Annotated in this window: 125 protein-coding genes, 1 tRNA gene, 3 pseudogenes and 2 riboswitches (1 of these 131 running past the window's edge); of the genes and pseudogenes, 32 read left to right on the top strand and 97 right to left on the bottom strand. The window is 36.0% G+C overall.

The genetic code is table 11. From position 1 onward, the window contains the following. Nucleotides 1-684: the 5' portion of a glycine cleavage system aminomethyltransferase GcvT gene (gene gcvT, locus ACQKNI_RS20005; RefSeq protein WP_000631766.1), read on the bottom strand. 417 nt of this gene lie to the left of the window's left edge; the window shows 684 of its 1101 coding nt (coding positions 1-684); it begins with the start codon at nt 682-684; the stop codon falls past the left edge of the window. Between the two features lie 390 nt (nt 685-1074). On the opposite strand from gcvT, the gene ACQKNI_RS20000 reads away from it, so the two are divergent. Then, on the top strand, nt 1075-2757 hold the full coding sequence (locus tag ACQKNI_RS20000; RefSeq protein WP_088230937.1) for a DEAD/DEAH box helicase: 1683 nt from the start codon (nt 1075-1077) through the stop codon (nt 2755-2757). After that, nucleotides 2744-3538 (top strand): YqhG family protein, encoded by a 795-nt coding sequence (locus ACQKNI_RS19995; RefSeq protein WP_088230936.1) that lies wholly within the window; start codon nt 2744-2746, stop codon nt 3536-3538. The genes ACQKNI_RS20000 and ACQKNI_RS19995 overlap by 14 nt, the downstream gene beginning before the upstream one ends. 37 nt (nt 3539-3575) lie before the next feature. Here the strand turns inward: ACQKNI_RS19995 and ACQKNI_RS19990 are convergent, their stop codons facing one another. After that, a complete protein-coding gene (locus ACQKNI_RS19990; RefSeq protein ID WP_088230935.1) occupies nt 3576-3707 on the bottom strand; it encodes a hypothetical protein in 132 nt (43 codons plus the stop codon). 105 nt (nt 3708-3812) lie between these two features. Next, nucleotides 3813-4040 (bottom strand): hypothetical protein, encoded by a 228-nt coding sequence (locus ACQKNI_RS19985; protein WP_000032701.1) that lies wholly within the window; start codon nt 4038-4040, stop codon nt 3813-3815. 73 nt (nt 4041-4113) lie between these two features. Between ACQKNI_RS19985 and ACQKNI_RS19980 the strand changes: the two genes are divergently transcribed. Next, complete coding sequence (locus tag ACQKNI_RS19980; protein ID WP_088231088.1) at nt 4114-4230, top strand: GTP pyrophosphokinase; 117 nt, start codon at nt 4114-4116, stop codon at nt 4228-4230. 141 nt (nt 4231-4371) lie between these two features. Next, nucleotides 4372-5004 carry a VC0807 family protein gene (locus ACQKNI_RS19975; protein ID WP_088230934.1) on the top strand — a complete coding sequence of 211 codons (633 nt, stop codon included), beginning with the start codon at nt 4372-4374 and terminating at the stop codon, nt 5002-5004. Nucleotides 5005-5073: 69 nt separating this feature from the next. On the opposite strand, the gene ACQKNI_RS19970 is transcribed toward ACQKNI_RS19975, so the two are convergent. The 10 genes from ACQKNI_RS19970 to comGA form a co-directional block, all read right to left on the bottom strand. After that, the gene (locus ACQKNI_RS19970; protein ID WP_000106081.1) at nt 5074-5274 is read right to left on the bottom strand and encodes a YqzE family protein; all 201 of its coding nucleotides are present in this window, start codon (nt 5272-5274) and stop codon (nt 5074-5076) included. A gap of 38 nt (nt 5275-5312) precedes the next feature. After that, entirely contained in the window at nt 5313-5810 is a 498-nt protein-coding gene (locus tag ACQKNI_RS19965) for a shikimate kinase (RefSeq protein WP_098252987.1), read from the bottom strand. Between the two features lie 120 nt (nt 5811-5930). Continuing rightward, nucleotides 5931-6581, bottom strand: coding sequence for a 2OG-Fe(II) oxygenase (locus ACQKNI_RS19960; protein WP_088230932.1), 651 nt, complete (start codon nt 6579-6581; stop codon nt 5931-5933). A gap of 176 nt (nt 6582-6757) precedes the next feature. After that, nucleotides 6758-7129 (bottom strand): competence type IV pilus minor pilin ComGG, encoded by a 372-nt coding sequence (gene comGG, locus ACQKNI_RS19955; protein ID WP_088230931.1) that lies wholly within the window; start codon nt 7127-7129, stop codon nt 6758-6760. Next, nucleotides 7126-7593, bottom strand: a complete 468-nt coding sequence (gene comGF, locus ACQKNI_RS19950) for a competence type IV pilus minor pilin ComGF (protein WP_088230930.1) — start codon at nt 7591-7593, stop codon at nt 7126-7128. Before comGF ends, comGG begins: the two co-directional genes overlap by 4 nt. Then, the gene (comGE, locus tag ACQKNI_RS19945; protein WP_098252986.1) at nt 7563-7865 is read right to left on the bottom strand and encodes a competence type IV pilus minor pilin ComGE; all 303 of its coding nucleotides are present in this window, start codon (nt 7863-7865) and stop codon (nt 7563-7565) included. Before comGE ends, comGF begins: the two co-directional genes overlap by 31 nt. After that, on the bottom strand, nt 7858-8313 hold the full coding sequence (gene comGD / locus ACQKNI_RS19940; RefSeq protein WP_088230929.1) for a competence type IV pilus minor pilin ComGD: 456 nt from the start codon (nt 8311-8313) through the stop codon (nt 7858-7860). Before comGD ends, comGE begins: the two co-directional genes overlap by 8 nt. Further along, nucleotides 8310-8609 carry a competence type IV pilus major pilin ComGC gene (gene comGC, locus ACQKNI_RS19935; protein WP_088230928.1) on the bottom strand — a complete coding sequence of 100 codons (300 nt, stop codon included), beginning with the start codon at nt 8607-8609 and terminating at the stop codon, nt 8310-8312. The genes comGD and comGC overlap by 4 nt, the downstream gene beginning before the upstream one ends. Before the next feature lie 11 nt (nt 8610-8620). Further along, nucleotides 8621-9652: a competence type IV pilus assembly protein ComGB gene (gene comGB / locus ACQKNI_RS19930; RefSeq protein WP_088230927.1), complete on the bottom strand. Its 1032-nt coding sequence runs from the start codon at nt 9650-9652 to the stop codon at nt 8621-8623. Continuing rightward, nucleotides 9645-10688, bottom strand: coding sequence for a competence type IV pilus ATPase ComGA (comGA, locus tag ACQKNI_RS19925; protein ID WP_088230926.1), 1044 nt, complete (start codon nt 10686-10688; stop codon nt 9645-9647). The genes comGB and comGA overlap by 8 nt, the downstream gene beginning before the upstream one ends. 205 nt (nt 10689-10893) lie before the next feature. Here comGA and ACQKNI_RS19920 point away from each other — a divergent pair, with 205 nt between their 5' ends. From ACQKNI_RS19920 to ACQKNI_RS19910, 3 genes are all read left to right on the top strand, one after another. Next, the gene (locus ACQKNI_RS19920) at nt 10894-11589 is read left to right on the top strand and encodes a helix-turn-helix transcriptional regulator (RefSeq protein WP_071713010.1); all 696 of its coding nucleotides are present in this window, start codon (nt 10894-10896) and stop codon (nt 11587-11589) included. 125 nt (nt 11590-11714) lie between these two features. Next, complete coding sequence (locus ACQKNI_RS19915) at nt 11715-11957, top strand: DUF2626 domain-containing protein (RefSeq protein WP_000440709.1); 243 nt, start codon at nt 11715-11717, stop codon at nt 11955-11957. Nucleotides 11958-12063: 106 nt separating this feature from the next. Further along, entirely contained in the window at nt 12064-13458 is a 1395-nt protein-coding gene (locus ACQKNI_RS19910) for an L-cystine transporter (protein ID WP_088230925.1), read from the top strand. Between the two features lie 54 nt (nt 13459-13512). Here the strand turns inward: ACQKNI_RS19910 and ACQKNI_RS19905 are convergent. Together ACQKNI_RS19905 and ACQKNI_RS19900 are read right to left on the bottom strand one after the other, a co-directional pair. Next, a pseudogene (locus ACQKNI_RS19905) lies at nt 13513-13692 on the bottom strand (hypothetical protein); the annotation flags it as partial. Nucleotides 13693-13761: 69 nt separating this feature from the next. Beyond that, a complete protein-coding gene (locus ACQKNI_RS19900) occupies nt 13762-13977 on the bottom strand; it encodes a DUF3912 family protein (RefSeq protein ID WP_140417372.1) in 216 nt (71 codons plus the stop codon). A gap of 251 nt (nt 13978-14228) precedes the next feature. Between ACQKNI_RS19900 and ACQKNI_RS19895 the strand changes: the two genes are divergently transcribed. Continuing rightward, complete coding sequence (locus ACQKNI_RS19895; protein WP_088230923.1) at nt 14229-14540, top strand: hypothetical protein; 312 nt, start codon at nt 14229-14231, stop codon at nt 14538-14540. Nucleotides 14541-14572: 32 nt separating this feature from the next. Here the strand turns inward: ACQKNI_RS19895 and ACQKNI_RS19890 are convergent, their stop codons facing one another. The 6 genes from ACQKNI_RS19890 to ACQKNI_RS19865 all read right to left on the bottom strand — a co-directional run bounded on the left by ACQKNI_RS19890 (nt 14573) and on the right by ACQKNI_RS19865 (nt 22424). Then, nucleotides 14573-15061: a hypothetical protein gene (locus ACQKNI_RS19890; RefSeq protein ID WP_088230922.1), complete on the bottom strand. Its 489-nt coding sequence runs from the start codon at nt 15059-15061 to the stop codon at nt 14573-14575. Nucleotides 15062-15138: 77 nt separating this feature from the next. After that, nucleotides 15139-15516: a nucleoside 2-deoxyribosyltransferase gene (locus ACQKNI_RS19885; protein ID WP_088230921.1), complete on the bottom strand. Its 378-nt coding sequence runs from the start codon at nt 15514-15516 to the stop codon at nt 15139-15141. Between the two features lie 102 nt (nt 15517-15618). Continuing rightward, nucleotides 15619-15873 carry a DUF3966 domain-containing protein gene (locus ACQKNI_RS19880; RefSeq protein WP_088230920.1) on the bottom strand — a complete coding sequence of 85 codons (255 nt, stop codon included), beginning with the start codon at nt 15871-15873 and terminating at the stop codon, nt 15619-15621. 243 nt (nt 15874-16116) lie between these two features. Then, nucleotides 16117-17175: an undecaprenyldiphospho-muramoylpentapeptide beta-N-acetylglucosaminyltransferase gene (gene murG, locus ACQKNI_RS19875; RefSeq protein ID WP_088230919.1), complete on the bottom strand. Its 1059-nt coding sequence runs from the start codon at nt 17173-17175 to the stop codon at nt 16117-16119. An 18-nt stretch (nt 17176-17193) separates the two neighbouring features. Beyond that, a complete protein-coding gene (gene metH / locus ACQKNI_RS19870) occupies nt 17194-20592 on the bottom strand; it encodes a methionine synthase (RefSeq protein WP_427282663.1) in 3399 nt (1132 codons plus the stop codon). Next, nucleotides 20592-22424 (bottom strand): bifunctional homocysteine S-methyltransferase/methylenetetrahydrofolate reductase, encoded by a 1833-nt coding sequence (locus ACQKNI_RS19865; protein ID WP_088230917.1) that lies wholly within the window; start codon nt 22422-22424, stop codon nt 20592-20594. Before ACQKNI_RS19865 ends, metH begins: the two co-directional genes overlap by 1 nt. A gap of 70 nt (nt 22425-22494) precedes the next feature. Next, a riboswitch (SAM riboswitch) is annotated at nt 22495-22604 on the bottom strand. Nucleotides 22605-22806: 202 nt separating this feature from the next. Next, a riboswitch (SAM riboswitch) is annotated at nt 22807-22916 on the top strand. Between the two features lie 92 nt (nt 22917-23008). On the opposite strand from ACQKNI_RS19865, the gene metI reads away from it, so the two are divergent. The 4 genes from metI to ACQKNI_RS19845 all read left to right on the top strand — a co-directional run bounded on the left by metI (nt 23009) and on the right by ACQKNI_RS19845 (nt 26689). Next, the gene (metI, locus tag ACQKNI_RS19860) at nt 23009-24121 is read left to right on the top strand and encodes a cystathionine gamma-synthase/O-acetylhomoserine thiolyase (RefSeq protein WP_088230916.1); all 1113 of its coding nucleotides are present in this window, start codon (nt 23009-23011) and stop codon (nt 24119-24121) included. Continuing rightward, entirely contained in the window at nt 24118-25281 is a 1164-nt protein-coding gene (gene metC, locus ACQKNI_RS19855; protein ID WP_088230915.1) for a cystathionine beta-lyase, read from the top strand. Before metI ends, metC begins: the two co-directional genes overlap by 4 nt. A 169-nt stretch (nt 25282-25450) precedes the next feature. After that, on the top strand, nt 25451-25963 hold the full coding sequence (locus ACQKNI_RS19850; RefSeq protein ID WP_098252983.1) for a cysteine hydrolase family protein: 513 nt from the start codon (nt 25451-25453) through the stop codon (nt 25961-25963). 435 nt (nt 25964-26398) lie between these two features. Beyond that, a complete protein-coding gene (locus ACQKNI_RS19845) occupies nt 26399-26689 on the top strand; it encodes an ArsR/SmtB family transcription factor (RefSeq protein ID WP_000894377.1) in 291 nt (96 codons plus the stop codon). A gap of 150 nt (nt 26690-26839) precedes the next feature. On the opposite strand, the gene ACQKNI_RS19840 is transcribed toward ACQKNI_RS19845, so the two are convergent. Further along, entirely contained in the window at nt 26840-27952 is a 1113-nt protein-coding gene (locus ACQKNI_RS19840; RefSeq protein ID WP_088230913.1) for a class I SAM-dependent methyltransferase, read from the bottom strand. 9 nt (nt 27953-27961) lie between these two features. After that, the gene (locus ACQKNI_RS19835; RefSeq protein WP_088230912.1) at nt 27962-28591 is read right to left on the bottom strand and encodes an MBL fold metallo-hydrolase; all 630 of its coding nucleotides are present in this window, start codon (nt 28589-28591) and stop codon (nt 27962-27964) included. A gap of 170 nt (nt 28592-28761) precedes the next feature. Here ACQKNI_RS19835 and ACQKNI_RS19830 point away from each other — a divergent pair, with 170 nt between their 5' ends. Next, entirely contained in the window at nt 28762-28935 is a 174-nt protein-coding gene (locus ACQKNI_RS19830) for a DUF2759 domain-containing protein (protein ID WP_000524850.1), read from the top strand. Nucleotides 28936-29014: 79 nt separating this feature from the next. Here ACQKNI_RS19830 and glcK read toward each other — a convergent pair whose 3' ends face one another. The 14 genes from glcK to ACQKNI_RS19760 all read right to left on the bottom strand — a co-directional run bounded on the left by glcK (nt 29015) and on the right by ACQKNI_RS19760 (nt 43235). Beyond that, nucleotides 29015-29998, bottom strand: a complete 984-nt coding sequence (glcK, locus tag ACQKNI_RS19825; RefSeq protein ID WP_088230911.1) for a glucokinase — start codon at nt 29996-29998, stop codon at nt 29015-29017. 19 nt (nt 29999-30017) lie between these two features. Beyond that, nucleotides 30018-30218, bottom strand: a complete 201-nt coding sequence (locus ACQKNI_RS19820; protein ID WP_000253699.1) for a YqgQ family protein — start codon at nt 30216-30218, stop codon at nt 30018-30020. Between the two features lie 102 nt (nt 30219-30320). Next, complete coding sequence (locus ACQKNI_RS19815) at nt 30321-30899, bottom strand: 5-formyltetrahydrofolate cyclo-ligase (protein WP_088230910.1); 579 nt, start codon at nt 30897-30899, stop codon at nt 30321-30323. Nucleotides 30900-31003: 104 nt separating this feature from the next. Further along, nucleotides 31004-31153, bottom strand: a complete 150-nt coding sequence (rpmG, locus tag ACQKNI_RS19810; protein WP_001265616.1) for a 50S ribosomal protein L33 — start codon at nt 31151-31153, stop codon at nt 31004-31006. Between the two features lie 69 nt (nt 31154-31222). Continuing rightward, the gene (locus ACQKNI_RS19805; RefSeq protein ID WP_098252982.1) at nt 31223-33577 is read right to left on the bottom strand and encodes a sugar phosphate nucleotidyltransferase; all 2355 of its coding nucleotides are present in this window, start codon (nt 33575-33577) and stop codon (nt 31223-31225) included. Nucleotides 33578-33918: 341 nt separating this feature from the next. After that, nucleotides 33919-34575, bottom strand: coding sequence for a phosphate signaling complex protein PhoU (gene phoU, locus ACQKNI_RS19800; protein WP_088231086.1), 657 nt, complete (start codon nt 34573-34575; stop codon nt 33919-33921). Between the two features lie 177 nt (nt 34576-34752). Further along, complete coding sequence (gene pstB / locus ACQKNI_RS19795; protein ID WP_000226681.1) at nt 34753-35568, bottom strand: phosphate ABC transporter ATP-binding protein; 816 nt, start codon at nt 35566-35568, stop codon at nt 34753-34755. A 28-nt stretch (nt 35569-35596) separates the two neighbouring features. Continuing rightward, complete coding sequence (gene pstA, locus ACQKNI_RS19790; protein WP_088230908.1) at nt 35597-36463, bottom strand: phosphate ABC transporter permease PstA; 867 nt, start codon at nt 36461-36463, stop codon at nt 35597-35599. Between the two features lies 1 nt (nt 36464). Continuing rightward, on the bottom strand, nt 36465-37415 hold the full coding sequence (gene pstC / locus ACQKNI_RS19785; RefSeq protein WP_088230907.1) for a phosphate ABC transporter permease subunit PstC: 951 nt from the start codon (nt 37413-37415) through the stop codon (nt 36465-36467). A 27-nt stretch (nt 37416-37442) separates the two neighbouring features. Next, nucleotides 37443-38360, bottom strand: coding sequence for a PstS family phosphate ABC transporter substrate-binding protein (locus tag ACQKNI_RS19780; RefSeq protein WP_088230906.1), 918 nt, complete (start codon nt 38358-38360; stop codon nt 37443-37445). 336 nt (nt 38361-38696) lie between these two features. Continuing rightward, on the bottom strand, nt 38697-40820 hold the full coding sequence (locus ACQKNI_RS19775; protein WP_427282662.1) for a peptidoglycan D,D-transpeptidase FtsI family protein: 2124 nt from the start codon (nt 40818-40820) through the stop codon (nt 38697-38699). Between the two features lie 109 nt (nt 40821-40929). Continuing rightward, nucleotides 40930-42207 carry an MFS transporter gene (locus tag ACQKNI_RS19770; protein ID WP_088230904.1) on the bottom strand — a complete coding sequence of 426 codons (1278 nt, stop codon included), beginning with the start codon at nt 42205-42207 and terminating at the stop codon, nt 40930-40932. A gap of 118 nt (nt 42208-42325) precedes the next feature. Beyond that, a complete protein-coding gene (sodA, locus tag ACQKNI_RS19765; RefSeq protein ID WP_071712990.1) occupies nt 42326-42937 on the bottom strand; it encodes a superoxide dismutase [Mn] in 612 nt (203 codons plus the stop codon). Between the two features lie 224 nt (nt 42938-43161). After that, nucleotides 43162-43235: transfer RNA gene (locus tag ACQKNI_RS19760), tRNA-Ile, on the bottom strand. A gap of 237 nt (nt 43236-43472) precedes the next feature. Here ACQKNI_RS19760 and yqgB point away from each other — a divergent pair. The 3 genes from yqgB to ispG all read left to right on the top strand — a co-directional run bounded on the left by yqgB (nt 43473) and on the right by ispG (nt 45938). Further along, nucleotides 43473-44231, top strand: a complete 759-nt coding sequence (yqgB, locus tag ACQKNI_RS19755) for a protein YqgB (protein WP_098252981.1) — start codon at nt 43473-43475, stop codon at nt 44229-44231. A gap of 73 nt (nt 44232-44304) precedes the next feature. Beyond that, nucleotides 44305-44670, top strand: coding sequence for a hypothetical protein (locus ACQKNI_RS19750; protein ID WP_088230902.1), 366 nt, complete (start codon nt 44305-44307; stop codon nt 44668-44670). A 164-nt stretch (nt 44671-44834) separates the two neighbouring features. Beyond that, nucleotides 44835-45938, top strand: a complete 1104-nt coding sequence (gene ispG / locus ACQKNI_RS19745) for a flavodoxin-dependent (E)-4-hydroxy-3-methylbut-2-enyl-diphosphate synthase (protein ID WP_170933766.1) — start codon at nt 44835-44837, stop codon at nt 45936-45938. A gap of 79 nt (nt 45939-46017) precedes the next feature. Here ispG and ACQKNI_RS19740 read toward each other — a convergent pair whose 3' ends face one another. From ACQKNI_RS19740 to ACQKNI_RS19725, 4 genes are all read right to left on the bottom strand, one after another. Further along, the gene (locus ACQKNI_RS19740; protein WP_088231085.1) at nt 46018-46431 is read right to left on the bottom strand and encodes a Fur family transcriptional regulator; all 414 of its coding nucleotides are present in this window, start codon (nt 46429-46431) and stop codon (nt 46018-46020) included. A gap of 13 nt (nt 46432-46444) precedes the next feature. Continuing rightward, a complete protein-coding gene (locus tag ACQKNI_RS19735) occupies nt 46445-47278 on the bottom strand; it encodes a metal ABC transporter permease (RefSeq protein WP_088230900.1) in 834 nt (277 codons plus the stop codon). After that, nucleotides 47278-48048: a metal ABC transporter ATP-binding protein gene (locus tag ACQKNI_RS19730; RefSeq protein WP_088230899.1), complete on the bottom strand. Its 771-nt coding sequence runs from the start codon at nt 48046-48048 to the stop codon at nt 47278-47280. The genes ACQKNI_RS19735 and ACQKNI_RS19730 overlap by 1 nt, the downstream gene beginning before the upstream one ends. A 235-nt stretch (nt 48049-48283) precedes the next feature. Then, entirely contained in the window at nt 48284-49162 is an 879-nt protein-coding gene (locus ACQKNI_RS19725) for a YitT family protein (protein WP_088230898.1), read from the bottom strand. 149 nt (nt 49163-49311) lie between these two features. Here ACQKNI_RS19725 and ACQKNI_RS19720 point away from each other — a divergent pair, with 149 nt between their 5' ends. Continuing rightward, nucleotides 49312-49566 (top strand): DUF2624 domain-containing protein, encoded by a 255-nt coding sequence (locus ACQKNI_RS19720; protein ID WP_088230897.1) that lies wholly within the window; start codon nt 49312-49314, stop codon nt 49564-49566. A gap of 28 nt (nt 49567-49594) precedes the next feature. Here the strand turns inward: ACQKNI_RS19720 and ACQKNI_RS19715 are convergent, their stop codons facing one another. Then, nucleotides 49595-50491, bottom strand: coding sequence for a deoxyribonuclease IV (locus ACQKNI_RS19715; protein ID WP_000912452.1), 897 nt, complete (start codon nt 50489-50491; stop codon nt 49595-49597). Between the two features lie 134 nt (nt 50492-50625). Continuing rightward, entirely contained in the window at nt 50626-51936 is a 1311-nt protein-coding gene (locus ACQKNI_RS19710) for a DEAD/DEAH box helicase (RefSeq protein ID WP_088230896.1), read from the bottom strand. A 180-nt stretch (nt 51937-52116) separates the two neighbouring features. Here ACQKNI_RS19710 and vrrA point away from each other — a divergent pair, with 180 nt between their 5' ends. Continuing rightward, nucleotides 52117-52860, top strand: coding sequence for a VrrA/YqfQ family protein (vrrA, locus tag ACQKNI_RS19705; RefSeq protein ID WP_427282661.1), 744 nt, complete (start codon nt 52117-52119; stop codon nt 52858-52860). Nucleotides 52861-52949: 89 nt separating this feature from the next. Next, on the top strand, nt 52950-53900 hold the full coding sequence (locus ACQKNI_RS19700) for a 4-hydroxy-3-methylbut-2-enyl diphosphate reductase (protein WP_088230894.1): 951 nt from the start codon (nt 52950-52952) through the stop codon (nt 53898-53900). Nucleotides 53901-53941: 41 nt separating this feature from the next. Here ACQKNI_RS19700 and ACQKNI_RS19695 read toward each other — a convergent pair whose 3' ends face one another. The 32 genes from ACQKNI_RS19695 to gpr all read right to left on the bottom strand — a co-directional run bounded on the left by ACQKNI_RS19695 (nt 53942) and on the right by gpr (nt 84931). Continuing rightward, nucleotides 53942-55063, bottom strand: coding sequence for a Nif3-like dinuclear metal center hexameric protein (locus tag ACQKNI_RS19695; RefSeq protein ID WP_088230893.1), 1122 nt, complete (start codon nt 55061-55063; stop codon nt 53942-53944). Further along, the gene (locus ACQKNI_RS19690; RefSeq protein WP_088230892.1) at nt 55060-55767 is read right to left on the bottom strand and encodes a tRNA (adenine(22)-N(1))-methyltransferase; all 708 of its coding nucleotides are present in this window, start codon (nt 55765-55767) and stop codon (nt 55060-55062) included. The genes ACQKNI_RS19695 and ACQKNI_RS19690 overlap by 4 nt, the downstream gene beginning before the upstream one ends. 165 nt (nt 55768-55932) lie before the next feature. Continuing rightward, complete coding sequence (gene cccA, locus ACQKNI_RS19685) at nt 55933-56289, bottom strand: cytochrome c550 (RefSeq protein ID WP_000828141.1); 357 nt, start codon at nt 56287-56289, stop codon at nt 55933-55935. Nucleotides 56290-56674: 385 nt separating this feature from the next. After that, nucleotides 56675-57802, bottom strand: a complete 1128-nt coding sequence (gene rpoD / locus ACQKNI_RS19680) for an RNA polymerase sigma factor RpoD (RefSeq protein WP_000764060.1) — start codon at nt 57800-57802, stop codon at nt 56675-56677. A 59-nt stretch (nt 57803-57861) separates the two neighbouring features. Further along, nucleotides 57862-59658 carry a DNA primase gene (dnaG, locus tag ACQKNI_RS19675; protein WP_098252979.1) on the bottom strand — a complete coding sequence of 599 codons (1797 nt, stop codon included), beginning with the start codon at nt 59656-59658 and terminating at the stop codon, nt 57862-57864. A gap of 217 nt (nt 59659-59875) precedes the next feature. Continuing rightward, on the bottom strand, nt 59876-60109 hold the full coding sequence (locus ACQKNI_RS19670) for a DUF188 domain-containing protein (RefSeq protein ID WP_240522860.1): 234 nt from the start codon (nt 60107-60109) through the stop codon (nt 59876-59878). Nucleotides 60110-60523: 414 nt separating this feature from the next. Then, nucleotides 60524-61336: a pyruvate, water dikinase regulatory protein gene (locus ACQKNI_RS19665; protein WP_088230890.1), complete on the bottom strand. Its 813-nt coding sequence runs from the start codon at nt 61334-61336 to the stop codon at nt 60524-60526. A 29-nt stretch (nt 61337-61365) separates the two neighbouring features. Continuing rightward, complete coding sequence (locus ACQKNI_RS19660; RefSeq protein WP_088231084.1) at nt 61366-61998, bottom strand: helix-turn-helix transcriptional regulator; 633 nt, start codon at nt 61996-61998, stop codon at nt 61366-61368. Between the two features lie 107 nt (nt 61999-62105). Next, nucleotides 62106-62852, bottom strand: a complete 747-nt coding sequence (gene recO, locus ACQKNI_RS19655; RefSeq protein WP_088230889.1) for a DNA repair protein RecO — start codon at nt 62850-62852, stop codon at nt 62106-62108. 33 nt (nt 62853-62885) lie between these two features. After that, complete coding sequence (locus ACQKNI_RS19650; protein WP_000883924.1) at nt 62886-63029, bottom strand: YqzL family protein; 144 nt, start codon at nt 63027-63029, stop codon at nt 62886-62888. A 176-nt stretch (nt 63030-63205) separates the two neighbouring features. Then, on the bottom strand, nt 63206-64111 hold the full coding sequence (gene era / locus ACQKNI_RS19645) for a GTPase Era (protein ID WP_088230888.1): 906 nt from the start codon (nt 64109-64111) through the stop codon (nt 63206-63208). Beyond that, nucleotides 64104-64502 carry a cytidine deaminase gene (locus ACQKNI_RS19640; protein WP_088230887.1) on the bottom strand — a complete coding sequence of 133 codons (399 nt, stop codon included), beginning with the start codon at nt 64500-64502 and terminating at the stop codon, nt 64104-64106. Before ACQKNI_RS19640 ends, era begins: the two co-directional genes overlap by 8 nt. A gap of 99 nt (nt 64503-64601) precedes the next feature. Beyond that, nucleotides 64602-64955, bottom strand: coding sequence for a diacylglycerol kinase family protein (locus tag ACQKNI_RS19635; RefSeq protein ID WP_088230886.1), 354 nt, complete (start codon nt 64953-64955; stop codon nt 64602-64604). Continuing rightward, nucleotides 64952-65422 (bottom strand): rRNA maturation RNase YbeY, encoded by a 471-nt coding sequence (ybeY, locus tag ACQKNI_RS19630; RefSeq protein ID WP_088230885.1) that lies wholly within the window; start codon nt 65420-65422, stop codon nt 64952-64954. The genes ACQKNI_RS19635 and ybeY overlap by 4 nt, the downstream gene beginning before the upstream one ends. Next, nucleotides 65419-67563: an HD family phosphohydrolase gene (locus tag ACQKNI_RS19625; protein WP_088230884.1), complete on the bottom strand. Its 2145-nt coding sequence runs from the start codon at nt 67561-67563 to the stop codon at nt 65419-65421. The genes ybeY and ACQKNI_RS19625 overlap by 4 nt, the downstream gene beginning before the upstream one ends. 185 nt (nt 67564-67748) lie before the next feature. Next, nucleotides 67749-68708, bottom strand: coding sequence for a PhoH family protein (locus ACQKNI_RS19620; protein ID WP_071712976.1), 960 nt, complete (start codon nt 68706-68708; stop codon nt 67749-67751). 3 nt (nt 68709-68711) lie between these two features. Then, nucleotides 68712-69911, bottom strand: a complete 1200-nt coding sequence (yqfD, locus tag ACQKNI_RS19615; protein WP_088230883.1) for a sporulation protein YqfD — start codon at nt 69909-69911, stop codon at nt 68712-68714. Between the two features lie 174 nt (nt 69912-70085). Continuing rightward, entirely contained in the window at nt 70086-70379 is a 294-nt protein-coding gene (gene yqfC / locus ACQKNI_RS19610) for a sporulation protein YqfC (protein ID WP_000732263.1), read from the bottom strand. Between the two features lie 108 nt (nt 70380-70487). Beyond that, the gene (locus tag ACQKNI_RS19605) at nt 70488-70931 is read right to left on the bottom strand and encodes a GatB/YqeY domain-containing protein (RefSeq protein ID WP_000054584.1); all 444 of its coding nucleotides are present in this window, start codon (nt 70929-70931) and stop codon (nt 70488-70490) included. 15 nt (nt 70932-70946) lie between these two features. Further along, complete coding sequence (gene rpsU / locus ACQKNI_RS19600; RefSeq protein WP_000048061.1) at nt 70947-71120, bottom strand: 30S ribosomal protein S21; 174 nt, start codon at nt 71118-71120, stop codon at nt 70947-70949. Nucleotides 71121-71519: 399 nt separating this feature from the next. After that, nucleotides 71520-72872 carry a tRNA (N(6)-L-threonylcarbamoyladenosine(37)-C(2))-methylthiotransferase MtaB gene (mtaB, locus tag ACQKNI_RS19595; protein ID WP_098252978.1) on the bottom strand — a complete coding sequence of 451 codons (1353 nt, stop codon included), beginning with the start codon at nt 72870-72872 and terminating at the stop codon, nt 71520-71522. 6 nt (nt 72873-72878) lie between these two features. Next, entirely contained in the window at nt 72879-73628 is a 750-nt protein-coding gene (locus ACQKNI_RS19590) for a 16S rRNA (uracil(1498)-N(3))-methyltransferase (RefSeq protein WP_001190159.1), read from the bottom strand. A 144-nt stretch (nt 73629-73772) separates the two neighbouring features. Next, nucleotides 73773-74711, bottom strand: coding sequence for a 50S ribosomal protein L11 methyltransferase (gene prmA / locus ACQKNI_RS19585; RefSeq protein WP_088230881.1), 939 nt, complete (start codon nt 74709-74711; stop codon nt 73773-73775). A gap of 28 nt (nt 74712-74739) precedes the next feature. Continuing rightward, complete coding sequence (dnaJ, locus tag ACQKNI_RS19580) at nt 74740-75855, bottom strand: chaperone protein DnaJ (protein WP_088230880.1); 1116 nt, start codon at nt 75853-75855, stop codon at nt 74740-74742. 193 nt (nt 75856-76048) lie between these two features. Next, the gene (gene dnaK, locus ACQKNI_RS19575) at nt 76049-77884 is read right to left on the bottom strand and encodes a chaperone protein DnaK (RefSeq protein ID WP_088230879.1); all 1836 of its coding nucleotides are present in this window, start codon (nt 77882-77884) and stop codon (nt 76049-76051) included. A 26-nt stretch (nt 77885-77910) separates the two neighbouring features. Continuing rightward, complete coding sequence (gene grpE / locus ACQKNI_RS19570; protein ID WP_088230878.1) at nt 77911-78477, bottom strand: nucleotide exchange factor GrpE; 567 nt, start codon at nt 78475-78477, stop codon at nt 77911-77913. 114 nt (nt 78478-78591) lie between these two features. Beyond that, nucleotides 78592-79608 carry a heat-inducible transcriptional repressor HrcA gene (hrcA, locus tag ACQKNI_RS19565; protein WP_088230877.1) on the bottom strand — a complete coding sequence of 339 codons (1017 nt, stop codon included), beginning with the start codon at nt 79606-79608 and terminating at the stop codon, nt 78592-78594. Between the two features lie 133 nt (nt 79609-79741). Then, nucleotides 79742-80881, bottom strand: coding sequence for a radical SAM family heme chaperone HemW (gene hemW, locus ACQKNI_RS19560; protein ID WP_088230876.1), 1140 nt, complete (start codon nt 80879-80881; stop codon nt 79742-79744). Nucleotides 80882-80932: 51 nt separating this feature from the next. Beyond that, nucleotides 80933-81307, bottom strand: a complete 375-nt coding sequence (locus ACQKNI_RS19555) for a winged helix-turn-helix transcriptional regulator (RefSeq protein WP_001293536.1) — start codon at nt 81305-81307, stop codon at nt 80933-80935. Nucleotides 81308-81437: 130 nt separating this feature from the next. After that, nucleotides 81438-83261: an elongation factor 4 gene (gene lepA, locus ACQKNI_RS19550; RefSeq protein ID WP_060632314.1), complete on the bottom strand. Its 1824-nt coding sequence runs from the start codon at nt 83259-83261 to the stop codon at nt 81438-81440. Nucleotides 83262-83471: 210 nt separating this feature from the next. Next, nucleotides 83472-83828: a YqxA family protein gene (locus ACQKNI_RS19545; protein ID WP_373605062.1), complete on the bottom strand. Its 357-nt coding sequence runs from the start codon at nt 83826-83828 to the stop codon at nt 83472-83474. Beyond that, entirely contained in the window at nt 83828-84931 is a 1104-nt protein-coding gene (gpr, locus tag ACQKNI_RS19540) for a GPR endopeptidase (protein ID WP_088230874.1), read from the bottom strand. The genes ACQKNI_RS19545 and gpr overlap by 1 nt, the downstream gene beginning before the upstream one ends. A 181-nt stretch (nt 84932-85112) precedes the next feature. On the opposite strand from gpr, the gene rpsT reads away from it, so the two are divergent. After that, complete coding sequence (rpsT, locus tag ACQKNI_RS19535) at nt 85113-85370, top strand: 30S ribosomal protein S20 (RefSeq protein ID WP_001274011.1); 258 nt, start codon at nt 85113-85115, stop codon at nt 85368-85370. Between the two features lie 83 nt (nt 85371-85453). Here rpsT and holA read toward each other — a convergent pair whose 3' ends face one another. Next, nucleotides 85454-86464, bottom strand: coding sequence for a DNA polymerase III subunit delta (gene holA / locus ACQKNI_RS19530; RefSeq protein ID WP_088230873.1), 1011 nt, complete (start codon nt 86462-86464; stop codon nt 85454-85456). Nucleotides 86465-86810: 346 nt separating this feature from the next. Here holA and ACQKNI_RS19525 point away from each other — a divergent pair, with 346 nt between their 5' ends. After that, on the top strand, nt 86811-86945 hold the full coding sequence (locus tag ACQKNI_RS19525; protein WP_001058627.1) for a YqzM family protein: 135 nt from the start codon (nt 86811-86813) through the stop codon (nt 86943-86945). A 31-nt stretch (nt 86946-86976) separates the two neighbouring features. Here the strand turns inward: ACQKNI_RS19525 and ACQKNI_RS19520 are convergent, their stop codons facing one another. The 3 genes from ACQKNI_RS19520 to ACQKNI_RS19510 form a co-directional block, all read right to left on the bottom strand. After that, the gene (locus tag ACQKNI_RS19520) at nt 86977-89298 is read right to left on the bottom strand and encodes a DNA internalization-related competence protein ComEC/Rec2 (protein ID WP_088230872.1); all 2322 of its coding nucleotides are present in this window, start codon (nt 89296-89298) and stop codon (nt 86977-86979) included. Nucleotides 89299-89312: 14 nt separating this feature from the next. Beyond that, nucleotides 89313-89870, bottom strand: coding sequence for a ComE operon protein 2 (locus ACQKNI_RS19515; RefSeq protein WP_088230871.1), 558 nt, complete (start codon nt 89868-89870; stop codon nt 89313-89315). 63 nt (nt 89871-89933) lie between these two features. Then, nucleotides 89934-90533, bottom strand: coding sequence for a helix-hairpin-helix domain-containing protein (locus ACQKNI_RS19510; RefSeq protein WP_098252976.1), 600 nt, complete (start codon nt 90531-90533; stop codon nt 89934-89936). A gap of 77 nt (nt 90534-90610) precedes the next feature. Between ACQKNI_RS19510 and comER the strand changes: the two genes are divergently transcribed. Then, nucleotides 90611-91438, top strand: a complete 828-nt coding sequence (comER, locus tag ACQKNI_RS19505) for a late competence protein ComER (protein WP_098252975.1) — start codon at nt 90611-90613, stop codon at nt 91436-91438. 172 nt (nt 91439-91610) lie between these two features. Here comER and ACQKNI_RS19500 read toward each other — a convergent pair whose 3' ends face one another. The 8 genes from ACQKNI_RS19500 to ACQKNI_RS19465 form a co-directional block, all read right to left on the bottom strand. Further along, nucleotides 91611-92360, bottom strand: a complete 750-nt coding sequence (locus ACQKNI_RS19500; RefSeq protein WP_098252974.1) for a class I SAM-dependent methyltransferase — start codon at nt 92358-92360, stop codon at nt 91611-91613. Continuing rightward, nucleotides 92357-92713: a ribosome silencing factor gene (rsfS, locus tag ACQKNI_RS19495; RefSeq protein ID WP_000653203.1), complete on the bottom strand. Its 357-nt coding sequence runs from the start codon at nt 92711-92713 to the stop codon at nt 92357-92359. Before rsfS ends, ACQKNI_RS19500 begins: the two co-directional genes overlap by 4 nt. Next, nucleotides 92710-93279 (bottom strand): bis(5'-nucleosyl)-tetraphosphatase (symmetrical) YqeK, encoded by a 570-nt coding sequence (gene yqeK / locus ACQKNI_RS19490; protein ID WP_088230867.1) that lies wholly within the window; start codon nt 93277-93279, stop codon nt 92710-92712. Before yqeK ends, rsfS begins: the two co-directional genes overlap by 4 nt. Beyond that, nucleotides 93269-93838, bottom strand: coding sequence for a nicotinate-nucleotide adenylyltransferase (nadD, locus tag ACQKNI_RS19485; RefSeq protein WP_088230866.1), 570 nt, complete (start codon nt 93836-93838; stop codon nt 93269-93271). The genes yqeK and nadD overlap by 11 nt, the downstream gene beginning before the upstream one ends. 138 nt (nt 93839-93976) lie before the next feature. After that, entirely contained in the window at nt 93977-94270 is a 294-nt protein-coding gene (gene yhbY, locus ACQKNI_RS19480; protein ID WP_088230865.1) for a ribosome assembly RNA-binding protein YhbY, read from the bottom strand. 5 nt (nt 94271-94275) lie between these two features. Beyond that, entirely contained in the window at nt 94276-95109 is an 834-nt protein-coding gene (gene aroE / locus ACQKNI_RS19475) for a shikimate dehydrogenase (protein WP_088230864.1), read from the bottom strand. A 15-nt stretch (nt 95110-95124) separates the two neighbouring features. Further along, nucleotides 95125-96231, bottom strand: a complete 1107-nt coding sequence (gene yqeH, locus ACQKNI_RS19470; protein WP_000140807.1) for a ribosome biogenesis GTPase YqeH — start codon at nt 96229-96231, stop codon at nt 95125-95127. Between the two features lie 3 nt (nt 96232-96234). Beyond that, nucleotides 96235-96747 carry a YqeG family HAD IIIA-type phosphatase gene (locus tag ACQKNI_RS19465; protein WP_000765302.1) on the bottom strand — a complete coding sequence of 171 codons (513 nt, stop codon included), beginning with the start codon at nt 96745-96747 and terminating at the stop codon, nt 96235-96237. A gap of 246 nt (nt 96748-96993) precedes the next feature. Here ACQKNI_RS19465 and ACQKNI_RS19460 point away from each other — a divergent pair, with 246 nt between their 5' ends. Beyond that, the gene (locus ACQKNI_RS19460; protein ID WP_140417369.1) at nt 96994-97149 is read left to right on the top strand and encodes a sporulation histidine kinase inhibitor Sda; all 156 of its coding nucleotides are present in this window, start codon (nt 96994-96996) and stop codon (nt 97147-97149) included. 147 nt (nt 97150-97296) lie between these two features. On the opposite strand, the gene ACQKNI_RS19455 is transcribed toward ACQKNI_RS19460, so the two are convergent. Beyond that, the gene (locus ACQKNI_RS19455) at nt 97297-98085 is read right to left on the bottom strand and encodes a phosphatidylserine decarboxylase (RefSeq protein WP_088230863.1); all 789 of its coding nucleotides are present in this window, start codon (nt 98083-98085) and stop codon (nt 97297-97299) included. A 266-nt stretch (nt 98086-98351) separates the two neighbouring features. Beyond that, on the bottom strand, nt 98352-99065 hold the full coding sequence (gene sigK, locus ACQKNI_RS19450) for an RNA polymerase sporulation sigma factor SigK (protein ID WP_000051382.1): 714 nt from the start codon (nt 99063-99065) through the stop codon (nt 98352-98354). Nucleotides 99066-99252: 187 nt separating this feature from the next. Here sigK and ACQKNI_RS19445 point away from each other — a divergent pair, with 187 nt between their 5' ends. After that, nucleotides 99253-99975 carry a hypothetical protein gene (locus tag ACQKNI_RS19445; RefSeq protein ID WP_098252972.1) on the top strand — a complete coding sequence of 241 codons (723 nt, stop codon included), beginning with the start codon at nt 99253-99255 and terminating at the stop codon, nt 99973-99975. A gap of 55 nt (nt 99976-100030) precedes the next feature. On the opposite strand, the gene ACQKNI_RS19440 is transcribed toward ACQKNI_RS19445, so the two are convergent. Beyond that, nucleotides 100031-101527: a YcdB/YcdC domain-containing protein gene (locus tag ACQKNI_RS19440; RefSeq protein WP_088230861.1), complete on the bottom strand. Its 1497-nt coding sequence runs from the start codon at nt 101525-101527 to the stop codon at nt 100031-100033. An 83-nt stretch (nt 101528-101610) separates the two neighbouring features. Beyond that, complete coding sequence (gene rpmG, locus ACQKNI_RS19435) at nt 101611-101760, bottom strand: 50S ribosomal protein L33 (protein ID WP_001265617.1); 150 nt, start codon at nt 101758-101760, stop codon at nt 101611-101613. A gap of 337 nt (nt 101761-102097) precedes the next feature. On the opposite strand from rpmG (ACQKNI_RS19435), the gene ACQKNI_RS19430 reads away from it, so the two are divergent. Further along, entirely contained in the window at nt 102098-102748 is a 651-nt protein-coding gene (locus ACQKNI_RS19430; RefSeq protein WP_088230860.1) for a GTP pyrophosphokinase, read from the top strand. 26 nt (nt 102749-102774) lie between these two features. Here the strand turns inward: ACQKNI_RS19430 and ACQKNI_RS19425 are convergent, their stop codons facing one another. Together ACQKNI_RS19425 and ACQKNI_RS19420 are read right to left on the bottom strand one after the other, a co-directional pair. Then, the gene (locus ACQKNI_RS19425) at nt 102775-103287 is read right to left on the bottom strand and encodes a hypothetical protein (RefSeq protein ID WP_098252971.1); all 513 of its coding nucleotides are present in this window, start codon (nt 103285-103287) and stop codon (nt 102775-102777) included. A 6-nt stretch (nt 103288-103293) separates the two neighbouring features. After that, nucleotides 103294-104679: an alkaline phosphatase gene (locus ACQKNI_RS19420; RefSeq protein WP_088230858.1), complete on the bottom strand. Its 1386-nt coding sequence runs from the start codon at nt 104677-104679 to the stop codon at nt 103294-103296. Between the two features lie 261 nt (nt 104680-104940). On the opposite strand from ACQKNI_RS19420, the gene ACQKNI_RS19415 reads away from it, so the two are divergent. Continuing rightward, nucleotides 104941-105774, top strand: coding sequence for a GNAT family N-acetyltransferase (locus tag ACQKNI_RS19415; RefSeq protein ID WP_098252970.1), 834 nt, complete (start codon nt 104941-104943; stop codon nt 105772-105774). Nucleotides 105775-105789: 15 nt separating this feature from the next. After that, the gene (locus ACQKNI_RS19410) at nt 105790-106674 is read left to right on the top strand and encodes an alpha/beta fold hydrolase (protein WP_088230856.1); all 885 of its coding nucleotides are present in this window, start codon (nt 105790-105792) and stop codon (nt 106672-106674) included. A gap of 41 nt (nt 106675-106715) precedes the next feature. On the opposite strand, the gene ACQKNI_RS19405 is transcribed toward ACQKNI_RS19410, so the two are convergent. The 3 genes and pseudogenes from ACQKNI_RS19405 to ACQKNI_RS19395 form a co-directional block, all read right to left on the bottom strand. After that, nucleotides 106716-107216 carry a DoxX family protein gene (locus tag ACQKNI_RS19405; RefSeq protein ID WP_088230855.1) on the bottom strand — a complete coding sequence of 167 codons (501 nt, stop codon included), beginning with the start codon at nt 107214-107216 and terminating at the stop codon, nt 106716-106718. Between the two features lie 264 nt (nt 107217-107480). Continuing rightward, nucleotides 107481-107573: pseudogene (locus ACQKNI_RS19400) on the bottom strand (delta-aminolevulinic acid dehydratase); the annotation flags it as partial. Then, nucleotides 107546-108169, bottom strand: a complete 624-nt coding sequence (locus ACQKNI_RS19395) for a histidine phosphatase family protein (RefSeq protein WP_088230854.1) — start codon at nt 108167-108169, stop codon at nt 107546-107548. The pseudogene ACQKNI_RS19400 and the gene ACQKNI_RS19395, both read right to left, overlap by 28 nt. A gap of 123 nt (nt 108170-108292) precedes the next feature. On the opposite strand from ACQKNI_RS19395, the pseudogene ACQKNI_RS19390 reads away from it, so the two are divergent. Both ACQKNI_RS19390 and ACQKNI_RS19385 read left to right on the top strand, forming a co-directional pair. Further along, nucleotides 108293-108629 (top strand): annotated as a pseudogene (locus tag ACQKNI_RS19390) (phosphoglycerate mutase). Nucleotides 108630-108698: 69 nt separating this feature from the next. Continuing rightward, complete coding sequence (locus tag ACQKNI_RS19385; RefSeq protein ID WP_088230853.1) at nt 108699-108821, top strand: DUF4023 domain-containing protein; 123 nt, start codon at nt 108699-108701, stop codon at nt 108819-108821. Nucleotides 108822-108868: 47 nt separating this feature from the next. Here ACQKNI_RS19385 and ACQKNI_RS19380 read toward each other — a convergent pair whose 3' ends face one another. Further along, complete coding sequence (locus ACQKNI_RS19380) at nt 108869-110101, bottom strand: TolB family protein (RefSeq protein WP_098252968.1); 1233 nt, start codon at nt 110099-110101, stop codon at nt 108869-108871. Nucleotides 110102-110329: 228 nt separating this feature from the next. Between ACQKNI_RS19380 and ACQKNI_RS19375 the strand changes: the two genes are divergently transcribed. The 3 genes from ACQKNI_RS19375 (at nt 110330) to ACQKNI_RS19365 (ending at nt 115321) form a co-directional block, all read left to right on the top strand. Next, the gene (locus tag ACQKNI_RS19375; protein WP_098882469.1) at nt 110330-113083 is read left to right on the top strand and encodes a S8 family peptidase; all 2754 of its coding nucleotides are present in this window, start codon (nt 110330-110332) and stop codon (nt 113081-113083) included. Between the two features lie 188 nt (nt 113084-113271). Continuing rightward, a complete protein-coding gene (locus ACQKNI_RS19370; RefSeq protein WP_098882470.1) occupies nt 113272-115026 on the top strand; it encodes an aromatic amino acid hydroxylase in 1755 nt (584 codons plus the stop codon). After that, nucleotides 115007-115321: a 4a-hydroxytetrahydrobiopterin dehydratase gene (locus ACQKNI_RS19365; protein WP_088230849.1), complete on the top strand. Its 315-nt coding sequence runs from the start codon at nt 115007-115009 to the stop codon at nt 115319-115321. Before ACQKNI_RS19370 ends, ACQKNI_RS19365 begins: the two co-directional genes overlap by 20 nt. Nucleotides 115322-115343 lie beyond the last annotated feature (22 nt).

Genomic DNA, 115343 nt, shown 5'->3' with positions numbered 1-115343 from the left:
ACCTAAACCACATGCTTTTAAGCCTTCTTCTGCTCCCACTTCAAGAAGTTTCTCCCAAAGTTTTGCAGCATCTTCACTCTTACAGTAAATTTCAAATCCATCTTCACCTGTGTAACCTGTACGAGATACAAGTGCTGGAATTCCATCTACAAGAATATCGTTTTTAAATTTAAAGAACTTAATTTCTTTCAAATCTTCTGACACAACTTTTTGTAAAATGCCTTCTGCTTTTGGTCCTTGAATTGCAAGCTGTGCAACTTCACTAGAAACATTGACTACTGTCGCATCGCCAATTACATGACTTGCTAACCATTCGTAATCTTTCTCGATATTTGATGCATTGATTACTAATAAATAGTCTTCTTCACCACGTTTGTAGATTAATAAATCATCTACTGTACCACCATTTTCGTAGCACATAGCTGTATATTGTGCGCCCCCTACCTTTAAGGTAGATACGTCATTTGTAACAACACGTTGTAAAAATGCTAAACTATCTACACCCTTTACCTCAACTTCTCCCATATGAGATACATCGAACAAACCTGCCGCTGTACGTACAGCTTCATGCTCTTCTTTAATGCTTGAAAATTGAACTGGTAATTCCCAACCACCGAAGTCGATTGTTTTCCCACCATACTTCGCGTATACATCAAATAACGGTGTACGTTGTAATGTAATCATGCTCTCTCCCCCTTATGCTCTGACAAATCAATAAAAGTTGTTTCCCTTATCTAAACATTTTCATTCTGAAAAGATAGGATATACGGAATCTCATTATATTTTTTTATGAAAGCGTAAATAAAAAATCGCTTTCTTGGATAAAATACGAAAGATTCCATACATTTCACACCATTATCCTAACATTATTCGCTATATTTCATCAATATTCTAGCATAAAAAATAATTTAGAATTTTTTATGCTTAAACTTATTAAATACAGCTTTTGAGATTTAATACGTTATTATTGTCTATCATATAGCCTTTAATAACGATAATAACGCCTTCTTTCAAGGCGAATCATTACACACTTAAAAATAATTTCTTTAGTTTATAAAAGGTGGGAGAGCCGTAATGAATGTTGATATTTCCGTAGATCGGACGTGGCAAAACAATTTTTTAAATAGAATTGACGAAGATGGCCCTTGGACAAACTGGGATTTATACCATTTAGCTTATGAAACAGAAAAATCATTACTTGTTCCTACTTTCGATGGACTACAAGCACCGAAACATTTATCCCATTTCACACCGCTTCCTCATCAATTAGAAGTTGCTCAAAATGTGATTGAACAAATGAACGGTAAAGCGATACTAGCCGACGAAGTCGGACTTGGAAAAACGATTGAAGCTGGACTTATTTTAAAAGAATATATGGTGCGTGGGCTTGTAAAAAAAGTACTCATACTCGTGCCAGCTTCTCTCGTGTCACAATGGGCATACGAACTCAACACAAAATTTTTCATTCCAGCGGTAGCGCAAAAGAAAAGCTATTCATGGGAGCAAGCTGATGTGATCGTCTCATCCATCGATACTGCAAAGCGTTCACCACATCGCGATATCGTTTTAAATTTAGAATATGACCTTATTATTATCGATGAAGCACATAAACTGAAAAATAATAAAACAAAAAACTATGAATTTGCACAGCGATTAAAAAAGAAGTTTTGTTTATTACTAACCGCAACTCCTGTTCAAAATAAAATTGATGAAATTTTCAATCTTGTTTCTTTATTAAAGCCAGGACATTTAGGAAATCAATCAAACTTCGAAGAATATTACGCTTCAAAAAATCGTTCGGCCGAATCAGATGAGGACTTAAAAGCTCTCATTAACAAAGTAATGGTCCGAAATAGACGCCATAATACTGGAATTGATTGGCCAAAGAGGCATGTACGTACAATTTTTGTTGAGTTTAACGAAGAAGAACAAGCTTTATATAACGATATTGAAAATTGGCGAGGACAAGATGCCTTCACATCTGCTTTTTCATCATTAACTTTAAAACGGGAAGCGTGTAGTAGTCGCGAGGCTGTTTACTATTCATTAAAAAAACATGTAGAAAAACGACAAAAGGAAAATGAGCATTACATAAAGGACCCGCATATTGATGTGCTAATGGATAAAATTAATCATATTCCTTTTAACTCAAAAGCAAATAAAGCTCTAGAGCTTATACAAGAAATCAATGATAAAGTCGTCATCTTCACGGAATACCGAGCATCACAAATGTATTTACAATGGTTCTTACAACAACACGGCATTTCTTCCGTACCATTCCGAGGCGGATTTAAACGCGGGAAGAAAGATTGGATGAAGGAACTTTTCCAAAATCGTGCTCAAGTGTTAATTGCAACGGAAGCTGGTGGAGAAGGTATTAATTTACAGTTTTGTAGCCATATGATTAATTACGATTTACCATGGAATCCAATGCGCCTTGAACAAAGAATTGGACGTATTCACCGCCTTGGTCAAAAAAATGATGTTCACATTTATAACTTAGCTACAAAGCATACTGTTGAAGAACATATTTTGAAACTGTTATATGAAAAAATCAACTTATTTGAGCGTGTTATTGGTGAACTCGATGAAATTTTAACAAGAATTAATATGAAAAACATCGACGCACATATTCAAGAAATTTTCGCGCAATCAAAAAGCGAAGGTGAAATTCGAATTAAGATGGAAAACTTAACATCTATTATTGACTTTGCGAAACGAAATGAAGCTGAGGTGCAAGGCTATGCAGCAACATGAAATTCATAATTACTTATACAATTTCTTTGAGGCGAATAACTGCGAAATTTTAGGGCGTTCTCCTCATCTACTGGACGTGCAATTAACAATTGAAATGGATAAATTATTAATGAATCGCCCTTTTTATTGGCACTACCTTGAGAAAACAGGAGGCGTACCGAATCCGATGCGCCTTACTCTTATTACCAATCCAGAAAATGAAGAAAAGGATGGCGAGCTTATTCACTACGGTTCACCACGTCTACATCAAATTTTCCAGACGACAAAAGAACTCGGATCTTACATACGCTTATACGAAGAAGTAAGGCATAACGGTACAACGCATACCCCACTCCACCCGTGGCTCGGTATAAATATAAAAGTTTCTTACCAATGTGATCGAAAAAAAGACATCCTTCACTCCATTGGTATTCATCTCATTTCTGGAGCAATGATGGCAAACTTTCATGACACATTAACGACTATTAAACTTACACCAAAAATACCTGACTTTTGTTTTACTCTCTCGCCTATCATTAAACCGCAAAGCGGGTTACAACGTATAGAGGACGCTTTAAAAAATATTATTGCAGAAGATGACCATACGTGGGCGAAAGAAGCGAGAGTACGCTGGAATCACGATTTAGATCTTTTAAACCGTTTTTACGAAGATAGTGATGAACTTCCCGAAAGCTATGAAATTGAAAAACAAGCCCTGCAAGAACAATATGAACCACGCATTACAATACAAATTATTAACGGCGGCCTTTTTTATATTACCGCTAATCATTTTCTCTCTTAAAAAGCTCCTTCTGCTTTAGAAGGAGCTTTCTTTTGATTTATCCTCTATCACCATTACGCTCTTGCTGTTTTTTCTCTGCCGTACGTTTCTGATATGCACGATCCTTTGCACTCACATGATTTGCATCAGTTGGAAGATTCTCTTTTGAACGGCCAATTCCATTGCTCATCTTTTCCACTCCTTTTTATGTCTTTCAAAATACATGTTTATTTTCAACTAGAGATACAATCCTTATACAAAAAAAATAAGAGCAGCCATTAGCTACTCTTACTTCTTACTCATTCACGTATTTTTGAAACATATCATGGATGCCTTTATTTACAAGGTTCGAGATCTGCTCGTCAGATTTATTCGGATAACGATCACGTAATCTGATAGATGCCTTCACCATTAAATTTTCTAGTACAGAACGGCCACCTTCTCCATAAATAATTTCAGCATACTTAACAAGCCTTCCATCCTCTACTGTTGCTGGATTATGATTGAAGAAAAATTTACTCATTGTCTCCACCTCTCTCTTTTGATAACGTTTACATTTATATAGATTATTTATGTTATTTATTTCACAATATTGTATGCATGTATATTTAATTAGTTTCATTATAAAGCAACATATCGATAGTAAACATGTGATTTTCCGTCCATTTTGTGAACAAACCCAAAATGAAAGCGTTTCCTTTATTATATACTAAAAAAACTTACTACGCTAGGGGCAATTTTTCAAATCTACTAATTCCCAAAAGATTAATATACTTTTTGCTTTTCGCAGTAAACCTTATATAATTTTCAGAAATTATATTATAAAATATATGTATGACTTAAGGAGGATTTGTATGAATCAAAATAAAAAAGCTATATTAGATCTCGTCTTTTATCTCGTATTTCCATTCCTCATTTGGAAATTCGCAAAACCTTATATCGATCCTTATTACGCGATGTTAATTTCCTCTGTTCCGGGGATTATTTATACACTGTATACCTTTAAAAAAGAAAAACAGTTTAACGTAACAGGGTTCTTTATTTTAATTACACTCATTGCTAATACGACAGTAGATTTATTATCCGGATCAGCTGAACGAATGTTATGGAATGATGCGTATTATCATATCGTACTCGGTATTATCGTTATTTGTACCATCTTTGTAAAAAAACCACTCATGTTATATTTTGCTGCAGATATTGCAGCATTACAAGGCCATGACCGTGATAAAAGTCGTGAGCTTTATCGTGATAGCCGTATATATCCAGCGCTGCAATATTTAACACTATTTTTCGGCCTGCAATTTATATTAAAAAGCTTCTTAAAAATTTATTTCATCTCTGTTTTCGGTGTAGATGGCTATGGTGAAATGAGAGCGATTATGACTGCTGTCGGCTGGGGTATTTCTATTTGTATTGGAATAGGGTTCGTATGGGTGAACAATAAAATACATGCGGTTACTGAAGAACAAGAATCTGTGCAATAAATAAAAATCCCCTAGTAGTACGATGCTACTAGGGGATTTTTATTTATTGCTACACATATTACGAACTCGTTAACTTGATTTTTTTCTTTTATTTTTTACGTTACGATAAAACAAAGCAGCACTAAGCGGCATAACACCAAACCACTTATTCATAAATGGCTCTTTTTCAGCACGGCGTTGTTCTTTCTTTTGTTTACGATCTTCTTTTGGAGCATCCATATACGACACAAACTGCTGTGTCACAAAGCGAACATAATCATTAGTAGACATATTATCATCACCTCTACTTGATTAGTATGTCCACTTTTTTATTCATTAATCTTTTCTTTTAATTCATTCATAATTTGCTTTACAGACTTATTCGTCGTATCAATATGAATATGAGCCTCTTCATAATAAGCTCGGCGCGATTCAAATTTAGCTACAAATGCATCTATGTCTTTCTTTTGAAATAGTGGACGTGTCGTATCTTCACGAAGTCTTTCTGCAATTACATACGGATCACAATATAAATACACGACAGTTCCATTTTCCTTCATCCACTTTCGATTTTCCGCCCGTTCAATAATTCCTCCACCAGTTGTAATAATTACATTATGAATCGGTAGTGAACGTAGCATTTCACTTTCATATTCCCGGAAGGCGATTTCTCCTTCTTCGGCAAAAATATGTCGAATTTCCTTCTCCTGCTTCTCTTCGATTTTTTGATCTGTATCTACAACATCCATATGAAGTTCTTTACTTAACGCTTTTCCAATTGTTGTTTTTCCAGCTCCCATATAACCGGTTATGTATATAGATTTCATTTTCGTTCCTCTCAATCATCCTGTGTTATTTGTTATTATAACGAAAGATGTTATTTTATTTAACAAAAAAACGTTTTGTTCTCCTTATACAACGAAGAACAAAACGTCACATATACAATTTTACTTATAAGTACCTCTTCTCACCCACTGCGTTGCAATCCATTTCTCACCTTTCGTTACAGGTGCTCCCCCATGTAACGTAAGCTCATTTAGTGATTGGTCTTGATAAAAATACTCAAAATATACAGCCATTCCCTTTCTAGGGTTCACAGAAAGATTTAATTTCGGAAAGAATGTTTCTCCGCCCTCTTCTACATCATTTAAGTACATTACAAGCGTACTAATACGATTATTAGCAGCTGATCTACTATGTTCTGCAAAATAATCATAATGTGCTTTATATTGTTGATCCACTTCATAATTTAAAATGTGCAATCCTTCTCCATGCGACGCAGGAACATTCATGATAGATGAAATTCGTTTTTCAATCTTCACAGTAAGTTCATTATCGTCCAAAAATGCACCTTTACTCGTTCGAATATCATTTACATCACGTGATGAACCAACTTTAGAACGCGCTAACTTACTTTTAGACAATTCGATTAATTCGTCACACTCTTCATCACTTAATACATTTCCTAACACGACAATAAGAGGCTCTTCGAATTTTGAAATAATGTGTATTTCCCTATCTTCCGTCATAATTGCATTTCCTGTATGATCAAAAATAGTTTGTTCCTTATTTTCACCTAGTTGATTATTGTTTGTCATTTCCCGATTCTCCCTAAAAAAATAATGATTGGATAGCATGAATATATCATATTCTTTCTACCTTTCTCTTTTTTGAGAAAATTTAAACTTTCAATCGTTATATTTACCCATTTATACAAAGAAGTTGACGCCTTTCACAATAGGAATCATTGGTTTTAATTAACACATTTCACCTATCATCCTTCTATCCAATCAAATATTTTCTCATCTTTTTTTCTATACAAAAAGCTTACCATATAGAAAGTTTTTTGTTTTGTTTCGCACTGTAAAGAAATGAGAACCGTATCACTTTCAAAGCGGTATTTCCCACTCGCTTCTCCCTTTTCATATTGAAATAAAAATGTACCATCTCGTTCTGTTTCCTGTAAGTCGACTTTTATATCTGCAATGGCTCGATTCATTAGTTCCTCCACCAAAAACTTTTGCTCTATTTCGATATAAAAATTTTTATCTGTAAGTAACATATTCGTTTCGTACACAAAAAAAGAAGTTAAGAAAACAAGAAAAATAATTGTTCCTGGCATTGTAAATCCCTCTTGGTTTCTCATGTTTCCATTCTCATTACACTATATCTTACAGCCACACCTTCATGTATTTTTCCGCTAACATCTTCCATATATATGAATAACAAGTGAGGGGTTAATTTGTACGAAATCATTCCAACCTTTTGCAATACAACTTCCCTTCCACGCATATTTACTTTCCTTATAAGCTGACTATTTATTTTTTCATACGTCACTTCCTCCCCATCACGCAACCGGAAGCGTAAAATACTATCTCTATTATCAAAAACCATATGTTCTCCAAATGATACTCCACGAAACTCCAATTGTACTTGACCTATAAACACATCCCACTCCCAATCACTTAATCCTTTTTGTGAATTTTCCAGCCCTATAAAGTGAAGGCGTGGCAAAAGCAAAAAGAACATCGATACAAGAAACAAACATACGATCATTTCTAATAATGTAAAGCCTGCCTCTAATTTGTTTTTTCGCCTACATAAAAGCATTGTTCCATCGTTCTTTTTTTCACATCTTTCCACATAACACAAACTTCCTTTCCTCCCCAATATGTGTAATATACAATTCCGTTTATGACCTTTTCCTTCATTCGCTTTTCTTCGTTCTCGTACATATATAAAGCCGCTTCATTTTTTAATAATACAAATGCCTTATAGCGAATTTGTATATTTTTTCTTTCTTGCATAACCAATACTGTTTGCGGTAGTAGTAACGATACCGCCATCATTAATAAACTTAACGCCACGAGCATTTCAGCCATTACTGACCCTTTTTGACATTTCACGATACGTAAATCTCCCTCTTCCAAGCTGAAATACAATTTCATATTTATAATTTCGATACGAAAGCAAAATCGTACCACCTCTATTAATATTCCCACTCGGATTATATGTCATTGGATTTGGAAACGTATGCAAATCCATTTGTATATCATTGTCATATTCTCTCTTGATAATAAATTGAGTCGAGCCTGATTCCCCTATATAATACATATTTCTCTCTTTATGCCATCGTAATGTATAGTGTTTTTGACGGTTTATCGCTAATTGCTGCATGTATAATATGTCATTCGAAAACTGTCTCAAAAATTGTTCAATTTTTTGTCTTTCATATAATGAATGAACATTTAAATACGTAATCATACTTAGTACAGAGATTGAAAATAGTACGAGCAGCATTTCTAAGAGAGTAAATCCTTTTTGTTTCACGATGTCCCAATTGATACTGTGCCATTTTCTAAAATACGAATGGATTTACCATTTGTACACTTATCATCTGTAATATATTTTCCATCTGTTAATTCTTTTAACGACGGAATTTTATTATGTTGCAATTGATATACTTGTATTTGTGCTTCTATCGATTTCACGTAGGCCGTACACCCTTTTTCTTGGACCGATTCACGCTGTGTAACTACATTCGGAATAATTAATAGTAATAATACAGTGATAACAACCATAACTAATAGCATTTCTAAGAGAGTAAATCCTTCTTCATTCTGCATATAAATGCCTCCTAAATAGAACTCATCATTTGAAACATCGGCATCATCATTGCTAAATACATAAGAACAACTATTCCACCAATACATGTAAACAAAATTGGTTGAACGATAACTAATATACGTTTAATTTTTTGTTCGACCTTTTCTATAATAAGGTCGCTATAGTCACCTAATTCAATTGCTAAATTGCCGTTTGCTTGTCCATGCGTAATAATATACGAAAGTTCTTTCTCATAATGCCCACTTTTAGCAATAATAGATTGTAACGGTTCTCCTGCAATTAATTGCCTTTCAATTCGGCTCGCTTCATACTGAAAGAACGGATTATACTTTTGTTCCATCATTATCGTTAAAGCTTCTAGTACGGATAGCCCACCATGCAATAATCCACTCAATTGGGTGGAGAAATAATGCGAATGCTTTAAAATAAGAAATGTTTTTATGAGGGGTATACGAAGCATGATTTTTACCTGCTTCATATGTGGTAGTTTCCGAAAATAAAACACATATAAACTACATCCGATAATAACAATAAAAATGATGCTAATAATCATGTAAGGTAGTAGTTTAATCGCACTTAAAATTTGTTCTGTAAGTAGCGGAACTGTAGAACTAAACGCACTATAAACCATTTCAACTTGTGGTAATAAGATGCGATTAAACACAATAAGCATGATTATTAAAAAAAATGCTAAAAACATTGGATACTGCATTATTTTCATCATATCTTTCCTATACTTATCCTTCTTATAAAGCAGTGCACTCCCTTGTTGCAACGCAAAAGAAATATCACCATGTTGCTCGGCATAAAATAAATAGCTTAACATCTCCTGATGAAACATTAATTGATGAAAAGAATCATGCAGACTTTTTCCACCTTTTAATCCCTCAATCATATGCTGCAATTGCACTTTCTTTTCTAAAGGGAATTGAAATCGCAAAAATTCTAATGCCTGTAAAAGAGAATATCCTTTTTCTAATAATTCGCCTAACCTTTTCAACAATACTACTTGATCACTTAAACGCCACGTTTTCTTAAACATAAACATCTTCTTCTAAAAACCCTAAAGCGTACCCTTTTCGTATTGAAGATTCTATTGTTTCATGCTTATACATAACACTTTCTCCGCTCGCTCCTTTAATCGCTTGTTGTAACTCATGTCCATATAACAACTCATAAATGCTCGCTTGTCTGACTTTCCTCATTGATTTACATACAGTTGAGCACTTCCCTTTGCAAAATGGACATTTCAATTCAACAAGTCGTTGTGCAGCTACAGCCAATAAAGATTGTTCAATCTCTTGCCTTGTGATGCCATAATCCATAAACCTCAGTATCGCTCCTTTCGTATCATTAGTATGCAATGTCGTCATTACTAAATGCCCAGTCAGACTTGCTCTTATAGCTATTTTTGCTGTTTCTTCATCACGGATTTCCCCCACTAAAATAACATCTGGATCATGGCGTAAGATTGCCTTTAGCCCAGCCTCATATGTGATACCTGCTTTTTCATTAATTTGAATTTGTAATAAATCGTCATTTCTCTTTTCAACTGGATCTTCTAGTGTAACAATGCGGCGTGTTTTCTTTTTTCGAATTACCTCTAATAATGCATACATTGTTGTTGTTTTCCCAGAACCTGTTGGCCCAGTAAATACGAGTAATCCGTGAGAATAATGTAAGAAAGAGAGTAGTTTTTTAACTGTACTTGGAAATAACGAAAGATGAGATAATGGCTGAACAGATGCTTGTAAATGAAGACGAATAACGAGACTTTCTTGATATACTGTTGGGAGTGTAGAAAGGCGTAAATATGCTTCTTGGCCATCAATTTGTAAATACAATGAACCATTTTGTGGCTTCCGCCTCTCCCCTATATCCATGGATGCTAAAAACTTAAAGTGCGAAACAAGTTTTTCTCCAAATTCCTTTTCGATACACTGTCTCGTCATTAAATCTTTTCCTATGCGCAGTTGAATCACTACATCCTTCTGCCGGGGCACAATATGTAAATCCGATGCTTGTACCCTACATGCTTCCTTCAAAATCACATTCGCAAAATTTTCAATCCCATTCATCACTTTTCCCTCCTCACTATGTATATAGCATGAAACATCACGCAAGAAAAATTGGTACTTTTGTATTTTCAATAGAGCAAAAAGGAAAAATATGTTTGTGAAATTATGAACAATTTCTGAATTATTGTCTGAAATTACCTATACGCATGTTTATCTGTATTATAATGTTATTATCTTGGATAAAGTGATAAAGGTGGAGATCCTCATGGAACAAGCTTTAAAAATTACAGGCGTATTATCTGACCCAACTCGTTATTATATTTATAAATATATTTCTCAAAAACATAGTTACGTAACAGTACAAGAAATTGCAGATGAGTTTGAAATTCATCCGAACGTAGCACGTTTACATTTATCTAAATTAGAAGATGTTCATATGCTAAAATCAGAAACAAAAAAAACTGGTAAAGGCGGAAGACCAAGCAGATTATATGTATTGTCTGAAGATGTTATCCAGTTACAATTTCCATTCCGTGATTATCAATTATTAGCAAAAATAGCTTTCAATTCGCTACTTAGCCTTGGAGCTGCTGGTGAAAAAGCGCTATACGAAACAGGCAAACAATTCGGAATGGAATTAATGCAACAACATATGCAGCGTTTAAATGTGAGTGAAGATGCTTTAACTGTAGAACACAAAGTTCAAATCGCAAAAGAAGCATTCTCAACAGCTGGCTTATCCCCTGCATTTGAATTAAGTCCAGATGGAACAACAATTTTCTATGATGTACACAATTGTCCATTTAAAGAAGTTGCCGTTCATCACCCAACTGAAATTTGTAATATGCATGGAGATATGATGAAAGGGATTTTTGAAATCCTATTCCCTAACATGGAATTAACTCGGCACGATAGTTTACTAGATGGATGTAAATCTTGTAATTATAAAATGTCTATTTAAATCTCATATAAAAAAGAAGCCAGTGAAATTGGCTTTTTTTTATATGAACGAATATTTACAATAGTAAGAAAAATAAACTATAATGAAGAGAGGTTTTACTTTTTCTAGAAAAGGAGGGAGATTGCATGGAGCGCATGTTTCGCGTTCTCGGCTTTTGGACTGGAATTTTCTCGGTTATGTTTTACGTAGGGGATATGCACCCGACCGCACTACTATTTTTAGGACAAACAGGTTTCTTCGTACTTTTAAGTTATTTAAAATTAACAGAGCGTATGTATATATACGTATTCGGGGCATATTTAACCGTTTTCTTCATTGGATTTACATACTACACGACGTTTTTACTCGTCCCTGGAGCTGGACATTAAAAGATGGCATTTTGCCATCTTTTTTTAATTCCGCAATTTCCTAGTTGACTTATAGGTTTTATTACCTTATATTCTATATAACAGATTGGAATTAGGGGGAATTAACATGAATACACTGCTTGTTGGAATTAACGTTGCAGTCATGCTCATTTTAGTCGGCGTATTGTATTATATGCAACGTAAGCATGTATCTTTTAATAAACGCGTATTTACCGCTTTAGGAGTCGGAATTATATTCGGTCTTATATTACAATTTATTTATGAGCCTACTTCTAAAGTAATTATTGAATCAAATACGTGGTTTGGCTTAATCGGTAACGGTTATGTGAAATTACTTCAAATGATTGTTATGCCACTTATTTTAGTATCAATTATTTCAGCTTTTACAAAATTACAGTTAACGAAAAATCTTGGGAAAATCAGTGGTCTTATTATCGGAATTTTAATTCTTACTACAGGAATTGCCGCAGCTGTCGGCATCGCTGCAAGTGCAGGATTTGATGTATCAGCAACAGGATTACAACAAGGTGATGCAGAATCTGCTCGTCTGAAATTAGTTGAAGAAAGATTTACTTCAATTGAAAAGACAACAATTCCAGATAAATTATTAGAACTGTTACCTACAAATCCATTTCTTGATTTAACAGGTGCTCGTCCTACATCAACAATTTCAGTTGTAATATTTGCGGCCTTTATCGGTATCGCCTTTATAGGTGTAAAACGGAAATATCCAGAACAAGCAGAGCTATTTAAGAAGATGCTTGATGCTGTATATGCAATCGTAATGCGTATGGTAACATTAATTTTACGCCTTACTCCATACGGCGTATTAGCTCTTATGGCAAAAACAGTTGCCGGTAGTGATATAAATGCTATTTTAAAACTTGGTAACTTCGTATTAGCGTCTTATGTAGCACTTATCGTAATGTTCGTTATTCACTTATTATTAATCACTCTATCTGGTTTAAATCCAATTCAATATTTGAAAAAGGTGTTCCCTGTATTAACATTTGCATTCACATCGCGCTCTAGCGCTGGTACAATGCCATTAAATATTGAAGCTCAAAAAGAAAAACTTGGTATTTCTGAAGGAATCGCTAACTTCGCAGCTTCATTCGGAGTATCTATCGGTCAAAATGGTTGCGCAGGTATTTACCCAGCAATGCTTGCAATGATGGTTGCTCCAACTGTAGGAATTGATCCGTTACAACCACAATTTATTTTAACTTTAATCGCTGTCGTTGCGATTAGCTCATTCGGTGTTGCCGGCGTTGGTGGCGGCGCAACTTTCGCAGCGTTAATCGTACTATCTACAATGAACTTACCAATCGGTATTGTCGCTCTTGTTATCTCAGTTGAGCCATTAATCGATATGGGGCGTACAGCTCTTAACGTAAGTGGTTCTATGACAGCAGGTCTTATTTCTAGTAAATGGCTTGGTGAATTAGATCAAGATACGTACAATCAAGATGATACAAAAACTGGTGAAATTGCTTCATAATAAAAAGGACGCTAACAAAAAATGTTAGCGTCCTTTTTATTTCTTTCCATCTTCCTCTTGATCTTTAACAAGTCCCATATCTAATTCTGTATTTTTCTCTATATACAAATATGAATACTCTCCAAAAAGTTTAAATGATATTCGCGCTATTTCCTTTTCCATACATTGAATTTTCTCTTTCAATTCCAATGTAAACTCTCGTTCTTTATACTTCATTTCCATCTCCTTACACATAGAAAAAGAGAATACAATAACATATTCTCTTTTCTCAAATATATTTCATTACCTCACAGCCCGTCCTTTTCACAAATAACCATTTTGTTCGCACCATTTATGAAATTGTCCTACGTCTACTCCAACTAACACGATATCCTTTAGCTCCACGTCAATACTTTGTTCTCCAATTACAATAACAAAGTGTGATTTTAATTGCTCTTCGTTTTTCCTTACAATTCCAATTCGGTTCCGATGCGGCCCATCTTTTATATATGCTTTTTGTCCTACAATATCAAAGTTCAAGATTCTCACCTCTTTTATTGCGCTCAAATTGGAAATACGAAATCACCTTCGGAAAATTTCCTTTCATTGCACTATTTCTCTATATATATGACAGAACAATAAAAGAATCCTCTCTTCATTACAATTATTTTTTCTTTGTTTCATTATTATGATTAATACGTAAAAATTATAATAAAATACACTTGGAAGCGCTTTCTGTGTAATTTTTTATGTTATAATATAAAAGTAGAACTTCGTAAAGAGGGATAAAAATGAATACAAAAATTATAAAAAAAGTAATTGAAGCATTAAAAGTATATGGCTTTCAAAGTGTATCATTCTGTGAAGAAACGAAACGATTTTTATTTCACAACGAAACTGATATTATGAGCGGCTATGCTGAAATAACATATAGTAGTCAATTTGAAAAATTCAACGTACAAATTCATCCAATTGAAACACATCACCAAGCAGAGTTACAAGAGGTTGAAAGACATATACAGGCTTGTATAAGAAAAGTGGAATATTTAAACGCACTTCTTAGCGGGCAAACAAAATTAGATGACAAAATTATTATAATGTAAAAAAAGAACGTGATATCTCACGTTCTTTTTCATTATCCGTTCATCTTTTCCTTCAGTTGTAATCCTGTAATAGATTCTAATACATCCATTGCTTCTCCAAACGTCATATCAAAAATTGTCTTCTCTTCTATATATGGAAATTGTCTAAAACGTTTTTCTAACATTTTCACTGCATCCGATGTAAAGTTTGCACTATCAATACCAAATTCGGTTTCAAGAAGTACAATCCAATCTAGTACATGAAAACCTAACCCATTTACGAATGAAATGAGTTTCTCTTCTTGTTGTGAAGATAAGAATACGTATCGCTCCATCTCACTAAACAGTTCTTCACCTAAAACTTCTGCTAATTCATCATCATGCTCGCGTTCAATAATCTCTTCATATCCGTAATCATCAACAAGCTCTTCTACTTCTTCACTATCTGCAAAAAGCAATTGGCTAAGAAGCGCATCTTTCTTAAATTCACTCTTCTGTACAACTTCTAAAAAACTCGTTTCCCATCCATTTTCTAATTTCATATTATGTAACTCCTTTATATACGTTTCTTATCATCACTGTACCCAAAAGATTACTTTTATAACCTTGTAGGTAATTACTATTGTTCCATATGATTTATAACATAAGATGCAAACTCCGCTACATCTCCTTCAAAAACATTTACTTCGGGCAAATGATAAAACGTTGTTTGAAGCGAGTTCCCTTCATGATAAAGGTATATCTTTTTCTCTAACGCAATCGCCATTCCAAACTCTGTATGGCTCCCATTTCCACCATCTAATATAAGTAAAAATACATCTGCTTCTTTAATAGCATTCTTTTCTGCCAGACCAATTTCTCTTAATTGGTCTGGATTCACTGCTCTTTCATTTTTTGTCCAATCATATGTATGATGCCATCCTGTATTTTTCAGTTCATTTGCTATAGAACGTACAAGATGTTTATTTTGGAATCCTGAGGCGATATAAAAATCCATTTATATAAACTCCTTAATTATGTATGGGGAAACTCCGTTTTAGCGTTATTTGTTATAGGCACAATAAAGAACGACTTCAAAAAAAATCCCCATCTTTAAAACTTATTTTGCGTTTAAATGATGGGATGCTTCATGGTCTTCTTTTATTTTTTTCTTTTTATAACTTTCATCAGCTAACATTTCTAGTTCAGCCGTTATTTCTGATTTTTCAAGTTCTCGCTCTTGCGAAAATTTCCTTGAAATATATACAATAACACTACCAACGTACAACGCAAAGCATATAATAAGTGCAGTATTTTCATAGAGACTTAGCTCCAACACAGTCACTCCTAATCCATTCGTATTTTCCCGCTTCATTAATTGGAATTTCCCTATTAACCATTTGTTATCCCGCTATTTGCCGGGCAGTAAGATCCCCCTCAACATTCAGCGAAATCAAAGAGGTTAGTAGGGGAGCGGGCGCCCGTAAAAGCCCGATTGGTGAGGGCTCATAATCAGTGGAGGGATGCCCCCCCACTGATTAAAGTTTCACTTTATTGTAACATAAAAATATCAATTCTTGGAATCTTTCATCCTATAAAAAAAGACATGATTGTTTCATCATGCCTCTGAAATATGTTGAATGATTGTTTTAATTGCTTCTTTTCCATTATATTTTTTTAGTGCTGTTTTATACTTCTCATTATTTTGATTTAATTCTTCGACATGCTTTATAAGAGATTTCACAGTCACATCTTCTTCATACAATACTGAAGCATATCCTTGTCTTTCAAAAGACTCTGCATTTAGTATTTGATCTCCGCGGCTTGCAAATTTCGATAATGGAATTAAAACCATAGGCTTTTGTAATGTTAAAAACTCAAAAATGGCATTGGACCCCGCACGTGAAATAACAAAATCTGTTGTCGCTAATACATCGGGTAACTCCCCATGTACATATTCAAATTGTTTATATCCTTCTTTATTTTGTAAACTTTCATCAAGATTACCTTTTCCACAAAGATGAACAATTTGATACTTTTTCAGAAGTTCTGGTAACGCTTCTCGAACCGTTTCATTAATTTTCTTCGCGCCCAAACTTCCTCCCATGATTGTAATAACTGGCTTTTTACGTGAAAAACCTAAAAATGCTAAACCTTTTTCACGATTTCCCTTTAGCACTTCTTCACGTACAGGAGACCCTGTATAAATTACTTTTTCTTTCGGTAAATGTTTCGCAGCTTCTTCAAATGTAACAAATATTTTCGAAGCAAAACGGAGCGCAATTTTGTTTGCTAGTCCTGGCGTCATATCAGATTCATGTAATAAAACAGGAACTTTATTTAACCATCCTCCAATTACGACTGGTACAGATACGAAACCACCTTTTGAAAAAATCACATCCGGTTTTAGTTTTCGAATCCTTACATACGCATCCATAACACCCTTCATTACAAGAAAAGGATCTTTTATATTTTTCAAATCAAAATAACGGCGTAGCTTTCCGCTTGCAATACTATAGTACGGAATGCCTTCCTTTTCTATAATCGTTTTCTCAATTCCTTGATGAGAACCGATATAAGAGATATCCCAATTCTGTTCTTGTAAGTGCGGGATAATGGCTAAATTAGGTGTTACATGCCCGGCTGAACCGCCACCTGTAAAGACTATTTTCTTCATACGTCTCCCCCTTCTACACTATAATACACTAAAATATCTTGCCTCAGGGTGAGAAAATACCATAGCCGTTACAGACGCTTCTGGCTCCATCATAAATCCTTCCGTTAATGAAATACCTATTTCTTCTGGATGAATGAGACGAAATAACTTTTCTTGATCCGCAAGTTCTGGACATGCTGGATAACCAAATGAAACGCGTATTCCTCTATACTTCGTGCGGAAACGTTCTTCCATCGTCAGTTCCGGTGAGTCCGGAATTCCCCAGCGGTCACGGATGAGCATATGTGTTTTTTCCGCGAGCCCTTCTGCTAATTCAAGCGCCAACGATTGAATAGCATGACTACGTAAATAATCACCTTTCGCTTTCCACTCTTCAGCAATGTCCCGAACGCCTTCCCCAACAGTAACAGATAAGAAAGCAACATAGTCCATCTCATCTCCAACTGGGCGTAAATAATCACCTAAAGTACGGTATGGTGCTTTTCCTTGCCTTGGGAATGTAAAACGCTCGATAATACGCGTATGATCTTCCGGATCATATATTACAATGTTTTGTCCGTCGCTTTGCGCTGGGAAAAATTGATACACCGCTTTCGGTTTTAACCAAGATTGTCCTTCTACTAATAACTCGTCTATTAAATCATTTAATTCATGCGCTCTTTTATCCCCTTCTTTCAAAAGCTTCTTCACATTTCCTTTTAATCCAAGATGATGTCCAAGTAGCATTTGTCTATTTAAAAACGGTGCGAGATGGAGGGCAGGAACATCTCGTAATACAATTCGTTTTGTTGAATCCGGCACGATAACCTCTGATTTTGGTAACGGCTCAATTACTACTGGAATTTCTACTTTCTTCTCTTCTTTTGTTACGATATGAAGATGACGTTCTTTTTTATCCTGCTTCATCTTCTCACGCTCTTCTTCTTTTTGAAGCCTATTAATAATATCAAGCCCGGTCATCGCATCACTCGCATAACATACGAGTCCTTTATAGGATGGCGAAATGCGATTATCTGTAAATTTTCTCGTTAACGCTGCCCCGCCTACAACGATTGGAATATCAATATTTGCCGCTTTTAAATCTTCAGCCGTCGTTACCATTTGTTGCGCTGATTTTACTAATAACCCAGAAAGACCAATAATATCAGGCTTCTTTTCTTGTACTTCTTGAACAATTCGATCCGAACGAACATTGATTCCTAAATTAATAATCTCATATCCGTTATTCGCTAAAATAATTTCAACAAGATTTTTCCCGATATCATGCACATCACCTTTTACAGTTGCTAATAATACTTTCCCTTTTTTCGCACTATCGCTAGATTCCATATGTGGCTCTAAATAACTTACGGCAGCTTTCATACTTTCAGCACTTTGCAATACTTCAGCAACGATAAGCTCATTATTATTAAATAATCGTCCCACCTCATCCATTCCTGTCATAAGCGGACCATTAATAATATCAAGAGGTTTCCTGCCTTCTTCAAGAGCAAGACTTAAATCCTCGTGTAACCCTTGTTTCGTACCTTCTACAATATAATTTGCTAGTCGCTCATCGAGAGTTAACGTTTCTTGCACAACGACATCTTTCTTTTTTGCCGCGCGATAGAAATTTGTAAATTCTTCTAACGTCTCTTGCGTCGTTTCAAAAAGTAATGCATCTGCAAGACGTTTTTCTTCCTCTGGAATTGACGCATATCGTTCCAATTTTTCCGTATTCACAATCGCGTAATCTAATCCTGCTTTCGTTGCATGATATAAAAAGACAGAATTTAAAACTTCACGTCCAGCTGGTGGTAGACCAAACGATATGTTACTCACACCTAAAATTGTTAAACATTCTGGTAACGCTTCTTTAATAAGGCGAATTCCTTCTATCGTCGCTGCCGCTGAACCGATATATTCCTCATCACCTGTCCCTACAGGAAACACGAGCGCATCAAAAATAATATCAGACGGACGTATACCATACTTCTTCGTAAGTAATTCATAGCTTCTTTTCGCAATTTCTATCTTTTTTTCTGCACTTACAGCCATACCATCTTCATCAATTGTTCCTACAACGATAGCGGCACCGTATTTTTGAAGAAGAGGTGTCACTTTTTTAAATCGTTCTTCACCATCTTCTAAATTAATGGAATTAATAACCGCTTTTCCTTGAATATACGTAAGAGCTCGCTCCATCACATTTTCATCTGTTGAGTCAATCATAATCGGTACTTTTAACACTTTCGTAACTTCTGCCAAGAAGTTTTCCATATCTTCTATTTCATCGCGGTCCGGGTCAGCCATACAAATATCAATAATATGAGCATTTTTCTTCACTTGCGCTCTTGCCACTTCAGCAGCCTCTTCAAATTTCCCTTCTGCTACTAATCGTTTAAATTTACGTGATCCAATAACGTTTGTTCTTTCACCAACAAATAACGGTCTCATTGAATCATCATATTGCAATGCCTCTAACCCACTAATCCCATGTCCTTCTCGTTCGTGGTGCTCACGTGGCTTAAGAGATGCTAGCGCGGATTTCATTACTTTTATATGTTCTGGCGTTGTACCACAACAACCACCGATAATATTCACCCATCCTTCTTCAGCAAAGCGCTTCACTTTTTCAGCGAGAGAAGAAGGAGATTCATGATAATGCCCATCTTCATCAGGAAGACCTGCATTTGGATAACAAGAAATGTAACACTCCGATAAATCAGATAGTGAACGAATATGTTCCCTCATAAACTCCGGACCAGTCGCACAGTTTAACCCAACCGATAACGGCTTCATATGCTCTACCGATAAATAAAAAGCTTCGATTGTTTGCCCTGCCAAAGTCGTTCCCATCGGCTCAATCGTTCCTGAAATCATAATAGGAACTGTTTTTTTCAGTTCTTCAAAAGCGGCTTGAATTCCAATATAAGCTGCCTTCACGTTACGCATATCTTGACTTGTCTCAACGAGTAACACATCAACTCCGCCTCTTAATAATCCTCTCGCCTGCCTTGTATAAGCTTCAGTTAGTTCTTCAAACGTAACTCCTCCTGTAACACTAATTGCTTTTGTTGTCGGTCCCATCGCACCTGCAACATATACTTCCTTTCCGCTTTCTGTAACAGCTTGCTTCGCCAAGAGTGTCGCTTTTTCATTTAGTTTTTCATCTAAATGAGACAAATCATAATCACTCAATACGATATTCGTAGCACCAAATGTATTTGTTTCAATAATATCTGCTCCAGCTTCAATATAAGCTTTATGAATTTTTAAAATGACATCTGGTCTTGTTTCTACTAAATATTCATTACAACCCTCGTACTCTTCTCCCCCGAAATCTTCCGCAGTTAAGTCCTCTTGTTGGATCATTGTCCCCATTGCACCATCTAATATTAAGATGTTATTTTTTAATTTTTCTTCTATACACTTCATCAATTAATACCTTCTTTCACTTCTTGCTTTTCTCTCACATATTTAACGAGATGTTCTGTAATTTCATATTTTAGAAATGGTGTAATAAGATAAATACCATTAAAATATTTCATCGCCGCATCGATCAATTCTTGCGAAATGTGAATCCCTTCCTCAATTGCTGCCTCTTTCGTTTCATGTCCATCCATTCTCTCCCTTATTGCTTCAGGTAGATTAATACCTGGCACCTCAAAATGAAGAAAGTCTGCATTCCGTTTACTTATTAACGGCATAATCCCAATAAAAATAGGTTGTTCCAAATGCTTTGTCGCTTCATATACTTCTTTAATTAAAGCAACATCATAAATCGGCTGCGTTAAAAAGTATTCTGCTCCAGCATCTATTTTTCGTTCCATTCGTTTTACTGCCGCTTTTAAATGCCGAACATGCGGATTAAACGCTCCTCCGACCGAGAACCTTGTTGCTGGACCAATTGATTTCCCTAAAATAGAACGTCCATCGTTCATTTCTTTAATCATTTTAATGAGCTCAATAGAGGACAAATCATATACAGAAGTGGCACCTGGAAAATCACCAACGCGTGCTGGATCACCAGTTAAAGCTAACACTTCTTCCATACCTAACGCCGATAAACCTAGTAAGTGAGATTGTAGTCCAATGACGTTATGGTCTCTACACGTTAAATGCGTCAATACTGGAATATCATGCTTCGTTAATAATGCCCCCATCGCCATATTCGAAACGCGAGGTGATGCTAATGAATTATCTGCTAGAGTAATAGCGTCCGCTCCAGCTCTTTTCAGTGCTCTTGCCCCTTCAAAAAATCGCTGTGTGTCTAGCGTTTTCGGTGGATCTAATTCCACTACAACTGTCGTTTGTTTCTTTGCCTTCTCGGCTAAAGTAACGTGGGCTTTCGAACGCTTCTCGTGTGTATGAACTACTTTTGGTCTTTGAATCGTGTCCTTTTCTATTACAGGTGTAACATTTAGAGTTGCACGCTTCATACATTCAATATGTTCTGGAGTCGTACCACAACAACCACCTAATAACCGAACACCTTGCTCAATAAATTTCGGTGCCATTGCTTCAAAATAAGCTGGGCTTCCCTCATATACGTAACGCCCCTCCACATAATTCGGGAGTCCTGCATTCGGATACGCTGACAAGTAGCCATTTTGAGGGATCGATATCATTTTCATGGCTTCTGTCATATGTAGTGGTCCTAGTTGGCAATTCAATCCAACGACATTTGCCCCATAATCTAAAAGCTGTTTTAATATTTCATTTACATCATTTCCATTTTGAGTCGTACCCGCCTCATGTAACGCTAATTGAGCTACAATGGGAATATTCGTTTGTTTTCGTAACACCTGAACAGCATGAAGTAATTCAAACTCATCATAGAAAGTCTCTAATAGTAATCCATCAACCTGTTCTTCTAGTAATGCACTTGCCTGTTCCAGTAACATAAATTCTCGCTCCATATCAGTTGTCGTAACAGCTCCGATATGTTTCATACCACCAATTGTTCCTAAAATTGCATTTCTTTCTGTTACAGATGCTTTCGCCAGTTTTACTGCCGCTCTATTAATTTCAGTAACTTGATTTTCTAAACCATACATACGTAATTTCGCTTCATTTGCTCCGTACGTATTTGTTTGAATTACATCAGCTCCAGCAGCTACATATTGTTTATGAATCGATATAATTAAATCTGGATCAGATACATTTAATTCTTCAAAACTACTTTGCAAACCGTGCGAATGCAATAACGTTCCAACCGCACCATCACCTATTACAATTCCTTTTGATAATAAATCTAGTAATTTCACGAATCTCCCTCATTTCTATCAATATAAAAACCCCCTCTTCACCGTGAAGAGGGGGACATAATTGTTCCGCCTCTTATTATGCAAAACATTCGTTTTGCAGGTATTAGCACCGTTTCAAACATTTCGTTTGAAGGTTGCCGGGTTTCACAGGGCCTTTCCCTCCACCGCTCTCAATAAGAGTTTGTCTATATATTTTATTTATGTAGCTAAAAGGAAATACGTTCCCCTTTTAACAATGTTTGTTAATTTTTTAATAAATTTAGCATGCACAAATACAAAAGTCAATGATACTTGCGTAAAAATAAAAATTATTTAAAATAAAGTTGCAATTCAATTATCTTTTGTTGTAAAGTTAAATCCATAATAAAATTTCATACAAACATTCTTATCTAGAGAGGTAGAGGGACTGGCCCTATGACGCCTCAGCAACCATTAACACTTGTTAATAAGGTGCTAATTCCAGCAAATTGTGAAAGATTTGACAGATGAGAAGAAGACTCTATTCAAACCGAAAGCCTTCTTCTTAGAAGGCTTTTTTTATTTATATTCACTTAATTGTTAATTTAAAAAGGAGGAATTTTCACATGTCAACTATTGAAACAAAACTAGCACAAATCGGAAATCGTAGCGAAACTACAACAGGAACTGTTAATCCACCCGTTTATTTCTCAACTGCTTACCGTCACGAAGGGATTGGTAAATCTACTGGTTTTGACTATTCACGAACTGGTAACCCAACTCGTGGTCTTTTAGAACAGGCAATCGCAGACTTAGAATATGGCGAACAAGGTTATGCCTGTAGTTCAGGGATGGCCGCTGTTCTCCTCGTTCTTTCTTTATTCCGCTCTGGAGACGAACTTATTGTCTCTGAAGATTTATACGGTGGAACATATCGATTATTTTCTGAACATGAAAAAAAATGGAATGTTCGATGTAGATACGTAAATACACAATCTATTAAACAAATCGAGCAAGCACTCACACCTAAAACGAAGGCTATTTTCATAGAAACTCCGACTAATCCATTAATGCAAGTTACCGATATCGCTGCTGTCGCAACTGTAGCGAAAAGACACGGTCTACTTCTTATTGTAGACAACACATTCTATACTCCTTATATACAACAACCATTAACAGAAGGCGCTGACATCGTACTTCATAGTGCAACGAAATATTTAGGTGGGCATAACGATGTACTAAGTGGCCTTGTCGTTGCAAAAGGAAAGAAACTTTGTGAGGAACTCGCTCATTATCACAATGCATCAGGTGCGGTCTTAAGCCCATTTGACTCATGGTTATTAATTCGTGGTATGAAAACGTTAGCGCTTCGCATGAGACAACATGAAGAAAATGCAAAAGCAGTTGTCGCTTATTTAAATGATGAAGACGGGGTGACAGATGTATTTTATCCTGGAAGAGGCGGCATGATCTCATTTCGTCTTAAAGATGAAACATGGATTAATCCCTTCTTACAATCTTTATCCTTAATTACGTTTGCTGAAAGTCTTGGTGGTGTTGAAAGTTTAATGACGTATCCAGCAACACAAACACACGCTGATATTCCTGAAGAAATCAGAACAGCAAACGGTGTATGTAATCGTCTTCTGCGATTTTCCGTTGGCATTGAAAATAGTAACGATTTAATTCAAGACTTACAGCAAGCCATTAAACTTGTAAAAGAAGGTGTAAGAATATGAGTTATTCCATAGATACACTCTTACTGCACAACCAATATAAACATGACTCGCAAACAGGAGCTGTTAACGTTCCCATCTATAATACATCAACTTTTCACCAATTTGATGTAGATACATTCGGCAAATATGACTATAGCCGGTCTGGAAATCCAACTCGTGAAGCCCTTGAAGATATTATTGCTTTATTAGAGGGGGGAACAAAGGGATTCGCTTTTGCATCCGGCATTGCAGCAATTTCTACTGCATTTCTCCTTCTTTCGCAAGGCGATCACGTACTCATTTCAGAAGACGTGTATGGAGGCACTTACCGAATTATAACTGAAGTGCTCTCTCGTTACGGTGTTTCACATACATTTGTTGATATGACCAATGTAGAGGAAATAAAGAAAAATATTAAATCCAATACAAAACTCTTTTATGTAGAAACACCCTCTAATCCACTTCTAAAAGTGACAAATATTCGTGAGGTTTCTAAAGTCGCGAAATCTATTGGTGCTCTTACTTTTGTTGATAATACATTTTTGACACCACTATTCCAGAAGCCACTTGACCTTGGCGCCGATATCGTTCTGCATAGCGCCACAAAATTCATTGCCGGTCATAGTGATGTTACTGCCGGATTAGCGGTCGTAAAAGATGCCGAACTCGCTCAAAAACTTGGATTTTTACAAAATGCTTTTGGTGCTATTTTAGGACCACAAGATTGCTCTCTCGTGCTTCGCGGTCTAAAAACATTGCATGTACGTCTTGAGTATTCAGCTGCAAACGCCAATAAAATTGCACACTATTTACAAAAGCACGCTAAAGTGCAAAATGTCTATTATCCTGGATTACAATCACATCCTGGATTTGATATTCAACAATCTCAAGCTACATCAGCCGGAGCTGTCCTATCTTTCACTTTACAATCAGAAGATGCACTCCGCCAATTTTTATCAAAAGTAAAATTACCTGTCTTTGCAGTTAGTTTAGGAGCTGTCGAATCGATTCTTTCCTACCCAGCTAAAATGTCACATGCGGCACTGTCGCAAGAAGCTCGTGATGAAAGAGGTATTTCGAATTCATTACTTCGGTTATCCGTCGGTCTTGAAAATGTTGACGATTTAATATCCGATTTTGAAAATGCCCTTTCTTATGTAGAAGAACCTGTAAATGCATAGGACGAATAGAAGATATGAAATTAAGTTTTCATATCTTCTATTTATGCTGTCTACCATATTCATTTTAATGCTGTTCTGTCTGTATAGTTCATAAAAAATAAAAGTTCATTATCTATTTCCAAGTAATGTATTAATTGATATATTAAGAATTAAAAAAGGAGTAAAAATAATGAATTCTTGTGCAGATATTTTAATCGTTATCGATTTACAAAATGGGGTATGTTATAACGAAGAGCATTTATTTGACTTACAAAACTTACTTACAAAAGTAAGTAACAGAATTTCTTCATACAGAAACTCAAATAAACCAATTCTTTTCGTTCAACATTGTGATGATGATTTAGTACCTGAAAAAGAGATTTGGGCTATACATGCCGATCTAGATGTTCAAGAACAAGATTTTTTTGTAAGAAAAACACATGCAAATTCATTTTATAAAACAAACTTAAAAGAGATTTTAGATCAATTATCTGTACATCGTATTGAGTTTTGTGGTGCCCAAACAGAATACTGTATGGATGCTACAATTAAATTTGCTCACGGACTGGGATATGAAAACTTCATGGTACAGAAAACAACCTCAACGTTAAATAACCCATTCATGTCCGCAAAAGAAACAATTGAATTTTATGAGAATATATGGAATCACAGATTTCTAAAATTAATGAAAGATGAACACTAAAATACATAATCCCAATGTCTTAATACGTTTAAGATTTATCAGCTACATTCAAACATTTCATTATCACTATGAAGAAGCTAACTACATTCAGCTTCTTTGCTTTTAACCTGTTTTATATTCTATATATATCATTATAATTCCTTTGTCATATTATTTTTAAAATTTAGTATATTCATTTGAAAGAATAAGAAAATCATGATAAGATTGTGTTACAAATATATCTATATCTTTCAATTTTTAAAACGCATCGAAATTTTCACCCAAAAATGTCATTTTACAAAACCATGCAATTTTATCTACTTTATTTACATCCGGGTCTCTTTTCTTACAATTTCTTTACTTTAGGACTTTTTTTCTGCAACAACTGTTTTCTTTTCGTTAATTTTTTGGTATGTATAGTATGGTATAACAGCTCACACGGAGGTGGAAAAGAACATGTTAGAAACCTTTCAAAAAGAATTAGAACTATATGAAAGCAATGCAGAATTATTGAAAGTACTTGCTCATCCTGTTCGTTTATGTATCGTAAAAGGATTAATCGAGCGTGGTCCAAGCAACGTTTCTACAATGTACACTGGCTTAAACATGCCACAATCTACAATTTCACAGCATTTAGCAAAGTTAAAAAGCGCTAAAATCGTTTCTAGCGAAAGAAAAGGATTAGAAATTTACTACAAAGTAGAAAACGAAACAATTATTCAACTCGTTCGCGTATTATTAGGTTAGGGACTAATAAACAGAGAAAAAGGACGTATTCTATATTTTTTATCTCATATCTTTAATATATATATATCATGAGAGAAAATATATGATGCTACATAATTAATAGTCGTATAAAAAAACAAGACACAGAACTATATACTGTGTCTTGTTTTTTTATATGGTCACATATCGATTTAACTGTAAATGTTGCATATCTTTCGTATGTATCACAACATCAAAGGCACTCCCTAATCCTCCGTTCAAAATCATAGAACGAACTGCTCGATTTTGTTTTTGAGCTTCTGAAAAAGGATCCCGATCTTGATGACTCGTAAGCTGTTCTAATATTCCTGCCGCTAGCAAAAATTCAGATTGCTTCTTATGCCATACCACATTCATTCCTTGCAGGCTAAAAATCTCCTTCAGCTCATCCCAATGAATATGAGTAGTCAGATCCATTTCACCTGGGTATGCTAAAGGATTACGTATTAGCTTATGCTCGTAATACCCTCGTAAACTTCCTTCGCGATGTGCAGGGTGCATCCATTCTTCTTTTGTGTAGCCATAATCAACTGTAATACATATTCCCTTTCGAAACCATTTCGCAATTTCTTTTATATACCCTTCCATCGCGATCGGCACTTCAAAACGCTGCCCTTCAGCAATATGAATGTTATATTTCAGTAAATATCGGCCGATTCTTTTCTCTAAAGGTCTACATACTTCCGCAAGATTCCCTTCTTCATTGTATGTAATACGTACTTCATACAACATTCCATTTCTCTTCTCAATTACTTCCACAGGAAATGCATCAAATAACTCATTAGAAAAAAGGATCCCTTCAAATGATTCTCCCATTTCATTATAGGAGGTATAATACGACACATTATCAAATGAGAGAAGATTCTCCTGCTGTAATTTTCTATGAAAAGGGCTCACTTCGATTATTGAATAGCTTACATCCATAAAGGTTTCTGGAGATAGTTGCTTCCATTCTTGTAAAACATCATAGGCAAACTTCCCTGTTCCCCCACCAATCTCACAAATATTTGGAGCAACTTCACCGTTTTCCACAAGACGAATAAAAAACTTAGCAAAGGTTTTCGCAAAAACAGCTGATACGTTGCTACTTGTAAAAAAATCCCCTTGTCTTCCAATCTTTTCACGTTCTTTCATATAATAGCCATGTCCTTCTGTATATAATACAAGGTTCATATACGTACTATATGAAATGGAATAATCTTTCTCTTTCCCCATCCATTCTCTTAAAATGAGCTCCATCCCCATCATGACTCCTTATTGTAAAAATGGATTATTTTCTTTTTCAAAACCGATACTTGTCTCAGGACCGTGTCCACATAGCACCGCTGTTTCATCTGGTAATACAAATAATTTCTCTTCAATACTTCCAATCAATTCAGCAAAACTTCCACCAGGTAAATCTGTTCTTCCAATACTCATTTGGAATAATACATCTCCAGAGAACACCGCATTCGCCTCTTTACAATAATAAGAAATACTTCCTGGAGAATGTCCTGGCGTCTCAAAAATTTCAAAGCTAAATGAACCAATTGTTAACGCACCTTCTGCATCAATAATATGATCGGCTGGTTTTGCTGTAATACTGCGGTTCATCATAAAAATTTGAGAGCCATTTACAGTTGCATCTCCTAGCCAATCTGCTTCTTCTTTATGTACGTATACAGGAATATGGAAAGCGTCTCTTACCGCATCGACAGCACCAATATGATCAAAGTGAGCATGTGTTAATAAAACCGCAAGAGGTTTTATTTGTTCTTCTTGCAAATATGTCACGAGCTTTTCTCCTTCGTGACCAGGGTCAAAGATAATGCACTCATTTTGATCGTTCGTTAAAATATAAGCATTTGTTTGTAATGGGCCTAACGGCATTTGTATCCATTTCATATGAAAATCTCCTCCAGTTATTAAACTTACTTTTAATGATACAACATTTCTTTCTCTGAGGAAAAGAAAGGATGTTATCTCGACAATCATTTTTAAAACATGTACAATATAAAAGAGTAAATATTCTAAAAACTCATATTAAGGAATGAGTAGACAGAGGAGGATATTGTATGGGCCTTGTTATTATTTTTACGCTTGTCACTCTGTTAGCTGTATTTGCTACGCTTAGAACACTTCGCGAGAAGAACTTCTTCGCGGGCGGCTTTGCAATTGCAACTGTACTCGTTTTCGGATGGTTTACGATTATGACCGTTCTATATAACGGGTACCCTCCAGCAGCTTAATTCATTTACATGTTATTCTTCATCAAGATTTTGCACAAAAAAGGAAGGGCTTCCCCTTCCTTTTTTCATATTTCAAAGCTTATACCATCTTCGCTTCGTATTTGTGCTTTTTTACAAGCCAAGCTCCTCCGATAACACCTGCATCATTACCAAGTGTCGCAATGGCTAACTTCGTGCTCTTTACAGCGCGTGAGAAAGCATATTGCTCGAAATAACGTTGAATTGGCTCTAATAGTGCATCTCCAGCTTTAGATACGCCTCCACCAATAACAATTTTCTCTGGGTTCAACGTACTAGAAAGGTTCGCTACAGCTAATCCTAAATAAGAAGCTACTTTCTCTACTACTTCGCCTGCTAGTTCATCACCTTGGCCATGCGCTTCAAACACATCTTTTGAGGTAATACGCCCTTCTTCTGCTAACATAGAACGTAACATGCTCTCTTTATCAGTCTCTTGTATTTTTTGCATAGCAACACGTACAATACCCGTTGCAGATGTTACTGTTTCTAAGCAACCAGACTTTCCGCAATTACATGGGAAAGCATTCTCTGTAACGACTGTAATATGTCCAATCTCACCAGCAGCACCACTTATGCCGTGTACAATCTCACCATTAGTGATTACACCGCCACCAACACCTGTGCCAAGTGTCATACAAATTAAATCTTTTGCTCCTTCACCAGCACCTTTCCACATTTCACCAAGCGCTGCTAAGTTTGCATCATTATCAATCACAACAGGTAATCCTGTCTCGACTTCTAACAAATCTTTTAACGGATAGTTTTTCCATCCTAAATTAACCGCTTCATAAATCATTCCAGATGCCACATGTACAGGGCCAGGAGCTCCCATACCAATACCAATTAACTTACTTTTTAATTCACCTAACTCTTCTAACTTTTTATCAATTGCTTTTGCTACATCAAGCGTAATATGTTTTCCTTGCTCATTTGTATTCGTAGGGATTTCCCACTTATGTAAAATTTCGCCGTACACATTAATAAATGCTAATTTAATCGTTGTACCACCAAGGTCAACACCAACTAACCATTTCTCTTCCATGTTGCTTACCTACCTTTATCTAATTCTTATTTAGCTCTTTTTGAATTTCTTGCTTCAATAAAAATAAAGCTGTTTGATAGTCTTGTGGGTCGATTAGCTGTGATTGATTTAGCTCACGCAATTCATCTTGCATTAATTGTAAATCTGCAATTCGATCACCTGTATAAATAATCGTACCAAATTTCTTTAGCAATTGCTGAATATCATAAATAGATACCATTTCATCACCCTCTATGCTCACTTACTATAAAAATTATAATAAGAAAACGTTCACATATTTTATTATAATCAAGAAGAAAAAGTCTCGTCAATTTTTATTTGTCTATACAAGCCCATTTATAACCATTGTTCCTTTTTCTGTAATAATTTTTTCTACATTCTTATCAAATGGCTCTACTGGAATGTGTTGTACCATTTGAAAATTATAGGCTAATGATAACGTTTTCCCTTTATAATGCAAGAGATAACGATCATAATAGCCACCGCCATATCCAATCCGTTCTCCACGCTCTGTATAAGCTACGCCTGGCACGATTTGAAGGTCGATTTCATCCGCATCCACTTCTTCCGTAAGTACCGGAATCGGTTCACGTAAATTCATATACACGGTTTCTAATTGATCAAAATTATGAATTTGACGGAAAGTCATTGTCCTTGTCCCTCTATTACACTTCGGAACGACAACTTTCTTCCCTTCTTCCCAAGCTTTTTCGATAATAGGATATGTATTCACTTCATTTTCCATTGAGAGCGTGATGCCAATTGTTTTAGCTTCAACCCACTCTTTTTGCGCATACAACGAAACTGCAATTCGCTCTGATAAAGTTGCATACTGTTCTTCTGATAAAGAATTCATGTGCTTTATTATTTGTTTACGTAAACGTACTTTCTCTTCTTTCACACATTTTCCCCCTTACAGTGATACTTTTCTCTACGATGATAGTGTATCACTTTTAACAGAGGAATCGAATAAAAAAAGAAACAGTAGGAAAATATTCCTACTGCTTACTTTGTTTCACGGTGTAACGTAGACTTCTTGTCACGCTTGCAATACTTTTTAAGCTCGATACGCTCAGCGTTGTTACGTTTATTTTTCTTTGAGATATAGTTACGATCTCCGCATTCTGTACATGCTAGAGTAATATTCACACGCATTCTTATTTCCCTCCAGTACTAATAACTTAAATCAGACTATACCATAATACCACTTTTAAAATAAAAATTCTACACCTTTTGATATTGTCTAATTTTTTCTATAAGATTTTTCATATTTTCCCTTGCTATCACTGGGTTTTTAGCATGTGAATACACTAAAAATTTTGGCTGTTTTATGTCAGAAACGATATACGACCACTCTTTTTCTGCATATTTAAATTGTACTCCTTCAAATATCCCCTCTTCCTTTCTTTCCATATCAGCCAATAATTTCCTCATCACTTTCCCTTTCTCACTCCATGAACATACAACTTCATCATAAAGTAAATAGAGCGGAGGGGATTGCTCTACTATGCTGCGAAACGTTTTTCCCTGCAGTGCTATTAACTCGAATAATTTTCCAATTCGATATAAAATATCTCGCTTCCATCTTACCTGAAAAGATTTTTTTTCATCATGCGTATAAAATAGTAGGTAACACTCTCCTAATTTCAAAGACATAGGGTAAATGTTTCCAGCTGATTCAAGTAATAAATCTGGAATATCTACTTCTTCAAAATCTGTCCCTTGGTAAATGTTACTATGATGATCATATAACTCAAAATAATTCCCTTGCTCTGAAAACATAAGTGCCATATTTGCTTTACTTGATTTCATCAAAGCTTTCACATGATCTTTTTGTTCCCCCGCATAAATCCATGTAACTGTGCATCCAAGCCTTTGCAGAAAAAGCATAAGTAACTGTTGTAACATATCATTTCTCTTATTAATTAAAAGATGAAACTTTTGTGTTTGTATTTTCTCAATATCAATGTGCTCTAATACTGCTTCTATATACTCCTGTAACGAAACGTGGACCAAATTATTTCGTCCCATTTCTTTCTCACATACGTAATAAAACGACTCAGACATATATACTTGTTCTATCGCTTTTTGCTGCTTATACGTTAATAGCGCCCCATCCTTACCATACAACTTTATAACAACCTCTTTTTCATTTTCCACTTGAACGAAAACCCCACCTGCGCATTGCAAATTCTGAATACTATATTGAAAAAGTGACTCGTTCATTTCTTTGCATTCCATCGTATGAATCCCGATACCATGAATAGCATGAAGGAATAAATTTTTATAAGAAGTTGTCTCTATATTTTCTTGACTTCCAATTAATATGCTTTCCCCTTTTGCAAAAAGAGATCCATACGCCATCGCAACTTTCACAATGAATTGAGGAGTAATCTCAACATTACCTCTTCCTACAACGCGACTTTTTTGTAACCACCCTGCACCTTTTTCACTTTCTTGCACACCAGCCGATGCTACGATCGAATGACTATCAATCGCCTTATAGGGCCATAGTTTTCCTTTTTGCTTAATTACCGCACTTTTCCCTATATGACAACGATCCGCCACAATGCTTCTTTGAAACAGTGTGACATCATCTTCAACCATTGTGTGCTCTCCTATTGTCGTTTCTAAAAGTTCACAATACTTTCCAATGTGCGTATTTGCAAAAACAATGCTTTTTTGAAGATGAGAATAACTTGAAATGACACTATTTTTCCCAATAATAGAGTATGGCTCAATTACAGCTCCTGCGCCAATCGTTGCTCCTTCTCCAATAAAAGAAGGTCCATGAATTTTCGTTCCCTTCCCAATCGTCACACCTTCTCCCATCCATACCATCGGTAATACTTCCGTATACGGAATAGGTACTTGCAATTTTTTCGTTAACAAGTCAAATTGTGCTTGTCGATATTGATCAAATGTACCGATATCTAACCAATAACCTTCTGATAAATATGCAAATAACGCGTTCTTATTTGCCAATAGCGGAAACACATCTTGACTGAAATCAAAAAATTGCCTCTGCGGTATGTAAGAGAAGATATCTGGCTCCATAATATAAATCCCTGTATTCACAATATTAGAGACTACCTCATTCCAGCTCGGTTTTTCTATATATCGTGTCACCTCTTGTTCTTTGTTCATTACAACCAAACCGAAGGAGAGTGGGTTTTCTACTTCCTTCACAAACATGGTTACCATTCTTTTCTTTTGTTCATGAAATGCAATTCCTTCTGATAATTGAAAATCAGTTAATGCATCCCCGCTTATCACAACAAATGTTTCATCTAAAAATTTTTCCGCCTGTTTGATACTTCCTGCAGTTCCAAGCGGAGGAGAGTCTTCAAAATAGTACAAGTTTACTCCCCATTTACTACCATCACCAAAATATTGCTTAATGGCTGTACTCATATATTGCACTGTAATTGCGATTTCACGAATACCATGCTGACGTAATAATTCAATATTGTATTCCAATACTGGCTTTTCTAATAATGGTAACATCGGTTTTGGAGTATTACATGTTAATGGTCTAAGGCGTCTTCCTTTTCCTCCAGCTAAAATAACCCCCTTCATATACTTCAGCCTCCACTTATATAATGTTCAGTAACTCCATATACGTTATGTATATTTTCTACCCCGCATTAACTAGCTTAAGTTTGATTGTTTCAATGAATCATCACTGAGGGAACACGCTGATTAAAATTTCTTATATAAATATATCTTTCGCACTTCACCAAAAAAGAAAGCGCTTACTATTAACTTAGTAAAATAATGTTTACTATGTAACCAACATATACGTACTAATTTTTCGATTACATTATGATACATCTTATCATCATAAACTAAAGGAAACAATGAGCTTTTTTTGTCGTGTTTTGACTAAAAAAAGCAGGTGATGTTCACCTGCTTTTTATTTATTCATTTAATAAATAATGCTTTCCTTTCACTAAATAAAATACATTTTCGGCAATATTTGTAATATGATCTGCTACACGCTCAATATATCTCGCCACAAAGGACAATTGTGTAATTTGCGTAATTGTTTCTGGTTGTTCCGGAATGGAAGAGATAAATTCACGAATTGCCTTTCCATATATTTCATCAACGGAATCATCCATTTCAGCAATTTGTTTTGCAATAGTTAAATTTTCTTGCTCATATGCTTCCAATGCTAAAGTTAACATCTTATGAGCAATTTCAAACATTTCGTCAAGATTTTGCAAACTAACTGTCACTTCTTTTTCTCCAAGACGAATTGTAGATTTCGCAATATTTACAGCATGATCTGCAATACGCTCTAAATCTGTTGCTGTTTTAATTGAAATAAAAATTCTTCGTAAATCACTTGCTACAGGCTGCTGCTTCGTAATAAGCATAAGTGCAAGATCATTTATTTCCTCTTCTAAATTATCCATACGATAATCACCATCTATAACCTCTAACGCTTTCTCTACATCTCTTGTATGCAAACCTTCCATCGCAAGTAATAAAGCTTCTCTCGCTAGTTCACCTAGCTCAATTACCTTTTGCTGTAACGTTTTTAAATCCCATTGAAACTGTTCTCTTACCATTGTTTCTTCCCCCTCAATATTATTATGTGCCATTATATATAAATCCCCTACGTAGCCCTTACTTACACCTGTAATAAGCTTTAAGATAGGAGAAGTATTCATTCTCTATTAAAATGAGGTAAAAATAAGAAATACCCTCTGTTAAGAGGGTATTTACTCTTATCCTTGCTAGCGCAATCAACCAAATCGGCCTGTAATATAATCTTCTGTTCGTTTATCTGAAGGTGTCGTAAATAATTTGTTTGTATCTGTATATTCCACAACTTCTCCACTTAAGAAGAAAGCAGTTTTGTCTGAAATACGTGCTGCTTGTTGCATGTTATGCGTCACAATAACGATGCTAAAGTCTTTCTTTAACTCTTGAATAAGTTCTTCTACTTTTAATGTTGAGATTGGATCTAACGCCGACGTTGGCTCATCCATTAAAATAACGTCCGGCTCAATCGCTAAACAACGTGCAATACATAAACGTTGTTGCTGTCCACCAGATAAACCATATGCATTATCGTGCAAGCGATCTTTCAACTCATCCCAAATCGCTGCTCCACGTAAACTTTTTTCAACAATTTCATCCAATGTTTTTTTGTCACGAATACCATGAATTTTCGGGCCGTATGCTACATTTTCATAAATAGATTTTGGAAATGGATTTGGCTTTTGGAATACCATTCCTACATGCGTTCGTAATTCTTCAACTGGATATGATTTATCAAATATGTTGCGTTCTCTATATTCAATTACACCTGTAGTTCGAACGATAGGTACTAACTCTACCATACGATTTAATGTTTTTAAGTACGTTGATTTACCACAACCACTTGGGCCGATAATTGCTGTAACTTCATTCTCATGAATACTTAAGTTAATATCCTTTAAAGCATGGTCTTCTCCGTACCATAAATTTAAGTTTTTCGTATCAAATACTACTTTCTTTGGTGCAGTCTCGATTTTCTCTTCGTTTTTCACCTGTACATTTACTACCGTTGCTACCATTTGAATTCCCCTTTCATCCACTTCCAACTTATTTTCGATTTCGTAACCATAAGACAAATATATTGATAAAGAGCAACAAACCTAACAAAACAATCATCCCAGCTGCTGCTACGTACTGAAATTCTTCTTGTGGTCTACTCATCCAATTAAAAATTTGAATTGGTAAAACTGTAAACCGATCAAACATACTAAATGGAACATAGTTTGCAAATGCAAGCGCTCCGATAACTAACAGCGGTGCCGCTTCTCCAATTGCTCTTGATAGGGCTAACGTACACCCTGTTATAATGCCTGGAAAAGCATACGGCAATACAACTTGATACATCGTTTGCCACTTCGTAGCACCTAATCCATAAGAAGCCTCTAATAATGAACTTGGTACAGACCTAATTGCTTCTTGACTAGCCACAACAACTGTTGGTAACACGAGCAAGCTCATCGTCAGTGCCGCTGCGACGATACTCTCTCCTAAATGAAGAGCATATACAAAAATGGTTAAGCCGAGTAATCCATATACAACGGAAGGTACTCCTGCTAACGTTTGATTATTAATTTCTATTATCTTTTTAAATATGGATTCCTTCGCATATCGCTCTAAATAAAGGGCAGTTCCGACTCCCAATAGAAACGAGACGGGTATAACAATGCTCATAAATAATATTGTTCCTGACAAAGCTGCAGCAATACCAGCTTCTCTCGGATTACGCGAAGCGAAGTTTGTAAAAAAATCTATGGAAAGATAACTTATACCTTTTTCAAAGATTTGAAAAAGCAAAATAAACAGTATTACTATCGAAAACAAAATTGCAATATAAAATGACAATTTGTAAATTCGGTCTTTTAAAAAACGAGATGCCATATTTTCTTGTATTTTTTTTTGATTCAACATTCGCATATTATGTCACCCTCCCAAAACGGCGCATAATAGACTGCGAAATGATGTTCATTATAAATGTAAACAAGAATAATGTTGCACCCACAGCATACATGCTGTAATAAGTAATCGTTCCATGCGGAGCATCACCTAAACTCACTTGCACAATATAAGCTGTTAACGTTTGAATCGAGTGTGTCGGATTGAGTGATACATTCGGTGTGGATCCCGCTGCAATTACAACGATCATCGTTTCACCAATCGCTCTGGAAGCTGCTAATATAATCGCCGCTATAATCCCTGTAAAAGCCGAAGGAAACACTACTTGTTTTACCATCTCAAGGCGAGTTGCTCCGAGTGCTAACGAAGCTTCTTTCGTTCCTTTCGCTACAGCTCTCATCGCGTCTTCAGACAGAGATGCAATTGTAGGTATCAGCATAAATCCAATAACAATCCCTGGACTTATCGCATTAAAAAATTGTAAATCTGGTATAACCCGTTGTAAAAGCGGTGTGACAATTGTTAGTGCAAAAAAGCCATATACAATTGTCGGAATGCCTGCTAATAGTTCTAACATCGGCTTTAATATTTTCCGTGCACCATTTGAAGCATATTCGCTTAAAAATACGGCACAAGCTAAACCGATAGGAATTGCTACGCACATAGCAATCGCCGTTACAAGGACTGTTCCACATATAAGTGGTAATATACCGAATTTAGGATCTTCAAAAAAAGGTAACCATTCTTTCTCCGTCAAAAAGAAGTGTAATGGTATGTTTTGAAAAAACATCATTGTTTCATTTGCTAACGTAAAAACAATTCCAAGTGTCGTCACAATCGACACGCTAGCAATTATTTTTAGTAATAACGGAACCATTCGATTGATTCGCTGCGTTTTTTTTCTTTGTTTTATATTTCTTTCAATCAAATGTTGTACAGAAAATGTAATTTGACTTTTGTCATTATGAGCCAAAGATGAAAACCCCTTTCCACCCTGACATTACCTTTTTATTTCTGTTAACATTCGCAGCTGTTCATTATATTTTTCTTTTGGTAATTTTACATACCCTACTTCTTCAGCAAGGTTACCAACATGCCGAATCATAAACTCCACATAATTTGCTACATTCATTTTATTTCGGATCGATGCATTATTCACATAAGTAAATAGCGGTCTAGATAAAGGCTTATACTTACCTGATTGAATGGTCTCTTTCGTCGGAAATACACCATTTACTTTTATCGCTTTCACCTTATCTCGATTGGCCATATAATAAGCATATCCTACAAAAGCAATGGCATTTTTATCATTCATTACTCCTTGCATAATAACTTGATCATCTTCAGACAAAGAGACTTTTTTTACAATGCGACTTTTTTGTAAGATGACATTTTGAAAATAATCATACGTACCAGAATCTACACCTGGCGCATAAAATTTCACCTGTTCACGTGGCCATGATGAATGAATTTGTGACCATCGCTTCTCTCTTCCATCTTCACTCCACAATAGACGTAACTCGTCTATTGACATATCGTCTACCCAATGATTTTGACGATTTACAACGATCGTAAGACCATCGTAAGCGACTTCAAACGGTGTAAACTGAATGGAGTTTTTCTTCATTTCATTTTCTTCCACTTGTTTCATTACTCTTGAAGCATTATTTATATCTACTTCTCCTTTACTGAAACGATTAAACCCTCCTCCTGTTCCAGATACACTGATCGAAATTTTCACGTTTGGATGCGCCTTTGTGTATTCCTCCGCTACTGCTTCTATAATAGGAAAAACTGTTGAGGATCCATCAACTCTCACTTCTCCCATATCACTCACAGCAAATGCAGTAGTCATGCCAAAACAAAGGAAACATAGCGATAATATGAAAACTTTAATCGACGTACTCATCCATTTCACGTGTTCTTCCTCCTAGAAGTAACCGGAAATAACAGGATTACAGATATAAGAATACTGCTAAACTATTAATTCGGTTTTAATTGTTTGTAAAAGTTTTGTAAAGTTCCACAAGAATCCACATAAGGTGAAATTTTAATCAATAGCGGGCTGTTCATCCACACTGGTTATTAATCCATAAAATCGTTATCCTCCCAGCACACAATATACAAGTATCATTTGTGGGGTTGCGTACTTTTTTCAATCGTTTATACTTGTCCACATTTATTACACGATATGCATAAACTATAAAAAAAAGCACACTATCTTTTCAGATAGTGTGCTTTTTTTACGACTTTTTTATTCATCATCTTGATTTTTATTTTTATTATCTTTTGCATCTTTTGGAGCTTCACCATTTTCTTGCTTTTTCAAATCAAAGTAAGCGTCCATAATGTCACGACTAATATAACCGTTAATACCTGATTTATCATCAACCCAAGGTACAACAACAGAAAAGGCTACTTCAGGGTCTTCAAGTGGCGCATAACCTACCATTGTTAAGTTATATGTCTCTTTGCGCTCACCTTTTGCATTTCTACCATTCTCTTTATCACCGCCATACACGGTTTCAGCTGTACCTGTTTTACCAGCAGCTTTATATGGTGCACCTGTAAAGTATTTCGTAGCTGTACCACCGGCATCATTAAATACTTGTCTAAATCCTTCTTGAACACGTTTAATTTGTGATTCAGGCATATCAATACGATTTAGCACTTTCGGTTCCATAGAATGAACAACTTTTCCAACTTCGTCTGGTTTTGCTTCCGGTTCACGAATTTCTTTCACAACTTGCGGCTGCATACGGTAACCACCATTTGCAATTGTTGACACGTACTGTGCTAATTGAAGCGGTGTATACGTATCATACTGTCCAATTGATAAATCTAATAAGAAACCTGGAATATTATCTGTTTTACCTTTTTGTCCAGCAGATTCATTCGGTAAATCAATACCTGTTTTCACGCCAAGTCCAAACTGTCCAAAATAATAACGCATCGTATCATATGCTTTTTGTGGTATATCTAACGTACCACCTCTCACATATGGAACACCTGCGATATTCATCGCTGTTTTAAACATATATACGTTAGAAGACATTTTTAATGCTGTCAGATCATTAATATATCCCATCGTCTTCCAAGAAGATTTTTTTGGCGTTCCTTTTAATACAATCGGTTCATCAAGTTGAACTGAACCCGGTTGAATCGCACCTGTTTGATACCCTGTAAGCACTGTCGCACCTTTTACAGTCGATCCCATCGGATAAGAACTCGTCATCGTTCCTAACGCGAAATCTTGTACTTTCGTTTCTCCATTTTCTTCCACTAATTGTTTCCCAGCCATAGATAAAACTTCACCATTTTTCGGATTCATCATTACAACGAATGCACGATCTAAAAGAGGTTGTCCCCCTTTATATTTCAATAAATTTTTAGTGATAATTTCTTCCACACGCTTTTGTAATTCCATGTCGATTGTTAAATTCAGGTCATTGCCTCGTTGTCCTTGTGATACATTAATCGTTTCTAAAATATTACCATTTTTATCTGTAATATTTTTCACTTCTGATTTCGTACCGTGCAAGCTATCTTCATATTGCTGTTCAAGATAACTTTTTCCTACTCGGTCATTTCGATTATAATCACGAACAAGATAGTAATCTAGTTTTTCTCTCGGTAAACCTTCATCAGATGTCGACACGCCGCCAAGAACACTTCGGAATAAATCATCATACGTATATTTTCGTTCCCAATCAACATTCGTATCTATACCTGGTAATGTTGCTAGATTTTCACTAATAATCGCATATTCTTCTGGTGTAGCATCTTTTTTAATAACTTGAGGTGTCATTGCATATCCGCCGTCCATCTTACTTCTAATCGCTAGTATTTCTAAATCTTTTGCGGATAATTGATTAATCTCTTCTTCCGTCACACGACTTCGTTGACGTTCGTCTAATTCTTTTTCGTCAATTTTGTTATTTTTCAATTCTTGACGATCTTTATTCGTAATCTTTTCTTTCGCTTCCTCTTTATGCAGAGCAAGCCAATAGTCTTTTTTATCACGATCTGTTAATTTATCTATCGGTACCTCAATCAAACCAGCTAATTTTTCCGCTGTTTTTTGGCGATCTTCCGCAGTTGATCCTTTCATTTTTGTAAATGTAATTGTACGAACAGCTGTATTATCTACTACAGGTCGCCCATAACGGTCAAATATTTTCCCACGCGGGACTGGATTACTTATCGTGGAGTTCTCTTTCTTCTCCACTTCATTCTTATATTCCTCACCGCGAACAATTTGTACATATCCGAGCCTTACAATAACCGCGGAAAACATTAAAAACACGCAAAAAAACAGCACGTTTAACCGAAATGGAACGTGGGTCTTTTTCTTTTGTTGCTTCTGCTTCTTACTCATACAAACCCCCTCTACCAACAGCTATGTAATGTGAAAGGGACACCTTTATACAGGTGTCCTCACTGCTGTCTTACATCTTTTTCTATTCTAGCATAAAATAAACGAGAAGTTAACCTTCTGGTTCTGTTTGATTTTGCGTGTTTCCTTGCGCTACCACACTTGTTTTCCCCGCATTTCCCTCTTCATATTTGACATTTTTAACTGCAAAATATATAAGAAAATGTCCAGCACCTAAAATGCATAATAAGAAAGGTAAGCTTTTTTCAGGTGGAAAAAATAGAACCGCACACAAAAAGCTTAAAATGGAACAAATTCTACCGGCATTTAACCATAATTCTCGGACAACTACATACTCTACACGCCACTCTCTCGCATTTTTCGCTCTACCAATTACGTCATATGTCATTGATCCGTACGGAACGAGTAAAATAGGGTATGCAATCGCGATACATGCCGCATAAATAAGTAACTTTGTATATGTAACATTGAATATAACTAAAAATACGACCGCATATAAAATAATGCCTCCAAGTAAAATTGCTTTTTTTCTCCACTCTTTCTTTAACATACGAGCGACTAAGTAGTAACATATAAATGATACAGTAGAATTTACTAAGCTATATTTCCCTAGCGCGAGCTCACTATCAGTTGCTAAATAAACATATACGGAAATGACAAAAATAAATGTCCCTTCTCTCAACCCCTGAAAAAAATGAGCCCGTGTAATTCTCCCCCAATTTTTATCAATCCGTCGCTCTTTCAATACTTGCATCACTTCATAACGTCCTTCACATTCTCTCTTAGATAAAAAAAAGCTTAAAACGACCGCAATAGCAAATAGCACTAATGAAAGAAAGAATATGACAGTATAACCACTCCATTTTTCCATACGTGAAATTGTATATCCTGCTGCTATTGGTCCAATCATTCCAGAGAAGGATGTAAGGAGCCCGAGAAAACCGTTAAAGAAATCTCTTGTTTCTGGTTCTGTAATTTCAAATGTCAATAAGTTAAACGCTAACCAGTAAAAACCATATCCGATTCCTAAGAGGGCTCCCATTAATAAAATATAGTGAGAAGCGCTTTTTCCCGCTACTAAAACAACGATAAAAAACACAGCTAACGTTCCCACACCTATTCTTAACAAGATCGAGCGATCAATACGTTTCGCAAATTTCCCACCTACAAGAAATGTGAGAGGCTGTAATACAACGCTGGCCAAATTATACAAGCCAAGATTCACATAATTTTGTGTTTGTTTCCATAAATAAATGTTCACAAATGTATTCGATAAAGAAATTGCGAGCGTGTATAAGCCTCCAATAAGGAGCAATAACACTAAATCCCGATTCACTTCAACGTCACCAATTATATGTTTCCACTTCATACACAACTCTCCTTTACTTCATGTTCTAGTCTTCCAAAGACAAGCCCAATTATGTAAAAGGAAAGCATAGAAAAAAAGCTAGGAGCATTCTCCTAGCTTTTTTCTATAATTGTTACAATTATTTTGCTTCTTGGTAACGTTTTTCAGCAGCGTTCCAATCTACAACGTTCCAGAATGCACCGATGTAGTCTGGACGACGGTTTTGGTAATGTAAGTAGTAAGCATGCTCCCAAACATCTAAACCGATAACTGGAGTCTTACCTTCAGTTAGAGGAGAATCTTGGTTTGGAGTGCTTGTTACTTCGATCTCACCGTTATTTACTACTAACCAAGCCCAACCAGAACCGAAGCGAGTTGCGCCAGCTTTTGCGAATTCTTCTTTGAATGCATCGAAGCTACCAAATTTCGCTTCAATTGCAGTTGCAAGTTCGCCTACTGGTTGTCCACCACCGTTTGGAGATAGGATTGTCCAGAAGAATGTATGGTTCGCATGTCCGCCACCATTGTTACGTACTGCTGTACGGATTGCTTCTGGCACTTCATTTAAGTTTGCAACTAATTCTTCAACGCTTTTGTCAGCTAATTCTGCATGACCTTCTAAAGCAGCGTTTAAGTTTGTAATATACGTGTTGTGATGTTTTGTATGATGGATGTTCATTGTTTCTTTGTCAAAGTGAGGTTCTAATGCATCATACGCATAAGGTAAATTTGGTAATTCGTGTTTTGCCATTGTTATATTCCTCCCAGTTTATGTATTGCCACTAATATGCGACATACAACTTCATTCTACCCTAATTGCCATAGGGTGCAAACAAATAAATCACATTGTCTTGCTACCATTAAAGTAGCAAAATTCCCACTTCTTTTCAATTAAAATGCTCATATATTCCGTAAAAAAAAGCTCCCTTCTACAAGGAAGCTTCCTGCTAACGTAATAAACTTATGAAATGGATATGGACCCTGTAGGACTCGAACCTACGACCGGACGGTTATGAGCCGTCTGCTCTAACCAGCTGAGCTAAGGGTCCACAATTATGTATGTAATCATATATAAAATAACTGAATTCCTATCGGATATATCCTTTAAGAAATGTAAGATAAATTTACCATATGCAAAAGAAAAGTGTCAATTGTATTTTTCTCTTTTAAAAGTAGAAAATTAATAAAAGAGAAATTCAGTTCTCTCTACTATATGTAATATAACTTGAGATTCCCTAGATTCGTACGTTACAATGATTTTATACATACATAAAGGAAGTGAATCTATGTCCATATTTACCCAATTCGCAAAAAGTGTATACTCACCTAAAGATATGGCGCTATTCCGTTTTCAAAAAATCGGTAAAACCATTTTGTATATTATGCTACTTTGCTTAATTACTACTATTCCAAGAACTTTCTTATACGGTAGTCTTATCCAGGATGGTGTGAGCATGGTAAATCAAGTCATCGATAAAGATTTACCTGATTTTAAAATTGAAAATGGCGAACTAAAAGCCGATATTGATCAACCTATTGAAAAAGAAGAGGGAAATGCACTTTTCGTATTTGATCCGAATTCAACAGACTTAGAAAAATACCAAAATAAAACAGGTTTATTTGTTTTAAAAGATAAAGTAGTCTCTATGGGAAATGGTCAAACACAAACGTATTCTTATAACGATTTGTTAGGTGCATCGCTTGAGAAAAAAGATCTACAAGAATTTATTTCTTTATTCGATAATATTTACCCAATTTTATTATTTGTTATCGGATTCTTAGTGTACCTATTCCAATTATTCATCACTTTTGTAGGCGTGACTTTACTTGCGTTCATCGGTTCTGCCATGAGCGGTCAACGTAAACTATCCTATAAACAAGTTTGGACGCTAACCGCATACAGCTACACAATCCCAACCATTTTCTTCATGATTATGGATTTATTCAAGATCGTCGTACCTGGGGCAACGTTCATTTATATCGCAGTTGTTTTAATCGTTCTATACTTAACGATTAAAGAAGTTCCAAAACCGAAAGAAAAATAAAAGCGTTAAAAAATGCCTAAATAGGCATTTTTTTTTTGGACAAGCATATATTCCTAGCAAAGGAGTGAAGAATATGAAAAGATTAGGTATATTCTTATTCGTGCTTGTTCTCGGCTATATATTTTATTACGACATAAAAATCGGCACTTTACCGATGTTAAGTTCATATAAAAAAACAACCTCTGCTCAAACTATAAAAAAAGAAGACACAGATACAAAACAGGATAAAGAGAATAAAGCAGAAAAAGAAACTGATGTAACTTATAAAACAATCGAAGTAAAAACTGGTGAAACAGTCCTCTCGATTACAGAACAAATTAATAAGAAAAAAATCCCTTCTATTGAAAAAGTAATTGATGACTTTAAACAATTAAATAAAAGTACATCTGCTACAAAAATACAAATTGGAAAGTCTTATAAATTCCCGTTATATCAATAAGCGATCACTTAATCCTTGTCAATTACATAAAGGCGCTGATACAATAGTAAAAGTGAAACCGAGCACTTCGGTTTCTATAGCCCTGTATCACGTATACTATCATTGATATACGGGACTAAATAAGAAACTTCTTTTATAAGGAGAGCGATCTATTCGTGAATGAAATGACTCATCGTACAAAAACACGTCCAGTTAAAGTCGGTAATTTAACAATTGGCGGTAATAATGAATTAATTATACAAAGTATGACAACAACAAAAACACATGATGTTGAAGCAACAGTTGCTGAAATTAAACGTTTAGAAGAAGCTGGCTGTCAAGTTGTTCGTGTTGCCGTTCCAGATGAACGCGCAGCAGATGCTATTGCTGATATTAAAAAACAAATCAACATTCCACTTGTTGCTGATATTCATTTTGATTATCGTCTTGCTTTAAAAGCAATTGAAGGTGGCATTGATAAAGTACGTATCAATCCAGGTAACATTGGCCGCCGCCATAAAGTAGAAGCCGTTGTAAATGCGGCAAAAGAGCGCGGTATTCCAATTCGTATCGGTGTAAACGCTGGTTCATTAGAACGCCATATTTTAGAAAAATATGGATATCCAACTGCTGATGGTATGGTTGAGAGTGCACTACACCATATTAAAATTTTAGAGGACTTAGATTTCCACGATATTATCGTATCTATGAAAGCCTCTGATGTTAACTTAGCAATCGAAGCATACGAGAAAGCATCTCGCGCTTTTGATTACCCATTACATTTAGGTATTACAGAATCTGGAACATTATTTGCCGGAACTGTAAAAAGTGCCGCTGGTCTTGGAGCAATCTTAAGCAAGGGTATCGGAAATACACTACGTATTTCATTAAGTGCTGATCCAGTTGAAGAAGTAAAAGTTGCGCGTGAACTATTAAAGTCATTCGGTCTTGCATCTAATGCAGCAACACTTATCTCTTGTCCAACTTGTGGCCGTATTGAAATTGATTTAATTAGCATCGCTAATGAAGTAGAAGAATATATTTCTACACTTCAAGTACCTATTAAAGTTGCAGTACTCGGTTGCGCTGTAAACGGTCCTGGTGAAGCTCGTGAAGCTGATATCGGTATTGCTGGCGCACGTGGAGAAGGATTATTATTCCGTAAAGGGAAAGTCGTTCGTAAAGTACCAGAAGAAACAATGGTAGAAGAACTGAAAAAAGAAATCGATGTAATTGCTGCTGAAATGGCTGCTGAACGAGAAAAAGAAAAAGAAACACAAGAACAATAAAAAGAAGGTTGCCCACAATATTTGTGAGCAACCTTCTTTTCTATGCAAAAAGCTCGTCAGTTATATAACCGACGAGCTTTTATTTTGCACATTTGGGACAACGACCGTATATTTCAAATTTATGACCGGTTACTTCATAACCGTTAAAATCTTTATTCATAAAATCCATTGGACAGGAAGTAATTTCTTTCGTACCACCACAATCCAAGCAAATAAAATGGTGATGATGTTCCATAATAGAACATGTAAAACGAAAATGTTTTTCACCATTTAATTCCGTTTGTTCTAAAACACCAATTTCAGCAAAAACCGTTAAGTTACGATAAATCGTATCAAAGCTGAGTCCTGGGTAATCATCTTTCATATGTTCTAAAACATCTTTCGCAGTTAAATAACGATTATGAGCTGCGAATAATCTGAGCATCTCTTCCCTTTTCCCCGTATGTTTGTATCCTTTTTCCTTCATTAGGCGTAAAGCTTCTGCTAGATTCATACCTATCCCTACTTTATGCAGTTTTTTTCTTCTTCCATAAAATTGCACCAATCAAAATAAGAACTGCTATCACAACAATTGTACCACCTGGTGCTAGATCAAGTTGATACGAAGCAAACATTCCACCAATTACTGCAATTTCACCAAATATAATGGAAAAGAAAATTGTTTGTTTAAATCCTTTAGCAATACGAATACTTGCTGCAACTGGTAACGTCATTAAAGATGATACGAGAAGAACACCTACAACACGCATGGATACTGCAATAACAAGCGCAACTAAAATAATAAAAATAAAGTGAATCCACTTTGCACTCAAACCGGTTGATACAGCATATTCCTCATCAAATGATAGTAAAAACAACTCTTTGTATAATAAACTAATCGTTGCAAGTACAACAATTGCTACAATACCAATAATAATTAAATCTCCACTTGTAACAGCACTTACACTACCAAATAAATAACTAAATAAATCTGTGTTAAATCCATTTGCAAGTGAAATGAAAATAACACCGATTCCCATTCCCGCTGAAAGAATAATTGGAATCGCTAATTCTTGATAATGCTTATATACAGTTCGTAATTTTTCAATTAGTAACGCTCCACCTATCGAGAAAATCATTCCCATATATAGAGGATTTAAAAATCCACCTGTGAAAATTGTTTTTTCAAGTAATAAACTTGCAGCAATACCTGATAACGTCACATGACTCAATGCATCTGCAATAAGCGACATGCGGCGAATCACAACAAATACACCGATAAGCGGCGCAACAAGTCCTATTAAAATCCCCGCATATAAAGAGTTACGTAAAAAGTCATATTGTAAAAAATCTTGTATCATCATATCCTCCCGTGATGCTCATGTTCGTGTTCTAAACGGTGAACATGATGCCCATATAAGACGGACATTTCCGCATCTTCTAACTCTCGGAATTTCTCTACATTACCATGGAAATGTAGATGTTGGTTTAAGCATGCAACATGTGTTACCTTCTCGGTAACTGCTCCCATATCGTGTGTAACAAGAATTAACGTGATGCCCAACCTTTTATTTAAATCCTCTAATATCTCGTAAAAGCTTTCTACATTTTTCACATCGATCCCAACAGTAGGCTCGTCCAAAATAAGCAATTGTGGATTACTTACAAGTGCGCGAGCAATAAATACACGTTGTTGTTGCCCACCAGAAAGTTCTCCAATATTCCGTCCTTTAAACTCACTCATACCTACATCAGCAATTGCTTTTTCTACTTTTTCCTTATCATCTTTCGTAAAAAAGCGAAAAAGACCTTTTTTCGAAACAAGTCCCATTGACACGACCTCAAAAACTGTTGCCGGGAAACCTGAATTAAAACTACTTGCCTTTTGGGATACATAACCAACTTTATTCCATTCTTTAAACTTCTTACTATCAATACCAAATAATCGAATGCTTCCTTGCTTTGGCTTTAAGACACCCAATAAACATTTAAGTAACGTCGATTTCCCTGAACCATTCGGCCCAACTAAACCTAAAAAAGCTCCCTTCGGAACTTGCAAATTAATATCTTCTAACACGTTGCGATCTTCGTATCGAAACGTTAATCCTTCTATTTCCAATATATTATTCATAGCATCTCACCTATTTTAATTCAGAATCATTCCGATTTATATCTATTTGAATTATAGTACAGCTTATTATAGTTGTAAACCAATCTGCCTAAAATATATCTTTTTTTTCAAGAAACCTTACTATTATAACAAAAAGCAGAGAAAAATTCTCTGCTTTCAAAAAATATTTCTATAAAATGAAACTTTAATCATTGTTTTCCCATCCACACCGATCGAGCTTTTGCGGGTTACCTTTTTAATGAATAGCTGATTTAAACTTACCACCGTTCGTCTCTTGCGTACTCATAATCGTAACAAACGCATTTTCATCAATTTCATACACAATTGATTTTAACTTCGTCACTTCTAGGCGGGTTACAACTGCATAAATAACTTCTTTTTCTTTATCTGTGTAACCACCTTTTGCCACGAGCTTTGTAGTCCCACGGCCGAGACGATGTAAAATTGCATTTGATACTTCCTCATATTGATCTGATACAATTAAAACTGCCTTCGTTTCATCTAATCCTTGAATTACTGTATCAATTGTTTTGAATGCAATATAGTACGTCATAACAGAATACATAGCTTGTTCAACACCAAATACAAATGCTGCCCATGCAAAAATGAATAAGTTCACAAACATTACGAATTCACCAACAGAAAACGGTAATTTCTTCGTTAATAAAATCCCCATAATCTCCGTTCCGTCCATTGATCCACCATGACGAATAACAAGCCCTACACCAATACCTAAAATAAGACCACCAAACACTGTCGCTAAAATGGGTTCTGTTGTAAACGGCGGAACAGCGTGTAACGTTGATTCAATAAATGCTAAAGCTACAATACCAAAGGCCGAAGATAACATGAAGGTTTTTCCGATTTGCTTATAACCTGAATACATAAACGGAATATTGAGAACAACAACCAAAGTAGAGAAGCTTAACCACCAAATATTCGGAGTAAGATAATCTAAAATAAGAGAAATACCAATAATTCCACCGTCAATAATTTTATTTGGCATCAAAAATAGTTCAATTGCTACCGCCGCACATGCTGCCCCAAAAACAATCATAACTAAACGATAAATAAGATGAATAACACTTTCTTTTCGATGTTGCTTTTGCTCCATAAGTCCTCCTTATACTCTTTCTCTGTAATTTTGTCCCTTTATTATAACATACGCTTCTTTTCCTCATAAAAAAAGAAACCCTATAAGAATATGTACAAGCCATGTGCTCATATATTTCGATAGAAGAACGTGTGAAGGAGGATAACACGATGAACCTCATTAAACAAATTGTTAATAAAAAATTAAATCATATTTCTACAAAAGAGTTATTGAAATATAGTAAAGAATATGAAGTTCCAATTACAGCTGCACAAGCTGATCAAATTGTTGTACTTATAAAAGGAAAGAATATTAACATTTATGATAACAACGAGCGACTAGAGCTCTTAAAACAAATCGCAAAAGTAACCTCTCCTACTACCGCTCAGCAAGTAAATACTTTATTTCAACAACTACTAAAATAAGGAGGGGGAAAGTCCCCCTCCTTATTATTTATTGTGCTTTAATTTTCTCAAGAATCCCCTCATCAAACGTACCATTTTTCAGCATTTCGATTTCAAATTTATATGGTGGCTTCTTATCTTTTTTATCTTCACCTACATACGGTGTTTCAAGAATTTTCGGCACGTTCATTAACTGCGGATGATGTACAATATGATGCAACGCTTTATAACCGATATGACCGAAACCGATATTTTCATGACGGTCTTTTCCTGCGCCGCGTACATTTTTACTATCATTAATATGAAGTACTTGTAAACGATCGATACCAACAATCTTATCAAATTCGTTTAATACACCGTCAAAGTCATTTACAATGTCATATCCTGCATCGTGCGTATGACACGTATCAAAACATACTGATAGTTTTTCATTATATTTTACACCATCAATGATTTTTGCAATTTCTTCAAAACTACGGCCGCATTCCGTTCCTTTTCCTGCCATCGTTTCTAACGCAATGTTAACCGTCTGGTCTGGCGTTAATACTTCATTAAGCCCTTTAATAATTTGTTGAATACCAGCATCTGCTCCTGCACCAACGTGAGCTCCCGGATGAAGAACAATTTGTTTCGCTACACCTAATGCCGATGTTCTTTCAATTTCCATGCGAAGGAAGTCTACACCTAATTGGAATGTTTCTGGCTTCGTCGTATTCCCAACATTAATAATATATGGTGCATGGACGATAATTTCCTCAATACCATTCAGTTCCATATGTTTTCTTCCTGCTTCTATGTTCAATTCCTCAATTGGTTTTCTTCGTGTATTTTGCGGTGCGCCTGTATAAATCATAAACGTTGTTGCACCGTATGAAACAGCCTCTTCACTTGCTGCTAATAACATCTTCTTACCACTCATTGAAACATGAGATCCAATCTTTAACATACAATCACCTCTTCATTATACAATAGATATAATGATAGCATAATTTGTAGAAATATGTAGTGAATTGTTTTTTCCATTCTCCACTGATTATTACCCCCGCAAATAGCGGGATAAAAAAAGATAAGGGAAGTCCCTTATCTTTTTTTATGGCTATATTTTCTCTTCACTTTGTCACGTTCTGTTGCAAGTTTACGTTTATAGTTCGGTTTTACTTTTTTCGGCTTTTTAACAACTTTTGTTGCCATAACGTCCATTTCATCATTTGGTTTTTTACGACTCTTACGACGACGACGTTCACCTAAATCTGCCCACTCATCTCCGCGTAAATCTACATGTTTGAACTCGATATGACGTTGTTTTTCTAAGCTATCTAACGCTTCTTCGTTTGCTGGATCATAGATCGTCACTGCAATACCTGAATGACCTGCACGTGCAGTTCTTCCAACGCGGTGAACGAAGAAATCTAAATCTGATGGAAGCTCATAGTTAATAACATGGCTAATTCCTTCAATATCAATACCACGTGCTGCTAAATCAGTTGCAACAATATATTGGAATTCAAGGTCACGAATTTGTTTCATCATTTTTTTACGATCACGCGGTGATAAATCTCCGTGAATTCGTCCAACTTTTAAGCCACGTTCCATTAATCCGTCAGCAACCTGATCTGCCATCTTCTTTGTATTCGTGAAAACAACTGCTAAATACGGTTTAAATTGCAGCAACATTTTGTTCACTAAATCGATTTTGTTACGATGTTTAGAAGGTACTAAATAATGTTCAATATTTCCAGCCGCAACTTGTTTTGGGTTGATATGAATATGCTCTGGATTTTCCATATATTTCTTCAGAAACGGTTTTAGTTTTTGAGGAATTGTTGCAGAGAAAACTAGCATTTGCAAGTTTTTAGGCATGCGTGCTGCAATTTTGTCTACATCGTGAATGAATCCCATATCAAGCATTAAGTCTGCTTCATCGACAATAATCGTATTTGCTTTATGAACAAATAACGCTTGTTCTTCTACTAAGTCTTTAATACGTCCTGGTGTTCCAACTACAATATGAGGTTGTTTTTTCAACTTTTCAATTGATCGTTGTTTATCAGTTCCACCAATTAAACAACGCGCTGTAATCATTTGATCTTCCGCACAGAACTTTGTTAATTTCACGATTTCCTCGTAAATTTGTTGTGCCAACTCACGAGTAGGCGCTGTAATAACAAGTTGTACTTCTTCACGACTTGGATTAATTCTGTTCAGTGTAGGAAGTAAATATGCGTGTGTTTTCCCAGAACCTGTTTGGGATTGTCCAATTACACTTACACCTTTTTTCACGACCGGGAAAATTTTCTGTTGAATTCCTGTCGGCTCTGTAAAGCGTAGTTCACGAACTGCATCTATTAAAAATGGTTTAAAATCATACTGTGTAAAAGTTTGTTGTGTCATAAGTTACACCTTCTTTCTAAATTTCTACTGCGCGCACAAATCAGTCAAGTCTACATTATATCGAAATCTACAAGTAAAATCCATCTTTAGTTTAGGTTTTTCCTTCAAAAACTAACCTTCTTCCCTTTCATTGCATATTGTATGTGTATATACCTAACTGAAGAAAGGAGGATTTCTCACATGTTTCCGAAATCCCCTATAAGGCAAATGTATCCGCCTCAAGGACAACAACCTTACACACCATATCCAATTCCACAACTACCGCCGATGGCACAAAAAAAGAAAGGTTTCCTTGCTAAACTCTTTAAAAAGCACGATCCCACCGAACCTTTCATGCAAATGGTCCCGCCTTATCGACAAATGGAAGGGCCACCGATGATGCATCAGCAGCAACCCCCGCCCCAATATCGACAGCAATATCAACAACAATACCAGCAGCAATACCAACAACAATATCCACAGCAATACTCACAGCAATATCAACCATACATGCAGCAGCATCCTGAGCAAATGATTCCCCCTCAAATGTATGAATCAAACGACACGCGCGGCAGTGCAACAACTACAGCGGCATCAAGTAGCGGCATCGGTAGTTTTTTTTCGAATTTAATCTCGAATCCAACTAATATGATAAACAATATCGAAAAAGTATCCCAAGTCGTTCAATCTGTAAGCCCTGTCGTCGAACAGTACGGTCCCATTATGCGTAACCTACCAAGCATTGTTAAAATCCTCACCTCTGGAAAAAGTACGGAAGAAGATCAAACTGAAGACCTAGCAGAAAAGATTGAGGTAGCAACTCCACCTCCTCCGCCAAAAAGAAAACGAAAACGAAAAAAAATAGTGATTGAGCCAGTCATAGAAAAAGAAGTACGAGAGGAGCCTGTTCAAAAAATAGCAACAAAACCAAAACTATATGTGTAACAATCCTTTGTTTTCTATCCACTCCTCCTTTATAATGTAAAAGAATATGCACAAAAGTATCCCTTGTTTAGAAGGAGAGGATTACTCACATGAAAATTGTTAAAATTTCCCCTCGTGGTTATTGCTACGGTGTTGTTGATGCGATGGTTATTGCACGTAACGCCGCATTAGATACATCATTACCGAGACCTATTTATATTTTAGGTATGATTGTTCACAACAAACATGTAACAGATGCGTTCGAAGAAGATGGCATTATTACATTAGATGGTCCAAGTCGATTAGAAATTTTAGATAAAATTGATTCTGGTACTGTTATTTTCACTGCACATGGTGTTTCTCCAGAAGTGAAGCAACGTGCGAAAGAAAAAGGTTTAACAACAATCGATGCCACTTGTCCAGACGTTACAAAAACACATGATCTTATTGAAGCAAAGAAAGCTGAAGGATACCATGTCATTTATATCGGCAAAAAAAACCATCCAGAACCAGAAGGCGCGGTTGGTATTGCACCTGATATCGTTCATCTTATCGAAAGAGCTGATGATTTAAAAACGTTAGAAATTCCAACTGATAAAATTTTAGTTACGAATCAAACAACAATGAGCCAATGGGATGTTCAACATTTAATGGAGGACATTCAGAAAAAATTCCCAACAGCAGAATTCCATAAAGAAATTTGCTTAGCAACTCAAGTTCGCCAAGAAGCTGTCGCTAAACAAGCAGATGTTGCAGACTTAACAATTGTTGTTGGTGATCCAAAAAGTAACAATTCAAATCGCTTAGCACAAGTATCACAAGAAATCGCTGGTACGAAGGCTTATCGTGTGGCAGATGTAAGTGAGATTCAATTAGAGTGGCTACAAGGTGTAGAAAACGTAGCTGTTACAGCAGGCGCTTCTACTCCAACACCAATTACAAAAGAAGTTATCGCTTTCTTAGAGCAATACGATCCAATGAACCCAGCTACATGGGAGAGAATTCGAAAAGTACCGTTACAAAAAATATTACCTCGCGTGAAAGTGAAAAAAGAACAATAATAAAAACCGTTGCTGACATGAGCAACGGTTTTTATTATTTCTTATACAAATGTAAACGGATCTGTATGTAACTGTGAAGCATGAATTTGTACATTGAATTTCTTTGCATCTACTTTTTCTTGCAATTGCTTTTGCACACCTTGCTTCATTACTTTTTCAACGTTATGTCCTGGGTCAACTATATTTAAACCGAGCATCATCGCATCATGAGCAACATGATAATACATGTCACCTGTTACATATACATCTGCTCCTTTAAATTTCGCTTGGTTTATATATTTATTGCCGTCTCCACCAAGTACAGCTACTTTGCGCACTTTATCATCTAATTTCCCAACAACGCGCGCACCCTTTACATCTAATGATTGCTTTACATGTTCTGCAAACTGTCCAAGTGTCATTTCTTCTTGTAAATATCCTATTTTTCCAAGCCCTAATGTTTCACCTTTGTTATCAAGTGGATACACATCATATGCTACTTCTTCATATGGATGTGCCGTTAATATTGCTTTAATCACATTTCGCTGTAGTGAAGCTGGAATAATCGTTTCGATACGCACCTCTTCCACACGTTCTAACCGCCCAGTTTCCCCGATATAAGGATTTGTCCCCTCTTGAGGTACAAACGTGCCTGTCCCCTCACCGCTAAACGTACAGTGGCTGTAATTGCCGATATGACCAGCACCTGCGTCTCCTAATGCTTTTCGTACTTCTTCTGCATGAGTTTCAGGTACAAACACTACAATTTTTTTCATTTCTTCTGCGTATGTCGGTGCCAAAACTTCTGTATTTTGCAATCCTAACGCATCAGCGAGTAAATCATTTACTCCGCCCTTAGCAACATCCACATTTGTGTGTGCTGCATAGATTGCAATATCATTTTTAATACACTTTTCAATAATTTTCCCATACGCCTTATCTGTATGAATCGCTTTTAACGGGTTAAAAATTAAAGGGTGATGAGCAATAATGACATTCGCTCCTAATTGAATCGCTTCATCCACAACTTCTTCCGTTACATCTAACGCAATTAATACGTGCTGCACGGGTTTATTAAGCGCTCCAATCTGCAAGCCAATCTTATCTCCTTCCATTGCCAGATGCTTCGGATACATACTTTCAAATAAAGAAATAATTTCATGGCCATTTGGAATTTTACTCATGATAAAATCTCCCCTATCATTTTCATTTTCGCTTCTACTTCCGCACGCTTTACTTTTGTTTCTTCAGAATCAGCCGCACGTTCTAACTGTTTTAAAATATTTTGGAAGTTTTTTAATTCTCCTTCCCATTTTTCAACGAAAGCTTCACTTTTTTCTTTTATTAAAAATGGTCCCATAAACAATTCAGCTTGTTTATTTTCAGAGTAAGGCACTACAACATTTCCTCGCTCACCTACTAAAATCTCGTAAATTTTCCCATCTTCTTTTACGATTTTTTCATGGATAAGCTCCCAACCATTCTCAATAAACCATTCACGAATGTGATGTGCTGCAATATTCGGCTGTAAAATTAAACGCGTTACACCTTCTAATTTTTCTTTACCACTTTCTAAAATGTCACGAATTAACGCTCCGCCCATTCCGGCAACCGTAATTACATCTACTTCTCCTGGCGTGATTACTGCTAATCCATTCCCTTTACGCACATCTACTTTATCTTGTAAGCCACTTTCAGCTACAGTTGCTTGTGCGGAGCGAAATGGTCCATCTACAACCTCTCCAGCAACTGCTTTTGTAGCAATATTATTTATAATTGTATAACACGGTAAATACGCATGATCCGATCCAATATCAGCAACTGTAGATCCTACTGGTATTTCACGTACAACTTCTTCTAATCGTTTTGAAAGCTTTACTTCATTCATGTATTTCCATTACTCCTTCTCTTGTCAGTCTGTCTCCATGATAATGAATTTATAGTAGTTGTTGCAAGCCTATAACAACAATTCACTTCTCTATCATTTATCGTATTTTAGAAAATATAGAAAAACAAGCCCTTTGCGTAAGCAAAAGGCTTGTCATACGGAACTTTATTTTTTCTTCGATAACCAATCAGCTACTTTAGCAGCTTGATCAGCTGGAACTATATTAGCAGGCATATTTCCTTTTCCTTTCGAAAGAATTTCTTTAATTTCATCTTTTGAAAGTTTCCCACCAATTTTTTGTAAATTAGGTCCTACTGCCCCTTGTAACTGATCACCATGACAGCTCGTACAGCTTTGCTTCACAATATCCTCTGGTTTTGATGCTGTTTGTGCTGGCTTCCCGCCATTTTTTGCATCAGCTAACTCTTTAGATTTATTTAGCCCCTGAAATGAAAATACAAACATAACGATAATACCCAATGCTGCAATAAGAGCGAACGGAATCAGCGGATTACGTTTCATATCTCTTCTCCCCCCTCTATATCCCTAAATAGTTAGATGATTCAGTCATTTCCATTGTACTTGAAAACGCTCTATCAGAAAAGAGCAAACTACCACTTGTTAAAAATATTCCATAAATTCAGTTTATTGTTTTTTATTGTCATATCGCTTATTATTTCGATAATTATTAACGTTTCTCATCATATTTTTCACTTTTCTACATATATTTTTGTATAGAATAAACAAAATTAATCGAAAAATCGAAAAATGAGCATTTGCAAATCAAAAGACAATTCTGTAAAATAAATTACAAGAAATTGTAATCGTTGCCGATAGCTAGACTTTATCAAAAATTAACAAAATAAAAAAGTTTACTTCACAAAAGTGAAGTAAACTTAAAAAGAACCTATTCTAAGAAATCTTTAAGACGTTTACTACGGCTTGGATGTCTTAATTTACGAAGTGCTTTTGCTTCGATTTGACGGATACGTTCTCTCGTTACGCCGAATACTTTCCCAACTTCTTCAAGCGTACGAGTTCGTCCATCATCTAAACCAAAGCGAAGACGTAGAACATTTTCTTCACGATCTGTTAGTGTATCTAACACATCTTCTAATTGTTCTTTTAGCAATTCATACGCTGCATGGTCCGCAGGCGATGTTGCTTCTTGGTCTTCAATAAAGTCACCTAAATGGGAGTCGTCTTCTTCACCAATTGGTGTTTCAAGAGAAACTGGCTCCTGTGCAATTTTTAAGATTTCACGTACTTTTTCTGGTGCAAGATCCATTTCTTCACCAATCTCTTCTGGAGATGGTTCGCGTCCTAAATCTTGTAATAATTGACGTTGTACACGAATTAACTTATTAATCGTTTCAACCATGTGAACTGGAATACGAATTGTTCGCGCTTGGTCTGCAATGGCACGTGTAATCGCTTGGCGAATCCACCAAGTTGCATACGTACTAAATTTGAAACCTTTACGATAATCGAACTTTTCAACTGCTTTAATTAGACCCATATTCCCTTCTTGAATTAAGTCTAAGAAAAGCATACCACGGCCCACGTAGCGCTTTGCAATACTTACTACAAGACGTAAGTTTGCTTCTGCAAGACGACGTTTCGCTTCTTCATCGCCTTCTTCAATACGCGTTGCAAGTCGAATTTCTTCTTCTGCAGATAGTAAGTCTACGCGACCAATTTCTTTTAAGTACATACGAACAGGATCGTTGATTTTAACCCCAGGTGGTACACTTAAATCATTTAGGTCGAATTCTTCTTCCGATTTTGCTATTTGGCGATTATTAGGGCCTTCGTCGTTGTCATTGTCGCCAACTAAGTCAATCCCTTGTTCACCTAAATATTCATAGTATTCATCCATTTGATCGGATTCAATTTCAAATCCATTCATGCGTTCTGCAATCTCTTCATATGTAAGAACGCCACGTTTTTTTCCGAGCTCAGTGAGTTGTTCTTTCACTTGCTCAAGGGTCATTTCAGTTTCAATTTGTTTAGAACGAGCTGGTTTGTCAGCCATCTGTTCCCCTCCTTACGCGAGATACAAACATTCATTATACTAAAACTTTATCAAAAAAGCTATTTTCTCGCTTTTTGATTTTGTAAATATGCCACATAGTATTTAGCAGCCTCTACAGGATCTGTTTTTTCCATTTGTTTTACTTTAAAGATGATTTCCATCTTTTCAAGTTTTTCCCGATGACGGCTGAGCGTCTCCAAATGGCCTTGTAACACTTCTTCTGTGTATTCTGGATTAATAAATTCATCCGTCGAAATATCAGTAATAATATTTTTCAACTTTTCATCAGAGAGCCAACTTAAAAATGTTCCGACTGAAGGTTCATTTCCCTTTTCATAATATGCGTATAGTTCATATAAAATCCCTTTATGTTCTTCTGTATGAAAATCTTCTATATGAGGTTCCATACGAACGGCTACTTCTGCACTTTGCAACATATGATAAATAATTTCTCTTTCTGCCCTTTCAAAACCTGTTAACTTCGGTTTTGTTTGAACAATTTGAGACGGCTTAGAAACCTGCTTTACTTGTTTTTGCTGTACCTTTTGTTCTTTGCGATATTGGTGCAATTGATTCAAAAGCGTTTCCATTGAATACGAAAATTCTTGCGATAATGACTTCAAATAGGATTCCGCCTGCATCGCATCCTGTAACAACGATAATTCTTTTAAAACACTTTTCACATATTCTTCTTTGCCAGACTCATCTTGCAAATTTTTCCCTAAACGCAAATAATTTATTTTAAAACCAACAAAACTTATACTTGATTTCACAAGATTTTCAAAAGCAGTAGTCCCATATTGTTGCACATATTCATCAGGATCAAGCTTATCTGGCAAGGATGTAACTTTCACTTGGCAACCAACTTGCAATAATAATTGCCCTGCTTTCATCGTTGCTTCTCGTCCTGCTTTATCACCATCATAGCAAAGAACAACAGTTTCAACGTTACGTCGCAGAAGTTTTGCTTGTTCTTCAGTTAAAGCTGTTCCCATTGTCGCAACAGCTTCTTCCACACCACTTTTTACCGCAGCTAGTACGTCAGCATACCCTTCAAAAAGAACTACTTGCCCACGTTTTCTAATAAACGGCCTTGCTTGGTGGAAGTTATACAACAATTTACTTTTGTGAAAAATCGGTGTTTCAGGGCTATTTAAATATTTCGGAGTATCATCTCCTAACGCCCTTCCACTAAACGCTATCACTTTTCCTTGTAACGTATAGATCGGGAACATAACTCTTCCACGGAAGCGATCGTAATGACTCCCATCCTTCTCACTTCTTATGAGAAGACCCGCTTGTTCCATACTAGATAGCGATAAACCTCTTTTTTGTAAAATTTTCGTTGCTGCATCCCAAGCAGGTGACGCATAACCAATTTCAAACTTCTCAATCATCTCTTTCGTAATACCACGTTTTAACAAATACGAAAGTGCTTCATTTCCTTCTTCTGTATTTACTAATAAATGATGATAATACTTTTTCAAAAGTTCATGAGCCTGTTGCATGATGACAGTGTCATCAGATATGTCTTCTTGTTGTCCTTGCCCTGATGTATATTCTGCAACCGCAATTCCATTTCTTTCACCAAGCTTTTGAACAGCTTCAGTAAAAGCCAGTCCTTCCATTTTCATTAGAAAGGAAAATACATTTCCACCTTCTCCACATCCGAAGCAATGAAAGATTTGTTTATCGGATGAAACAGAGAATGAAGGAGAATTCTCACCATGAAATGGACAAAGGCCGAAATAGTTACGCCCCTGCTTTCTAAGTTGAACGTATTCACCAATCACTTCAACAATATCGGATGATGTCCGAATCTGTTCAACAACTTCTTCGGGAATTCTGTTCCCCATAACTCCATCTCCGTGTCGTATTTTGTATTCGATATAAATTAAAAAATTCCTTTATAATTCGACAATATTTTTTCTAATTTTGTTAGAAAGTGTTGTCGATTATGTTTCGCAAACGATTTTGGACCTTTCACATCAGTCCCTTATCTGCGTAACCGCGCAGATACATACTTACTATATAAAATTGTATTCATTTGCTCATCTGTTACAAATGTGTCTCTTAGAGACAATACATATACACCTTTTTTACAAGAAGACAAGCAAGCCACATATCCTGTGTGATCACGAGATCTGTTGCTTTTACATGTTGATCGATATAAAAATCAACTTTATCTTGTTCAGAATCCACATAGATCCAATCACCTTGCTGTTTTCCTGAGTGATGAGCATACGATGTGACAAACAAAATCTCGACATAAAATTTCGTTCCAACTCGCACAATTTCAGCCTTCACGGGACATGCATCTGCACCAACTACTATCTTAATTGATGTTTTGCATATTTCTGTATTCTACATCCCTTCTGTGAATCCTTCCATAATGTGCGTTTTCTTGTATAGATTTTGTCGATTTAACGTAATTACATGTTTTTTTGTAAATCCTATCCCTAGTTTATTCTGAAAAATTAAAGTCTAAACGTAAAATATAGGTTTTTATCACAATTTTTTATTATAATATATTTTCTTCAACTACGCTACATATCCCTTTATTTTTTCATCTTACATTTCAGGATAACGAAACCCTACTTTTAACATAATAAAAAAAGCAGAAGAATATAAGTATAACCACTCTGTCATAATCTATTACGAAGATAACAAGTATCACATTTCTCACGAGCGAAAAAAGCACATTCACCTTTGGTAAATGTGCTAAAACATTTTTTGGTTCTGCACTGCATTCACAATAATATTTGCTGTTTCTTCAATTGCTTTATTCGATACATCAATTACTTGACAATTTATTTTGCTAACTACATTTTCAAAGTGATCAATTTCTTCTTTAATACGATTAATATTTGCATATGTTGCCCCATCACTTAATCCAAGTGACTTTAATCGCTCTTTTCGAATATGATTCAACTTATCAGGCGTAATTTTTAAACCGAAACATTTTTCTTTTGCCACTTGATATAATTCCTCAGGTGGATCCACTTCCGGCACAAGTGGTACATTGGCAACTTTCAAACGCTTGTTATGCGCTAAATATTGTGAAAGTGGTGTTTTCGAAGTACGCGAAATTCCAATCAATACGATATCAGCTTTTAAAATACCACGCGCATCTCTACCATCATCGTACTTCACAGCAAATTCAATCGCTTCAATCTTTTTAAAGTATTCTTCATCTAATCTACGAACAACACCTGGCTCATATCTTGGTACTTGCCCTGTAATGTTTTCAATTTGATCGATTAGAGGTCCGATAATATCGTACGCCTCTACACCTTCTTTTGCAGCCTCTTTTACTAAATACTGACGCATTTCAGGCTTCACTAGCGTAAAACAAATAAGTGCTTGATTGCTCTTGGCAATTGAAATCACTTCTTTTAATGTCCCTGTATCTTCTACATACGGTACACGTCTAATATCAGGAGCAAATGGGAATTGCCCCATTGCTGCTCGAACAACTAAATCCGCCGTTTCTCCCACAGAGTCAGATACGACATATACGATTTTATTATCCATTACATTACCTCACTTTAAACAAATTACACTTATTCGTTATTTACTAAGTTTACAAACGCACGTGTAATATTTGTTTTTGTAATTCGTCCAATTACTTCTAGTCCTTGCTTCGTATCTTTTACAACTGGCATCGCATCAATCTGTCTTTCTATTAATTCCATCGCAATATCATATAAAGAATCCTCCCTATGACACATCGCAATGTTTGGCATCCTTGTCATGATAATATTAACCGGAAGAGAGGTTAAATCCTGCTTTCCTAAGCTAGCTCTTAATAAATCTTTACGAGATACAACACCAACTAATAGAGTCGATTGATCTACAACGAATAATGTACCCACGTCCTCTAAAAACATTGTACAAATTGCATCGTATACAGAAACATTTTTATCAATTACAACCGGTCTAGATTGGTAATCTTGTACTTTAATTTTCTTAACAGCTTCAGATAATAGCTGCCCCCCTGTTTTCCCCGTATAAAAATAACCTACGCGTGGACGCGCTTCTAGATAACCAGCCATCGTTAAAATTGCTAAGTCTGGTCTTAGCGTTGCACGTGTTAAACCCAATTGCGCTGCAATTGATTCCCCTGTAATAGGGCCGTGATCTTTTACAATCTGAATGATATGTTCTTGCCGTTTATTCAGCTCTATGATAATCACCACCTTTAATGCACAACGAAAAAAGTTATACTATCTCTTAAATATTATATACTAAATACACTATTCGAAAAAGAAAGTATGTAAAAAAGACCGTATAAGGCCCAAAATTATATTTGAAACTTATCAAGTTGTTCTAAAAAACGTCTTGATTTCAAATAAATCCCGCAATATTCATCATAATATGTATTCAATACTAAACGCATTTGTTTTTTTGTGCTATCCTTCACTGATACATTGCCAAGTCGATGTAAATCGAAGTGGAAGAAAAGACGTAATAATTTATGAACGGCTTCTCCTACCGGTATACGATACGGATCTTGCTCCGCATGACGCGAGCACAGAAAACCGCCTTCCCTGACAGAGAAGGCGACAAAATCTGTTTCTTGATGACAAATTGCACATGTATCAAAGTACGGGCGCATCCCTAATACCGGAAGCATTTTCGTTTGATAAATTAATGATAATACTTCTGGGTCAACACCCTCACACATATAATGCAACGTTTGATATAACATTTCAAATAAATATGGATTATGTTTTCTATCTTCTGTTGCTTTATCAGTTAACTCAACAATAAATGATGCATAAGCAGTTAAAAATATATCCTCGCGAATTTCTTTCATAGTTGAAATAATCTCGCCTTGTTGTAAAGTTCCAAGTCCAGATCCCATTTGAATAAGAAAATGCCCATGCGTCATAAGTTGCGAAACAGATGCTAACCGGCTTTTCGGTTTTTTTGCTCCTCTTGCCATTGCACTTACCTTACCAAATTCTCTTGAGAATATTGTAACAATCTTGTTCGTTTCTCCGTAATCTGTCGTACGGATAACGATGCCCTCAACTTTTTGAAACATGTTCGTCACCATCCAAGGTTTGAACAAAACGGGTCAAGAAATTGGAGAGTCTAGATGCGCTAGTTCCTCTTCATGTTGATCCATCTCATCGTTTACGTCTTTTTCCATCTCTTTCAAAAGCAAGTACGTTTCAATGCTTCCTGTTTTGGAGAAAAACTTCCAGGTAAAATCTAGCATAAGAATCCACCTTTCTCAATAAGCGTAGCCTATAAACCAATTTCCTTTGTTGTTATTAAATTGACCCATTTTGTCCATTTTCATGTGAGAAAAATTTTTCCTAATTTATCAAAGTTCATAAAAACCAATAATCAGCGGATGAACAACCCATCCACTGATTACAGCTTTACTCTATTTTAATACTCGTCTTCACGGAAACCAAGGTCACGAAGATGAGACATCTTATTACGCCAATCTTTTTGCACTTTTACCCATACTTCTAAAAATACTTTAGAACCAAGTAGTGCTTCAATATCAAAACGAGCTCGTTTCCCGACTTCTTTTAACATCTTACCTTGTTTTCCAATAATAATCCCTTTTTGTGATGGACGTTCAACAATGATTGTTGCATTTACATAGACTGCCCCGCCCTCACGCTTTTGAATCGCATCAATAACAACAGCTACAGAATGCGGCACTTCTTCACGTGTTAAATGAAGTACTTTTTCACGAATCAGCTCCGCAATGATAAATCTCTCTGGATGATCTGTCACTTGATTATCTGGATAGTATTGTGGTCCTTCTGGTAAATACTTTTTAATTGCTCCAATTAACGATTCCACATTATTACCGTCTAATGCCGAAATTGGTACAATCTCTGCAAATTCATGTAGTTTACGGTATTGATCAATTAACTCTAGTAATTGCTCCGGATGAACTTGGTCAATTTTATTAATTACTAAAAATACCGGTTGCTTCGTTTCTTGTAATTTCTCAATAATAAATTCCTCACCACGCCCAAATCCTTCAGCTGCATTGACCATAAACAGGACAATATCAACTTCTTTCAATGTCGTTTGAGCCATCTTCACCATGAAGTCGCCTAGTTTATGTTTAGGTTTATGTATTCCTGGTGTATCAATGAAAATTACTTGTGAATCATTTTCTGTATATACACCTTGAATTTTATTACGAGTCGTTTGTGGCTTGTCACTCATAATAGCAATTTTCTGGCCGATAATACGGTTTAAAAATGTAGATTTCCCAACATTCGGTCTGCCAATAATAGAGACAAAACCTGATTTATAACCTTTTCTATTCATGTAAATCCTCCGCTAAAAATGCTCCTGGTAACAATTCTCCAACTGTCGTCTCTTGAACGTCACCATGTAAATTTGATAGGTATACTTTCGTATCCTGTTTACATAATTCTATCATAACTTGTCGACATGCTCCACAAGGAGGTACTGGACGCTTTGTATCTGCTACAATTGCAATAGCTACAAACTCTTTATCTCCTTCAGAAACCGCCTTAAATAAAGCTGTTCTTTCTGCACAGTTACATAAGCCATATGACGCATTCTCAACATTACATCCTCGATATACTTTTCCATCTCGTGTTAATAATGCTGCACCTACTTGAAATTTTGAATATGGTACGTACGCTTGTTTACGCGCTTCGATTGCTTCTTGAATTAATTGTTTACTATTCATATTCCCGCATCCTTCCTGTTCACAGCTGTGAATAGATACATTCTTTCATTAAAGGCCTTTACGGCTCTTCCAAGACTTAAGAAAAGCTTTGGAATGCAACTATACCATATACGGTAAAAAGATAATAGCACCAATTACAACGGCTATTATTGCAAATAATAAAACCGCTCCAGCTGCAACATCCTTGGCAATTTTTGCAAACGGATGAATATCGGCAGTCGCTAAATCCACTGTTTTTTCCACAGCTGTATTTACCATTTCTAGACTCATTACACTTCCTATTACAATAAGTAATACTATCCACTCTATTTTCGTAATATGGAAATAAAAGCCGCAGCATATAACAATGACTGCGGCTAAATAATGAATTTTCATATTTCGTTCCTGACGAAGACAAAAGAATATACCAGCTATAGCATATCCAAAACTATCTATAAGTTTTCCTTTTTTCATCGTCCTAATCCAAATGCTTCTAAAATTTCTTTTTGTCTTCCAAACATTTCTTTTTCATCCTCTTCTGTCATGTGGTCATAACCAAGCAAATGTAAAAAGCCATGTAACGCTAAAAAGCCAAGTTCACGATCGAAAGAATGTCCATACTCTTCAGCTTGTTCTTTCGCTCTCGGAATAGAAATAATAAGATCTCCTAACATGCGCGGCATTTCTGCACCTACAATTTCCATTTCCCCTTCGCCCATTTCTTCCATAGCAAAGGAAATTACATCAGTAGGCTGATCCTTATCTCGGTAATCACGATTAATCTCACGAATGCGCTCGTTATCTACAAATGTCACTGATAACTCCGCACCATCCTCTATTTCTTCCATTTGAGCTGCTTTTTCTAATATCTCACGAATTAAACCCACATATTCCTCTTGCACTTCTTCTGTTTCATCAATGAAATCGATTAATAAACTCATTCTTTCTCCTTCTCTTCCGGTGGTTCCGGATATGTAATACGCGAATGGAAAATACCATTTAACGTTTCACATAACGTTTTTCCAACGATTTGTAGTTCCTTAAATGTCAAATCACATTCACTAAATTGTCCATCTTGCAGGCGATCTTTAATAATACTTTGCACTAAATTATTAATTTGATCTGGCGTAGGGTGATTCATAGAACGGACCGCAGCCTCTACGCTATCAGCTATACCAACAATTGCCGACTCTTTAGAAGTTGCTTTTGACCCTGGATAACGGAACATCTCTTCTGTATATTTTTCTTTATCTTCTTTCATCGCTTTATAATAAAAATATTTAAGTAACGTTGTACCATGATGTTGTCCCGCAATATCAATAATTTCTTGCGGAATATGGTATTCTTCGAGCATCTTTACCCCGTCCGTTACATGAGCAATGATAATATCTTTACTCGTTACAGGGTCTAATTTATCATGCGGATTTTCAATTCCCATCTGATTTTCAATAAAGAATTGTGGTTGCACTGTTTTTCCTACATCATGATAATATGCCCCTACACGAGCTAATACACCATTTGCTCCAACCGCTTCACAAGCTGATTCAGACAAATTCGCTACCATTACACTATGGTGATATGTCCCTGGCGCTTCTAACAAAATTTTACGCAAAAGCGGATGATTCGGACTTGATAGTTCCATCAGTTTCATACTGGATACAATTCCAAGCCCACCCTCTAAATACGGTAAAATCCCCATAGCAAGAACCGAAGAAATAATCCCTGAAAGGGAAGCCATTAATAGTTGCGTACCAATTTCAAGAGGTGAAAAATTCCCATTACGTAATAATAACAACGCCGCCAATACGACCACATTTAATACAGACACGAGTATACCAGCCTGTAAAATCATCGTACGACGATTTTCCTCTCTCAAGAAAATGCTCACTGATAATGAACTTAATAACACATAAATACCTACACTATAGTTCAGTGTACTTGTTACACCTTCATTAAACATAATACTTCCGCACACAGAAAAAATCATACTTGTTAAAAATACAAACCGATCACCAATCATTAATTTTACAAGTATTGTCCCCATCGCAACTGGGACAACATATGCAATCCCTGCATATTCAAGCTTTTGAAATAAACTAATGATCTTCATTAAAACAATCGTGATAGACAAAATCGTAACATACGCTAAAATATACGGTCTATCTTCTCTTTTTCGCTGTAAAAATACTTCAAACTGTTTATGCATAAAGTATAGTAACACACCGATGAGTACCACTAAACCAACATATGGTTGGAAGCTATTACCTTTCTCTAACAAGCCGACTAATTTCAACTGATTATACATATCACTTGAAATCGTTTCACCTTCTCTAACAAGAACTTGTCCTTGCAGAATATAGACGGGCGGAACTAAGTCTTCCTCCGCTTTTCTCTTCTCTTTTGTTAAAGTCGGATCATAAAAGTAGTTCGCTGAAATCGCATATTTCCCTAACGCCTTAATAGAGTCCTTTAAACCGTTATCGACATTAACACTATTCATCTCACTTACATATCGATCTTTTGCATCCTTCAATTCGTCCATTTTAATATGCCCGCTCATGATACTATTAATAGCTGTAACCGCTGCATCTTTCGCTAATACTAACTGGCTCGGATCCGCATTAATCAAGTTCAGTAAATTCGAATCAGATAATTCTTTCGTTAATTCGACAGGTAATTTCTTTTTCAACTTGTCCACTTTCTCAGCGTCAGTTATTTTTTTTTGTTCATCTGGTCCAATAGCTTTTATCTCTTGCACCACTTCATCTACTTTTGCAAAGACATCATTCACAATATCTACTTTATTTTGTTTATACTCACTTTTATATGTATATTGATCTTCAACTTTTGTAGCAGCTTCTTTTTTCTTTTTTTCCGTTGTAACTTTGTCTTCAATTTTTACAGGAGAATGGATTGTCTTTTTCGCAATAGAATATATTTCAACATCTAACTGCTCCGGTTTTACATTATTCATCAGTGCAAAAAACAGTACCGCTCCTAATACAACGTAAGAAATCCAACTTAGTTTTTTCGAATGTTGAAAATTACGAAACCACTTAGAAATTTCTTGAGATCTTGACATGATTTCAATACCTTCTCCTCTCCAGAAATAAAGTGAAACTATTTATAGCTTTCATTTCTTGTAGTCAGCGACGCTTTCGAAATAACACGTCATCTATCGCTTATTTCCTTCTTCTTTCATGATAGTAAAAAATTTACCATTCGCCAACCTTATCATACAAAAAGAAATGATCCTGACAAATAGGATCATTCCATTTTATCATATGCCTCAATAATACGTTGCACCAGTGGATGCCTTACAACGTCCGTTTGTTCTAATGTAATGAATGAAAGACCCGATACACCAGATAAAATGTTAGAAGCAAGAGAAAGTCCTGATTTTACCCCTTTTGGCAAATCTACTTGCGAAGGGTCTCCTGTAATAACCATTTTAGAACTAAAACCTAATCTTGTTAAAAACATTTTTATTTGGGCACCCGTTGTATTTTGCGCTTCATCTAAAATAACAAATGAATCATCGAGCGTACGCCCTCTCATATAAGCAAGAGGTGCGATTTCAATCACTCCACGCTCCATCATACGTTGCGTATATTCTTGTCCAAGAATATCGTGCAGTGCATCATACAATGGACGTAAATACGGATCTACCTTCTCTTTTAAATCCCCTGGTAAAAAACCTAAGCTCTCTCCAGCTTCTACAGCAGGTCTCGTTAAAATAATTTTCTTTACATACCCTTGCTTTAAAGCTCTGACAGCCATTACTACAGCTAAGTATGTTTTACCAGTCCCAGCAGGTCCTATCCCAAATACAATATCATTCTTCTTCATTGCATGAATATATCTTCTTTGCCCCATCGTTTTTACACGAATCGATTTACCTTTTGCAGTTTTAAAAATTTCTTCTTCATATAACTCTTCAAATTGAGCAATTTTCCCTTGTTGCGCGAGCTGGATCGCATACGCGACATCTCTTTCTGTAATTGATACACCTTTACGAATCACAACAAGTAATTGCTGTAAGATTTTTTCTACGAGTGTCACAGTTTCATCTGCTCCAGATACATGAACAGTTTCTCCTCTAGTTACAATCGATACATTCAGTTCTCTTTCAATTACTTTTAAATGAGCATCATTTACTCCAAAAAGAGCGATTGCTTCGTTAGGATTTTCCAGTTGTTGGTTCATTTCTACTAATTGTTCTGCCATTACTCAGTCTCCTTGAATATCGGATTCAGATATTGGTTGTGGCTCTGCAATATTTTCGATTACCGTATAATGCAATGTAACTTTTAGTTGATCCGCCTCAACCTCTTTACTCAAAATCTTATCACTTACAATCATAGCATGTTCATCCAATTTTTTCTTTAGTTCTTTTTCTGCCATCTCTTTGGCTACTTTCATTGCTTGTTTTTCGGTATATTCTCGATTCGCTTCTTCCTCTTCTCGCACTATATCTTTTTCGTATGCAATCGGTAATGTAAAACCAAATAATTTCACATCGTGTTTTACACTTTCCATACGCGAACGTTTATACTTATCATGTTGAAATCCCCATATTTTTATTTTCGCACTTCCAAATTTAAGAAAATATTCATTATACGCATTACCAGTATATACTTGAAATTGTGTCTTCAGCGGGACATTCACATGCGATGTGTACCACGTTTCTCCATATACAATACCTTTCGCTGAAACAATCGTCGGACTCTCCTCATTACCATATATTCCTGATACGAGAAGCTGCCCCTTTTCTACATGATCATTTTTCAGGACGACTGGTTTTCCAACTTCAACAAACGTTTTTGTAACAATCGCTTCTTTTTTTGCCACTAAATTTTGTGCTTGTTGTTCTTTTTCTTTTTTCGGCTCATTTTTTTCAACAATTTTAAAATGGTATGTCGTTCCTCTTATTTCTAACCCCGCCCAAGTAATTGCATTAATATTATCTGTCAAATGACGCTGTACATCTTCTACACTAGGCATTTGAAACTGTAATTTCCCTTTTTTAATACCCATTTTGTCCAATTCTTTCATCAATATATATTCCGTTTCAGGTTTTGCTCCTGTAATTTCAATTTTCCAAACCATATTTGATAATGCAATCATACCAAAGAAGAAAATTAAAAACCCAATTAAGAATCCACTATTTTTAATTAAACGCTTATTCAAAAAAGGAAAACCGTAACGCCCAATAAAATATAATTTGCATTCATTTTTTCGATAAATTGGTTTTATTTTTTTCACATCTCGTAACAACATACAAAAAACTAACGTTTCATCAGCAATTTTCTTAACGTCCCAAACTAATAATTTTCTACGTACACATTCGTTAACGAACCGTTCCGCTCCTCTACCTTCAATTCGTACTTTTACATACCCAAGCCACTTTATAAACCATTTGTTTTTCATCTACTACCTTCACTACCTTTCTAAAAGTAGACACACTACTTTTCACGTTAATTAAAAATAGCTCGTACGAAAATGAAATACAGAGTTTTACCACCCCTAAATAAAGCGATAAACTGAATAGTAAAGTCGACTCACAAGAATAAAGAAGAAAAACTTCACATACGGAAGTTTCCCTCACTCTTCTTTCTTTTCGTTTTCTAAAAACGTCACTTGTTCAATTATCCCTTCAAGCAAAAGTTCTTCCGGAAGGATGGTTTTAATAACAAAGGATTTTCCCTTAATTAATAGCTGACCATGCTTTAACAACAACCTCACTTCTTTATCTGAAAATACTAATAAACCTCGATGATTTTCTATATAGATATGCACTTGCCCAACAAGCGTAATCCGAGGTAGATCCATTAGCACATCCACTGGCAGGTCTATTTGCTTCGTTAACCAATTCTTCATTTGTTCTAATTTTTTCATTTCAAAAGACCTCCTCTCATCCCATATGTATGAAAAAAGAGCTTGCAATATCACGTCCAAACTGAAAAAAAGCATAAAAAAACGTCTCATACGAAATGAGACGTTTTTTTATGCTAATAGCTGTATAACCAGCTTATTCACTAGCGATCCGTCTGTTTTACCTTTTACTTTCGGCATAACAGCAGTCATCACTTTACCCATATCTGCTTTAGATGTAGCACCAACTTCAGAAATAACTTGCTTAATTACATTCGCTAATTCTTCTTCCGTTAATTGCTCCGGCAAATATGCGCTTAAAATCTGAATTTCACTTTGCAGTTTATCAACAAGGTCTTCACGACCAGCTTTTTTAAATTCAAGGAGGGAGTCCTTATACTGTTTTACTTCACGAGCTAAAACTGTTAATTCCTCTTCATCAGTAAGAGTATGTTGCAGTTTAATGCTTTCATTTTGTAAAGCAGCCTTAACCATACGAATAACGGTTAATTTTTCTTTTTGTTTATTCTTCATCGCTTGTTTCATATCATCGTTTAAACGACCGAGAAGACTCATAACTTACACCCTCTCTTAGAATTTACGCTTTCTTGCCGCTTCAGATTTCTTCTTACGTTTTACACTTGGTTTTTCATAAAACTCGCGCTTTCTTGCTTCAGCAAGTGTACCAGTTTTAGAAACCGATCTTTTAAAACGGCGAAGTGCATCCTCCAAAGACTCGTTTTTACGAACGACTGTTTTTGACATTCTCTTTCCCTCCCTCCGAAACATCACACTTACATACTAACTTCAGCATGCAAAAAGAAACACTTCTTCAGCATGTCTTTTACGATTATAATACATTTTATCACTTCAGGTCAACTATTTGACAGAATAAAAGAAGAATAGATGCTCTTCCTTTTTAAAATAGCCGTTATCCTTTTCCCCTGAATACAACCATATTTTTATCATTACATCGTTTTTAATACAGAGTTGCACTAAAAAACTACTCACTTAACACATTATTTTTGTAAAAATTTAACTTCCCAACAAAAAAGAAAGCATGCAAACTGTCTCCATTTGCATGCTTTCCTATCCCACATTAACGGGCAGCCCGATTGGTGAAGGCTAATAATCAGCGGGGGCCCCACTGATTAAAGTTTCACTTTATGCGCTTGCTGATTCTTTTTTCACATCATCTTCAAGAATACGAACAAATTGCGCTTCGTTATATGGGTAACCAGCTTTCGTAATTTTCACTTTCACTAGTTTACCAATTAAGTCTTCGGATCCTTCAAATACAATTTTCAAGTAGTTATCTGTATAACCTACATATAACCCTTCACGGTCGCCATCTTTAAATTGCTCTTCTGGGATGATTTCAAGTACTTCGCCTTCGAACTGTGACGCATACTCTTTCGCTAACTGATTAGATAATTCAATTAAACGATGAACACGATCGTTCTTCACATCTTCAGGAACTTGATCTTCCATACGTGCTGCAGGTGTTCCTGTACGTTTTGAATAAGGGAACACGTGTAATTCAGAGAAGCGATTCTCTTTAATAAAATTGTATGTTTCCATGAATTCTTCTTCTGTTTCACCTGGGAAACCAACGATTACGTCTGATGTAATCGCAAGGCCTGGTAACGCTTCTTTCAAACGATCTAAACGCTCTTGGAAAAATTCCATCGTATATTTACGACGCATACGTTTTAGCACAGTATTAGATCCTGATTGCAACGGAATGTGCAAATGGCGTACAACTACTTCAGATTTATCTAACACTTCAATTACTTCATCTGAAATTTGACTCGCCTCAATAGAAGAAATACGAAGACGTTTTAATCCGTCTACTTCCGCTTCCATATCACGAAGCAATCCAGCTAAGTTATAATCTTTAATGTCTTCACCGTATCCACCTGTATGAATACCTGTTAATACGATTTCTTTATAGCCTGCATCTACTAATTGCTGCGCTTGTTTAATAACTTCTTTTCCATCACGAGAACGCATTAAACCACGCGCCCAAGGAATGATACAGAATGTACAGAAGTTATTGCAACCCTCTTGTATTTTTAAAGACGCACGTGTACGATCCGTGAAATAAGGTACATCAAGTTCTTCGTATACACGTGTTTTCATAATGTTGCGGACAGCATTAATTGGTTGACGCTCTTTGCGGAATTCTTCGATGTAACCTAACATCTTTTCACGATCCTGTGTACCAACTACAATATCTACACCTGGAATCGCCATAATTTCCGCTGGAGATGTTTGTGCATAACATCCCGTTACACAAATAACCGCATCTGGGTTTTGACGAACAGCACGTCTAATAACTTGACGGCTTTTCTTATCTCCCGTATTCGTTACTGTACATGTATTAATAACATATACATCAGCTTTCTTTTCATATTCAGTTCTTTCATATCCACCTTGTTTAAACAATTGCCAAATGGCTTCTGTTTCATAGTGGTTTACTTTACAACCTAACGTATGGAACGCAACAGTTGACATTGATCATCACCCCATCAATTCAAAATGATACGAAGCAGCACTTAGCGCATATAGCGGCGCTGTCTCTGTTCTTAAAATTCTCGGTCCTAAACTACATGGTACAAATTTATGTTCACGAAGCGCTGTAATCTCTTCCTCAGCTAAACCGCCTTCTGGGCCAAATACAATTAATAGTTTTTGGCCTGGTTTCATCGTCGTTAAAGCTTTCGCAAAATTAGATTTCTCTCCTTGTTTTGCTTCCTCTTCGTAAGCAACAAGACAAACATCATACTCACCACTCATTGAAAGCAATTGCTTAAATGATGCCGGAGCATGTACTTCTGGAATCTCACTTCTATGTGATTGTTCCGCAGCTTCTTTCACAATTTTTCTTAAACGCTCAACTTTTTTATCAGCTTTTTTCGCATCCCATTTTACGATAGAGCGAGATGCTTGAAATGGTAAGAATGCAGCCGCCCCAAGCTCAGTTCCTTTTTGGAAAATTAACTCTAGCTTGTCTCCTTTCGGCAGTCCACTTGCAATCGTGACGAACACAGGAAGTTCGCTTGACGCCTCTACCCATTCTACAATAGCCGTATTAATAAATTCACTGGTAATTTCATCAATTGAACATACGGCCGTTTTTCCGTTTACACAGCAATAAATGTGATCACCAGCTGACATACGCATCACTCTTGCAATATGATGTACGTCATCACCTACAATGCGAATACTTGTCTCATTTACATATTTCTCTTCTACAAAATAACGTTGCATATAATCACCTTAGTAGAGTTTCGTTCCTTTCGTAAGTCAACACTTACGAAAAGAACGAAACGTTATCATTTTTCATATAACAAACGGCAAGTCCCTCACCTTATAGTGAGAGACTCCCCTTTTCATTATAGACTAAAATCTATATTACGCATTTCGTGCAATAATTGCTACCCAATCTTCCATTCGTAACACTTCTTCAATTGTAAATCCAGCTTTTTCTAACGCTTCAGAAATCACTTTTTCTTTCGCAGCAATAATGCCCGATGTAATAAATAATCCGCCTGACTTCACAACTCGCGCTGCATCTTCAGGGAATAAAAGAATAATTTCTGCTAGTAAATTTGCTACGATTAAATCAACAGGACCTTCAATACCTTCTAAAAGACTATTTTGTCCAACAGACACAATGTCATCTGTTTTATTTAAACGCACATTCATTTCTGCACTTTCCACTGCAACTGGATCTAAATCATATGCTTGAACAGCAGACGCACCTAGTTTTGCCGCTGCAATACTAAGTACACCAGAACCTGTCCCTACATCAATGATAGTGTCACCTGGCTGAACTGTTTTTTCTAAAGCACGAATACACATTGTTGTTGTTGGATGCGTTCCTGTTCCAAACGCCATACCAGGATCTAATTCAATGATTTTTTCATCCGGAGAAGACGGTGTATACTCTTCCCACGTTGGCACAATTGTGAATGTATCAGAAATTTGTACTGGATGGTAATATTTTTTCCAAGCAGTAGCCCAATCTTCTTCATTGACTTCGTTAACGGTAATATTTCCAGTACCAATTTCGATGTCGTAAGATGGAAGCACATCAATAGATGATTTTACACCTGCAATCGTTTCATGTAAAGAATCCGTTTGCGGGAAGTATGCTTTTATTAATACACCCTCCGCCGGGTATTCATCTGGGTTCAATGCATAAATTTCACCATATTGTTGCTCGCGCTCTTTCGTCAATTCCGCTGGGTCCTCAATCGCAACTCCACTAGCACCAGCTTCATGTAAAATATGAGAGACAGCTTCTACTGCTTCTTCTGTTGTATGAATACTAATTTCTGACCATTTCACAATTTACCAACTCCATTTTTTATTTCCATTATTCCCCTTTGAAAGCACGTTTAAGCTTTCCGAATAAACTATCATCCTGCTCTTCTTGTCCTGCGAATTCACGTAATAAATCTTTTTGATGTGAAGTTAATTTCGTCGGTACAACAACACGAACAACTACATATTGATCTCCTTGACCATAACCACGTACGTTCGGAGCTCCTTTTCCTTTCAGGCGGAATTCTGTTCCTGTTTGTGTTCCTGCTGGAATTTTCAGCTTCACTTTACCATGAACAGTAGGAACTTCCACTTCCGCACCAAGTGCCATTTGTGCAAATGTTAATGGCATTTCGCAAATAATGTGATCTCCTTCACGCTCGAAGAATTCATGATTTTTTACATGAACGACAACATATAAATCTCCTGCTGGTCCGCCATTTACGCCCGCTTCACCTTTTCCAGATACACGTATTTGTTGACCGTTATCGATACCCGCTGGAATTTTAACGTTAATTTTTTTACGTTTACGCACTTTACCAGAACCGTGACATGTCGTACATTTTTCTTTAATCATTTGACCAGTTCCTGAACAATGACCACAAGCTTGACGGTTCACAATACGACCAAACGGTGTATTTTGTTCTACACTTACTTGCCCTGATCCTGAACAATGTTTACATGTTTCTTTTGAAGTTCCTGGTTTTGCTCCACTACCTTTACAAGTATCACATGGATCTTCTACTGGAATTTCGACATTTAGCTCTTTACCAAAAATAGCTTCTTCAAACTCTAAAGTAACTTGGTATTGTAAGTCATTACCTTGGCGCGGAGCATTTGGATCACGACGTCTACCGCCGCCACCACCAAAGAATGAACTAAAGATATCTTCAAAACCGAAGCCACCACCGAAGTCTCCTCCGCCGCCAAAGCCACCGAAACCTTGATTCGCACCGGCATGACCAAATTGATCGTACTGTGCACGCTTTTGATCATCGCTTAATACTTCGTATGCTTCTTGTACTTCTTTAAATTTTTCGATTGCATTTTCTTCTTTACTTACGTCTGGATGGTATTTTTTAGCCAAACGACGATACGCTTTTTTAATTTCATCTTTTGAAGCGCCCTTGCTAAGTCCAAGGACCTCATAATAGTCTCGTTTACTCATAAATTTGCAACCCCCGAATCTTTCACATAAACGTAATTTTAACACCGAAAGAAAGTGCTTTGCAACAAAGTTTCCTCACTTACAGTATGCAAAGTAAAAAACTTAAGATCCTCACACATTTCTCCTCATTCATGAAAAAAGCCAAAGCCAAGGCACGCTTGACTTTGACTTTTTGTCATCTTACTTATTTATATTACTTATCTTCTTTTACTTCTTCAAACTCAGCGTCTACTACATTGTCTTTCTTCGCGCCAGCATCTTGTGCTCCTTGTGCACCTTCTGCTTGCCCTGCAGCTGCTTGAGCTTGCTCGTATAATTTAACGCTTAGTTGTTGTACGATTTCTTGTAAAGCGTCTTTTTTCGCACGGATTTCATCAAGCTCGTTCTTCTCGATTGCCGCTTGTAATGCTTCTTTCGCTTCTGTTGCTTTCGCTACTTCAGCTGCATCTACTTTACCTTCTAAATCTTTTACAACTTTGTCAGTTTGGAATACAAGTTGGTCAGCTTCGTTACGAAGTTCAACTTCTTCCTTACGTTTTTGGTCAGCGTCAGCATTTGCTTCTGCTTCTTGTACCATACGATCTACTTCTTCATCAGAAAGACCTGAAGAAGATTGGATTGTAATAGCTTGCTCTTTGCTTGTTCCTAAGTCTTTTGCACGTACGTTAACGATACCGTTCGCATCAATATCGAATGTTACTTCGATTTGCGGGATACCACGTGGTGCTGGTGGAAGGTCTGTTAATTGGAAACGACCTAGCGTTTTGTTGTCAGCTGACATTGGACGCTCACCTTGTAATACGTGAATATCTACAGCTGGTTGGTTATCAGCAGCTGTTGAGAATACTTGTGACTTACTTGTTGGAATTGTAGTGTTACGCTCGATTAATTTCGTGAACACACCACCCATAGTTTCAATACCTAAAGAAAGTGGAGTTACGTCTAATAATAGTACGCCTTCTACATCACCAGTAAGTACGCCACCTTGAACTGCAGCACCTAATGCTACAACTTCATCAGGGTTTACACCTTTATATGGTTCTTTACCAGTTTCACGTTTAATAGCTTCTTGTACAGCTGGGATACGAGTAGATCCACCAACAAGGATAACTTTATCTAATTCGCTTGGAGCAAAACCAGCGTCTTTTAATGCACGACGAGTTGGCTCTAACGTTCTTTCAACAAGACCTGCTGAAAGCTCTTCGAATTTCGCTCTTGTTAACGTTAATTCTAAGTGTAATGGACCAGCAGCTCCAGCACTAATGAATGGTAATGAAATTTGTGTTTGTGTTACACCTGAAAGATCTTTTTTCGCTTTTTCAGCTGCATCTTTCAAACGTTGAAGTGCCATTTTATCTTGGCTTAAATCAATGTTATTTTCTTTTTTGAACTCAGCTACTAAGTGATCGATGATAACTTGGTCAAAGTCATCTCCACCAAGACGGTTGTCACCAGCAGTTGAAATAACTTCGAATGTTCCGTCTGCTAACTCAAGGATAGATACGTCAAATGTACCGCCACCTAAGTCATATACTAAGATTTTTTGTTCTTCATCTTGTTTTTCTAAACCGTAAGCAAGCGCTGCTGCTGTTGGCTCGTTAATAATACGCTCAACTTCTAAACCAGCGATACGACCAGCATCTTTTGTTGCTTGACGTTCTGCATCGTTGAAGTATGCAGGTACTGTAATAACAGCTTTCGTTACTGTTTCACCTAAGTATGCTTCAGCAGAAGCTTTTAGGTTTTGTAAAATGATTGCAGAAATTTCTTGAGGTGTATAATCTTTACCTTCAACTTCTACTTTGTAGTCTGTACCCATATGACGTTTAACAGACATGATTGTATTTGGGTTTGTAATTGCTTGACGCTTTGCAACTTCCCCAACTTGACGCTCTTCATTTTTGAAAGCTACAACAGAAGGTGTTGTACGGTTTCCTTCTGGATTTGGGATAACCTTTGGTTCTCCACCTTCCATAACAGCTACACAAGAGTTTGTTGTACCTAAGTCAATACCGATAATTTTACTCATGGCGAATCCTCCTACTTTTATGTAAATTATTGATTTACTTTTACCATTGATGGGCGAATCACACGGTCTTTTAGTTTATAACCTTTTTGGAATTCTTCAACTACCGCATTTGATTCAAATTCACTATCTTCCACTTGCATAATAGCTTGGTGTTCATTAGGATCAAACTGTTTACCAACAGCTTCAATCACTTCAACGCCTTCTTTAGTCAGCGCTTCTAGCAATTGACGATGTACCATTTCCATACCTTGTAACAAGGATTTCGTTTGCTCATCAGCTGCTTCCACTTGCATCGCTCTTTCAAAATTATCAAGAGCTGGCAAAATATCTGAAACTAGACTTTGTGCTCTATATTTTTCAGCAGCCTGTTTATCCATTTGGACACGGCGCTTATAATTTTCAAAATCAGCTTGTAGACGTAATGTGCGACCTTCCGTTTCCGTTAGTTTCGCTTGTAACTCATCTACTTTTTCTTGTAAAAGAGCAGCCTCACTTTTTTCTTCTACAGTTCCTTCACTGTTTTCTGTCGTGACAGCTTCTTCAACTTGCGCTTCTTTTACTTCTTCTACCACTTGTTCGTTACGCTCTTCCACAATATTCACCTCCTTAAAAGGTATTAGGTATCATGCTCAGCACAATTACCTAAGTATTATATATTACACACAGCAATGAAAGTTTCATTACTTGAGCGAATGTATTACTCTCATTTACTTTTTAAGTCCATCAGTAAATTGTCTCGTAAATAACTGTAACAAACTAATTACCCGAGAGTATTGCATTCTTGTCGGACCTAAAATAGCAATTGTTCCTAGTTGTTCTTCCCCGATTGAATATGTTGCAGAAATTAAACTACAATCTTCCATAGCCGTTGAAGAATTTTCCCTACCGATTTTCACTTGAATACCGACTTGTTTATGACGCAAAATGTCATAAAACTCGGCTTCATTATCAATCATCGTCAACAAGGATCTTACTTTGTGAATGTCATGGAACTCTGGCTGCGAAAGCATATTTGCTTTTCCTCCAAAGTATATCTTTTCCGATAAAGGAACTTGAAATGTACCATCTAACATTTTTACTGCACTATCGTAATTATGAACATACCCACGCAATACCGTAACAATCTCCTTAAAGATTTTATTATGGAGTTCCGACATTGGTACGCCCGATAGCTTTTCATTTAAAATATTAACCATTTTTTCTAAATCTGATAAATCAACAGATTCCGGAACGGTAATCGTTTTGCTTTGTACATGCCCTGTATCAGTTACAATAATAGCGACTGCAGTTTGACGATCAAGCGGCACAATTTGTACATTTTTAAGTTTATTTGTACTTAACTTCGGTCCAAGAACAATGGCCGTATAGTTCGTAAGCTCTGATAAAATTTGAGCAGATTGCTGTGCAATTTTTTCCGCTTCAAAAATTCTTTCAGCAAATAAATCTTTAATTTGTACAATTTCAGCGTTCGGTAAGTTTTGCGGCGCTAAAAGGTGATCTACATAAAATCGGTATCCCTTCTCAGAAGGAACACGCCCAGAAGAACTATGTGTCTTTTCAATAAAACCTAATTCTTCTAAATCAGCCATTTCATTTCGAATAGTAGCTGAGCTGAATGTAATTTCCTCTTTTTTAGCCAACGTTCTAGACCCAACAGGCTGCGCTGATCCAATAAAGTCATCAATAATTGTTTGTAAAATTAAGAGCTGACGTTCCGTAAGCATCTCATCATCACCTCTGTTAGCACTCTTTGTCTTCGAGTGCTAAATCTATTAATAACTTACCAAAATTGACATTCAATTGTCAACGGAAACGTCACGAAATAATGAAACTTTTTCACGTTTACGAAACATTTATTTAATCAATCAAAAACGACTGGAACACTTCATTCCCTAATAATTTTCCTTTTCGCGTTAAACGGACACATCCATCTCTCTCTTCAAGCAAGCCTTGTTCTTGATTACTTTGTAACTGCTTCGCGAAAACTTGATCCATCTCCACATTAAATTTATTTTGGAATGCCGTTTTAGAAACACCTTTTGTTTTTCGAAGCCCTAAGAACAACTCTTCTTCCATTCTTTCTTTCTCCGTCACTTCATGAACATCTAAATACGGAAATCCTGTTTCATCAATTTTATTGAAATATTGCTTCAGCGGACCTACATTTTGAATACGTTCCCCATTCACATAACTATGCGCTCCAGCTCCAAATCCATAATACTCTTCATTATTCCAGTATGTGAGATTATGTCTACTTTCATTATCACCTTTTGAGAAATTACTAATTTCATACTGGGTATAGCCGTGTTTCTCCATTTCATCCATTACCATTTCGTACATTTTCGCTTCATGATCTTCACCTGGAAGACGCAATTTCCCTTTGTTCATTAAATTATAAAAAACTGTTTTCGGTTCCACAATTAACGAATATGCTGAGAAGTGTTGTACACCAAGCGTAAACGCAATGTCTAATGTTTCCTTCACATCTTCTATTGTTTGTCCTGGCAACGCATAAATAATATCTACATTAATATTTTTAAAGCCTACTTCCTGCGCTTCTCGAATTGCTACAAACGCATCTTCCCTCGTATGCTTGCGCCCAATTTTCTCAAGCAGTTCATCACGAAATGTTTGTACACCAAAACTAATTCTGTTCACTCCACCTTCTAACAATACGTTTAACTTCTCTTTCGGTAAATCACCTGGATTCGCTTCAAATGTTAGTTCACAATTCGGAGCAAACGGACGTAAACGACGGTTAATAATATCGAGTAGTTTTTTTGTCTGTTCCATATTTAATGCTGTCGGAGTACCTCCGCCAACAAAAATCGTTTTCATACTATCAAACGGCACTTTTTGAACCGTGTTTATTATTTCCTTCTCTAAATACTCTAAATATTGATCAACCGGTTGGCGTTCAATAAACACTTTATTAAAATCACAATAGTGACAAATGTGCTGACAAAACGGAATATGAATATATGCAGCTTGCACCAAATATAACTCCTACCTTTCTAAAAAGAAAACCTCCGCACTCCGGAGGATTCTTTACTTCTCTAACGTATTACGAATTTGTTCCATTCGCATTTTTCCCCAATCATACATCATTTCAACGATTGGTAACAGTGACATGCCTAGTTCCGTCATATAATACTCAACGCGAGGAGGAATTTCAGGATACACTGTTCGATCAACAATCCCATCCTCCATTAACTCTTTTAATTGATTCGACAAAACTTTATGAGAAATGCTTGGGAACAATCGTTGTAATTCACTAAAACGATGAGGCCCTTCTACACCAAGATGCCACAGTATCACAACTTTCCACTTTCCACTAATAATAGAAAGCGTCAATTCCTTTTCACAATTAAAATTACCATTTTGTATTTTCTCGTGAATATCTTTTCGAATATTTTCGGACATTAATAATCTCCTAACTCTGTTGAACTAAAAAGCTCTCTCACTATTGTAAATGAGAGATGCTAAGATGTCTAAAAAGTAATTATACAGAAAAAAGAAGCCGCATAAACGACTTCTTTTTTTATTTTAAATATTAGTTGTCATCCATTTTCAATACAGCCATGAATGCCTCTTGCGGTACTTCTACAGAACCAACAGACTTCATACGTTTTTTACCTTCTTTTTGCTTATCAAGAAGTTTACGCTTACGAGAAATGTCACCGCCGTAACATTTCGCAAGTACGTTTTTACGCATCGCCTTAATTGTAGAACGTGCTACAACTTTGTTTCCGATAGTCGCCTGAATTGGCACTTCGAACTGTTGTCTCGGAATTAATTCTTTTAATTTCTCTACGATTACTTTACCACGGTCATACGCTGAATCACGGTGTACGATAAATGATAATGCATCCACTTGTTCATTATTTAAAAGAATATCCATTTTCACAAGTTTAGACGGTTTATAACCGATTAACTCATAATCAAATGATGCATACCCTTTCGTATTTGATTTCAACTGATCGAAGAAATCATATACGATTTCTGATAATGGGATTTCATATGTTAACGTAACACGTGTTTCATCTAAATATTGCATATCAATGAACGTTCCACGTTTACCTTGGCAAATTTCCATTACAGCTCCAACATAGTCATTCGGAACCATAATTGAAGCCTTCACAAAAGGCTCTTCTACACGATCGATAGACTGTGGATCTGGCATATTAGATGGGTTATCAACAATAACATCTTCACCGTTTGTTAAATAAACTTTATAAATAACACTTGGTGCTGTTGTAATTAAATCAATCTTAAATTCACGTTCAATACGTTCTTGAATGATTTCCATGTGAAGAAGTCCTAGGAAACCACAACGGAAACCAAATCCTAACGCTTGAGATGTTTCTGGTTCAAACTCAAGGGCAGAATCGTTTAACTCTAATTTTTCTAACGCATCACGTAAGTCGTTATAACGTGCAGAATCAATCGGATATAAACCACAGAATACCATTGGGTTTAATTTACGATATCCCGCTAACGGCTCTGCAGCTGGACGTTTCGCATGTGTAATCGTATCACCAACGCGTGTGTCGCCTACGTTTTTAATAGATGCTGCTAAGAAACCTACATCACCTACTGTCAGTTCGTCACGCTGCGTTGTTTTCGGCGTGAATACACCCACTTCTGTTACTTCAAACTCTTTTCCAGTTGCCATCATACGTACTTTATCGCCAACTTTTACCGTTCCATTTACAACACGGATGTAAGCAATTACACCGCGGTATGGGTCATATAAAGAGTCGAAAATCATACATTGTAACGGATCTTCCGAATCACCTGTTGGTGCTGGTACTTTTTCAACGATTTGTTCTAAAATTTCTTCAATACCGATTCCAGCTTTTGCTGAAGCAAGTACTGCTTCTGATGCATCTAAACCAATTACATCTTCTACTTCTTGGCGCACACGTTCTGGGTCTGCACTTGGTAAGTCGATTTTATTAATAACTGGTAAAATTTCTAAATTATTATCAAGCGCTAAGTATACGTTTGCTAATGTTTGCGCTTCAATACCTTGCGCTGCATCTACTACAAGAATCGCGCCTTCACAAGCCGCTAAACTACGAGATACTTCGTACGTAAAGTCGACGTGTCCTGGTGTATCAATTAAGTGAAGAATATATTCTTCACCGTCTTTTGCTGTATAGTTTAATTGTACTGCGTTTAATTTAATTGTAATACCACGCTCACGCTCTAAATCCATAGAGTCAAGCAACTGAGCTTTCATTTCACGTTGTGTTAACGCGTTTGTTTTCTCTAAAATACGGTCTGCTAACGTTGATTTTCCGTGGTCAATATGAGCAATGATAGAGAAATTACGGATTTTGGACTGTCTTTTTGCTCTTTCTTCTTTGTTCATCTATGTTCTCAACTCCTAATAGTCTCGCCAATATACACTAGCACTGATTATATCAATAGAGCAGCAAAGATTCAATGAAAACTCGTGCTGCTTACAATACAAATCATTCTATCTATATCTTATGCGAACAAACCATAAGAGACAAACCTTTTTCAAATAAAAAAACGGCTGTCGTGCAAAACGATAAGACAACCGTTCTCTCTGCTACTCTTAGCTAAAAATCTCTTTCACTTTCCCAACAACTATATCTGTCCCAAACTTTGTCATCTCATAAGCAACACTCGCTATTGCCATACCAATTCCTTCTACGACATTAAAACTTCTTAAACTTTCTAATTGTTTTTGTTTTTCAACAGTTGAAAACGAACTTCCCGAAATTTCTGATTCAGCAGCCTCCCCTTCTGTCCCTGTCATATGAGCTATTTGTTCGTACGACAACTGCTGGTAACCCTTCATACTTTTTAAACCATGATTAGCAAGCGCCACTCCCGCTATTACCATAAGCAAGCATAAGGATGCACTACATATACATAAAAGCGCAAATCGACTTAAATCATCTCTTTCCATCAATGTGTATATGCCCCTGTATTATCTTGGTCAACTTGATGATGCAGCGCTGCATTTAAACCACTCGCTATTACATTTGCCATATCTTCTATAAAGGCATCTACCTCTTTTGGAGTCACCATTAAATTATGACCGAGGGGAGATAGCACTTCATAAATTAATTTCCTCTTCTCTTCATCTTCCAATGTACCAACAGCTCCTAAAAACATATTCCGGCTCTTTTCATCCGGCATATCTTCTTCTGTTAGTTTTTTCTTTTCTCCAAATGAAAATCCCGCAGGCAATAAAGATCTTGACGGCTTATGTCCCTCTTTCATCTCTCTTCCAAAATGCTTCAAAATAAAATCAATCGTATCACTTGTAATTGAAACAGCATCAACTACAGTTGGAACACCAATTGCGATAACAGGAATACCTAACGTTTCTTTACTTAGCTCCTTACGTTTATTCCCAACACCAGACCCGGGATGAATTCCTGTATCAGAAATTTGTATCGTGCTATTTACTCGTTCAATCGAACGGGCAGCTAGTGCATCAATTGCAATGACAAAGTCCGGCTTTGTTTTTTCAATGATTCCATAAATAACATCGCTCGTTTCAATCCCTGTAATTCCCATTACTCCCGGCCTAATTGCACTAACAGGCCTAAATCCTTCTTCCACACTTTCAGGCTGCAATTGAAACAAATGTCTCGTTACCATTACATTCTCTACAACTATCGGTCCAAGTGCATCTGGCGTTACATTCCAATTCCCAAGACCAACGATTAAACAGCTCGCTTCTTTCGTAACACCAACCTCTTCTAAAAAATAAGAAAATTCTTTTGCAAAAATACGCTCTACTTTTTGTTGCAATTCAGTATCTTGTTGGCGTATACCTTGCACCTCAAGCGTTAAATAATTTCCAGGTTTTTTACCCATCGATTCAGATGCAACTTCATCAATCGTTACTTTCGTAATTGTAATACCTTCTTCTTCCCTCTCTTTTACAATAACTCCTTGTATCCCATTTTGTTCTTCTTGACGCTCTTGCAGCATTTGGTGCGCCTCTACAGCTAGGTCAGTTCTAACACCATATTTACTTAAATCTAATGGTTCTGTCATCGTATCTCCTCCGTAATTCATAGTAAATATCGTTAGATTTCCCAAAGTTATATAAGGTCATTCTTTCCTTTACGTGAAATTTCATTGATATACTATTGCAATTCTCTTCACCGTTTGATAGAATATCACTTGTTCTATGTTATGAATCGAGTCATTCGATTGCACCAGGGAGGTGAAAAGTATGGCAAACATCAAATCTGCTATCAAACGCGCTAAACTTAGCGAAGAGCGTCGTGCACATAACGCTTCTATCAAGTCTGACATGCGTTCTGCTGTTAAAACTGTAGAAGCTTTAGTTACTAATAACGATCTTGAAAATGCTAAAGAAGCTTTCAAAACTGCTTCTAAAAAACTTGACAAAGCAGCTCGTAAAGGTCTTATCCACCAAAACGCTGCAGCTCGTCAAAAATCTCGCTTAGCGAAACAAGTAAACGCGTAAGGCGTTTAAAAAACGATCCATTTGGATCGTTTTTTTATATACAAAAAAGTCCACGTACTACGTACATGAACTTTTTTGTATCATTACATATGATTTAGCCGCATTAAGAAAAACTCAAGCACAAGTTTCTTATCCATCTTTCCCGTTTTCATACTATAATCAGCTTCCGCTAATTCTATAATAACTTTTTTTAATTCTTCAAAAGAGAAAAACTTCGTTTGATTCATCGCCAACTTTACACGATACGGATGTACACCTATATGAGACGCAATTTGGTTTTGTCCATAACCACGCTGTTGTAACTCTTTCACTTGATGTAGCAAGCGGAATTGACTCACTAATAACGCAAGCAGTTTAATCGGTTCTTCCTGTTGCGTAAATAATCCATCCAATATTTGCATCGCACCTGCGATATCCTTTTTCACCACTTTTTCTGTTAAAGCAAACACATTTTGTTCTACCGATTTTGGCACAAGTTCTGCAACAAGTTTCGGTGTAATCTCTCCACCCATACCGACGTATAACGTTAACTTGTCCATTTCCTTCGCCAACATCGTTACATTACTTCCCACAAGCTCTAGCAACAAACTCACAGCCCCATTATCAATATGCACATGCACTTCATCCGCACGGGCAACAATCCATTTCTGAACATCCTGTACTTGCATCGCATTCGCTTCTACTACATCCGCTGTTTTCTTTAGTAGTTTTGTAATTTTTTTTCGTTCATCCAGCTTTTCGTAAGGCGCAACAAAAACAAGAATAGAAAACGGAGAAGGCTCCCCAATATATTCTTCTAAAATTTTTATATTTTGTTCTAACTTTTCTTTTTGTGAAGTTAAAAATAATGGTGATTTTATTAATAACACTTTACGTTCTCCAAAAAAAGGAAGTGTACGTGCATCCTCGACCACATCTTCTAAATACGCTTCTTCCAAATCATATGTCACAACATTAAACTCGCGATCTTCCTCTTCAAGCGCTTCTGTTGTAATAAGCTTTATCGCTTCATTTATAAAAAACGCTTCCGTTCCATACAGTAAATACAACGGAGCAAACTGCTTCTTTTTAATCTTTTTATGTATATCACTCATACTTTTTCCTACTCCCTAACTTGGCAATATATATTTATACTAATGCCCTAGCTTTTGTTTTACAAGTACAAAGGAACAGGCTGTATAACCCGTCCCTTTATTTATATTAAACGCCACGCAATAAGCCCCGGGTTTCTTATTGGTGTGCGGTAATCACCTTCCCTTTATTGTTCACAATAAAAATCCGAGTATAAGTGCCAACTGTTAACATGCTTGGAAATAAAAAACTCACGTAGCTAAATGAACTACACGTAGTAAAAACACTCGATTTCTCTTCATATGGAAATTGTAGATTTTTTTCTGACAATATTTTATACTAAAGTGGAATGTTGGGGAGGGATTCTAAATGAATAATTTTGAACAAAATGTTCAAAGTAAACGCAATGACGCTATTGATTCAGGGGTAGGATTTATCGTCTCATTTGGTTTTTTCGCAACACTTTTCATTATTGCCACTGTTATTAAATTTATCGGTTCCTAAAGACTGCCACTTCATGGCAGTCTTCTCTTTTTCATCTAGTATGTGTTTCATCATATGTGATTTTACTTGTAAAGGTTCCATTTCCTCCTTTAAAAACATAGGAAATAGCACCTTGCTGATCTGTGCGCCATATTTCAATATCCATCTTCTCAAAACGCTCTATAACTTCCTTATGCGGGTGCCCATATCTATTCCGTTCTCCTACAGAAATAATCGCTACACTAGGATGTATAAGACTTAAAAAGGAGGATATAGATGACGTCTTACTCCCATGATGAGCGACTTTTAATACATCCGCCCGCAATGCAGGATAGTTTGATACTAAACGATTCTCTCCACCTTCTTCTAAATCTCCTGTAAACAACCACGTTACCCCTCCAAATTTCGCCCATATTACAATTGAGGAATCATTTTCATTAGATTCCTTTCCGTTTGGAGCTAGCACAAAAAATTCCGCTCCATTTACACTCCAGCTCTCCCCTTCCACCACTTCACTTATTTTCACTTTCTTTTCTAACGCCTTTTTCTTTAATACTTTTTCTAATATTGCATCTTGTTCTTTCCGGCCAAATACAACTTCTTTTACAGTTATATATGATAATAAATCTTGCGCAGCACCGATATGATCCGCATCTCCATGCGTTACGATTAATTTATCGATTGTTTTTACACCCTCTTTTTGTAAAAAAGGGATTAAAACATCCTTCCCAATAGAATATTCATGTTTTTTCCGTTGCCATTCTTCTTTATTGAGTTGAAGTGTTCCACCTGTATCAATAAGATAAACGCCTTTATCATACGGAAGGCGAATTAAGATTGCATCACCTTGCCCAACATCAATAAATGTAACGCTACCACTTTCACGAAAATATGGATAGGCATAATGACACGTACAAACGAAAAGAAATACCCCCACAACTATGGACACAATCCTTTTCGACATTCCCCTTTCCCAAACTATCAATATACTAACAATAATTACACAATATACAGCTACAAGAAGTATAGGTGTTTGTCCAAAAACAAGTCGAGTAAACGGTAGACTTTCACAGTAACTTAGAAAATCATTAGAAATATTCAGCCCTATTGATAGTACATTCGCAAGTCCTTTTGCGAAAAATGGGATAATCGGCATACAAATCAAAATAATAATGCTACATGGCAATACAATTATAGATAAAAACGGAACGTATAGGAGGTTGAGTAAAATACTATATGGAGAAAAATAACCGAAGTGATATAACAAAATTGGAGTACTAACGAGCTGTGAGATGATAGAGATGTAAATCGAGTTTCGGATTACTCCGTTGCTACTCCCTAATAATAACGGAGCAGATAAAAGTAAAGCAAAACTACCTACAAAAGAAAACTGAAATCCAATATTAAAAACAAGATACGGATCATATATAAGCATACATATAGCCGTTACACTTAAAGCATCTAAGCTAGATATGCGAATAGAACACATGGAAGCGATTAGCAACAAAACCCCGGTTATAGACGCTCTTATAACAGAAGGTGACGCCCCTGCTAAAATCATATACAAAGGAATACATACGATAAGACATACCGTTGCTATCTCTCTCGTCACACCACTTCTCAGCAAAACAAAGTATACAATTACCATTAACAATACAATATGCGAACCTGAAATCGCCAATAAATGCACAAGTCCAAATTGTTGGTACTGCTCTTCAACCTCAAACGCCATTTGTTGTCTATCACCAAACAATAATGCATTCATAAAAGCACCTGATTGCTCTGGGAACATTTCATTAACTCCCGAGATTGCTTGCTGTCTCAAAAGAAGAATCCATTGCATGAGTGACAATGATGTTTTATGACATTCAGAAATATTTGTAGCATCAAATATGAAATGAATATTTTGCTTATATAAATAATCACGGTAATTAAAACCGTGAAAATTCCTGGCTGTTTGTGGTTCTTTCCTCTCACCTTTGAATACACATGACACCCCTGCATATAATTGTTGCAATTGTTTCTTTTCTAAGGGTGATTTAATTTTGTAACTTAACTGCACTATATTTTCATACTGATCTTCAACTTGAAATGATAGACGATCGCCATTAATAAGAGGTGTGCTTTGTATCACTCCTCTTGTAACTTCGTAGGACTCTCCTAGAGGCTTGTTTACCCCTTGAATATAGGAAGTGTGCATAGCGCCACTAAAACACGCTATCACGCATAAAAAGAAGGTTTTACGCGAAGTACGATATAAACAAAATAAAACATAGAAAACTAGACAACAACTGATCAACAAAGACGATGTGGAAAAGGTAGTTGCAATCCCCATCACAAAAGAGATTGCAACATAGCCCCATTGCCCATGCAACTCATACTCACTCCTTATAGCATCATTTTTGCTTTCGTGAATACATGCTGTAATTCTTCCAATGATAAGCTCTCTTTTTCTAAAGATGCAAATAGTTCTTTTAACTCCATATGACGCTTTTGTTCCTCTAGCGCTGCAATATCATATTCTAGCGGAACGTGCTTCACTGTTACATTCGCTTTTTCAAATAACTCTACGGCATACGGATGGTTTTTATAATCCTGTGCATAATAAACTGCTGTAATACCGCTTTGAATAATTGCCTTACAGCATTGTAAACAAGGGAAATGCGTTACGTAAATTTCCGCTTCCTCCGTTTTCACACCAAACTTTGCACATTGTAACAAAGCATTCATCTCGGCATGAATTGTACGAACACAATGATTATCAATCACGTAGCACCCATCATCTATACAATGTACGCCACCTTTAATTGAACCATTATATCCACCAGCAATAATTCGTTTATCACGAACGATTGTCGCCCCTACCGCCAGCCTTGTACATGTACTACGTAAAGATAGCAGATGGCTTTGTGTCATAAAATATTGATCCCATGAAATTCGTTCCATATTTTTCACCTTCTTTTTTGTCTACTTGTAGTGTAGCGAAAGAAGAAAAACTTCGTCAATCTTTTACGGAATAATAATTTGATCTTTTATTTTTTCCAGAGACTTCGCCCCAATCCCATCAATCTCTAATAAATCTTCTATTTTCTGGAACGGACCATGTTCCTCTCGATATTTCAAAATACTTTCTGCTTTTCGGGAACCGATGCCTGTAATTTTTTCAAGTTGTTCTTTAGAAGCTGCATTTATTTGAACTTTCCCCTCTCCCTTTGAGACAGCAGCTATTTCTTGCACTTGTTCATTTTTATTCGGTACATAAAGGATCATTTGGTCTTGTACCATTTGCGCTAAGTTCACCTTATTCCTATCTGCTTCTGGCAAAAAACCGCCTGCCTTTTCAATAGCATCCTTGACCCGGTCCCCTACTTTCATTTCATACACTCCCTCTTTAGCGACAGCCCCTTTCATATCAATTACAATTATTTTTTTCTGCTCTTTTGTATCCGATATTTTCTGTTTACCTTTTTTCTCTATCTCTTTCGCTTGAACATCCGTTGCAATTACTGGCCCTTCTGTATGCTGGTTCGTTTTCCAGAAAAAAAGAAAAAGTGCACTTACAATAACAACTACTAATCCCAACCACTTTTTTGGAAAATCCCACATCATTTTACACCTCTAATCATAAATTTATAACATCATTCATATTGTTTAGGAGAGAGCCGTTACGAAGGAGGGATGAAACATTGAACATAGGAATTATAGGGACAGGAAACATGGGGAATATACTAATCGATGCATTTTTAGAAACCCGTGCTGTCAAACCTTCGTGCCTTACGATCATTAACCGAACGCCCGCCAAAGCATATCATATAAAGGAAAAATACCCTTCTGTTCATATAGCAAAAACTATCGATCAGGTAATCGAACAATCTCATCTTATTTTTATTTGCGTAAAACCGATAGATATATACCCTATCCTACAAAAATATGCTGAACATTTTTCTGATGAAAAGTGCTTAGTTTCTATCACAAGTCCAATATCTCCATCACAATTAGAGACACTTGTACCATGCCACGTCGCACGTATTATTCCGAGCATTACAAACCGCGCCTTATCTGGCGCATCATTATTTACATTCGGGAGTAAATGCTCTAAAGAGTGGCAACAAAAACTACTGCTTCTATTCAAAAATATTTCTACTCCCCTTGTAATAGAAGAAGATATAACTCGCGTTTCATCTGATATAGCAAGCTGCGGTCCTGCATTTTTTAGTTACTTATTACAATGTTTCATTAACGCTGCTGTAGATAAAACAAATATTACACATGAGGAAGCCACTACTTTAGTAAGTGAAATGGTCATTGGAATGGGGAAATTGCTTGAAAAGGAAATCTTTACATTACCTACTTTACAAGAAAAGGTATGTGTGAAAGGCGGTGTTACAGGAGAAGGTATTCGTGTTTTAGAAGAACATGTTGGGGATATGTTTCATAAATTGATCGAACGGACACACGAGAAATTTGATGAGGATTTAAAATGCGTTGATCAGCAATTCAATAAGCACACATAATAAATACGTCACCGTTATTCCAAATCCTTTTTATAAATGATTACTTTTTTTATACTACACACCTACTCACACGATTATTTTCACACTTTATGCATATCATCTTCGTATAATTCTAGATCAAAAATTACATCTTCTTTACAAAACAAAAGCAACCTTCTCGGTTGCTTTTGTTTTATCCGTTTTTCTTCGCCATGAAGAAAATACGCTCTGTTTGTTCTGTGACTTCAAGTCGCTCAAAGTCACCCGTCACGCGAAGCACTGTGAAACCAGCCTCTTCAAGCCATTCCGTCAACTCTTCAACCTGATATGCACGTTGCACGTGACATTCGTCAAAACGATGGTACACATCTTCTTCTGGATCTTGAACAAAGAATGTTAAATCATGCTCTACACTATTTGATTCTTCACCAGGGAAGCAATTCCAAATAAGAGATATTTCTTCTCCATTTACTGTGTATGTTTCATTTTGAAATACATGATGTATTTTATATAAAGAATGTACATCAAATAAAAACAAACCATCTTGACGTAAATGGTGAAACACTCTTCGAAACGTTTCTTTTACCCCATCTTCTTGCAATACATAATTTAATGAATCGCAAAAGATAGTTACACAGTCAAACTCACCTGGAACATCAAGCTCTCGCATGTCTTGTTGATAAAAAGGAATAAAGTATCCCTCTCCTCCTAACTTTTGCTGAGCAACTGTTAACATTTCTTCTGAAAGATCGACACCTATTAAATCGTAACCCTTTTGTACAAGCGGAAGGGTTACATTACCAGTACCGCATGCTACGTCAAGAATCTTTGCCTCTTTCATATCCGCTTGCTGCAGGCTTTCCTCTGTGAATTCTACCCATTTTTCATAAGGGACATCATTCATTAGTTCGTCGTACAACAGTGCAAATTGTTCGTATTTCATTGGTCTAGCTCGTCTGTAATATCTTCACGTGGCACATCGCCCCATAGACGCTCTAAATTATAGTGGTTACGTTCATCCTTATGGAATACATGAGCAACTACATCTCCAAGATCAACTAATACCCAACGAGCTTCGTCAAAACCTTCCATACGTTGTACGTCGATTTGGAACTCGTGTGCTTTTGATTTAATTTCACGTGCAATTGCTTGCACTTGTTTATCTGAGTTACCGTGACAAATAATGAAATAATCTGCAATTGGTGAAATACCTTGCATATTTAGGACAACCATATCTTCTGCTCTCTTATCATCAGCTGCTTTCGCTGCTAATACTAATAAATCTTTATCTTTCATCTAGTAATTTCCTCCTTGATAACTGCATTATATGTTTGGAATGTTAATGGATAAATCGTCTGATTTTTTTCCATTAAAAATTGAATTGTTCGCTTTAAAGCAAATAATAAAGCTTGGTTTATATCCGTATATGCGAGTTTACGAGCTTCTTCCACCCCAGGAAACTTTCGCCCAGGCTCAATGTAATCAGCTACATAAATCACTTTATCTAACATCGTCATTTTTTCATGACCACTTGTATGATATGTAATAGCTTGCAAAATTTCAGAATCCGTAATGCCTACTTCTTTTTCTACTAAGTATGCCCCAACAGGTGCATGCCATAACTCTTTGTTATAACAAAGTAGATCTTTCGGCAAATGTTCACGTTTAATAATCTCTTCCATTTCTGAAATCGCTCTACATTTCGCATAATCATGGAATATAGCTGCCATCTCTGCCTTTTTTTCATCCACACCGTATAACTTAGCGAGCTCAATCGCTGTCTCCATTACACCAATTGTGTGTATATAACGTTTTTCATGCATTTGTTGTTTGACAATATGAAGTGCATTCTCACGATTCATACAACCCATTCCTCTCGATATATACCTGTACTTTTTCAGGAAGTAAATATTTACATGTTTTCTTCTCTTTATATCTCTCACGTAATAAAGATGAAGAAACTGCAAACTCCGGAATTTCCACCGTGGTGATATTATAAGGCGTATGCAATGTATAACCAGGTCTTGCAACCCCAACAAACGTCACAAGATCGAGTAACGCTTCAATGTTATACCACTTCGGTAAATACTCAACCATATCTCCACCAATAATAAAGTGAAACTGCACATCCGGATACTTCTTCGTCAATTGTAACATAGTGTCATATGTATAAGATGGGCCCTTCCTATTCAGCTCTTCTAAACAAATAGAAAAGTGTGTTTCTACCTCAGTCGCAAGCTCTAACATATGTAAGCGACTTTCTACACTTGTAATATTCCGCCCTTGTTTATGCGGTGGAATTTGGTTTGGCAAGAACCATACCTCTTCCAAATTCAAAGCGTGATACACTTCATTCGCAATTAGTAAATGTCCATAATGAGGCGGGTCAAATGTACCGCCAATAATGCCAATTTTTCTCAAAAGAAACGCCCCTTCCTTTTACATACAGTAACTCTCTTCATTCCTATCCGAAGAGAGTTCACTGTTAATAAAAGTTCAATTGGTTTCGCTCTCTACATCATTACGCACCAGCGATAAAAGTAGCGCATGCTAACCTTTTTATCGAGGAAGCTTAATTTGTTTATTTTCTCTTGATTCTTTATATAACACAATTGTACTTCCGATTACTTGAACGATTTCAGCACGTGCACCTTTTGCAAGTTCTTCTGCAACTTCACGGCGATCAAATTCACAGTTTTGTAGCACACTTACTTTAAATAACTCACGAGCTTCTAAAGTATCTGCGATTTGTTGAATCATATTTTCATTTACTCCGCCTTTTCCTACTTGAAAAATTGGTGTTAAATGATGTGCTTGTGCACGTAAAAATCTTTTTTGTTTTCCTGTTAACATATATGTTAGCCTCCAAGCTTTTTTATAACTAATTGTTTCATTCTCTCAATATTTGGTACACGCCCTGTCCACATTTCAAATGCAAGTGCCCCTTGATAAACAAACATATCAATACCATTTTGAATAATCGCACCTTGCTCTTTTGCCTCACATAAAATTTTCGTTTCAAATGGATTATAAATTATATCTGATACAATCGTTCCTTTTTTTAACGAGCAAATTTGTAATGGCGTATGTTCGACGTACGGATGCATACCTATTGTTGTTGTCTGAATGATAATATCATAATTCCCTTGTTCCTCTGTTGCTTCTTCTAACGATAAAGCAGCAGAAGTAACATGAGCCGCACATGCAGCAATAAGTTCTTTCGCCTTATCTACTGTACGATTGGCTACATCAATCTTTTTCACGCCTACATCAGCAAGAGAAAAATAAATAGCTCGACTAGCACCACCTGCGCCAAGTAATAAAATACGTTTCTCTTGAAGTGGTTCACTACTAATGGACTGCAGGGCTCGAACAAAACCAATTCCATCTGTATTGTAGCCAATTAATTTCCCATCTTTATGAACCACTGTATTTACTGCACCGATTTGCATTGCTAATGGATCAATCTCATCCAAATACTCCATAATAGCAACTTTGTGCGGGGTTGTTACATTAAATCCTGAAATACCTAATGCTTTTAAACCTTTTACTGCTTCCCCTAGCACTTCTTCTTCAACAAGAAATGCATGATAATGGGCATCCATATTCAAGTGTTCAAATGCATCGTTATGCATAACGGGTGATAATGAATGTCCAATTGGATTTCCGATTACACCATATAATTGTTTCATAAATCCCTCTCCACATTAAATTAAAGATTTACGCAATGAAACACTTACTCCTTTTGGTACGTGTGCAACAATTTTTGCTCCTGGTTCGTTCACAGTAACCCATCCTAATCCAGAAAATACAACATCCGTTTTTGGTTCACGAATATTAAACTCGTATTTCACTAGTTCAGGCATATTTGCTAATTCTTCTGGTGTTGGCGGGCTTAGTAAATCTCCAGCATGATTTTTATACAATTCGTCTGCTTTCTCAAGCTTTGTACGATGGATTGTTAAACGATTTGAGAAGTGACAAGTAAACGCACGACGACCACCACTTACATAATCAAAACGTGCCAATCCGCTAAAGAATAACGTTTGTTCTTCATTTAATTGGAACACCATTGGTTTAATTTCTTTTGTTGGTGTAATAAGCTTTAAGCTTTGTTTTCCAACATAATGAGCCATTTGATGGTGATTAATAATACCTGGCGTATCATATAAAGAAGATTCTTCGTCTAATGGAATATCAATTAAATCAAGTGTTGTTCCTGGGAAATGAGATGTTGTAATTACATTTTCAGTCTCATCACTAAATTCTTTAATCATACGATTAATAAATGTTGATTTTCCTACATTTGTACATCCAACAACATAAACATCTTTACCACCGCGATAATACTCAATAGCATCCGCAAGCTCAGCAATCCCTTGTCCCTTCGCTGCACTAATTAAAAAGACATCTTCTGGCTTTAATCCTAGCTGCTTTGCACTATATCGCATCCAATGCTTTACTTTATCATGTTTTACTGACTTAGGAATTAAATCCGCTTTATTTCCAACAAGTAATACTTTATTATTTCCTACGAAACGATGTAAACCAGGTAACCAGCTACCATTAAAATCAAAAATGTCTACAATCTTAACTACTAGTGCATCCGATTTTCCAATTCCATTTAAAATACGTAGGAAGTCATCATCCGTTAATGATACATCTTGAATTTCATTGTAATGCTTCAAGCGAAAACAACGTTGACAAATCACTTGTTCTTTCTCTAAAGATGAAGTAGGAGCATATCCCACTTCATTTTTATTTTCTGTTTGAATTTCTACACCGCAACCAATACATTTAATTGTTTCAGTCAAACTTTATTCCTCCCAGTTAATTAAACCTTTTTTCTTCATATTTCTCATAATTCTTCGTTCGATTTTTCGATTAAAGCGCGTCACTAACCCGTCCGTTTGTGCTACTGGTACAACTAAAATTGTATGAAGTCCCACTCGATTTCCACCAAGCACATCCGTTAGTAATTGATCCCCAATCACTACAACTTCATCTGGTTGTAAACTCATCTCTTGTATCGCACGCTTAAATGCGCGAACAAATGGTTTACGAGCGCTATGAATAAATGGAATACCTAATGGGTCAGCAAAGTCTTTCACTCGTTGTTCATTATTATTTGAAACGACTGTTACTTGGATGCCTTGCTCTTTCATTTTCAAAAACCACTCTTCAAGTTGTGGCGTCGCATTTGGACGATCCCATTCAATTAACGTGTTATCTAAATCTGTAATAATGCCTTTAATTCCACGCTTTTTCAAATCTTCTGGTTGAACATGATATACATTTTTCACATATTCATTTGGTAAAAATAACTTCAATTTCTTTCACCTCTTTGAGGAGTTTTCATAAAATTTTTCGACAACATTTTTCGATATATAACCTGTGGATAAAATTGTACACATTTTCCACGTTAATTTTTCAGTTAATTTGGAATTTACTAACAATCTATACACACTTTATCCACCTAGCTATGTGGATAACCCCTTGTTTGTGACTGTCATATTTTTTTGGTACATTAAATGCAACAACGAATCAATCCTTATATTATTAGGAGGTGACTCACCTTGAAAACAAAACATATGGAACAGTTATCTACTGAGTTACTCACTGAGTCTTATTATAAAGCAAAAGAACTAAAATTAAATCCCGACTTCATTTTACTTATAAAACAAGAAATTATTAGACGCTCATTAGAGGACAAGCTTGTCAAAACGTCTTGATTACATATAAAGTGATAACTTTAATCAATCCGCACCTGTAAAAAGAGCCATCCTGCGATGGCTCTCGAATAAACAAGTACTCCCATCTAGGGGGCCTTCATCATTAAGCATCTTTGTCCATAACTCTCACTTATGGTTATAACGTCTTTACTTATGAGCTAATCGAGTAGCAATCTTTTCACCAAGACGAAGTTCTTGTCCACTCTTCAATTCCTGCACTACTTCTATCATATCTTTTTCAAACAATAACACAACTGTTGAACCAAATGTAAAGTATGCCATTTCTTCACCTTTTTGAACAGTACTTCTTTCATGCAAAAGCTCAATACTATTCACAAACATAGCACCTACTTTTACAAGCGCCATATGCTCGCCATCACTATTCACTTCTGTAACAGAACGATAGTTTTTTGACAGCGGTTCTTTCCCATATTCCATACCCGCAGCATTTACCGGGTACGATTTCCTACCGAGTACAAATCTTTCAGTCACAGAACCAGAAAGCGGACTATGAATACGATGATAATGACTTGGGCTCAAATAAATAACCATATATGTACCGCCTGCATATCGCTTTGCACGTTCTTCATTACCTAGCATATCCACAATTGAATAACGCTTACCTTTAATATCAAATGTTTTTGTATCCTCAATCGGACCGTGATCAGCAAAAACACCATCAACAGGGCTAACGATACTCGATGCATCTGTATCAATACTACGCTTTCCTTCTTTTAGCCTACGCGTAAATAATTCATGCAATGTTCTATATTCCTTCAAACCCTTTTCCATCTCATCTTGATTAAGTTGAAAAACTTTCGCATATGATGGAATAATAATAGAACTCAAACGAGATTGTGCAAATTTACGTAATATATAAGAAGTAAAGCGACCATTTGTAAGTTCGATCATAAGTCGATATAATGTACGTCGCAAATTGCGAAACCTCCTAATCAGTCTATAACTTTAGTTTCCCCTTCTTGTCTTTCTATATCATATGTAAAATTGGTTCTTATTTCCATATATCATATAGAAAACTAAGTATGGTATTATTCTTAAATTGTTTAGCACCTTCTAATATTACAGATAGAATCCTTCATTTTCAACAGTGAACATGCATTTCTTCTTATCACAACTCGTTTTCTTTCCTTATTTACAAAAAAAAGCAGCCCATTTTAAAATATGGCTGCTTGCAATGTACATTATTCTTTCGCTTTCTTCTCTTTCTCTGCCCTTACAAATTCATGGAACATTTTCATTAAGGCACGCTTTTCAATTCTTGATACGTAACTTCTGGAAATACCAAGTGCCTTAGCAATCTCCCGCTGCGTTTTTTCTTTATCCAGCCCAAGTCCAAAACGCTTCACGATAACTTCCTTTTCTCGTTCATCTAAAATATCTATATACTCTTTAATCTTTTCTAACTCCATACTAAGCTGAATCATATCAATTACATCTTCAGATTCTGATTTTAATATATCAATAAGCGATATTTCATTCCCCTCTTTATCTTGCCCAATCGGGTCATGAAGTGAAACGTCTTTTTTCGTTTTCTTCAGTACACGTAAATGCATCAAAATTTCATTTTCAATACAGCGTGCTGCATACGTTGCGAGCTTTGTTCCTTTTCCTGCTGAATAACTCTCGATCGCTTTAATGAGCCCAATTGTACCAATTGAAATTAAATCTTCTGCATCTTCACCGGTATTCTCGAATTTTTTAACGATATGAGCTACAAGCCGTAAATTATGTTCAATTAAAAGATTTCTCGCTTGAGCATCACCTTGCTCCATTAGCTCTAAGTACTTTCTCTCATCATCTGACGATAGTGGCTGCGGGAACGCATTATTCTTCACATAAGACACAAAGACAAAAACTTCTCGAACCATATATCCAATTGCGGCGAATAGACTCAAACCTTTCACCTCCGCCAAAATAGTGGTCTTTACTAAGTGTATGTGGGCTTGAGGTTGTTTGTGTCTGTACGATATAAATATGGAACCCTTAGCTTTTTGTCGAACGAAATAAATCTTTCATACTTTGCATATTTTTTCCAATGTATTACAATATGTTAAGTTCCAAAATTTTGAAAGAGGTGTTTTCATGCGATATGCTACGTCACAAATCAGAAACCTAATAGTACTCACATTATCATTTTTCTTACTTTCAGCTTGTGGACAACAAACGTCTCCTACAAAAAATGAGACCACTAAACAGGATACTAGCGCATCAAAAGACAGTACAAAAACAGAAGATAGCGAAAAAGCTGAAGACAGTGTAACAACTGAGGGAAATGCAAAAAACGAGAATAACACAACAACTGAGAACAACGCAAAAACTGAGAACAACACAACAACTGAGAACAATCCAAAAACTGAGAACAACACAAAAACCGAGAACAACACAAAAACCGAGAACAACATAAAAACTGAGAACAATACAACAACTAAAAACAACACAAAAACTGAGAACAATACAACAGCCAAAAATAATGGAGAAACTGAAGCAGCATCTAAAAATACTCAGAAAGACCAACAGCCAGCTAAACAACCAAATAAACAAACTGATACTATTAAATTCACAAGTGAAGACGCTGTAAGAGTTCTAGAAAAAAGAATGGGAGCTCGATCAGCTGACATTCATTACGTCTCTGCGGAAGACCAGCTAATCGGCACAGTAAATGGCATTAAGCTATATGACGTTTTATACACAAATGGTGACGGTGAACATCAACGTGCTCTAAATTTCGCAGTAGGATCAGATGGGAATTTATATGAGTGGTCAAAAGCTCAAGATGGTATTCTTCAACCACTTAACAGCAATTAATAAATGATTCTACGAACATAGTAAAAGCCAATCGATACGTATCGATTGGCTTTTACTAATATTCACTCCAAATTTTCTCCCCAGTATGCGCATCAATATAACGAATTTCTCGACTACAGTCGAAGGGGTCTTTATAATTTTCATCCGTTGTTTGTTTATACAGTAGTTCGTAGTTCGTTTCCCCTACCTCATTTTCTAAAAACCATTCTAAATTAACTCGCATGGCCTCTATATATATTTCTAACGCTTCTTCTTTTGTTACTTTTGGTGTTGTTTCATATGTAAGTAATTCTTTTATAAATTTGCTAGACTCTCCAGAGTAGTGCATCACTGCACCATTTTCTGCATTGATGTTGATCATAATATATTTCCTCTCTACATGAATGTCATTTACATACATTGAAAAGGAAAACCTCTCTATCCCCTCTTCCTCTTCATAATCATCCCAAAGCTGAATATACTTTGTCGCATCTGGGAGAGTATGCTCTAAAAATTGAAGTGCTTTGCTTAAACATTGCTCTCTTGATAAGATTGTTCTTCTTTTTTTCTCATCCTTCCACATAAAAAAAGAAAGCAATTGATTTGTTTCTTTATCTAGAGTAATTACAACAAATTCATCATGCTTCAGCATTGGAAAATGTTTTTTATAGAACTCATCCATTGAATATGAATCCTTCTCTTCTATTTCTTTTTGTAATTCTTCTTTTAATACAAATTTTATCCGGACTTCATCCTCATCTACTTTTTCATCTAATTTTACAAATTTCTCCTTGTCCCAATCAAATAAATCAAGCACATCTTTTTTAGGACTACTCTTTAACGGTTTATCGACAAGTACTGCAGAAGGTAATTTATAATGTTCTGGCCCATATAAATCTTTACCTGTACTTGCATTAATAAACGCATGACTAGGTGCTGGTTCATATACAAGATGATGCCCTTTTATTTCCTCACCATTTTCATATTTACATGAAGAGTATGTTAAATCTACAAATACAAGTCTCATATCTTGTCTAGTTTTCAAACTTTCTAAAACGATGTTCTCCTCAACAATTTCACTTGGCCATAACGGTTTTTTCTCTATCGCTTTTTGTCCATTATAATGGAAATTCACAACATTCCCTGAAGGATGGACTCGTACAACACATCCCGTATTCGGCAATGGATAGCCATTCACTTCTTGCATATAATTTACTTCTTTCCAGCCACGCCTGTCGCCCTTAACCTTCACATATGTATAAAATTCTAATCCTTCTTGCACATATTTCTTTATAAATACATTTGCAATTTCTCTTGCCTTATTCTCCTCTATCGCTGCCTTACCACTTGAAAAATAATTTTCATCACCTATCCTAAATTCAATTAAATTACCGGTATGTCTATTCAGCGTAATCTGTACCGTTTTCTCCTCAGCCTCTTTATGCTCCCACCATAATAGATGATACGGGTCATCCACACCTTCTTGATCATCTACAACAAGCCTATATTCATCTGGAATTTCAATAATATGAGCCACTTGCTCTTTTCTTTCTTTATTTTTTTGATTCATCATACCTCTCCTTTATTACAATTTAAGGTAATTATAACAAATGAAATCAAGACTCATAAAAAAAGACTAGAGATATCTCTAGTCTTCTACTTCGTCTCACGATGTAACGTTACTCGCTTTAATCGTGGACAATATTTTTTTAGTTCGATACGCTCTGGATTGTTTCGTTTATTTTTTTTAGAAATATAATTACGATCACCACACTCCGTACAAGCTAATGTAATATTTACACGCATATGTAATTCTCCTTTCGTTCAAAGATCGCAACTAAAACGTAATGATTACGTTTTACATAATATATAACTTCATTCTATTTGTCAATTGCAAACAAAAGACAAAAAGCTGAAACAATTAGTTCATACGAAATTCACACGAATCTATTACTATAGAACTTGTACATAGTGAACTTATTAACAATCACGTTTATTCATATAGAATCTCATTCGAAAGGAGTTGAAATTATGAAAACTAAATATCGTTTTATGATCTCATCATTTGCTGCTTGTGCTTATATGATCTGGTGTTTAGTATAATAACAACCTCACTTGTAAATAGGAAAAGGTGTGTATATAAATGGAATATAATCAATCAACAGTTAACTACTGGAAAGCTTTTGTATTACCGTATACATTTGCTTTAGAAGAGTTAAAAACTAAATTTGAAATTATGAACCGGGAAGCTCAATTTCTAGAGGATTACAACCCGTTTGAACATATAAAAACTAGACTAAAACAACCTGCAAGTATTATTAAAAAACTAGAGCGTAAAAACTTATCACCAACAGTTGAAAATGCTCAAACACAGTTACAAGATATTATTGGTATTCGTATTACATGTTGTTTCGTAGAAGATATCTATCATTTAAAAGAAGTAATTGAAAATCGTGAGGATATGGAAGTCGTAGACGTAAAAGATTATATTGCTAATCCAAAAGGAAACGGATATAAAAGCTTGCACATGATTATTAAATATCCTTTATCACTAAATTCTGGTACAAAAGATGTATTTGCAGAAATTCAGTTACGTACACTTGCGATGGACTTTTGGGCAAGTTTAGAACATAAACTTTATTATAAATATGAAGGCAATATACCTGAGTATTTAAAAGAAGAGCTCCATGATGCAGCAATGAAAGCTGAAGATCTTGACAATAAAATGGCAACAATTCGCCAAGATATTGATGACATTGAAGCATGCTCAAATCAAATTATGTTACCACTATAAAAAGGTTCTCTCCTATGAGAACCTTTTTATTTCTTTTCAATCGTGCGAACCTCTTCGATTTTCCATTTATCCTCTTCTTTTCCAAGCGCATATTGTACTTTCTTCTGAAGAGTGACTTCCCCATCTATCTCCTTTTCCTTCGTTTCAACAATCACATATCCTGCTTTACTAGCTTTCATATCTATATGTTCCAATTCAATTTTCTTATTCCCCTTTTGAAAAGCAGCTTCTTTTTGCGTTTTTAAGTCTTCGGCACTAGGCATCTTCTTTGAAAATAACTCCATATGTTCAGCAAGATTTTTTTCATTCGTTGTTCGTACAAACGTCTCAATAACACCTTGAATAGACTTCTCTTCTTCTTTTGTTACTTGTACCGTTTCTTCAGTTTTCTTAGTCGTCGTTTTTTGTTCTATATTTTCCTCTTGAGATTGACATCCAACTAACAATAATACTACTAATAACAATTTGAATTTCCCTAAGAAAATCTTCATCTTCCCAGCTCCTAAAAAGAAAAGTGAGGCATTTCGCCTCACTTTCATTTATAATTAGCGTCTTCCTTTATTCGGATCGCCACCGCCAACAATATCGAATACACGTTTCGCTATATTTGTATTCTCTTGAACACCAGAGAATAAGTATTTACCTGGTCCAAATGCATACACGTTTACATCTTCACCTGTATGTCCACCAGTTGTCCAGCCTGTAACCGAGCGCTTATTGAAAATATCTTCAATCGCATTATCAATCTTTGTTACATCTTTTGATGGAGCTATATCATTTACCGGTTTAATTTCTTCTGGTGTTAATTGTAAATCAATATATTTTTTCAATGTTTCTTCTACATTTGCACCTTTTGCAATCTCATTTGCCATAAAGTCTGGTGTGCGTTTTGCAGCTTTAATTGGATCTACTTTAAAGTTATACTCGCCATTTGCACCTAGAGATAACCCACCTGTAGCGTGGTCTGCAGTTGCAACAACTAATGTATTTTTATCTTTTTTTGCAAACTCAATTGCTGCTTTGAAAGCTTTTTCGAAGTCTTCCATTTCACTCATTGCACCAACGATATCATTATCATGTCCCGCCCAGTCAATTTGACTTCCTTCAACCATTAAGAAGAAACCATTTTTATTTTTGTTCAAACGCTCAATTGCTGCATTTGTCATTTCTTCTAATGAAGGTGTTTTTTCATTACGGTCAATCATTTTATCTAATCCGCCTGGTGCAAATAAGCCAAGAATTTGATCATTTTTATCATTTAACAATTGATTTCGATCTGTTACATAGCTATAACCAGATTTCTTAAATTCTTCTGTAAGATTACGATCTTTTCTAACAAAGTTATTTACGCCGCCGCCAAGCATAACATCTACTTTATGCTTCCCTTTAATTTTCTCATCAAAATAATCATTTGCAATTGCGTCCATATTTTTACGGCTAATATCATGCGCCCCGAAAGCAGCTGGTGTTGCATGTGTAATTTCAGAAGTTGCAACTAATCCTGTTGATTTTCCTTTTTCTTTCGCTTGCTCAAGAACAGTTTTCACTTCCGCTTTATCGTTATCAACCGCAATTGCCGCGTTATATGTTTTAATCCCTGCAGACATAGCTGTTGCTGCTGATGCAGAGTCCGTAATATTTTCATGTTCATCTTCTGGATATGTTTTTTGTGTTCCTACAAGATGCTTATCAAATTCTGTAGATTCCATCTCGAATGTTTTTGGATTATCTTTCATATAACGATGAGCCGTCATATATGAAGGCCCCATACCGTCCCCAATTAATACGATAACATTTTTAATCTTTGCATTGTTGCCGTTCTCATCTGCATTAACCTCACTAGAACGAGTAAAATTCCATGTTGCTACCGAAGTAACTGCTAATGATGCAACAACTGCAAATGGCCATGCTTTTTTTACAAACTTTTTCACTGTCTTGTCCCCCTAATTAGGTTATTCATTTCCCACTATCAAATTTAATGGAAGACTATTAAGAGAAAATTAGTTATATGTAAATTTTTTGTTAAGTTATGTAAATATCAGTTATAATTTGTATAACTTTGTCTTTCCGTATCAACCGTCATACCCTTTACAATCGAAATATAAACAAGTTGGATTTCATTTAACGTAAATCTCTTATTTAACATTTTCAATCTACTTTTATGAAGATTAATAGAAATGTGGTGAAAATTTATGAAAATAATAAAGCTAGATGAAACTTTTATTTTTGATTTACTCGACCTTTGCAAAGCAATTGGATGGTTACAAGATAAAGCATTTATGAGAAAACAATTCAAAATGTATCTTTCTCTCGGCACATTTATCGGTTATATGTATGAAAATAAACTGATTGCAGCTGGAGGAGTATTTCCTTTTAAAAATAGTTTTTCTACTATTGGTATGTTAATCGTCCATCCTAATTTTCAAGGTCGAGGCATCGGGCGTATTTTGCTTAATCACTGCTTAGAACACACTCACCTAAAACAACCAATTGCACTTATTGCAACAAAAGCTGGCGAGCCTCTTTATACATCATGCGGATTTCAAACAGTAACGACGATTCATCGTTTTGAAAAAAAAACTACTAGGACACATATCACTCATACACAACAAGTAAAAGAAAAAGACCTTATATCACTTATTTCTCTCGATCAAATTACAACTGGTACCAATCGTTCTTTACTTTATTCATTACTATTACCAAGAACCAGCCACTCTTTTAAAATTGAGAGACATAACTGTATAGAAGCTTTTTCCTTATGCATACAAAAAGGTAATATATTATGTATCAATCCACTTATCGCCAAACGAGAAGAAGATGCCGTTCAATTACTACAAAACATATGTAAATGTTGGAATGGCACAGTACGAATTGATGTCCCACATTCACAATATACATTTCGTAAATTTCTTCAAACAGAAGAGTTCCAAGAAACGCTCCTTTCCCCCCTTATGATAAAAAATGGTAGCCAACTTCCTGGAAATCGTAATATGCTATTTGCTATGATAGATACAGCGTTATGTTAGAAAGGGGACACCTAGTTGAAGCGATTTAGGTATTTTATGGTAGGTTGTCTTACTCTTACACTATTAGTAGGATGTAGTGCAGCAGAAAAGCCAGTAGAACAAGTAAAACAAGTCAAAAATACAATTACAGCGAAACTAACTACCGAGGAAAAAATGGTAGAAATAGATGGGCAAACCATTTACTTTAAAAAGATTGGTAATGAAAAACCACCTCTACTTATGATCCATGGATTTGGAGGATCTTCAGATGGGTTTCAAAAAATTTACTCAGATTTAGCTAAAGATCATACAATTATTTCTGTAGATGCTTTAGGATTCGGACGCTCATCAAAGCCGATGGATTTTTATTATTCTTTTCCAACTCATGCAAATTTGTATTATAAATTAATGAAAAAACTAGGTTATGATTCGTTCGCAATACTGGGGCATTCAATGGGCGGAGAAATTTCTCTTAATTTAACATATTTATACCCTGAAGCAGTCACCCACCTTATCTTAACTGATGCTACAGGCGGCCCTCATACACTCGTTAATAAAAAAGGTTCTCCTAAACCACAATTATCGACTGATTTAAACACCGTTTCTTCTATTACAGATTATGATGAAAGCAAAGTGAAATTCAAACGGAATGATGAAGAGCATTATAATAACATGAAATTATGGCCTAGACGTCTTCAAATCAATGCAAATGAAATCAAACAACCAACATTAATTATATGGGGAAGAAATGATAGTAGCGTTTCTTGGAAAGAAGGAGAAACGTATCATCAATTCTTAAAAAATAGTACTTTTCATATTATCGAAAAAGGTTATCATGCACCATTCCGTCAAGAGCCACAAGAGTTTGTAGGGTATGTAAAAGATTTCTTTAAAAACAATCCAATTCCATCTGAAAAATAACATAAACGGGTATCTCATTTTGAGATACCCGTTTTCATATATTAAGCAGCTTGCTTTTGACGTTTTGGCGTTTTTGATCCTAATACTTTCGGAATAATGAAGCCATCAATTCCAAATTTCCCAGCATTCATACCAGAAACGAGAACAAACAAAGATAAGATAACCATTTCAGGGTTCACACCAATTGACCCACTAAACATATAGGAAAAGTTCATTAAAAGACCGAAAAAGACCGCTGTTTTTGTTAAACAACCTACAATTAAACCAATTCCGACTAAAATCTCTCCCCATGTTACAAGTGTATTAAATAGATCAACATTTGGAATTGCGAAATCTTGTAAAAATGATGCCCACCAAGATTGAACCGCCGGTTGCGCTCCTTTAGATTTTTCAATTGCGCCTTGTAAATAACCAGTTGCATCGAATCCTTTTCCTTGTAGTTTACCGATTCCAGCCATTAACCATGTATAACCAAGATACACTCGAATTACTGCCAACACAAAAGAAACTGCTTTGTTTTCTCTTAAAAATTGAATAACCATATCTTCCTCCTAAAGTTGTAATTAAGTCAGTTACAAGTGATACAATAACATTAGTTACTTATTTTTCAAATGTTAATGATGAATAATTCGTGACATGCTCATTAATCATTGAAAACTAACGTTTATATAGTAGCTTTCATTACCTGTAAAAACTTGAACATATCATACCATAAGTGATAATCATTTTCATTGAAGAAATTGTAAAAAAACTGTGTGCTAAATGTGAAACGTGTTTATTCTATATTTGAATAAACACGTTTCACACTACTTATATAGTCGAAATGTATGTGTCTTTTTATCAATTAATCTCGCTTCTTGAAAAGCTTCTTCTAACGTTTTTTCATGTTTAATACTCCCTCATTAATTAGACTTTTACTGGATAAATTCATTTCATATATACCCGTTTCTTTCAAAAAATCTGATCTCGTTAAAACGACTTTCTGCAAGTATTGCCTATATGCTGTAATTGTTCCATCGTGAGAGACGATGCAAATTCTTTCAGCCCTTACCTCAAAACACCAGCTAACAAATTCATCTACTATTTGCTGAAGACTATTCTCTGAAATAATATTTATACCTTCCATCCATAACTGCTTATTTGCACTTTTCTCTAAAGAAAAATGTGGAAATAACTTTGTTACCATTTCCTGATCTACTATGCGATCACATGGTAATGTTTTCGCTCCTTCTCGATAAGGAAAAATACGTGGAGATACATATGGATGGACGATTTTTTGACAATCAACTTCTGCACTCCATATTGTCGCAGTTTGCAAGGTTCGAAGTGTAGGGCTAACAATTAATATATCCGTTTCTTGTAACGAAACATCTCGTTGAAGTAATTTAGCCTGATTTCTCCCTTCCTCCGTCAACGGGGGATTCAACAATTGTAAACTTGAAGGTAAACTCTTTGTATGCTCTCCTTCACCATGCCGAACAAAAACGAACTTCATACCTCTTCCCCTCTCACTTTAAAATAAGCTCACGTATTTCTTCCCTATTTCATTCTTTATTCCTGCTACACGAACAACCTATATGTGTCAAATACTTTTTACAATAAGAGGGGGATCACAAATATGAAATGGATTATCACCTTTATCGGAATGATCATATGGGGATACATAAATAGCTTTTTAATAGCGATAAAACTGCTAATCCTTGGATTACAGATGATGAACGTGAAACAAAAATTAAACATCAAGCAATTATCGCGAGTTGGTCTGGCATTTTCATGTTTTGTATCATTAACCTCTTAAACAAATAGTTAAATTTAGGGGGAAGTGAAAAATCACCTTTCTTACCTGATCCTGTCGCAACTATTTAAAAGACAATGTAGAGTTACAAGTTTTACTCATGCTACTTATTATGTATGGACTATTTTACTTATACTATCGGAGAAAATTAAGCGCCTAACTTCTAACTCATGATTATCCTCCTAAATGGTTATAGTAACTATGACGAAATGAAAGGAGAGATATACAAATGAGTAACTCAAATGACTTTTTAGATACACTACATGAAAGACAAGCAAAAGATGAACAAAATAGAAAACGTCAAGGGAACGGAAACCCGGCGAAGAAAAAGCCAAATAAAACACATAAATAACAATAAAAAACCTGCCTAAAATTGTCTTTTAGGCAGGCTTTTTATTGTTATTTCACCGAGATGACATTTTCCCAATTCCAGCTTTCATAATACCACTCTGGTACATCTATATTTTCAATCCATTTCTTTTCATGTTTTCCATCGTTATGAGCAAGCCATACATCTGCTTTCTTACGGTCTGAACGTATCCATATTAATTGATTGTTTTTCTTCAAGAAGATGGGGTGGTAATCACCTTGCTTATTAAATGGCTTTGTGACTTGATGCTGTTTATCGCTTGTACGATTGACCTCATATAAAGATGGTAGTGGCCTTTTTTCTGGCGGGGTTTCTATCCCTGCCTCTTTTGCTCGTGAAACGATAATTACGTTATCGTTCTTCCATGTAAAATCCCAATCGACATATCCTTTCGGTGTAAATGTATTCTGCTGGAGTGCTGGCAGTTCTTTTACTTTTAAATGTTTATTTTCTAATGCAACTCTCCCGCTTCCTTCAATATAGGCTAATATATTTTTTGATGGTGCCCATTGGAACCATTGTGCATTTAATAACATTTGATCTACTTTTTCAAACCGACTGCCATCTGCTCGAATTAAACAAAGTGTATTACTATCAGCTGACCAAGAAGCTGTTGGCACCGCTAAAAACGAAATCCATTTTTGATCTGGTGACCACTTGAATCCACTTGCAACTAACGCTAAAAAATCATCATGTTCATTTGGTAATGCATATATATGTTTCATTTTATGCGGATTCATGTTTGCATCCTTTTGCACTTCATATAGCTGGGCTCCTGTCCATCCTGTTGGAAGCAAGTACGCTTCAGAGGAAACAAAAAACCTCTGTCCGTCTGGATACCAAGCATAATCCCCTACACCATTGGATACATTTTCAAAAGTAGCATTCTTTTTTTCTACATCATATGTACTTAATGTACCTGTAAATATAAATGCAATTATATTCTCTTTTGGTGACCATTGATAATTCGATGTTTCTGAGTGAAACGGTGTAACTTTCTTTCCATTTTTCAATCGATACAATTCCAATTGATTTTGTTTCTCGCCTTTCGCATATGCAAGCCACTCTCCATCATAAGACCACTTTGGCCCTGTTATGTACTCTCCTTTTGTAAGTTGTTTTTCTTTCCCATCAACTTTAATCCAAAGGTCATGATGACGAATAAAAGCAATTTTCGCTTCATTATTTTCTGCGCTAGTAATAGTGATGGAACATAAAAACATGAGTAACACTGCGCTGCCACTTACTATGAGCCTTTTCATAACACTCCTCCATTTCCCACATAGCATTCCTCACTTCCCACCTACAATATGTGAAAAATCCCCATTCGACATAATCAGAAAAAATTTCCCAAGAAATTTTCAATCCAAAGAGGATTGGTATGAATTATGTCGAAAATATAGTTTAGCTAACATCCTATCTTATAATTTTGAATAAAAATGTAAGATTATTTTTCGGAATATTAGCACTTTTTATTAGGGGGAGTTTCAATGAAAAAAACGACATCTACACTATTAAGTATGGCGCTCGTCTTTTCAAGTTTTGGAGCTTTAAGCGCCCATGCTGAATCACTGCAACAAGAGAAGCAATTTAGTCCACAACTTAAAACCACAATTGAGCAGTGGGGCGAAAATAAAATTGCTCAAAATGTTGAAACAAAAACAGCAAAAGAAATTTCAGTCATTGTAGAATTGCAACATGCTCCTCTTGCTGCGCAAAGTAATATTCAGCATGCACCCGATTTACAAAATAATAATGCGCAGTCTTATCATGCACAACTTAAAAAGGCACAAGAAGATACGACTAAGAAAATAAAAGAAAAAGCACCTGGTGCAAAAATTAAAGAAGTTTATAATACGTTATTTTCTGGATTCTCTATTTCAGTTCCTGGAGATCAAATTACCGCTATTGCTTCTTTACCTGAAGTAAAAGCAGTCCATCCGAACTTAACATATAAATTGCATGAAACATCAAAAAGTGCTACTAACAAAGAAGCACCAAACATCGGCGGACCGACAATTGGTGCACCTGAAGCATGGAATTTAAAAGATCCGTCTGGCAAACCACTTGATGGAAAAGGTATGAAAGTAGCGATTATCGATTCTGGCGTAGACTATACACATCCTGACTTAAAAGCTAATTATATCGGTGGATATGACACAGTCGATGAAGATAACGATCCGATGGATGGTAACGTACATGGTACTCATGTAGCTGGAATTGTTGCCAGTAACGGAAAAATTAAAGGCGTTGCTCCAAATGCTTCCATTTTAGCCTATCGTGTAATGAATGATGGCGGGACTGGTACAACAGACGATATTATTCAAGGTATTGAACGAGCAATTCAAGACGGTGCTGACGTTTTAAATTTATCTCTTGGGCAAAGTTTAAATACACCTGATCAGCCTGTAACATTAACGCTTGAGCGTGCGGCAAAGCTTGGAGTTACTGCAGTTGTTTCAAATGGAAATGATGGACCACACCCTTGGTCTGTTGATGCACCTGGTAATGCAAGTAGTGTTATATCAGTTGGAGCATCTACCGTTTCTATCCCGTTCCCAACATTCCAAGTAGCTGGTTCTAGCAAAACATATCAAGGGTTACCATTATCAAAATCTGATTTCCCAATAGGAAATGATTCTCCTCTTGTATATGTTGGATATGGTTCGCCAAGTGATTATGCAAAACAAGATGTAAAAGGAAAATTCGCCCTTGTCCTACAAGGAACTTCTAGTACGCTAGTAAAAGCAGAACAAGCGAAGCAAGCTGGTGCACTTGGTGTACTATTAATTTCTAATGAAAAAGAAATCGATATTATGCCTGAATACTTCACACGTGAAAACCTAGCTCTTCCAGTTATGCAATTATCAAATGCAAATGGTGAAGAGTTGAAAAACTTAATTACAAAGCGCACGAAAAATATAAAAATTGGACAACCAGCTCAAACTGAACTAATCGGTAACTTTAGTTCTAGAGGGCCATCACAAGGTAGTTGGCTTATTAAACCTGATATCGTTGCACCGGGCGTACAAATTACGAGTACTGTACCTAGAGGTGGCTATGAATCTCACAACGGAACAAGTATGGCTGCTCCGCAAGTAGCAGGAGCGGTTGCTTTATTACGTCAAATGCACCCTGATTGGACGCCAGAACAACTAAAAGCATCACTTGCCAATACAGCAAAGACTTTAAAAGATGTGAATGAAAATACATATCCTGTTATGACACAAGGATCTGGTTTAATTAACATCCCAAAAGCAGCTCAAACAGATGTATTAGTCAAACCTAACAATATCAGCTTCGGTCTTATTAAGCCAAATAGCGCAAAGGTAAAACTGACGCAGAATATTACATTACAAAATCTATCTAGTAAAAAGAAAAGCTTTTCAACTCGTGTAGAATTACTAGATGCGAATACAAAAACAAAAGTAAAAACTTCTGTACCTTCATCGATTAGCATACAGCCGAATAGTAGTACCGAAAAACCATTTACTATCACTGTCGATAGTTCATTGCCTCAAGGTGTATATACTGGGAATGTGTATGTAAAAGAACAAGGTAAGCAGGAAGAAACTCGCATTCCATTTACATTTAGTATCGATCCTAAAGATTACAAGCGTATAGATGGACTCGAAATTATTAATGCTACTTTTAGTCCAAATGGCGATAACATACTAGATGATAATCTCATCAATTACTATTTAGTTGCTCCAGTCGAAGATGTAACGTTACATGCTAACTTAGTTACAAAAGACCGTGTGACATACGAAGGAATGATTTATCAAGGTAAAAACGAAACAGCTGGTTATAAGCCTTTCAAATGGAATGGTACCAAAATTGATGGATCACCATTAGCGGATGGTTTATATCAAATCGAAGCTGTCGCTTCTAATTCTGGTGGGGAAACAAAACAAACAGCTGCTGTATTTCTTGATAGAACTGCACCTAAGTTAACATACGAAGTTGACCAAGAAAACCTTGTAATCACAGGAAAAGTGGACGATATTCTACTAGATTGGATGTCAGAGTCTGGTTGGATAGCACCTGGTATTCCAGTGAGCATGCAATATGAAATCAACGGAAATGGTGTATGGGAAAGTGCATTCCTAAATCCTTGGGAGAAAAATTACGGTATTTATTTCGATCGTAGTCAATTACAAGAAGGAAAGAATACAATTCATATTGTAGCAACTGATGCAGCAGGAAATACATCTAAGTTAAATGTTGATTTGGAAGTGAAATAAAGTAGTACCCCCATTCTTCTGCCCCTATCGGATGTTCCGATAGGGGATTTTTCTATTTCTCATGTAACAAATATTAAATAATTCAGAATTTTATGATAAAATTATAAGCGCTTACAATTTTAAAAGGAGTTGGTACAAACTATACAAATCACATATTCAATTTTATAGAAAAAAAGGAGGATGTTTAAATGACAAAGAAAACAGAAATTCCATCACATTTAAAACCATTCGTATCCACACAACATTACGATCAATACACACCGGTAAATCATGCTGTTTGGCGTTACATTATGAAACAAAATCATAGTTTCTTAAAAGACGTTGCCCATCCAGCCTATGTGAATGGACTACAATCATCTGGTATTAATATAGATGCAATTCCAAAGGTTGAAGAAATGAATGAATGTTTAGCACCAAGCGGCTGGGGAGCTGTAACGATTGATGGACTTATCCCTGGCGTAGCATTCTTTGATTTTCAAGGACACGGATTATTACCAATTGCAACAGATATTCGCAAAGTAGAAAATATCGAGTATACACCTGCTCCAGATATCGTTCATGAAGCTGCAGGCCATGCCCCAATTTTACTTGATCCTACATATGCACAATATGTGAAACGATTTGGACAAATTGGAGCGAAAGCTTTCTCTACAAAAGAAGAACACGAGGCGTTTGAAGCTGTTCGTACATTAACAATCGTAAAAGAAAGCCCGACTTCTACACCTGAAGAAGTTGCAGCTGCTGAAAATAATGTAATTGAAAAACAAAACTTAGTTTCTGGTTTGTCAGAAGCGGAACAAATTTCACGTCTTTTCTGGTGGACAGTAGAATATGGCTTAATCGGAAGTATAGACAATCCAAAAATATATGGTGCTGGTCTCCTTTCCTCTGTAGGCGAGAGCAAACATTGCTTAACGGACGCTGTAGAAAAAGTTCCATTTTCTATAGAAGCATGTACTGGGACAACTTATGACGTAACAAAAATGCAACCACAACTATTTGTATGTGAATCATTTGAGGAATTAACAGAAGCACTTGAGAAGTTCTCGGAAACGATGGCCTTTAAAACAGGTGGTAAAGAAGGATTAGAAAAAGCGATTCGCTCTGAAAACCATGCAACAGCTGAGCTAAATAGCGGATTACAAATTACAGGCACATTCAACGAGACAATTGAAAACGACGCAGGTGAACTTATTTACATGCGAACAAATTCGCCAACTGCATTAGCAATTCATAATAAACAACTAGCGGATCATTCTACCTCTGTACACAATGATGGCTTTGGAACACCAATTGGATTACTTACTGAAAATATTGCATTAGAAAATTGTACAGATGAACAATTACAATCATTAGGAATTAAAATTGGAAATAAAGCAGCATTTACTTTTGCAAGTGGTATCCATGTAAAAGGAACGGTAACAGCTATCGAAAAAAGCGATAAAAAGATCGCTCTTATCTCCTTTATCGATTGTACAGTTACTTATAAAGACCGCTTATTATTTGACGATTCATGGGGAGCATTTGATATGGCGGTTGGTTCAACAATCACTTCCGTATTCCCAGGTGCAGCAGATGCAGCATCGTTTTTCCCAGCGGATGAAGAAATAGAAGAAACTCCAACACCTCTTACATTAACTGAACTAGATCGTATGTATCAAACAGTTCGCGATATTCGTAATGAAGGTATGTTACACGACGCCCATATCGATCAGTTAGCAGCTATTCAAGAAGTATTAAATAAATTTCATCCGAAAGAATGGCTACTTCGCCTTGAAATTTTAGAATTGCTTTTAGAACATAACAAAGGTCACGAAACATCTACAGTATTATTACAACAACTGTCTACTTTCACAACGGACGAAGCTGTAACACGTCTGATTAACAATGGTCTTGCATTACTGAAAATAAAGGATGTGAAAAATGATGCTACGATTAACTGAAGAACAAGTTCAAGAAGAATTATTGAAGGCAGATAAATGGATGGTAAAAGATGAAAAATGGATTGAACGAAAATATATGTTTTCCGACTACTTAAAAGGAGTCGAATTTGTCTCTGAAGCCGCCAAACTATCAGAAGAACATAATCATCACCCATTTATCCTTATCCAGTATAAAGCCGTTATTATTACTTTGTCATCTTGGAATGCGAAAGGTTTAACGAAACTAGATTTTGAGCTTGCAAAGCAATTTGATGAACTATTTTTACAAAACGAAAAAGCGATTATAAGAAAGTAAAAAAGAGAAGCCTTTTTTAGGC

This window comes from Bacillus sp. NPDC094064, from assembly GCF_050279585.1.
Classification (GTDB): Bacteria; Bacillota; Bacilli; order Bacillales; family Bacillaceae_G; genus Bacillus_A.
This window is presented reverse-complemented; position numbering and strand designations above follow the sequence as displayed.

Coding starts and splice junctions, on each gene's coding strand:
- ACQKNI_RS20000 (WP_088230937.1), top strand. CDS start 1,075: ATGAATGTTGATATTTCCGTAGATCGGACGTGGCAAAACAATTTTTTA.
- ACQKNI_RS19995 (WP_088230936.1), top strand. CDS start 2,744: ATGCAGCAACATGAAATTCATAATTACTTATACAATTTCTTTGAGGCG.
- ACQKNI_RS19990 (WP_088230935.1), bottom strand. CDS start 3,707: ATGAGCAATGGAATTGGCCGTTCAAAAGAGAATCTTCCAACTGATGCA.
- ACQKNI_RS19985 (WP_000032701.1), bottom strand. CDS start 4,040: ATGAGTAAATTTTTCTTCAATCATAATCCAGCAACAGTAGAGGATGGA.
- ACQKNI_RS19980 (WP_088231088.1), top strand. CDS start 4,114: ATGCATGTATATTTAATTAGTTTCATTATAAAGCAACATATCGATAGT.
- ACQKNI_RS19975 (WP_088230934.1), top strand. CDS start 4,372: ATGAATCAAAATAAAAAAGCTATATTAGATCTCGTCTTTTATCTCGTA.
- ACQKNI_RS19970 (WP_000106081.1), bottom strand. CDS start 5,274: ATGTCTACTAATGATTATGTTCGCTTTGTGACACAGCAGTTTGTGTCG.
- ACQKNI_RS19965 (WP_098252987.1), bottom strand. CDS start 5,810: ATGAAATCTATATACATAACCGGTTATATGGGAGCTGGAAAAACAACA.
- ACQKNI_RS19960 (WP_088230932.1), bottom strand. CDS start 6,581: ATGACAAACAATAATCAACTAGGTGAAAATAAGGAACAAACTATTTTT.
- comGG (WP_088230931.1), bottom strand. CDS start 7,129: ATGAGAAACCAAGAGGGATTTACAATGCCAGGAACAATTATTTTTCTT.
- comGF (WP_088230930.1), bottom strand. CDS start 7,593: ATGCTTTTATGTAGGCGAAAAAACAAATTAGAGGCAGGCTTTACATTA.
- comGE (WP_098252986.1), bottom strand. CDS start 7,865: ATGGCTGAAATGCTCGTGGCGTTAAGTTTATTAATGATGGCGGTATCG.
- comGC (WP_088230928.1), bottom strand. CDS start 8,609: ATGCAGAATGAAGAAGGATTTACTCTCTTAGAAATGCTATTAGTTATG.
- comGB (WP_088230927.1), bottom strand. CDS start 9,652: ATGTTTAAGAAAACGTGGCGTTTAAGTGATCAAGTAGTATTGTTGAAA.
- comGA (WP_088230926.1), bottom strand. CDS start 10,688: ATGAATGGGATTGAAAATTTTGCGAATGTGATTTTGAAGGAAGCATGT.
- ACQKNI_RS19920 (WP_071713010.1), top strand. CDS start 10,894: ATGGAACAAGCTTTAAAAATTACAGGCGTATTATCTGACCCAACTCGT.
- ACQKNI_RS19915 (WP_000440709.1), top strand. CDS start 11,715: ATGGAGCGCATGTTTCGCGTTCTCGGCTTTTGGACTGGAATTTTCTCG.
- ACQKNI_RS19910 (WP_088230925.1), top strand. CDS start 12,064: ATGAATACACTGCTTGTTGGAATTAACGTTGCAGTCATGCTCATTTTA.
- ACQKNI_RS19895 (WP_088230923.1), top strand. CDS start 14,229: ATGAATACAAAAATTATAAAAAAAGTAATTGAAGCATTAAAAGTATAT.
- ACQKNI_RS19890 (WP_088230922.1), bottom strand. CDS start 15,061: ATGAAATTAGAAAATGGATGGGAAACGAGTTTTTTAGAAGTTGTACAG.
- ACQKNI_RS19885 (WP_088230921.1), bottom strand. CDS start 15,516: ATGGATTTTTATATCGCCTCAGGATTCCAAAATAAACATCTTGTACGT.
- ACQKNI_RS19880 (WP_088230920.1), bottom strand. CDS start 15,873: ATGAAGCGGGAAAATACGAATGGATTAGGAGTGACTGTGTTGGAGCTA.
- murG (WP_088230919.1), bottom strand. CDS start 17,175: ATGAAGAAAATAGTCTTTACAGGTGGCGGTTCAGCCGGGCATGTAACA.
- metH (WP_427282663.1), bottom strand. CDS start 20,592: ATGAAGTGTATAGAAGAAAAATTAAAAAATAACATCTTAATATTAGAT.
- metI (WP_088230916.1), top strand. CDS start 23,009: ATGTCAACTATTGAAACAAAACTAGCACAAATCGGAAATCGTAGCGAA.
- metC (WP_088230915.1), top strand. CDS start 24,118: ATGAGTTATTCCATAGATACACTCTTACTGCACAACCAATATAAACAT.
- ACQKNI_RS19850 (WP_098252983.1), top strand. CDS start 25,451: ATGAATTCTTGTGCAGATATTTTAATCGTTATCGATTTACAAAATGGG.
- ACQKNI_RS19845 (WP_000894377.1), top strand. CDS start 26,399: ATGTTAGAAACCTTTCAAAAAGAATTAGAACTATATGAAAGCAATGCA.
- ACQKNI_RS19840 (WP_088230913.1), bottom strand. CDS start 27,952: ATGGGGATGGAGCTCATTTTAAGAGAATGGATGGGGAAAGAGAAAGAT.
- ACQKNI_RS19835 (WP_088230912.1), bottom strand. CDS start 28,591: ATGAAATGGATACAAATGCCGTTAGGCCCATTACAAACAAATGCTTAT.
- ACQKNI_RS19830 (WP_000524850.1), top strand. CDS start 28,762: ATGGGCCTTGTTATTATTTTTACGCTTGTCACTCTGTTAGCTGTATTT.
- glcK (WP_088230911.1), bottom strand. CDS start 29,998: ATGGAAGAGAAATGGTTAGTTGGTGTTGACCTTGGTGGTACAACGATT.
- ACQKNI_RS19820 (WP_000253699.1), bottom strand. CDS start 30,218: ATGGTATCTATTTATGATATTCAGCAATTGCTAAAGAAATTTGGTACG.
- rpmG (WP_001265616.1), bottom strand. CDS start 31,153: ATGCGTGTGAATATTACTCTAGCATGTACAGAATGCGGAGATCGTAAC.
- ACQKNI_RS19805 (WP_098252982.1), bottom strand. CDS start 33,577: ATGAAGGGGGTTATTTTAGCTGGAGGAAAAGGAAGACGCCTTAGACCA.
- phoU (WP_088231086.1), bottom strand. CDS start 34,575: ATGGTAAGAGAACAGTTTCAATGGGATTTAAAAACGTTACAGCAAAAG.
- pstB (WP_000226681.1), bottom strand. CDS start 35,568: ATGGTAGCAACGGTAGTAAATGTACAGGTGAAAAACGAAGAGAAAATC.
- pstA (WP_088230908.1), bottom strand. CDS start 36,463: ATGCGAATGTTGAATCAAAAAAAAATACAAGAAAATATGGCATCTCGT.
- ACQKNI_RS19775 (WP_427282662.1), bottom strand. CDS start 40,820: ATGAGTAAGAAGCAGAAGCAACAAAAGAAAAAGACCCACGTTCCATTT.
- ACQKNI_RS19770 (WP_088230904.1), bottom strand. CDS start 42,207: ATGAAGTGGAAACATATAATTGGTGACGTTGAAGTGAATCGGGATTTA.
- sodA (WP_071712990.1), bottom strand. CDS start 42,937: ATGGCAAAACACGAATTACCAAATTTACCTTATGCGTATGATGCATTA.
- yqgB (WP_098252981.1), top strand. CDS start 43,473: ATGTCCATATTTACCCAATTCGCAAAAAGTGTATACTCACCTAAAGAT.
- ACQKNI_RS19750 (WP_088230902.1), top strand. CDS start 44,305: ATGAAAAGATTAGGTATATTCTTATTCGTGCTTGTTCTCGGCTATATA.
- ispG (WP_170933766.1), top strand. CDS start 44,835: ATGACTCATCGTACAAAAACACGTCCAGTTAAAGTCGGTAATTTAACA.
- ACQKNI_RS19740 (WP_088231085.1), bottom strand. CDS start 46,431: ATGAATCTAGCAGAAGCTTTACGCCTAATGAAGGAAAAAGGATACAAA.
- ACQKNI_RS19735 (WP_088230900.1), bottom strand. CDS start 47,278: ATGATACAAGATTTTTTACAATATGACTTTTTACGTAACTCTTTATAT.
- ACQKNI_RS19730 (WP_088230899.1), bottom strand. CDS start 48,048: ATGAATAATATATTGGAAATAGAAGGATTAACGTTTCGATACGAAGAT.
- ACQKNI_RS19725 (WP_088230898.1), bottom strand. CDS start 49,162: ATGGAGCAAAAGCAACATCGAAAAGAAAGTGTTATTCATCTTATTTAT.
- ACQKNI_RS19720 (WP_088230897.1), top strand. CDS start 49,312: ATGAACCTCATTAAACAAATTGTTAATAAAAAATTAAATCATATTTCT.
- ACQKNI_RS19715 (WP_000912452.1), bottom strand. CDS start 50,491: ATGTTAAAGATTGGATCTCATGTTTCAATGAGTGGTAAGAAGATGTTA.
- ACQKNI_RS19710 (WP_088230896.1), bottom strand. CDS start 51,936: ATGACACAACAAACTTTTACACAGTATGATTTTAAACCATTTTTAATA.
- vrrA (WP_427282661.1), top strand. CDS start 52,117: ATGTTTCCGAAATCCCCTATAAGGCAAATGTATCCGCCTCAAGGACAA.
- ACQKNI_RS19700 (WP_088230894.1), top strand. CDS start 52,950: ATGAAAATTGTTAAAATTTCCCCTCGTGGTTATTGCTACGGTGTTGTT.
- ACQKNI_RS19695 (WP_088230893.1), bottom strand. CDS start 55,063: ATGAGTAAAATTCCAAATGGCCATGAAATTATTTCTTTATTTGAAAGT.
- ACQKNI_RS19690 (WP_088230892.1), bottom strand. CDS start 55,767: ATGAATGAAGTAAAGCTTTCAAAACGATTAGAAGAAGTTGTACGTGAA.
- cccA (WP_000828141.1), bottom strand. CDS start 56,289: ATGAAACGTAATCCGCTGATTCCGTTCGCTCTTATTGCAGCATTGGGT.
- rpoD (WP_000764060.1), bottom strand. CDS start 57,802: ATGGCTGACAAACCAGCTCGTTCTAAACAAATTGAAACTGAAATGACC.
- dnaG (WP_098252979.1), bottom strand. CDS start 59,658: ATGGGGAACAGAATTCCCGAAGAAGTTGTTGAACAGATTCGGACATCA.
- ACQKNI_RS19665 (WP_088230890.1), bottom strand. CDS start 61,336: ATGGATAATAAAATCGTATATGTCGTATCTGACTCTGTGGGAGAAACG.
- recO (WP_088230889.1), bottom strand. CDS start 62,852: ATGTTTCAAAAAGTTGAGGGCATCGTTATCCGTACGACAGATTACGGA.
- ACQKNI_RS19650 (WP_000883924.1), bottom strand. CDS start 63,029: ATGCTAGATTTTACCTGGAAGTTTTTCTCCAAAACAGGAAGCATTGAA.
- era (WP_088230888.1), bottom strand. CDS start 64,111: ATGAATAGAAAAGGTTATAAATCAGGTTTTGTCTCTATTATTGGCAGA.
- ACQKNI_RS19640 (WP_088230887.1), bottom strand. CDS start 64,502: ATGAATAGTAAACAATTAATTCAAGAAGCAATCGAAGCGCGTAAACAA.
- ACQKNI_RS19635 (WP_088230886.1), bottom strand. CDS start 64,955: ATGAAAAAAGGAAAACTTATAGATAGTTTTGGATATGCTATAGCTGGT.
- ybeY (WP_088230885.1), bottom strand. CDS start 65,422: ATGAGTTTATTAATCGATTTCATTGATGAAACAGAAGAAGTGCAAGAG.
- ACQKNI_RS19625 (WP_088230884.1), bottom strand. CDS start 67,563: ATGTCAAGATCTCAAGAAATTTCTAAGTGGTTTCGTAATTTTCAACAT.
- ACQKNI_RS19620 (WP_071712976.1), bottom strand. CDS start 68,708: ATGGCAGAACAATTAGTAGAAATGAACCAACAACTGGAAAATCCTAAC.
- yqfD (WP_088230883.1), bottom strand. CDS start 69,911: ATGAAAAACAAATGGTTTATAAAGTGGCTTGGGTATGTAAAAGTACGA.
- yqfC (WP_000732263.1), bottom strand. CDS start 70,379: ATGAAAAAATTAGAACAAATGAAGAATTGGTTAACGAAGCAAATAGAC.
- ACQKNI_RS19605 (WP_000054584.1), bottom strand. CDS start 70,931: ATGAGTCTTCTCGGTCGTTTAAACGATGATATGAAACAAGCGATGAAG.
- rpsU (WP_000048061.1), bottom strand. CDS start 71,120: ATGTCAAAAACAGTCGTTCGTAAAAACGAGTCTTTGGAGGATGCACTT.
- mtaB (WP_098252978.1), bottom strand. CDS start 72,872: ATGTCAACTGTTGCGTTCCATACGTTAGGTTGTAAAGTAAACCACTAT.
- ACQKNI_RS19590 (WP_001190159.1), bottom strand. CDS start 73,628: ATGCAACGTTATTTTGTAGAAGAGAAATATGTAAATGAGACAAGTATT.
- dnaJ (WP_088230880.1), bottom strand. CDS start 75,855: ATGAGTAAACGAGACTATTATGAGGTCCTTGGACTTAGCAAGGGCGCT.
- dnaK (WP_088230879.1), bottom strand. CDS start 77,884: ATGAGTAAAATTATCGGTATTGACTTAGGTACAACAAACTCTTGTGTA.
- hrcA (WP_088230877.1), bottom strand. CDS start 79,608: ATGCTTACGGAACGTCAGCTCTTAATTTTACAAACAATTATTGATGAC.
- ACQKNI_RS19555 (WP_001293536.1), bottom strand. CDS start 81,307: ATGTCCGAAAATATTCGAAAAGATATTCACGAGAAAATACAAAATGGT.
- lepA (WP_060632314.1), bottom strand. CDS start 83,261: ATGAACAAAGAAGAAAGAGCAAAAAGACAGTCCAAAATCCGTAATTTC.
- ACQKNI_RS19545 (WP_373605062.1), bottom strand. CDS start 83,828: ATGGAAAGAGATGATTTAAGTCGATTTGCGCTTTTATGTATATGTAGT.
- gpr (WP_088230874.1), bottom strand. CDS start 84,931: ATGACAGAACCATTAGATTTAAGTAAATATGGTGTTAGAACTGACCTA.
- rpsT (WP_001274011.1), top strand. CDS start 85,113: ATGGCAAACATCAAATCTGCTATCAAACGCGCTAAACTTAGCGAAGAG.
- holA (WP_088230873.1), bottom strand. CDS start 86,464: ATGAGTGATATACATAAAAAGATTAAAAAGAAGCAGTTTGCTCCGTTG.
- ACQKNI_RS19525 (WP_001058627.1), top strand. CDS start 86,811: ATGAATAATTTTGAACAAAATGTTCAAAGTAAACGCAATGACGCTATT.
- ACQKNI_RS19515 (WP_088230871.1), bottom strand. CDS start 89,870: ATGGAACGAATTTCATGGGATCAATATTTTATGACACAAAGCCATCTG.
- ACQKNI_RS19510 (WP_098252976.1), bottom strand. CDS start 90,533: ATGATGTGGGATTTTCCAAAAAAGTGGTTGGGATTAGTAGTTGTTATT.
- ACQKNI_RS19500 (WP_098252974.1), bottom strand. CDS start 92,360: ATGAAATACGAACAATTTGCACTGTTGTACGACGAACTAATGAATGAT.
- rsfS (WP_000653203.1), bottom strand. CDS start 92,713: ATGAAAGATAAAGATTTATTAGTATTAGCAGCGAAAGCAGCTGATGAT.
- yqeK (WP_088230867.1), bottom strand. CDS start 93,279: ATGAATCGTGAGAATGCACTTCATATTGTCAAACAACAAATGCATGAA.
- yhbY (WP_088230865.1), bottom strand. CDS start 94,270: ATGTTAACAGGAAAACAAAAAAGATTTTTACGTGCACAAGCACATCAT.
- aroE (WP_088230864.1), bottom strand. CDS start 95,109: ATGAAACAATTATATGGTGTAATCGGAAATCCAATTGGACATTCATTA.
- ACQKNI_RS19445 (WP_098252972.1), top strand. CDS start 99,253: ATGCGATATGCTACGTCACAAATCAGAAACCTAATAGTACTCACATTA.
- ACQKNI_RS19440 (WP_088230861.1), bottom strand. CDS start 101,527: ATGATGAATCAAAAAAATAAAGAAAGAAAAGAGCAAGTGGCTCATATT.
- rpmG (WP_001265617.1), bottom strand. CDS start 101,760: ATGCGTGTAAATATTACATTAGCTTGTACGGAGTGTGGTGATCGTAAT.
- ACQKNI_RS19430 (WP_088230860.1), top strand. CDS start 102,098: ATGGAATATAATCAATCAACAGTTAACTACTGGAAAGCTTTTGTATTA.
- ACQKNI_RS19425 (WP_098252971.1), bottom strand. CDS start 103,287: ATGAAAGTGAGGCGAAATGCCTCACTTTTCTTTTTAGGAGCTGGGAAG.
- ACQKNI_RS19415 (WP_098252970.1), top strand. CDS start 104,941: ATGAAAATAATAAAGCTAGATGAAACTTTTATTTTTGATTTACTCGAC.
- ACQKNI_RS19405 (WP_088230855.1), bottom strand. CDS start 107,216: ATGGTTATTCAATTTTTAAGAGAAAACAAAGCAGTTTCTTTTGTGTTG.
- ACQKNI_RS19395 (WP_088230854.1), bottom strand. CDS start 108,169: ATGAAGTTCGTTTTTGTTCGGCATGGTGAAGGAGAGCATACAAAGAGT.
- ACQKNI_RS19385 (WP_088230853.1), top strand. CDS start 108,699: ATGAGTAACTCAAATGACTTTTTAGATACACTACATGAAAGACAAGCA.
- ACQKNI_RS19380 (WP_098252968.1), bottom strand. CDS start 110,101: ATGAAAAGGCTCATAGTAAGTGGCAGCGCAGTGTTACTCATGTTTTTA.
- ACQKNI_RS19375 (WP_098882469.1), top strand. CDS start 110,330: ATGAAAAAAACGACATCTACACTATTAAGTATGGCGCTCGTCTTTTCA.
- ACQKNI_RS19370 (WP_098882470.1), top strand. CDS start 113,272: ATGACAAAGAAAACAGAAATTCCATCACATTTAAAACCATTCGTATCC.
- ACQKNI_RS19365 (WP_088230849.1), top strand. CDS start 115,007: ATGATGCTACGATTAACTGAAGAACAAGTTCAAGAAGAATTATTGAAG.